This window comes from Cupriavidus sp. UGS-1 (genome assembly GCF_021213615.1).
In the GTDB taxonomy this organism is placed as follows: Bacteria; Pseudomonadota; Gammaproteobacteria; order Burkholderiales; family Burkholderiaceae; genus Cupriavidus.
This window is the reverse complement of record NZ_JAJQJF010000017.1, coordinates 1-114,620: the sequence shown is the minus strand read 5'-3', so window position 1 is coordinate 114,620 and position 114,620 is coordinate 1. Positions and strand designations below refer to the sequence as shown.

The 114,620-nt window shown below is 67.5% G+C and carries 98 protein-coding genes (1 of these 98 running past the window's edge); 47 read left to right on the top strand and 51 right to left on the bottom strand.

The features are described from left to right. Positions 1 to 1,652: the 5' portion of a carbon starvation CstA family protein gene (locus tag LRR16_RS19750; protein WP_006579437.1), read on the bottom strand. Its footprint begins 421 nt before the window's first position; 1,652 of the gene's 2,073 nt are visible here — the first part of the coding sequence; the start codon lies at positions 1,650 to 1,652; its stop codon lies beyond the left edge, outside the window. A 409-nt stretch (positions 1,653 to 2,061) separates the two neighbouring features. On the opposite strand from LRR16_RS19750, the gene LRR16_RS19745 reads away from it, so the two are divergent. The 3 genes from LRR16_RS19745 (at position 2,062) to LRR16_RS19735 (ending at position 4,923) form a co-directional block, all read left to right on the top strand. Further along, positions 2,062 to 3,510: a cache domain-containing protein gene (locus tag LRR16_RS19745; RefSeq protein WP_232206883.1), complete on the top strand. Its 1,449-nt coding sequence runs from the start codon at positions 2,062 to 2,064 to the stop codon at positions 3,508 to 3,510. Then, positions 3,507 to 4,181, top strand: a complete 675-nt coding sequence (locus LRR16_RS19740) for a response regulator transcription factor (RefSeq protein WP_232206882.1) — start codon at positions 3,507 to 3,509, stop codon at positions 4,179 to 4,181. Before LRR16_RS19745 ends, LRR16_RS19740 begins: the two co-directional genes overlap by 4 nt. Before the next feature lie 391 nt (positions 4,182 to 4,572). Continuing rightward, a complete protein-coding gene (locus tag LRR16_RS19735; protein WP_006578346.1) occupies positions 4,573 to 4,923 on the top strand; it encodes a BrnA antitoxin family protein in 351 nt (116 codons plus the stop codon). A gap of 120 nt (positions 4,924 to 5,043) precedes the next feature. Here the strand turns inward: LRR16_RS19735 and LRR16_RS19730 are convergent, their stop codons facing one another. After that, positions 5,044 to 6,900, bottom strand: coding sequence for a phosphoenolpyruvate carboxykinase (GTP) (locus LRR16_RS19730; RefSeq protein WP_232206881.1), 1,857 nt, complete (start codon positions 6,898 to 6,900; stop codon positions 5,044 to 5,046). A 696-nt stretch (positions 6,901 to 7,596) separates the two neighbouring features. Here LRR16_RS19730 and LRR16_RS19725 point away from each other — a divergent pair. The 5 genes from LRR16_RS19725 to LRR16_RS19705 all read left to right on the top strand — a co-directional run bounded on the left by LRR16_RS19725 (position 7,597) and on the right by LRR16_RS19705 (position 15,438). Then, positions 7,597 to 8,619: a D-2-hydroxyacid dehydrogenase family protein gene (locus LRR16_RS19725; protein WP_232206880.1), complete on the top strand. Its 1,023-nt coding sequence runs from the start codon at positions 7,597 to 7,599 to the stop codon at positions 8,617 to 8,619. Between the two features lie 133 nt (positions 8,620 to 8,752). After that, positions 8,753 to 9,925 carry an MFS transporter gene (locus LRR16_RS19720; RefSeq protein ID WP_232206879.1) on the top strand — a complete coding sequence of 391 codons (1,173 nt, stop codon included), beginning with the start codon at positions 8,753 to 8,755 and terminating at the stop codon, positions 9,923 to 9,925. 255 nt (positions 9,926 to 10,180) lie between these two features. After that, positions 10,181 to 11,398, top strand: a complete 1,218-nt coding sequence (locus tag LRR16_RS19715) for an efflux RND transporter periplasmic adaptor subunit (protein ID WP_006579530.1) — start codon at positions 10,181 to 10,183, stop codon at positions 11,396 to 11,398. A gap of 4 nt (positions 11,399 to 11,402) precedes the next feature. Next, positions 11,403 to 14,591 carry an efflux RND transporter permease subunit gene (locus tag LRR16_RS19710; protein ID WP_023263317.1) on the top strand — a complete coding sequence of 1,063 codons (3,189 nt, stop codon included), beginning with the start codon at positions 11,403 to 11,405 and terminating at the stop codon, positions 14,589 to 14,591. Beyond that, complete coding sequence (locus tag LRR16_RS19705) at positions 14,578 to 15,438, top strand: ChaN family lipoprotein (protein ID WP_232206878.1); 861 nt, start codon at positions 14,578 to 14,580, stop codon at positions 15,436 to 15,438. Before LRR16_RS19710 ends, LRR16_RS19705 begins: the two co-directional genes overlap by 14 nt. Here LRR16_RS19705 and soxR read toward each other — a convergent pair. Next, on the bottom strand, positions 15,435 to 16,058 hold the full coding sequence (soxR, locus tag LRR16_RS19700) for a redox-sensitive transcriptional activator SoxR (RefSeq protein ID WP_370646858.1): 624 nt from the start codon (positions 16,056 to 16,058) through the stop codon (positions 15,435 to 15,437). The genes LRR16_RS19705 and soxR overlap by 4 nt on opposite strands. 119 nt (positions 16,059 to 16,177) lie before the next feature. Here soxR and LRR16_RS19695 point away from each other — a divergent pair, with 119 nt between their 5' ends. Next, positions 16,178 to 16,606, top strand: coding sequence for a RidA family protein (locus tag LRR16_RS19695; protein ID WP_232206877.1), 429 nt, complete (start codon positions 16,178 to 16,180; stop codon positions 16,604 to 16,606). Positions 16,607 to 16,677: 71 nt separating this feature from the next. On the opposite strand, the gene LRR16_RS19690 is transcribed toward LRR16_RS19695, so the two are convergent. From LRR16_RS19690 to LRR16_RS19650, 9 genes are all read right to left on the bottom strand, one after another. Then, positions 16,678 to 18,195 (bottom strand): NAD(P)/FAD-dependent oxidoreductase, encoded by a 1,518-nt coding sequence (locus LRR16_RS19690; RefSeq protein ID WP_232206876.1) that lies wholly within the window; start codon positions 18,193 to 18,195, stop codon positions 16,678 to 16,680. Between the two features lie 78 nt (positions 18,196 to 18,273). Continuing rightward, positions 18,274 to 19,245 carry a patatin-like phospholipase family protein gene (locus tag LRR16_RS19685; RefSeq protein ID WP_232206875.1) on the bottom strand — a complete coding sequence of 324 codons (972 nt, stop codon included), beginning with the start codon at positions 19,243 to 19,245 and terminating at the stop codon, positions 18,274 to 18,276. A 2-nt stretch (positions 19,246 to 19,247) separates the two neighbouring features. After that, a complete protein-coding gene (locus LRR16_RS19680) occupies positions 19,248 to 19,664 on the bottom strand; it encodes a PaaI family thioesterase (RefSeq protein ID WP_006579522.1) in 417 nt (138 codons plus the stop codon). A 40-nt stretch (positions 19,665 to 19,704) separates the two neighbouring features. Continuing rightward, the gene (locus LRR16_RS19675) at positions 19,705 to 20,763 is read right to left on the bottom strand and encodes an AbrB family transcriptional regulator (RefSeq protein WP_064574793.1); all 1,059 of its coding nucleotides are present in this window, start codon (positions 20,761 to 20,763) and stop codon (positions 19,705 to 19,707) included. Between the two features lie 158 nt (positions 20,764 to 20,921). Continuing rightward, complete coding sequence (locus LRR16_RS19670; RefSeq protein ID WP_064574795.1) at positions 20,922 to 22,433, bottom strand: tripartite tricarboxylate transporter permease; 1,512 nt, start codon at positions 22,431 to 22,433, stop codon at positions 20,922 to 20,924. Positions 22,434 to 22,463: 30 nt separating this feature from the next. Continuing rightward, positions 22,464 to 22,937 carry a tripartite tricarboxylate transporter TctB family protein gene (locus tag LRR16_RS19665; RefSeq protein WP_043436646.1) on the bottom strand — a complete coding sequence of 158 codons (474 nt, stop codon included), beginning with the start codon at positions 22,935 to 22,937 and terminating at the stop codon, positions 22,464 to 22,466. A 161-nt stretch (positions 22,938 to 23,098) separates the two neighbouring features. Next, on the bottom strand, positions 23,099 to 24,064 hold the full coding sequence (locus tag LRR16_RS19660; RefSeq protein ID WP_006579518.1) for a tripartite tricarboxylate transporter substrate binding protein: 966 nt from the start codon (positions 24,062 to 24,064) through the stop codon (positions 23,099 to 23,101). 226 nt (positions 24,065 to 24,290) lie between these two features. Next, positions 24,291 to 25,769, bottom strand: a complete 1,479-nt coding sequence (locus tag LRR16_RS19655; protein ID WP_232206874.1) for a sensor histidine kinase — start codon at positions 25,767 to 25,769, stop codon at positions 24,291 to 24,293. Next, complete coding sequence (locus LRR16_RS19650; RefSeq protein ID WP_006579516.1) at positions 25,766 to 26,440, bottom strand: response regulator; 675 nt, start codon at positions 26,438 to 26,440, stop codon at positions 25,766 to 25,768. The genes LRR16_RS19655 and LRR16_RS19650 overlap by 4 nt, the downstream gene beginning before the upstream one ends. 278 nt (positions 26,441 to 26,718) lie before the next feature. Between LRR16_RS19650 and LRR16_RS19645 the strand changes: the two genes are divergently transcribed. After that, positions 26,719 to 27,888 carry an ABC transporter substrate-binding protein gene (locus LRR16_RS19645; RefSeq protein ID WP_082928402.1) on the top strand — a complete coding sequence of 390 codons (1,170 nt, stop codon included), beginning with the start codon at positions 26,719 to 26,721 and terminating at the stop codon, positions 27,886 to 27,888. Positions 27,889 to 27,952: 64 nt separating this feature from the next. On the opposite strand, the gene LRR16_RS19640 is transcribed toward LRR16_RS19645, so the two are convergent. After that, entirely contained in the window at positions 27,953 to 28,672 is a 720-nt protein-coding gene (locus LRR16_RS19640; protein ID WP_023264464.1) for a TetR family transcriptional regulator, read from the bottom strand. A 550-nt stretch (positions 28,673 to 29,222) separates the two neighbouring features. Between LRR16_RS19640 and LRR16_RS19635 the strand changes: the two genes are divergently transcribed. The 7 genes from LRR16_RS19635 (at position 29,223) to LRR16_RS19610 (ending at position 37,604) form a co-directional block, all read left to right on the top strand. Then, on the top strand, positions 29,223 to 30,458 hold the full coding sequence (locus LRR16_RS19635; RefSeq protein ID WP_053822893.1) for an efflux RND transporter periplasmic adaptor subunit: 1,236 nt from the start codon (positions 29,223 to 29,225) through the stop codon (positions 30,456 to 30,458). A gap of 57 nt (positions 30,459 to 30,515) precedes the next feature. Beyond that, positions 30,516 to 33,668 carry an efflux RND transporter permease subunit gene (locus LRR16_RS19630; RefSeq protein WP_023263838.1) on the top strand — a complete coding sequence of 1,051 codons (3,153 nt, stop codon included), beginning with the start codon at positions 30,516 to 30,518 and terminating at the stop codon, positions 33,666 to 33,668. Between the two features lies 1 nt (position 33,669). Further along, entirely contained in the window at positions 33,670 to 35,145 is a 1,476-nt protein-coding gene (locus tag LRR16_RS19625; RefSeq protein ID WP_232206873.1) for an efflux transporter outer membrane subunit, read from the top strand. Then, a complete protein-coding gene (locus LRR16_RS24430) occupies positions 35,051 to 35,437 on the top strand; it encodes an NYN domain-containing protein (RefSeq protein WP_255674177.1) in 387 nt (128 codons plus the stop codon). Before LRR16_RS19625 ends, LRR16_RS24430 begins: the two co-directional genes overlap by 95 nt. A gap of 464 nt (positions 35,438 to 35,901) precedes the next feature. Beyond that, entirely contained in the window at positions 35,902 to 36,327 is a 426-nt protein-coding gene (locus tag LRR16_RS19620) for a hypothetical protein (RefSeq protein WP_006579575.1), read from the top strand. A gap of 36 nt (positions 36,328 to 36,363) precedes the next feature. After that, positions 36,364 to 36,705 (top strand): nucleotide pyrophosphohydrolase, encoded by a 342-nt coding sequence (locus tag LRR16_RS19615; RefSeq protein ID WP_006579574.1) that lies wholly within the window; start codon positions 36,364 to 36,366, stop codon positions 36,703 to 36,705. A gap of 17 nt (positions 36,706 to 36,722) precedes the next feature. Then, on the top strand, positions 36,723 to 37,604 hold the full coding sequence (locus LRR16_RS19610; protein ID WP_232206872.1) for a DUF72 domain-containing protein: 882 nt from the start codon (positions 36,723 to 36,725) through the stop codon (positions 37,602 to 37,604). Here LRR16_RS19610 and LRR16_RS19605 read toward each other — a convergent pair. Next, on the bottom strand, positions 37,541 to 38,818 hold the full coding sequence (locus LRR16_RS19605) for an MFS transporter (protein WP_232206871.1): 1,278 nt from the start codon (positions 38,816 to 38,818) through the stop codon (positions 37,541 to 37,543). The genes LRR16_RS19610 and LRR16_RS19605 overlap by 64 nt on opposite strands. 237 nt (positions 38,819 to 39,055) lie before the next feature. Here LRR16_RS19605 and LRR16_RS19600 point away from each other — a divergent pair, with 237 nt between their 5' ends. Continuing rightward, a complete protein-coding gene (locus LRR16_RS19600; RefSeq protein WP_232206870.1) occupies positions 39,056 to 39,853 on the top strand; it encodes a helix-turn-helix domain-containing protein in 798 nt (265 codons plus the stop codon). A gap of 36 nt (positions 39,854 to 39,889) precedes the next feature. Here the strand turns inward: LRR16_RS19600 and LRR16_RS19595 are convergent, their stop codons facing one another. From LRR16_RS19595 to LRR16_RS19570, 6 genes are all read right to left on the bottom strand, one after another. Then, positions 39,890 to 41,119, bottom strand: a complete 1,230-nt coding sequence (locus tag LRR16_RS19595) for a M20 aminoacylase family protein (protein WP_043439884.1) — start codon at positions 41,117 to 41,119, stop codon at positions 39,890 to 39,892. Positions 41,120 to 41,331: 212 nt separating this feature from the next. Beyond that, positions 41,332 to 42,183: a fumarylacetoacetate hydrolase family protein gene (locus LRR16_RS19590; protein ID WP_232206869.1), complete on the bottom strand. Its 852-nt coding sequence runs from the start codon at positions 42,181 to 42,183 to the stop codon at positions 41,332 to 41,334. Between the two features lie 59 nt (positions 42,184 to 42,242). After that, positions 42,243 to 42,938, bottom strand: coding sequence for a glutathione peroxidase (locus LRR16_RS19585; protein WP_232206868.1), 696 nt, complete (start codon positions 42,936 to 42,938; stop codon positions 42,243 to 42,245). Positions 42,939 to 42,994: 56 nt separating this feature from the next. Beyond that, positions 42,995 to 44,494: an MDR family MFS transporter gene (locus tag LRR16_RS19580; protein WP_232206867.1), complete on the bottom strand. Its 1,500-nt coding sequence runs from the start codon at positions 44,492 to 44,494 to the stop codon at positions 42,995 to 42,997. A gap of 281 nt (positions 44,495 to 44,775) precedes the next feature. Then, entirely contained in the window at positions 44,776 to 45,213 is a 438-nt protein-coding gene (locus LRR16_RS19575) for a CBS domain-containing protein (RefSeq protein ID WP_006576941.1), read from the bottom strand. A 141-nt stretch (positions 45,214 to 45,354) separates the two neighbouring features. Continuing rightward, the gene (locus tag LRR16_RS19570; protein WP_232206866.1) at positions 45,355 to 46,566 is read right to left on the bottom strand and encodes a hypothetical protein; all 1,212 of its coding nucleotides are present in this window, start codon (positions 46,564 to 46,566) and stop codon (positions 45,355 to 45,357) included. A 240-nt stretch (positions 46,567 to 46,806) separates the two neighbouring features. On the opposite strand from LRR16_RS19570, the gene LRR16_RS19565 reads away from it, so the two are divergent. Both LRR16_RS19565 and LRR16_RS19560 read left to right on the top strand, forming a co-directional pair. Then, positions 46,807 to 47,100, top strand: a complete 294-nt coding sequence (locus LRR16_RS19565; RefSeq protein ID WP_023263622.1) for a hypothetical protein — start codon at positions 46,807 to 46,809, stop codon at positions 47,098 to 47,100. Positions 47,101 to 47,224: 124 nt separating this feature from the next. Then, on the top strand, positions 47,225 to 48,217 hold the full coding sequence (locus LRR16_RS19560; RefSeq protein WP_006576938.1) for a tripartite tricarboxylate transporter substrate binding protein: 993 nt from the start codon (positions 47,225 to 47,227) through the stop codon (positions 48,215 to 48,217). Between the two features lie 54 nt (positions 48,218 to 48,271). Here the strand turns inward: LRR16_RS19560 and LRR16_RS19555 are convergent, their stop codons facing one another. Together LRR16_RS19555 and LRR16_RS19550 are read right to left on the bottom strand one after the other, a co-directional pair. Next, entirely contained in the window at positions 48,272 to 49,066 is a 795-nt protein-coding gene (locus tag LRR16_RS19555; RefSeq protein ID WP_232206865.1) for an aquaporin, read from the bottom strand. Positions 49,067 to 49,076: 10 nt separating this feature from the next. Then, positions 49,077 to 49,769: a response regulator transcription factor gene (locus LRR16_RS19550; RefSeq protein ID WP_064574815.1), complete on the bottom strand. Its 693-nt coding sequence runs from the start codon at positions 49,767 to 49,769 to the stop codon at positions 49,077 to 49,079. 358 nt (positions 49,770 to 50,127) lie between these two features. On the opposite strand from LRR16_RS19550, the gene LRR16_RS19545 reads away from it, so the two are divergent. Together LRR16_RS19545 and LRR16_RS19540 are read left to right on the top strand one after the other, a co-directional pair. Beyond that, positions 50,128 to 50,823, top strand: coding sequence for a response regulator transcription factor (locus LRR16_RS19545; protein WP_064574817.1), 696 nt, complete (start codon positions 50,128 to 50,130; stop codon positions 50,821 to 50,823). Then, positions 50,820 to 51,560 carry a HAMP domain-containing histidine kinase gene (locus tag LRR16_RS19540; RefSeq protein ID WP_055274522.1) on the top strand — a complete coding sequence of 247 codons (741 nt, stop codon included), beginning with the start codon at positions 50,820 to 50,822 and terminating at the stop codon, positions 51,558 to 51,560. The genes LRR16_RS19545 and LRR16_RS19540 overlap by 4 nt, the downstream gene beginning before the upstream one ends. A gap of 13 nt (positions 51,561 to 51,573) precedes the next feature. Here the strand turns inward: LRR16_RS19540 and LRR16_RS19535 are convergent, their stop codons facing one another. The 4 genes from LRR16_RS19535 to minC form a co-directional block, all read right to left on the bottom strand. Then, positions 51,574 to 52,659, bottom strand: coding sequence for a porin (locus LRR16_RS19535; protein ID WP_006578293.1), 1,086 nt, complete (start codon positions 52,657 to 52,659; stop codon positions 51,574 to 51,576). Positions 52,660 to 52,988: 329 nt separating this feature from the next. After that, positions 52,989 to 53,243, bottom strand: coding sequence for a cell division topological specificity factor MinE (minE, locus tag LRR16_RS19530; RefSeq protein ID WP_006578294.1), 255 nt, complete (start codon positions 53,241 to 53,243; stop codon positions 52,989 to 52,991). Between the two features lie 15 nt (positions 53,244 to 53,258). Next, positions 53,259 to 54,071, bottom strand: coding sequence for a septum site-determining protein MinD (minD, locus tag LRR16_RS19525; RefSeq protein ID WP_006578295.1), 813 nt, complete (start codon positions 54,069 to 54,071; stop codon positions 53,259 to 53,261). Positions 54,072 to 54,132: 61 nt separating this feature from the next. Next, positions 54,133 to 54,909, bottom strand: coding sequence for a septum site-determining protein MinC (minC, locus tag LRR16_RS19520; protein WP_064574821.1), 777 nt, complete (start codon positions 54,907 to 54,909; stop codon positions 54,133 to 54,135). 197 nt (positions 54,910 to 55,106) lie between these two features. Here minC and LRR16_RS19515 point away from each other — a divergent pair, with 197 nt between their 5' ends. Beyond that, the gene (locus LRR16_RS19515; RefSeq protein WP_023264438.1) at positions 55,107 to 56,078 is read left to right on the top strand and encodes a magnesium and cobalt transport protein CorA; all 972 of its coding nucleotides are present in this window, start codon (positions 55,107 to 55,109) and stop codon (positions 56,076 to 56,078) included. 340 nt (positions 56,079 to 56,418) lie between these two features. Beyond that, positions 56,419 to 57,357: an alpha/beta fold hydrolase gene (locus LRR16_RS19510; RefSeq protein WP_023264437.1), complete on the top strand. Its 939-nt coding sequence runs from the start codon at positions 56,419 to 56,421 to the stop codon at positions 57,355 to 57,357. Positions 57,358 to 57,456: 99 nt separating this feature from the next. Here the strand turns inward: LRR16_RS19510 and LRR16_RS19505 are convergent, their stop codons facing one another. From LRR16_RS19505 to LRR16_RS19480, 6 genes are all read right to left on the bottom strand, one after another. After that, a complete protein-coding gene (locus LRR16_RS19505; RefSeq protein WP_023264436.1) occupies positions 57,457 to 58,959 on the bottom strand; it encodes a tripartite tricarboxylate transporter permease in 1,503 nt (500 codons plus the stop codon). A gap of 13 nt (positions 58,960 to 58,972) precedes the next feature. Then, complete coding sequence (locus LRR16_RS19500; protein WP_006578074.1) at positions 58,973 to 59,434, bottom strand: tripartite tricarboxylate transporter TctB family protein; 462 nt, start codon at positions 59,432 to 59,434, stop codon at positions 58,973 to 58,975. 415 nt (positions 59,435 to 59,849) lie between these two features. Further along, complete coding sequence (locus tag LRR16_RS19495; RefSeq protein WP_232206864.1) at positions 59,850 to 60,746, bottom strand: 2-hydroxy-3-oxopropionate reductase; 897 nt, start codon at positions 60,744 to 60,746, stop codon at positions 59,850 to 59,852. Between the two features lie 140 nt (positions 60,747 to 60,886). Further along, complete coding sequence (locus LRR16_RS19490; protein WP_006578076.1) at positions 60,887 to 61,306, bottom strand: GNAT family acetyltransferase; 420 nt, start codon at positions 61,304 to 61,306, stop codon at positions 60,887 to 60,889. A 60-nt stretch (positions 61,307 to 61,366) separates the two neighbouring features. Continuing rightward, positions 61,367 to 62,170: a thioesterase family protein gene (locus LRR16_RS19485; RefSeq protein WP_232206863.1), complete on the bottom strand. Its 804-nt coding sequence runs from the start codon at positions 62,168 to 62,170 to the stop codon at positions 61,367 to 61,369. Further along, positions 62,154 to 63,134 (bottom strand): aromatic ring-hydroxylating dioxygenase subunit alpha, encoded by a 981-nt coding sequence (locus LRR16_RS19480; RefSeq protein ID WP_232206862.1) that lies wholly within the window; start codon positions 63,132 to 63,134, stop codon positions 62,154 to 62,156. Before LRR16_RS19480 ends, LRR16_RS19485 begins: the two co-directional genes overlap by 17 nt. Here LRR16_RS19480 and LRR16_RS19475 point away from each other — a divergent pair. The 4 genes from LRR16_RS19475 to LRR16_RS19460 all read left to right on the top strand — a co-directional run bounded on the left by LRR16_RS19475 (position 63,119) and on the right by LRR16_RS19460 (position 67,727). Then, a complete protein-coding gene (locus LRR16_RS19475) occupies positions 63,119 to 63,865 on the top strand; it encodes a TetR/AcrR family transcriptional regulator (protein WP_232206861.1) in 747 nt (248 codons plus the stop codon). The two genes, LRR16_RS19480 and LRR16_RS19475, sit on opposite strands and share 16 nt — an antisense overlap. Continuing rightward, positions 63,862 to 65,541: an acyl-CoA dehydrogenase family protein gene (locus LRR16_RS19470; protein WP_232206860.1), complete on the top strand. Its 1,680-nt coding sequence runs from the start codon at positions 63,862 to 63,864 to the stop codon at positions 65,539 to 65,541. The genes LRR16_RS19475 and LRR16_RS19470 overlap by 4 nt, the downstream gene beginning before the upstream one ends. 103 nt (positions 65,542 to 65,644) lie before the next feature. Next, entirely contained in the window at positions 65,645 to 67,156 is a 1,512-nt protein-coding gene (locus LRR16_RS19465) for a class I adenylate-forming enzyme family protein (RefSeq protein ID WP_232206859.1), read from the top strand. 151 nt (positions 67,157 to 67,307) lie between these two features. Further along, complete coding sequence (locus tag LRR16_RS19460; protein ID WP_006576053.1) at positions 67,308 to 67,727, top strand: FKBP-type peptidyl-prolyl cis-trans isomerase; 420 nt, start codon at positions 67,308 to 67,310, stop codon at positions 67,725 to 67,727. Between the two features lie 13 nt (positions 67,728 to 67,740). On the opposite strand, the gene aac(3)-IV is transcribed toward LRR16_RS19460, so the two are convergent. From aac(3)-IV to LRR16_RS19445, 3 genes are read right to left on the bottom strand one after another with little or no spacing between them, the layout of a single operon-like run. Then, positions 67,741 to 68,529 carry an AAC(3)-IV family aminoglycoside N-acetyltransferase gene (gene aac(3)-IV, locus LRR16_RS19455; protein WP_232206858.1) on the bottom strand — a complete coding sequence of 263 codons (789 nt, stop codon included), beginning with the start codon at positions 68,527 to 68,529 and terminating at the stop codon, positions 67,741 to 67,743. A gap of 46 nt (positions 68,530 to 68,575) precedes the next feature. Continuing rightward, entirely contained in the window at positions 68,576 to 68,986 is a 411-nt protein-coding gene (locus LRR16_RS19450) for a GNAT family N-acetyltransferase (RefSeq protein WP_232206857.1), read from the bottom strand. 35 nt (positions 68,987 to 69,021) lie between these two features. Continuing rightward, positions 69,022 to 69,366 carry a helix-turn-helix domain-containing protein gene (locus LRR16_RS19445; RefSeq protein ID WP_232206856.1) on the bottom strand — a complete coding sequence of 115 codons (345 nt, stop codon included), beginning with the start codon at positions 69,364 to 69,366 and terminating at the stop codon, positions 69,022 to 69,024. Between the two features lie 133 nt (positions 69,367 to 69,499). Here LRR16_RS19445 and LRR16_RS19440 point away from each other — a divergent pair, with 133 nt between their 5' ends. Beyond that, positions 69,500 to 70,390, top strand: coding sequence for an NAD(P)-dependent oxidoreductase (locus LRR16_RS19440; RefSeq protein ID WP_232206855.1), 891 nt, complete (start codon positions 69,500 to 69,502; stop codon positions 70,388 to 70,390). 33 nt (positions 70,391 to 70,423) lie between these two features. On the opposite strand, the gene LRR16_RS19435 is transcribed toward LRR16_RS19440, so the two are convergent. Beyond that, on the bottom strand, positions 70,424 to 71,788 hold the full coding sequence (locus LRR16_RS19435; protein WP_064574835.1) for a serine hydrolase: 1,365 nt from the start codon (positions 71,786 to 71,788) through the stop codon (positions 70,424 to 70,426). Between the two features lie 294 nt (positions 71,789 to 72,082). Between LRR16_RS19435 and LRR16_RS19430 the strand changes: the two genes are divergently transcribed. Continuing rightward, entirely contained in the window at positions 72,083 to 73,453 is a 1,371-nt protein-coding gene (locus LRR16_RS19430) for a saccharopine dehydrogenase NADP-binding domain-containing protein (protein WP_232206854.1), read from the top strand. A 293-nt stretch (positions 73,454 to 73,746) separates the two neighbouring features. Then, positions 73,747 to 75,699 carry a putative Ig domain-containing protein gene (locus LRR16_RS19425; protein ID WP_232206853.1) on the top strand — a complete coding sequence of 651 codons (1,953 nt, stop codon included), beginning with the start codon at positions 73,747 to 73,749 and terminating at the stop codon, positions 75,697 to 75,699. Positions 75,700 to 75,741: 42 nt separating this feature from the next. On the opposite strand, the gene LRR16_RS19420 is transcribed toward LRR16_RS19425, so the two are convergent. Then, a complete protein-coding gene (locus LRR16_RS19420) occupies positions 75,742 to 76,503 on the bottom strand; it encodes an SDR family oxidoreductase (RefSeq protein WP_232206852.1) in 762 nt (253 codons plus the stop codon). A gap of 243 nt (positions 76,504 to 76,746) precedes the next feature. Between LRR16_RS19420 and LRR16_RS19415 the strand changes: the two genes are divergently transcribed. Both LRR16_RS19415 and LRR16_RS19410 read left to right on the top strand, forming a co-directional pair. Further along, on the top strand, positions 76,747 to 77,742 hold the full coding sequence (locus LRR16_RS19415) for a GlxA family transcriptional regulator (protein ID WP_023264427.1): 996 nt from the start codon (positions 76,747 to 76,749) through the stop codon (positions 77,740 to 77,742). Continuing rightward, a complete protein-coding gene (locus tag LRR16_RS19410) occupies positions 77,739 to 78,275 on the top strand; it encodes a dihydrofolate reductase family protein (protein ID WP_232206851.1) in 537 nt (178 codons plus the stop codon). Before LRR16_RS19415 ends, LRR16_RS19410 begins: the two co-directional genes overlap by 4 nt. A gap of 92 nt (positions 78,276 to 78,367) precedes the next feature. On the opposite strand, the gene gyrB is transcribed toward LRR16_RS19410, so the two are convergent. The 3 genes from gyrB to dnaA all read right to left on the bottom strand — a co-directional run bounded on the left by gyrB (position 78,368) and on the right by dnaA (position 84,265). Beyond that, entirely contained in the window at positions 78,368 to 80,893 is a 2,526-nt protein-coding gene (gene gyrB / locus LRR16_RS19405) for a DNA topoisomerase (ATP-hydrolyzing) subunit B (protein WP_006579264.1), read from the bottom strand. 224 nt (positions 80,894 to 81,117) lie between these two features. Continuing rightward, positions 81,118 to 82,233, bottom strand: coding sequence for a DNA polymerase III subunit beta (dnaN, locus tag LRR16_RS19400; RefSeq protein ID WP_023264426.1), 1,116 nt, complete (start codon positions 82,231 to 82,233; stop codon positions 81,118 to 81,120). Positions 82,234 to 82,555: 322 nt separating this feature from the next. Next, positions 82,556 to 84,265: a chromosomal replication initiator protein DnaA gene (gene dnaA, locus LRR16_RS19395; RefSeq protein WP_232206850.1), complete on the bottom strand. Its 1,710-nt coding sequence runs from the start codon at positions 84,263 to 84,265 to the stop codon at positions 82,556 to 82,558. A gap of 807 nt (positions 84,266 to 85,072) precedes the next feature. Here dnaA and rpmH point away from each other — a divergent pair. From rpmH to LRR16_RS19355, 8 genes are all read left to right on the top strand, one after another. After that, positions 85,073 to 85,207, top strand: a complete 135-nt coding sequence (gene rpmH / locus LRR16_RS19390) for a 50S ribosomal protein L34 (RefSeq protein ID WP_006578231.1) — start codon at positions 85,073 to 85,075, stop codon at positions 85,205 to 85,207. A gap of 165 nt (positions 85,208 to 85,372) precedes the next feature. Beyond that, positions 85,373 to 85,786 (top strand): ribonuclease P protein component, encoded by a 414-nt coding sequence (rnpA, locus tag LRR16_RS19385; protein ID WP_156526473.1) that lies wholly within the window; start codon positions 85,373 to 85,375, stop codon positions 85,784 to 85,786. 14 nt (positions 85,787 to 85,800) lie between these two features. After that, positions 85,801 to 86,061 carry a membrane protein insertion efficiency factor YidD gene (gene yidD, locus LRR16_RS19380; protein WP_232206849.1) on the top strand — a complete coding sequence of 87 codons (261 nt, stop codon included), beginning with the start codon at positions 85,801 to 85,803 and terminating at the stop codon, positions 86,059 to 86,061. A 20-nt stretch (positions 86,062 to 86,081) separates the two neighbouring features. After that, positions 86,082 to 87,743: a membrane protein insertase YidC gene (gene yidC, locus LRR16_RS19375; protein ID WP_064574841.1), complete on the top strand. Its 1,662-nt coding sequence runs from the start codon at positions 86,082 to 86,084 to the stop codon at positions 87,741 to 87,743. 175 nt (positions 87,744 to 87,918) lie between these two features. Beyond that, positions 87,919 to 88,851 carry a CHAD domain-containing protein gene (locus LRR16_RS19370; RefSeq protein WP_232206848.1) on the top strand — a complete coding sequence of 311 codons (933 nt, stop codon included), beginning with the start codon at positions 87,919 to 87,921 and terminating at the stop codon, positions 88,849 to 88,851. Between the two features lie 18 nt (positions 88,852 to 88,869). Further along, a complete protein-coding gene (mnmE, locus tag LRR16_RS19365) occupies positions 88,870 to 90,303 on the top strand; it encodes a tRNA uridine-5-carboxymethylaminomethyl(34) synthesis GTPase MnmE (protein WP_006579325.1) in 1,434 nt (477 codons plus the stop codon). 168 nt (positions 90,304 to 90,471) lie between these two features. Further along, positions 90,472 to 91,677 carry an AAA family ATPase gene (locus tag LRR16_RS19360; RefSeq protein WP_232206847.1) on the top strand — a complete coding sequence of 402 codons (1,206 nt, stop codon included), beginning with the start codon at positions 90,472 to 90,474 and terminating at the stop codon, positions 91,675 to 91,677. Beyond that, on the top strand, positions 91,674 to 92,279 hold the full coding sequence (locus tag LRR16_RS19355) for a DUF4276 family protein (protein WP_232206846.1): 606 nt from the start codon (positions 91,674 to 91,676) through the stop codon (positions 92,277 to 92,279). Before LRR16_RS19360 ends, LRR16_RS19355 begins: the two co-directional genes overlap by 4 nt. Positions 92,280 to 92,405: 126 nt before the next feature. On the opposite strand, the gene LRR16_RS19350 is transcribed toward LRR16_RS19355, so the two are convergent. Together LRR16_RS19350 and LRR16_RS19345 are read right to left on the bottom strand one after the other, a co-directional pair. Further along, a complete protein-coding gene (locus LRR16_RS19350) occupies positions 92,406 to 93,650 on the bottom strand; it encodes an MFS transporter (protein WP_232206845.1) in 1,245 nt (414 codons plus the stop codon). Between the two features lies 1 nt (position 93,651). Further along, the gene (locus LRR16_RS19345; protein ID WP_232206844.1) at positions 93,652 to 95,061 is read right to left on the bottom strand and encodes an amidase; all 1,410 of its coding nucleotides are present in this window, start codon (positions 95,059 to 95,061) and stop codon (positions 93,652 to 93,654) included. Positions 95,062 to 95,222: 161 nt separating this feature from the next. Between LRR16_RS19345 and gcvA the strand changes: the two genes are divergently transcribed. From gcvA to LRR16_RS19330, 3 genes are all read left to right on the top strand, one after another. After that, positions 95,223 to 96,122: a transcriptional regulator GcvA gene (gcvA, locus tag LRR16_RS19340; protein ID WP_006579328.1), complete on the top strand. Its 900-nt coding sequence runs from the start codon at positions 95,223 to 95,225 to the stop codon at positions 96,120 to 96,122. Positions 96,123 to 96,231: 109 nt separating this feature from the next. After that, positions 96,232 to 96,948: an MgtC/SapB family protein gene (locus tag LRR16_RS19335; protein ID WP_006579329.1), complete on the top strand. Its 717-nt coding sequence runs from the start codon at positions 96,232 to 96,234 to the stop codon at positions 96,946 to 96,948. 171 nt (positions 96,949 to 97,119) lie between these two features. Then, entirely contained in the window at positions 97,120 to 97,350 is a 231-nt protein-coding gene (locus LRR16_RS19330; RefSeq protein ID WP_232206843.1) for a hypothetical protein, read from the top strand. 179 nt (positions 97,351 to 97,529) lie between these two features. Here LRR16_RS19330 and LRR16_RS19325 read toward each other — a convergent pair whose 3' ends face one another. From LRR16_RS19325 to LRR16_RS19310, 4 genes are all read right to left on the bottom strand, one after another. After that, complete coding sequence (locus LRR16_RS19325; RefSeq protein WP_232206842.1) at positions 97,530 to 98,363, bottom strand: IclR family transcriptional regulator; 834 nt, start codon at positions 98,361 to 98,363, stop codon at positions 97,530 to 97,532. 23 nt (positions 98,364 to 98,386) lie between these two features. Further along, positions 98,387 to 99,376 carry a tripartite tricarboxylate transporter substrate binding protein gene (locus LRR16_RS19320; protein ID WP_232206841.1) on the bottom strand — a complete coding sequence of 330 codons (990 nt, stop codon included), beginning with the start codon at positions 99,374 to 99,376 and terminating at the stop codon, positions 98,387 to 98,389. A 156-nt stretch (positions 99,377 to 99,532) separates the two neighbouring features. Then, positions 99,533 to 101,308 carry an AMP-binding protein gene (locus tag LRR16_RS19315; protein ID WP_232206840.1) on the bottom strand — a complete coding sequence of 592 codons (1,776 nt, stop codon included), beginning with the start codon at positions 101,306 to 101,308 and terminating at the stop codon, positions 99,533 to 99,535. A 79-nt stretch (positions 101,309 to 101,387) separates the two neighbouring features. Beyond that, a complete protein-coding gene (locus LRR16_RS19310; RefSeq protein ID WP_232206839.1) occupies positions 101,388 to 104,735 on the bottom strand; it encodes a carboxyl transferase domain-containing protein in 3,348 nt (1,115 codons plus the stop codon). 370 nt (positions 104,736 to 105,105) lie between these two features. On the opposite strand from LRR16_RS19310, the gene LRR16_RS19305 reads away from it, so the two are divergent. Next, the gene (locus tag LRR16_RS19305; protein WP_232206838.1) at positions 105,106 to 105,759 is read left to right on the top strand and encodes an Sbal_3080 family lipoprotein; all 654 of its coding nucleotides are present in this window, start codon (positions 105,106 to 105,108) and stop codon (positions 105,757 to 105,759) included. Here the strand turns inward: LRR16_RS19305 and LRR16_RS19300 are convergent. Beyond that, positions 105,746 to 107,806, bottom strand: coding sequence for a methyl-accepting chemotaxis protein (locus LRR16_RS19300; RefSeq protein WP_232206837.1), 2,061 nt, complete (start codon positions 107,804 to 107,806; stop codon positions 105,746 to 105,748). The genes LRR16_RS19305 and LRR16_RS19300 overlap by 14 nt on opposite strands. A gap of 270 nt (positions 107,807 to 108,076) precedes the next feature. Between LRR16_RS19300 and LRR16_RS19295 the strand changes: the two genes are divergently transcribed. Continuing rightward, positions 108,077 to 109,054 (top strand): Rpn family recombination-promoting nuclease/putative transposase, encoded by a 978-nt coding sequence (locus tag LRR16_RS19295; RefSeq protein ID WP_043438345.1) that lies wholly within the window; start codon positions 108,077 to 108,079, stop codon positions 109,052 to 109,054. Positions 109,055 to 109,097: 43 nt separating this feature from the next. On the opposite strand, the gene LRR16_RS19290 is transcribed toward LRR16_RS19295, so the two are convergent. The 3 genes from LRR16_RS19290 to LRR16_RS19280 form a co-directional block, all read right to left on the bottom strand. Further along, positions 109,098 to 110,069 (bottom strand): M14 family metallopeptidase, encoded by a 972-nt coding sequence (locus LRR16_RS19290; protein ID WP_232206836.1) that lies wholly within the window; start codon positions 110,067 to 110,069, stop codon positions 109,098 to 109,100. Positions 110,070 to 110,079: 10 nt separating this feature from the next. After that, positions 110,080 to 111,072 carry a tripartite tricarboxylate transporter substrate binding protein gene (locus tag LRR16_RS19285; protein ID WP_232206835.1) on the bottom strand — a complete coding sequence of 331 codons (993 nt, stop codon included), beginning with the start codon at positions 111,070 to 111,072 and terminating at the stop codon, positions 110,080 to 110,082. Positions 111,073 to 111,225: 153 nt separating this feature from the next. Further along, positions 111,226 to 112,209: a LysR family transcriptional regulator gene (locus LRR16_RS19280; RefSeq protein WP_232206834.1), complete on the bottom strand. Its 984-nt coding sequence runs from the start codon at positions 112,207 to 112,209 to the stop codon at positions 111,226 to 111,228. A 272-nt stretch (positions 112,210 to 112,481) separates the two neighbouring features. Between LRR16_RS19280 and LRR16_RS19275 the strand changes: the two genes are divergently transcribed. Beyond that, positions 112,482 to 113,183 carry a tetratricopeptide repeat protein gene (locus LRR16_RS19275; protein WP_006579492.1) on the top strand — a complete coding sequence of 234 codons (702 nt, stop codon included), beginning with the start codon at positions 112,482 to 112,484 and terminating at the stop codon, positions 113,181 to 113,183. A gap of 217 nt (positions 113,184 to 113,400) precedes the next feature. Here LRR16_RS19275 and rodA read toward each other — a convergent pair whose 3' ends face one another. Next, positions 113,401 to 114,543 (bottom strand): rod shape-determining protein RodA, encoded by a 1,143-nt coding sequence (gene rodA, locus LRR16_RS19270; RefSeq protein ID WP_023263931.1) that lies wholly within the window; start codon positions 114,541 to 114,543, stop codon positions 113,401 to 113,403. Between the last annotated feature and the right edge of the window lie 77 nt (positions 114,544 to 114,620).

Below are 114,620 nucleotides of genomic sequence, written 5' to 3'. Positions count from 1 at the left end.
TGGTTCGAGATGCCGAACAGCGGCCACAGCGTGTTGATGCCGCCCAGCGGATCGACCACGCCCTGGTACAGGAAGTAGCCCCAGGCGCCGACGCACAGCGCCGTCGCGATCAGGTTGGCCGGCAGCGAGTCGGTACGGCGCATCGACGGCACGAAGCTGCCCAGCAGGTCCTGCAGCATGAAGCGGCCGGCGCGGGTGCCCGCGTCGACGGCGGTCAGGATGAACAGCGCCTCGAACAGGATCGCGAAGTGGTACCAGAACGCCATCATCGCCTGGCCGCCGACCACCTGGTGCAGGATGTGGGCGATGCCGACGGCCAGCGTCGGCGCGCCGCCGGCGCGCGAGATGATGGTGTTTTCGCCGACATCCCTGGCGGTCTGCACCAGCACGTCGGGCGTGATCACGAAGCCCCAGTTCGACACCGCGGCCGCGACCGCTTCCGGCGTGGTGCCGATCGCCGCGGCCGGGCTGTTCATCGCGAAGTAGACGCCGGGCTCGATCACCGAGGCGGCCACCAGCGCCATGATGGCGACGAAGGACTCGGCCAGCATCGCGCCATAGCCGATGAAGCGCGCGTGGGTTTCGTTCTCCAGCAGCTTGGGCGTGGTGCCCGACGAGATCAGCGCGTGGAAGCCCGACACCGCGCCGCAGGCGATGGTGATGAACAGGAACGGGAACAGGTTGCCCGACCACACCGGACCGCCGCCTTCGGCGAACTGCGTGAACGCCGGCATCTTCAGTTCCGGCGCGACGATCAGGATGCCGATCGCCAGCGCGATGATGGTGCCGATCTTCAGGAAGGTCGACAGGTAGTCGCGCGGGGCCAGCAGCAGCCACACCGGCAGCACGGCGGCGACGAAGCCGTAGCCGATCAGCATCCAGGTCAGCGCCTTGCCGTCGAAGGTGAACAGCGGCGCCAGCGTGGCGCTCTCGTGCACGTACTGGCCGCCGACGATCGCGAGCATCAGCAGCACGAAGCCGATCACCGACACCTCGCCGATGCGGCCCGGGCGGATGTAGCGGGTATAGACGCCCATGAACAGCGCGATCGGAATCGTCACCGCCACGGTGAAGGTGCCCCACGGCGAATCGGCCAGCGCCTTGACCACGATCAGCGCCAGCACCGCCAGGATGATGATCATGATCATGAAGCAGCCGAACAGCGCGATCATGCCCGGCACCGTGCCCATCTCGGCCTTGACCAGGTCGCCGAGCGAGCGGCCGTCGCGGCGGGTCGAGATGAACAGCACCATGAAGTCCTGCACCGCGCCGGCGAACACCACGCCGGCCAGGATCCACAGCATGCCGGGCATATAGCCCATCTGCGCGGCCAGCACCGGGCCGACCAGCGGTCCGGCGCCGGCGATCGCGGCGAAGTGGTGGCCGAACAGCACCGCCTTGTTGGTCGGCACGTAGTCGAGGCCGTCGTTATGGCGCCAGGCCGGCGTCATCCGTTTGGGGTCCAGCTGCATCACCTTGTCGGCGATGAAGCGGCTGTAGTAGCGGTAAGCGATCAGATAGATGCAGATCGCGGCGACCACGATCCACAAGGCACTGACGGCTTCGCCGCGCGACAGTGCAACGGTGGCGAAGGCAAACGCGCCGAGCACGGCGACGGCCAGCCACATCAGGTGTTGCCCGATGCGATTCATAGTGAAGGTCTCCTCAGACCACATGGAACAAAGCCCGCGAAGGAACAAGGGCCGGTGGACGGTGGGCACGCACGTTGAGCGCGCGCGGTGGTACGCGCGCCGGCGGGCGACGCATGGCGGGTGATCGGGGGCAAGCTGTCTCCAGAGCGCAGATAGCAGCGGCGCCCGGTCCCTCGACTTCCGGTCCGGATCTTGTCTGGCAGGCGGGGTGATACGCCGGTGGTGGCACTGGCGCATCCCGTTGCGAATGACGCCGCGGCTGGCCCAGGGCCCGGTCGCGCGTCGGCGTGTAGTATTGACACCCGCCAATCGAGGCACAAGCGCGTAACTACGCAGCGATCCTGCGTAGTACTACGCAACGGGACGGTAAAAGGCCGCTTCCCAGGCATCCGTGTTTACCCTGGTCACGATGAAACTCCGCCAGAAGATCCTGCTGCTCGCGGTCGCACCGCTGGCGATCGCCATGCTCGGCATCGCGCTGGCCGTGCACTATCAGGCCACCGCGCTGGTCCGCCACGAGCGCGCGCTGGTCGAGGCCGCCTACCTGCAAAGCAAGGAAACCGAGCTGCGCCACTACGTACAGCTGGCGCAGAGCGCGATCGCGCCGCTGGTCAAGTCGGGCCGCAACGACGAGGCGACGCGCCAGGCCGCGATGCAGGCGCTGGCGGGGCTCGACTACGGCCCGGACGGCTACTTCTTCCTGTACGACCTGCGCGGGCGCAACCTGATGCATCCGCGCCAGCCCGATCTGATCGGACGCGACCTGTGGGACCTGCGCGATCCCGAGGGCGCGCTGACGATCCAGCAGCTGATCGCGGCGGCGCGCTCGGGCGGTGGCGCGGTGCGCTATCGCTGGGAAAAGCCGTCGACGCGCCAGATGGCGCCCAAGCTCGGCTACGTGGTGGCGGTGCCGGAATGGGGCTGGATGCTCGGTACCGGCATCTATCTGGACGATGTCGAGGCGACGCTGCGCGAGCTCGACAAGCGTGCGGAGACCGATATCCGCGCCACGCTGGCGTGGATCGGCGCGATCGCCGCGATCAGCATCCTGCTGGTCGGCGCTGGCGGGCTGGCGCTGAACATCAGCGAGCATCGCGAGGCCGACGCCAAGCTGCGCCAGCTGGCGCAGCGCGTGGTGCGCTCGCAGGAGGATGAGCGCGCGCGGCTGTCGCGCGAGCTGCATGACGGCGTCAGCCAGCTGCTGGTGTCGGTCAAGCTGGTGCTCGAGACCGCGCTGAACCGGCTCGCGCAGGCGCCGGCCGACGGCGGTGCGGTGGCGCCGGTGCTCGGCATGGCCTTGAACCGGCTGGAGACGGTGTTCAACGAGGTGCGGCGCGTGGCCCGCAACCTGCGCCCGGCGCTGCTCGACGATCTGGGCCTGCAGGCCGCGCTGCAGCATCTGGCGCGCGAGATGCAGGACGCCAGCGGGCTGCGCATCGATATCGACTGCCGTGGTGTGCCGCGGCCGCTGTCGGACGAGGCGGCCACCGCGCTGTACCGCATCGCGCAGGAGGCGCTGACCAATGTCGAGCGCCACGCCAATGCGCGGCGGGTGGAGCTGACGCTGTCGTATGCCGAGTCCGGCGTCGCGCTGGTGGTGCAGGACGACGGCAGCGGCTTCGATCTGGAGCGCGTGCAGCGCGACCCGCGCGGCGGCATCGGGCTGCGCAACCTGCGCGAGCGCATCGCCAGCCTCGGCGGCGAATTCGATATCGACTCCGCGCCCGGCGGCACGCGCATCCGTGCCTACCTGCCGGCATCGGCGTTCATGCCGGAGACGCCAGAGACGCTGGCGCTCGCCGGCACGATGGACGCGCCGCCCGCGGCCCCGTCCCACTCTTCCCCGCTGTCCCGATGAGCTCCTATTCCGAACCGTACCGTCCGGCGCGCGTGCTGCTGGTCGACGACCACACGCTGGTGCGCGACGGCATGCGCATGCATCTGGCCTTGCAGCCGAGCCTGACCGTGGTTGGCGAGGCGGACGACGGCGAAGCGGCGCTGGCCTGGCTGGCGCGCCGCCAGCCCGATGCGCTGCCGGACCTGCTGATCACCGATATCGGCATGCGCGGCATGGGCGGCATCGCGCTGGCCGACGCGCTGCACCAGCGTCATCCCGAGATCGCGGTGCTGATGCTGTCGATGCATGACAACCTCGAATACGTCCGCCAGGCGATGCGCGCCGGCGCGCGCGGCTACGTGCTGAAGGACGCCCCGGCCGACGAACTGCTGGCCGCGATCGACGCGGTGCTGGCCGGCCGGGTCTTCTACAGCGCCCGCATCGCCCGCCGCATGATCGAGGAAGGCCCCGCCTCGCATCCGCTCGATGCGCTGACCCCGCGCGAACGCGACATCCTGAACGGCATCGGCCGGGGCCTGGCCAACAAGGAAATCGCCGCGTCCCTGGGCGTGTCGGTGCGCACGGTGGAGACGCATCGGCTGAACCTCAAGCGCAAGCTGGGCATCGAGGGGCGAGCGGGGTTGGTCAAGTATGCGGTGGAGCAGTTGGGGGGCGACGCGGCAGGAGGTTGAATAGCGGGCCGCGTGACAGACGGCAGAGCGCAACGTGATAGTCGGGCGACATTGCCGATAGCTCTCCGGAAGGTCGGGCCGTACGCTCCGATCCGTCGCGGAGGCCGACCAGGAGGCGGCGTCGCGAGGACTCGGCGCGCAGATATTTGTGTAGGCAAAAAATCGTTGCGCCGGTTATTTTTTGCCCATACAATAAATTCGCCCCGATGGAGTTCGAATTCGACCCCGCAAAGGACGTTCTCAACCGGGCCAAACATGGCATATCGCTGCGCTTCGCCGAATGGTTCGATATGGAGTCCGCCATTCTGAAGGAGGACACCCGGCGTCAATACAACGAACGACGTGTGATCGCACGGGGAATGCAAAGCCAACCGTCGAGAGGTACTCGAATATGTCGACGAAACGCAAAATCCACATACCGACTGACGCCGAGGATGAAGCGCTCACGCGTGCCGCGCTTTCCGATCCGGACAATCCCCCGCTGACCGACGACGAAATGGCCAGCATGCGACCGGCCAAGGAAGTGCTTCCGAGCCTGGTTGGCGAAAAGGCCGCGCAGGCCTTGCTGAAACCGCGCGGAAGGCCGCCTCTGCCGGCGGACGAGCGCAAGGTCACACTAAATATGCGGGCCGACCGAGATGTCATCGAGGCCTTTAGAGCGACTGGTGAAGGCTGGCAGAGCCGGATCAATGATGTCCTACGCGCTTATGCCCGGTCGCACCGCATGTTGCCGCGCGGATGACGGCAGCTACGGAACACGGCAGCTTTCGATAAAAAAAAGCCCTCGCGAACCAAATCGCGAGGGCTTCTTTTTTGCCGAGGCGCTCGCCTGGGGCAAGCGCAAAGTCAGGCGACTACCGCATCAAGCCGCCAGCCGCTTGGCCAGCGCATCCTTGGTTTCGGACAGCGCCTGCGGCAGATGGTGCTTGAGCTGGGTGAACAACTCTTCGTGCAGCGCCAGTTCCTGTTCCCAGGCGGCGCGGTCGATCGAGGTCACCTTCTGGAATTGCTCGGGCGAGAAGTCCAGGCCTTCCCAGCGCAGGTCCTCGTAGCGCGGCGAGGTGCCGAACACGTGCTCGGTGCCCTGGCCGCGGCCTTCGACGCGGTCGATCATCCACGACAGCACGCGCATGTTCTCGCCGAAGCCCGGCCACACGAAGTTGCCGGCCTCGTCCTTGCGGAACCAGTTGACGCAGTAGATCTTCGGCAGCTTGGCGCCCGACGCTTCCAGCTTGTTGCCCAGCTCCAGCCAGTGGCCGAAGTAGTCGCTCATGTTGTAGCCGCAGAACGGCAGCATCGCGAACGGGTCGCGGCGCACCACGCCCTGCTGGCCGGCGGCCGCGGCGGTGGTTTCCGAACCCATGGTGGCGGCCATGTAGACGCCTTCGGTCCAGTTGCGGGCCTCGGTCACCAGCGGCACCGTGGTCGAGCGGCGGCCGCCGAAGATGAACGCGTCGATCGGCACGCCGGCCGGGTTGTCCCAGTTCGCGTCGATCGACGGGCATTGCGACGCCGGCGCGGTGAAGCGCGCGTTCGGGTGGGCGGCCTTGGCGCCGGTCTGCTTCGCGATCTCCTGCGTCCAGTCCTTGCCCTGCCAGTCGATCAGATGGGCCGGCGCTTCCTTCGTCATGCCTTCCCACCAGACGTCGCCGTCATCGGTCAGCGCGACGTTGGTGAAGATCACGTTCTCCTTCAGCGTCGCCATCGCGTTGAAGTTGGTCTTCTCGCTGGTGCCCGGGGCCACGCCGAAGTAGCCGGCTTCCGGGTTGATCGCGTACAGGCGGCCGTCCTTGCCCGGCTTGATCCAGGCGATGTCGTCGCCGATGGTGGTGACCTTCCAGCCTTCGAAGCCCTTGGGCGGAATCAGCATCGCGAAGTTGGTCTTGCCGCAGGCCGACGGGAAGGCCGCCGCGACGTGGTACTTCTTGCCCTCGGGCGAGGTCACGCCGAGGATCAGCATGTGTTCGGCCAGCCAGCCCTCGTCGCGGCCCATGGTCGAGGCGATCCGCAGCGCGAAGCACTTCTTGCCCAGCAGCGCGTTGCCGCCGTAGCCGGAGCCGAACGACCAGATCTCGCGTGTCTCGGGGAAATGGACGATGTACTTGGTCGGGTTGCACGGCCACGGCACGTCCTTCTCGCCGGCGGCCAGCGGCTTGCCCACGGTATGCACGCACGGCACGAACTCGCCGTCGGCGCCCAGCACGTCATACACGGCGCGGCCCATGCGGGTCATGATCCGCATGTTGACGGCGACGTACGGGCTGTCGGACAGCTCCACGCCGATGTGGGCGATCGGCGAACCGAGCGGCCCCATCGAGAACGGCACCACGTACAGCGTGCGGCCGCGCATGCAGCCATCGAACAGCCCGCTCAGGGTCTGGCGCATCTCGGCCGGCGGCATCCAGTTGTTGGTGGGGCCGGCGTCTTCCTGCTGCTGCGAGCAGATGAAGGTACGGTCCTCGACGCGCGCGACGTCGGAGGGGTCGGAGATGGCGAGGAAGGAGTTCTTGCGCTTGGCGGGGTTCAGCCGCTTCATCGTGCCCGCGGCGACCATCTGCTCGCACAGGCGGTCGTATTCCTCCTGCGAGCCGTCGCACCAGTAGATGCTGTCGGGCTTGGTCAGCGCCGCGATCTCGGCGACCCAGGCGACCAGCTTCTGGTGCTTGACCCAGGCCGGAACGTTCAGCGCCGGTGTGCCTTGCATGGTGGGGTGGTTCATGGTGGTACTCCAAAGCAAAAAAGAAATCTTTGGCAAAGCCTTGGCCCGGGGCCGCGCTCTGAAAATCGTCAAACAGCCGGGTCAAACACGGGGTCAAACGCGGAGTCGACGAGAGCGCCTGCCATGGCCGCATGCATGAGGGACCACTTCTTGTGGAAGCGGTTCCGCGTGCGGGGCGGGCGTTCTGCCCGCATGGCGGCCGCATGGTGGTCGGTCTTCGACCACGCTCGCCCGGGACCGTCACATCCCGTTACAAGTCCGGCGCGATCCTGTCGGCAATGGATCGCGGGGGACCTTGCGGCTGCGCTACAGTGGCGGTTTTCCCGCGGACGTGTCGCAGCGGGTGCCAGTCAAGCTTTGTCCGGCGACAACCCGGCTGCGGGAGCGAAGCTCGACCGACAATCCGGGACGTCACCGAAGGCGGCAAGGATACCACCGCTGTCGTCCTCCGTTTTTTGCTCTGCAGCAAGCGGACGGCGCGAAAATCGGTCGGAACGCCGTGTCGCCATGGCTTTTCGCAGCACTTTGGTGGCCCACCTTACTGGCCGCCGGCATGCCGGTCTGTGGGCACGCGTACCAACCGGGTTGCGGCGTCAATGGGCTCAACGGGCTGCAATGGGCGCCAATGGCACCGCCGTAGTCGAACGCACCGCCTCAACGAACTCGCCTCAACGAACCGCCTCACCGAATCCGACGATGAAAATTGCCGTTCTCGACGACTACCAGGATGCCGTGCGCAAGCTGGCCAGCTTCCAGCTGTTGCAGGGGCATGACGTCAAGGTGTTCAACAACACCGTCAAGGGCGTCGGCCAGCTGGCGGCGCGCCTGGCCGACGTCGAAGCCGTGGTGCTGATCCGGGAACGCACCCGCATCACGCGCCAGCTGCTGGAGAAGCTGCCGAAGCTGAAGATCATCAGCCAGACCGGCCGGGTCGGCGGCGTCGGCGGCCATATCGACGTCGATGCCTGCACCGACCGCGGCGTGGTGGTGCTCGAAGGGGTCGGTTCGCCGGTGGCCCCGGCCGAACTGACGTGGGCGCTGATCATGGCGGCGCAGCGGCGGATCCCGCAGTACGTCGCCAGCCTGAAGCACGGCGCCTGGCAGCAGTCGGGTTTGAAGTCGACCACGATGCCGCCGAACTTCGGCCTGGGCCAAGTGCTGAAGGGCCAGACGCTCGGCATCTGGGGCTACGGCAAGATCGGCCGCCTGGTGGCCGGCTATGGCCGCGCCTTCGGCATGAGCGTGCTGGTCTGGGGCCGCGAGGGCTCGCAGACGGCCGCGCGCGAGGACGGTTTCGCGGTGGCCGAGTCCAGGGAGCAGCTGTTCGCCGACAGCGACGTGCTGTCGCTGCATCTGCGGCTGAACGACGAGACGCGCCACATCGTCAAGCTGGCCGACCTGACCTCGATGAAGCCGACCGCGCTGTTCGTCAACACCAGCCGCGCCGAGCTGGTCGAGGAAAACGCGCTGGTGGCCGCGCTGAACCGCGGCCGGCCGGGCATGGCGGCGGTCGACGTGTTCGAGTCCGAGCCGATCCTGCAGGGCCATGCGCTGCTGCGGATGGAAAACTGCATCTGCACGCCGCACCTGGGCTATGTCGAGCGCGACAGCTACGAGCTCTATTTCCGCACGGCGTTCCAGAACATCCTCGACGTGCTGGCCGGCGAGCACGGCAGCGTCGTCAATCCGAAGGCGCTGACGCCCGCGCTGGCGCGCTGACGGACCGCCCCGCCGCGGCGGACCGGATGGTCCCCGCGGCCGCGGCGGCGCCGGACCCGATCGGCGCAAAACCGCTACACTGCCGGGATTCGCGGGCGGCCCCTCTGCGCCATCTCCCCCTCGCATCCCCATCATGGATCCCAGGCTTCTGACGCTTTGCGTCGGCAATTTCGTCATCGGCACCGGCGCGATGATCGTCACCGGCATGCTGAACGACATCGCCGGCGATTTCCATTTGAGCGCCGCCACCGCCGGCCAGCTGGTCTCGGCCTTCGCGCTGGCCTGCTGCGTCGGCGCGCCGCTGTTCGCCACGCTCGGTTCGCGGATCGACCGCCGGCTGCTGCTGGTCGGCGCCCTCGCGCTCTACGGCGTCCTGCATCTGGCCTCGGCGCTGGCGCCGAACTTCGGCGCGCTGGTGGTGCTGCGCTTCGTCACGGCGATCGGCGCCGCGATCTATACCCCGCAGGCCGCGGCGACGCTGCCGCTGCTGGTCGACGCGAAGCTGCGCGGCCGGGCGATCAGCTTCGTCTTCCTCGGCTGGAGCGTGGCCAGCGTGGTCGGCGTGCCGATGGGCACCTGGATCAGCACCACGTTGGGCTGGCGCGTCAGCATGGGTGTGGTCGGCGTGATGGCGCTGGCCGTCGCGATCGCGCTGTGGCGGGTGCTGCCGCGCGGGCTGATGGTGGCGCCGGTGGGCCGCGCGGCCTGGGGCGCGGTGCTGCGCCATACGCCGCTGCTGATGGTGGTCGGCGTGACGATGGTGTCGTCGGCCGGCATGTTCACGATGTTTACCTATATCGCGCCGATGCTGCGCGACGTCCATGGCGTCAGCGGCGGCGCGCTGAGCCTGATGTTCCTGGCCTATGGCGCCTGCGGCGTGCTCGGCAACGTGGTCGCGGCCGCGCGCATGGATCGCGCCACGCCGGCCCGCGTGGTCCACGTGGCGCTGGGCACCTCGCTGGCGGCGATGCTGCTGTGGCCGCTGACCGGCGTCGGGCCGATCGCGCTGGTGCTGATCTTCATGCTGTGGGGCGTGGGCGGCTTCGCCACCAACAGCGCCCAGCAGGCGCGGCTCGTGGCCTTGGCGCCGGAGCGGGCGGCGGTGTCGATCTCGCTCAATTCCTCGTCGATCTATCTGGGCCAGGCGATCGGCGCGATGGCCGGCGCGGCGATCTACGCCACCGCCGGCGCGCAGGCGCTGCACTGGGGTGCGGCCGCGCTGATGCTCGGCGCCCTGCTGCTGTCCGCCCGTGCCCGCGCGCTCGGCTGCCGCTGGTTGCGGCGCCAGGCGCCGCAACAGGCCTGAGCGCGCCGGCCGGCCCCCCAGGTCCGTTTTCTGCTAATGTTTGATCCCTGATACAAAGACGGCCCCTCTCCTGTAATCGTTTGTAATACAGACGCGTCTGCCAACGCTTGCCAGAGATGGCGCCATGGCGGTACCACTGGGGGCGGCCGGCCGCCCACCGGTTCACAGAAGCCGGCGGTGGCCGTCCGGGCGGGCACGGCGACAAAAGGGAGCGAACACGCGCAATCACAGCGCGGCGCAGCAGAGGGTCCTCGCATGAAATCGAAGGGTATCGACCAGGCCAAAGGCTTTGTCGAAAGCAATTGGAGCCAGGCCATGGGTACCGGCAGAAGTCGTGTGTCGCCCTGGCTGGCGCTGGCATTGGTCGTGCTGCTGGCGGGGGCCGGCTGGTACGTCTGGAAGACATGGTTCGCGGCCAGGCCGCAGGCGCAGGGACCGGCCCCGGTGGCGGTGACGACCGCGCTGGCGCGCCAGGGCGACGTGCCGCTGCAGGTCAGCGTCAACGGCAACGTGACGGCGCTGTCCACCGTCGAGGTCCGCCCGCAGGTCTCCAGCACCGTCCGCACCGTCCATATCCGCGAAGGCCAGACCGTCAAGCCTGGCGATCTGCTGTTCTCGCTCGATACCCGGATGGACGAGGCCAATCTGGCCCGGGCCCGCGCGCAATTGCTGCGCGACCAGGCCGACCTGGCCGACGCCCGCCGCTCGCTGGCGCGCAGCGAGGAACTGGTCGCACGCAACTTCATCTCGCGCAGCGCGGTCGACACCGCGCGCGCCAAGGTCGATGCGCTGGAGGCCACGGTACGGGCGGACCAGGCCGCGATCGAGGCCAGCCGCGTCGCGGTCAGCTACGGCGCAATCCGCGCCACGATCGGCGGCCGCACCGGCGTGATCAACGTCTTCCCCGGCTCGCTGGTGCTGCCGACCGCGGCCCAGCCGATGGTGACGATCGCGCAGATCCAGCCGATCGCCGTCACCTTCACGCTGCCCGAACGCCAGCTCGCCGCGCTGCGCGACGCGCTGCGCGGCGGCCCGGTGCCGGTGACCGCGCAGCCGAACGACGGCAATCCCGAGCCGGTGCAAGGCCGCATCACCTTCGTCGACAACACCGTCGATCCGCAATACGGCACGATCCGCGTCAAGGCGCAGTTCGACAACGAGGCCCAGCGCCTGTGGCCGGGGACCTATGCGCGCGTCGAAGCGGTGGTGCAGACGCTGACCGGCGTGGTCTCGGTGCCGCCGCAGTCGGTGGTGACCGGACCGGAAGGCCGCTTCGTCTATGCGGTGCAGGCCGACGGCAAGGTCAGGTCGATGCCGGTCAAGATGCTGGCTGCGACCGCTGCCGCGGCAGTCGTCGAAGGCGTGCCGGCCGGCACGCGCGTGGTGGTCGAGGGCGTGCAGAACCTGCGCCCGGGCAGTGCGGTGCGCGAGGCCAGCGCACCGGCTGCGGCGCCCGCCCCCGGGAAGCACTGACGCCATGACGCTGTCCGAACTCTGCATCCGCCGTCCCGTGATGACGGTGCTGCTGGCGATCGCGATCGTCGTCACCGGCATCGTGCTGTACCCGACCATCCCGATCGCCGCGCTGCCCAGCTTCAACTCGCCGGTGATCCAGGTCACCGCGCGGCTGCCCGGGGCGAGCCCCGAGACGATGGCCGCGTCGGTCGCCACGCCGCTGGAAAAGCAGTTCGCCACGATCCCCGGCGTGTCGGTGATCAGCTCGGCCAACACGCTGGGCAATTCCAGCATCACGATCGAGTTCAACAACGACCGCGACATCGATGCCGCGGCGGTCGACGTGCAATCGGCGCTGTTCCGCGCCCAGCGCTCGCTGCCGACCGAGATGAACGAGCCGCCGTCGTACCGCAAGGTCAATCCGGCGGACGCGGCGGTGATCCTGCTGGCGATCAATTCGCCGGCGATGAGCCTGGCCGAGCTGAACGCCTTCGGCGACAACCTGATCGCGCCGACGCTGTCGACGCTGCCCGGCGTCGCGCAGGTGCTGGTCTACGGCCAGAAGCGCTTCGCGGTGCGGGTACGCGCGCGTCCCGATGCGCTGGCTGCGCGAGGCATGACGCTCGACGAGCTGGCCGGCGCGATCTCGCGCGCCAACGCCAACACACCGGTCGGCACGCTCGACGGCGCGCGCCAGATGCTGACGATCCAGGCCAACCGCCAGCTGGCCGACGCCGACGCCTTCCGCAACATCATCGTCGCCAGCCAGCCCAATGGCGCGCTGGTGCGGCTCTCCGACGTGGCCGAGGTCGAGGACAGCGTCGAGACGCTGAAGACCGGCAGCTGGCTGAACAACGAACGCTCCATCGTGCTGGCGGTGCAACGCCAGCCGGACGCCAACACGGTGGCCGTGGTCGACGCGATCCGCGCCGCGCTGCCGCGGCTGGTGCAGCAGATGCCGGCCTCGGTCAACGTCAATGTGGTCAACGACCGTTCGCGTTCGGTGCGCGAGTCGATCCACGACGTGCAGTTCACGCTGGCGCTGACCGCGGCGCTGGTGGTGATGGTGATCTTCCTGTTCCTGCGCCGCGCCGCCGCCACGCTGATCCCGACGGTGTCGCTGCCGATCTCGCTGATCGGCACCGTCGCGCTGATGAAGGCGTTCGGCTACAGCCTCGACAACGTGTCGCTGCTGGCGATCACGCTGGCGGTCGGCCTGGTGGTGGACGATGCCATCGTGATGCTGGAGAACATCGTCCGCCATATCGAGGAAGGCATGGCGCCGTTGAAGGCGGCGCTGGTCGGCTCGCGCGAGATGGGCTTCACCATCGTGTCGATCTCGGTGTCGCTGGTGGCGGTGTTCATCCCGATCTTCTTCATGCCGGGTGTGATCGGCCTGCTGTTCCACGAGTTCGCCGCGGTGGTGTCGCTGTCGATCCTGGTATCGGCGCTGGTGTCGCTGACGCTGATCCCGATGCTGTGCGCGCGCTTCCTGTCGGCCGAGAACGTGCCGGTCGACGAATCGCAGCATGCCTATGGCGATGCGCCGGCGCACGCTGCGCGTCCGCAGAAGCAGAGCTTCGGCCTGCGCGCGACGCAGTGGTTCGAGAACCTGTTCGAATTCACGCTGCACCGCTATGCGCGCGGGCTCGACTGGTGCCTGGCCCATCGCAAGACCGTGCTGGCCGCGGCCGGCATGACGTTCGTGCTGACCGCGGTGCTGTTCGTGCTGATCCCCAAGGGCTTCTTCCCCGAAGAGGACATCGGCCAGATCCAGGTCAACGCCGACGGCCCGCAGGACATCTCCTTCGATGCGATGTCGACGCTGATGCGCGACGCGGCCGAGCGGATGCGCGCCAATCCCGCGGTCAAGAGCATCGTGGTGGCGATCGGCGGCGGTCCCTCGCCCGCGATCAACACCGGCCGCATGTTCATCGAGCTGAAGCCCGGCGGCGAGCGGCCGAAGATGCCGCAGGTGGTCGAGTCGCTGCGCCGCGACGTCGCCGGCATTCCGGGCCTGAACGTCTATTTCCGGCCGGTGCAGAACCTGCAGCTGGGCGGCCGCGTCAGCAAGGCGCGCTACCAATACACGCTGCAGAGCGTGCAGTCGGGCAATCTGCAGACCGCGGCCGACAAGCTGATGGCCCGCATGCGCGCCGATCCGCTGTTCCGCGACGTCACCAGCGATTCGCAGCAGGCCGGCCTCGAGGCGCAGCTGGCGATCGACCGCGACAAGGCGAACTCGCTGGGCGTGCAGATGCAGGATGTGCGCACCGCGCTCTATACCGCGTTCGGCGAGCGCCAGGTGTCGACGATCTATACGTCGATCGACAGCTATTACGTGATCCTGCAGGCCGCGGATGTCGACCGCATCGACGAGACCGCGTTCTCGAAGATCTATGTGCGCAGCACCAGCGGCACGCTGGTGCCGCTGTCGGCGTTCGCGACCACCGAGCGCCGCGTCGGTCCGATCGCGGTCAATCACCAGGGCCAGCTGCCGTCGGTCACGGTGTCGTTCAACCTGGCCCCGGGCGCAGCGCTCGGCGACGCGTCGGCGCGCATCGACCGCTTCAAGCAGGAAACCGCGATGCCGCAGGAGATCTTCACCAGCTGGGGCGGCGATGCGGCGGTGTTCCAGTCCTCGCAGTCGACCCAGGTGATCCTGCTGATCGCGGCGATCGCGGTGATCTACGTGCTGCTCGGCGTGCTGTACGAAAGCTATATCCACCCGCTGACGATCCTGGCGGGCCTGCCGTCCGCGGCGGTCGGCGCGCTGCTGACGCTGTTCCTGTTCCGCGTGGAGCTGTCGCTGATCGCGATCATCGGCGTGCTGATGCTGATCGGCATCGTCAAGAAGAACGCGATCATGATGATCGACTTCGCGCTGGCGGCGCAGCGCGAGCAGGGCATGCCGCCGGCGCGGGCGATCCGCCAGGCCTGCCTGCTGCGTTTCCGTCCGATCATGATGACCACGCTGGCGGCGATCATGGGCGCGCTGCCGATCGCGCTCGGCCTGGGCGCCGGCGCCGAGCTGCGCCAGCCGCTGGGCCTTGCCGTGGTCGGCGGGCTGCTGTTCTCGCAGGTCATCACGCTGTTCATCACGCCGGTGATCTACCTGGCGCTGGATCGCTTCTCCGGCAGCGGCCCGCTGGAGATCGACGCGGATGGCAACCGCGTGGCCGCGACGGTGGGAGCGGATGCGGGCCGCTGACCGTGGAACGCATCGCGGCGCGAAGGTTGCGGCAACCGCCGCGCTCTCCGCGGCGCTGGCGCTGCTTGCCGGCTGCGCGGCGCCTGCCCATCCGGATGGCGACGCGCATCGGCTGGCCGCCTACCGCTATGTGCTGCTCGGCGAGGTCCACGACAACGCCGAAGGGCATCGGCGCCGGCTCGCGTCATTGACCGAGGCGATCGATGCGGGTTGGCGGCCGGCGATCGCGATGGAGCAATTCGATCGCGAGCGGCAGGCGGATCTCGACCGCGCGCGTCGGGAGCGCCCCGGCGATGTCGATCATCTGATCGCGCAGGCCGGCGCGGCCGGATGGGAGTGGCCGCTGTACCGGCCGGTCATCGCGCTGGCGTTGCGGCACGACCTGCCGCTGATTGCGGCCAATCTGTCGCGCGACGATGCGCGCGGCGTGATGCGCGGCGGTGCGGTGTTCAGCGCGGCCGAGCGTGAACGGCTGGGCCTGGAGCGGCCGCTGCCGCCCGATCTCGCGGCTGCGCAGACGGCCGTGCTCGACGACAGCCATTGCGGCCATTTCCCCCGCGCGATGTTGCCCGGCATGCTGAACGCCCAGGCGGCACGCGATGCGGTGATGGCGGCCGCGCTAAGGGAGCACGCCGCGCGCGGTGTGGTGCTGCTGGCCGGCAACGGGCATGTGCGAAGGGACATCGGCGTGCCGCGCTGGCTCGGTGGGAAGCCCGCCGACGTGCTGGCCATCGCGTATCTGGAAGCGGCGGCGCCGGACGAGGCCGGCGCCTACGACCGCGTCGTGCTGGTGCCGCCGGTGCGGCGCCCCGATCCATGCGGCGCGATGCGCCAGACGCCGCGCTAGGCGCGCGTGCCGCCGCCCCGCTCTCCGCCCCGCTCTGCGCCCCGCTCTGCGCCCCGCTCTCCGCCCCGCTCTCCGCCCCGCTCTCCGCCCCGCTCTGCGCCCTGATCGTGACGGCCGCGCGCGCCGCCGCCCATCAGGTATGGCCATGGCCCCTGTCCCGCCAGCGTATCGCCTGGATTCCGCAGCGGACAGGCTTTCAGCGACAGGCAGCCGCAGCCGATGCAGCCGTCGAGCTGGTCGCGCAGCTGGGTCAGCGTGCGGATGCGCTCGTCCAGGTCTTCGCGCCATGCCGCCGACAGCCGGCGCCAGTCGGCCACCGTCGGCGCGCGTCCTTCGGGCAGCCGCGCCATCGCCTCGGCGATCGATGCGAGCGGCAGGCCCATGCGCTGCGCCACGCGAATCACCGCGAGCTGGCGCAGCACCGCGCGCGCATAGCGGCGCTGGTTGCCGGCGCTGCGCGTACTGCGGATCAAGCCCTTGGACTCGTAGAAATGCAGCGCGGACACGGCCAGTCCGGTGCGAGCGGCAACTTCGCCGACTGACAGCATGTCGGCGGGCTTCGGGCCGCCTCGGCGCGGCGGCCGTTCGGTCGATTCGTCGTGGGAGGGCTGGCTTGGCATGGCGGCATTCCGAGGCTGTTCGCGCGAAAGTCCCAATGCTAGCAGGGTCACCGTTGACCTTAACCCAACTTGAGGTTTGATACTGGCGCCACTCCGTTTCCCTCTTCGAGACTCCCGCCATGATCGAATCGCGCCGTCCCACCTGCAGCTTGCACTTCGTCAATCCGCACGGCCTCTACGACCCCAGTCCGAATGCCTACTCGCATGTCGCGGTCGCAACCGCGCCGGGCCGCATCGTGTTTGCCAGCGGCCAGGGCGGCGAGGACCAGCACGGCACGCTGGCACCGGATTTCGCCGGACAGGTGCGGCGTGCGCTGGAGAACCTGGAGATCGCGCTGCATGCCGGCGGCGCGGACCTGCGCGACGTGGCCAAGCTGACCGTGCTGATCGTCGACCATTCGCTCGAACGGCTGCAGGAGTTCGGCGCCGAATTGCGGCGCATGTGGGGCACGCGCCCGCCGCCCGCCTGCACGCTGATTCCGGTATCGCGGCTGGCGCTCGACGGCATGCTGTTCGAGATCGAGGCGACCGCGGTGGTGTCGCGCTAGGCGCGGCCGCGCCGCAGTTCAGCCGAACAGTTCAGCCGGACCGCTCAGGCGAACCGCTCCAGGCGAACCGCTTAGCCGAACAGTTCCTCCGCGACGGTCGGGTGCAGCGGCATCGTGGTTTGCAGATGCGACAGCCGCACGCCCAGGCGCAGCGCCACCGCGATCGACTGCGCGATCTCTGGCGCGGCGTTGTCCAGCAGATGCACGCCGAGCACGCGCCCGCTGCGGGCGTTGTAAACCACCTTGATCATCGACGGCATCGGGTTGCCCGCGAAGCGGTTCTCCAGCGAGACGAAGCGCTTGATGCGTGTGCCGATGCGCTCGGGCTTGCCAGCCGCTTCGATCGCCGCCGCCTCGGTCAGCCCGACGCTGCCGATTGCGGGCTCGCAGAACACCGCGGTCGGAATCACGTCGAAGTCGGCGCGCTCGCCGCGCCGGCCAAACAGGCGGTCCGCCAGCCAGCGGCCCTGGGCGATGGCGACCGGCGTCAGCTGCGGTCCCTCGGTGACGTCGCCGATCGCATGGATGCCGCGCACGCTGGTGCGGAACTGCCGGTCCACGCGCAGGCCGCGCTGGCCGCGCGCCACGCCCAGTGCCTCGAGGCCGAGGCCTTCGACATTGGGTTCGCGTCCGATCGCTGCCAGCGCCGCCTGGGCGCGCACGCTGTGGATCCGTTCCTTGCCGCTGCTCTTTCCACCGCCCTTCCCGTCACCCTTCTCGCCACCCTTCCCGCTGCCGTTCCCGCTCGCTTCGGCCTGCCTGTAGCAGACCTCGATCGCACCGTTGGCCTGGTCGAGCAGCGTCACCTCCGTATTCAGATGCAGCCGCACACCCTTGGCGGTCAGCGCCTCGGCCAACGCCAGCGCAATGTCTTCGTCGAAGTTTTCCAGCAGCCGCGACTCGCGCACCAGCATGTCGACCTTGACGCCGTAGCGCGACAGGATCGATGCCATCTCGACCGCGATGTAGCCGCCGCCGATCACCACCAGCGAGGCCGGCACGCCGTCCCACTGGAACACGTCGTCCGAGCTGCTGGCCAGCTCGCCGCCGGGCACCGGCAGCGGCGTCGGCCGTGAACCGGTGGCGATCAGGATGCGGCGTGCCTGCAGCGTTTCGCCGCCGACGCGCACCTCGCCCGGCGCGCTGACGGTCGCCTCGCCGCGCAGCAGCTGCACGCCCGCTTCCTGCAGCCGCTGCGTATAGCTGGCATGCAGCCGCGCCATCTCGGCCTTGACGCGCACGATGGCGTCGTTCCAGTCCTCGCGTCCGCCGGTATGCGACAGGCAGCCCGACAGGATCGCGGCCCAGGTCGCGCCGTAGCTCAGCATCTTCTTGGGGACGCAGCCGCGGTTGACGCAGGTGCCGCCGATCTGCTCGCGCTCGACCAGCACCACGCTGGCGCCGTGCGAGGCGGCCCGCATCGCCGCGGCGACGCCGGCCGAGCCGCCGCCGATCACGACGAAGTCGGCCTGGCGCGCGCGCCCGGCGCCGGCGCCCTTGCCGCGCGGCACGCGCTCCATCCGGGGTTCGGCCGATACCTTGCTTGCGCGCTTGCGTTCGTTGTCGTTGCCAGCCTGCCGCTTCGTCATCTATGCCTCCTGCCGCGGCGCGCCGGCCGCGAGAATTGCAAGAACCCCGAAGGGAGCAGCCGCTGCGCCGCTCCCGCGCTACGACGCCGGCGCCAGGTCGGCTGGCGCCTCGGCCGTCCATTCGCGCAGGAAGGTTTCGCCATCGCGCCGGCCCAGGTCGTAGGCCAGCGTCATGCCTTCCGGGCGCGTGTAGTCCCAACTGGAGATCGGTACCCGCCGCGACGGCTGCAGATACAGGCGCCGCTGGCCGTTCCACTCGACCACGAAACGGCGCGGGCGCGGATACAGCCGGGTCATCAGCACCAGCACGTCGCCCGGCGTCGGGTCGAGCGCGTCGACCGGTACGTTGTCGACCAGCCCGCCGTCGAGCACCGCGCGGCCATCGCGCCGCAGCACGGGCGTGAACGGCGGCGTGCAGGAGGACTGCAGCAAAAGGTCTGCCAGCTGCTCGGGCGTCGCGCAGTCCTGGGCCCGCACGAATTCGGGATGAAAGCCCAGCCTGCGGCCCAGCCGCGGATGCAGCGTCTTGAGCAGATGCTTGTCGATGTTGTAGGCCAGCAGCCCCGCCATTACCGCCAGCCGCGGTCCGCACCAGCGCGGGATATGGGCCACGCCGACGCGGATCTCCGGCGCGGCCTGCAGCCGCGCCAGGCGGCCGTCGCCGAGGATCGACAGCAGCGCCGCCCGGTAGATGCCGTAATGCGGAAACACGCGCTGGTTGCCCAGCAGATTGCGCCAGTAGGCGTTGCGCTTGTTGCCGGCCAGCACGCCGCGGTAGTAGTCCATCACCTGCCGCGACTCGTGCGTGTAAATCATGCAGGCGGTGGCAGCGCCGGCGGAGATGCCGGCGATCACGCGGGGACGCAGTCCAAGCTCGGGGGCGACGGTGTCCCACCAGCCCGCCTGCCACCAGCAGCGATTGCCGCCGCCGGCGAATACCACCTGCTCGAACGGTCCGCCGTACTGGGGTGTGCGCGGCGCCGTGCGCGGCGCCGTGCGCGACGGCGCGGTGCGCGCGTCGGCCGCCATCTCCGGGCGGGTGGCAGACATCGTCACAGCAGCGCGTAGGTGGTGGTGGCCTGCACCGCCAGCTTGCCGTCGGGGCCGCGCAGCGCGATCTCGCCGAACACGACGGTCTTGCCCAGCCGCAGCACGGTCGCCTGCACCAGCATGTCGCCCTCGATCACGGGGCGCATGAAGTTGGTGGTCAGGCTGACGGTGGTCATCGGGCGGAAGCCGCCCAGCGCGCTGGAGATCGCGACGATCATCGCGGTATCGGCCGCGGACATCAGCACCTGGCCGCAGACCACGCCGCCGGCGTGGCGAAGGGAGGGATCGAAGGGCAGGCGCAGCGTGACGCTGTCCGCGTCGACGCGCTCGGCGCGCAGGTTCAGCTGGCGGACCCAGGGCGCCAGCACGCGCTCCAGGATGGCGTCGATGTCGGCGATGGCAAGCGTCGTCTCTGGCATGGCGGCCCGTCGGTGGTCCTCGGTTGTCCTGGCCGCCCGGCTACTCGGTCTCCTCCGGGGCGGCGCGATGTTTCAGCCAATGATACAGGGGGCCGGTACACAGCACCACGAAGGCCATCCGGATCACGTGGAAGGCCGTGACCAGCGGCACGCCGAGCTCGAGCACCTTGGCGGTGATGCACATCTCGGCGATGCCGCCCGGCGTGGTGCCCAGGATCACGGTGGCCGGATGCGCGCCCGACAGCGCGGCCAGCGCCCAGCCGAACAGCGCCGATATCACCAGCGCCACCAGCGTGTACAGCGCCACGCCGGCCAGGAAGCGCGGCGCGGTATGCAGGAACTCGCGCGAGAAACGCACGCCCAGCGAGACGCCGATCAGCAGCTGGCCGGCATGGCTCATCGAGGTCGGGATCGCCGACAGCTCGATGCCGGAGGCGGTCAGCACGGCGGCGGCGATCAGCGTGCCGATGACGAAGGGGTTGGGCAGGTTCAGCCGTTGCATCAGCAGCGCGGCGGCCACCGTGATCGCGATCAGCGCGGCCAGCCCGAGCCCGTCGACGGTGCGCGGCCCCGGGATATAGGTATCGAGGCCATGAATACCGCCATATTGAAAAAGCGCCGGCACGATTACTACCACCAATAACACGCGCAGCGAATGCGCGGCCGCGACCTGGTCGATCCGTGCGCCGTTGCGCTCGGCCAGGTTGGCCATCTCGGAGGCGCCGCCGATCGCTGTGGAAAAGAAGGCGGTCTTGAACGCGACCCCGGTGGTCCGGCGCAGCAGCAGCGCGCCGGCGGTGCCGAGCACCAGCGCGAACAGCGAGCCGGCGATCACGTAAGGCGAAAACTCGATCAGCTTGGCGACCACGTCGGGCGTGAAGTAGAGCCCCAGCGAGGTGCCGATCGCCCATTGGCCGGCGTTGCGGGCCTGCGATGGCGCGCGCAGGTCGGCGCCCATCATGCGGGCCGCGGCCACGGCCAGCAGCGGGCCGATCATCCAGGGCAGCGGCGTGCGCAGCCATTCGCACAGCAGGGCGGCGCCCAGTCCAAGCAGCAGCGTCAACAGCGTCGGACGCCAACGGGAGAGTACGGATCGCATGACGGTGGCAGGCTGGCGCAGGGCGCCGCCGCTTCTTTCTTGTGGTCGGAGGAGAGCAGGCAAACGACAAGGCCCGGGAGCCCCGGGCCTTGTGGCGTCACGCGCATTGTCGCGCATTGTGGCGCACGACGTTGCGCCGGATGTCGTTCTTCAATTCTTCAGTTCGCCGCGTCGGCCACGCCCCGCATCGACGAGCGCCGCGACAGCCAGCGCAGCAGGCGCGGAACCACGACGACGGCCACGGTCAGCGCCAGGATCGACGCCGAGATCGGATGGCGCAGGAACATGGTCCAGTCGCCCTGGCTGATCGACAGCGCGTTGCGCAGCTGCTTCTCCGCCATCGGCCCGAGGATCATGCCGACGATCACCGGCGCGGTCGGGAAGTCGAAGCGGCGCATCGCCATGCCGAGCAGGCCGATCAGGAACAGCAGCAGCAGGTCGAAGGCCGACTGGCGAATGCCGTAGGCGCCCAGCCCCGCGAAGATCAGGATGCCGCCATAGAGCAGCGGCGTCGGGATGCGCAGCATGCGGACCCACAGCCCGATCGCGGGCAGGTTCAGCACCAGCAGCATCACGTTGCCGATATAGAGCGAGGCGAGCAGGCCCCACACCAGATCGCCCGAGGTCTGGAACAGCATCGGCCCGGGCTGCAGGTTGTAGTTCTGGAACGCCGCCAGCATGATCGCCGTGGTGTTCGAGGTCGGGATGCCCAGCGTCAGCAGCGGCGCCAGCGTGGCGGTCACCGCGGCGTTGTTGGCCGCTTCCGGTCCGGCCACGCCCTCGATCGCGCCCTTGCCGAATTCCTCGGGATGCTTGCTCAGCTTTTTCTCGCTGGCATACGACAGGAAGGTCGGAATCTCGGCGCCGCCCGCCGGGATCAGGCCGAACGGAAAGCCGATGAAGGTGCCGCGCAGCCACGCGGGGATCGAGCGCTTCCAGTCCGAGCGCGACATCATCACGCGACCGACCTTGTTGAAAGTGCCCTCGCGCTGCGGGAAGAAGGCGTTGAACAGCGCCTCGCCCACCGCGAACAGGCCGACCGCGACCACGACGATGTCGATGCCGTCGTACAGCTCCTGGATGCCGAGCGTGTAGCGGGTCTGGCCCGACAGCGAATCCATGCCGACCAGGCCGATGCCCAGGCCCAGGAACAGGCTGGTCATGCCGCGCAGCAGCGAGGAACCCAGCACGGCCGACACCGTGGTGAAGGCCAGCAGCATGATCATGAAGTACTCGCCGGGGCCGAACTGCAGCGCGACGTCGGCCGCGACCGGCGCGAACAGCGACAGCAGCACGGTGGCGATGGTGCCGGCGACGAACGAGCCGATCGCGGCGGTGGCCAGCGCGGGGCCGGCCAGGCCGCGCTTGGCCATCAGGTTGCCCTCCATCGCGGTGATCATCGTTGACGATTCGCCCGGCGTGTTCATCAGGATCGAGGTGGTCGAGCCGCCGTACATCGCGCCGTAGTAGATGCCGGCGAACATGATCAGCGCCGCGGTGGGCTCGACCTTGGCGGTCAGCGGCAGCAGCATCGCTACCGTCAGCGCCGGGCCGATGCCGGGCAGCACGCCGATCGCGGTGCCCAGGAAGCAGCCGACCAGCGCCCACATCAGGTTCAGCGGCGTGATCGCGACGGCAAAGCCGTTGATCAGTTGATTGAGCGTATCCATGTTGTTTGTCTCCTGGCCTTGACCTGCGGATTACAGGCCAGCGATCGGCAGCAGCGGCAGATTGATGCCGAGCAGGAAATCGAACAGCAACCACATCGGCACCGTGATCGCCAGCCCGATCAGCGCGTCGCGGACCAGACGGCGGCTGCCGTAGCCGCGCGCGACGCAGACCATCAGCAGCGTGGACGCCAGCACGAAGCCCAGCGTGCCGATCAGCGCCATGTTCAGCAGCAGGCCGGCGGCGACCCACAGCAGGCCGCGCGGGCTGTGCGGCTGCGAGGGCAGCTCGGCGTCCTCCTCGGGCATCGCGCGAAAGCCTCCGCGCACGCCCTGCCAGGTCAGCAGCGCGCCGCAGATGGCGAGGCCGACGCCGACCAGCGTCGGGACGAAACGCGGCGACAGGCCGGCATAGCCGGATTCGCCGGAGATGTCGCCGATGCCGGCAAGGAAGCAGGCCGACAGCAACAGCACGACGATGCCGATGGCGGTGTGGGAAGGTTTCACGATGGGCTCCGGATCGAGGCCGAATGCGGGCATCGCATCGGCGGGGGCGGAAACTGAACGGGCCGCGGTCCGGGAGGCCGCGGCGCCGGTGCCGCCGTCAGGTCGCGATCGACCCTGACGGCAAGGGGCCTGGAGCGTGTCCAGGCCGGGGTTCGGCGGACTTACTTGGCCACGCCGAGTTCGCGCAGCATCGCGCCCAGCCGGGCCGATTCGGCGTCGACGAACTTGCCGAACTCGTCGCCGGTCAGCAGGAACGGCGTCCAGTCGTTCTTGGCCAGCGCCTGCTTCCACGACGGCGACTCGGTCGCCTTGACCACCGCGTCGGTCAGCGCCTTGCGCTGCTCGGGCGTGATGCCCGGCGCGCCATAGACGCCGCGCCAGTTGTAGATCTCGACGTTGATGCCCTGCTCCTTCAGCGTCGGGATATCGGCGACGCGATCCTTCGAGGTCACCGCCAGCGCGCGCATCTTGCCGCTCTTGATGAAGGGCAGGAACTCGGACACGCCGGCGACGCCGGCCGTCACGTGGCCGCCCAGCACCGAGGCCGAGGCCTCGCCGCCGCCCTGGAACGGCACGTAGTTGATGCGCTTCGGATCGACGCCGATGTCCTTGGCGATCAGCCCGGCCAGGATATGGTCGATCGAACCCTTGGAGCCGCCGCCCCAGCTGACGCTGCCCGGGTTGGCCTTGAGCTGCGCGGTCAGGTCCTTGATCGACTTGATCGGCGAGCTGGCCGGCACCGTGATCACCATCGTGTCGGTGAACAGCCGCGCGATCGGCGTGGCGTTCTTCAGCGTGACCGGGGGCTTGTTGGTCTCGATCGCGCCAACCATCACCGCGCCGGTGACCAGCAGCGCGTTGGGATTGCCCTTGTCGGTGTTGACGAACTGGGTCAGGCCGATGGTGCCGCCCGCGCCGCCGCGGTTGTCGTAGGAGGCGGACTTGGCCACGCCCGCCGACACCATCGCGGCGCCCAGCGTGCGGCCGGCCTGGTCCCAGCCGCCGCCGGGGTTGGCGCCGATCATGAACTTGGCGGTGTCGACGGCGAACGCCGGACCGGCCGCCACGGCGGCGCCGATCAAGGCAAATTGGAACAGGCGGGGAAGTCGAACGAGGTTGCGGCGCATGGCGTCTCCTGCTTGCGATATCGTGGTTTTATGGTTCCAGTGGCCGCTCGGACGGCCATGGCGGCGATTCTAGGAGCCGGAAACTGTCAATAAGCTGTCAAAACTTCAGCTTGTTGACTGGGGTTTACGCTGATCGGGTGGACTTGGGAGGAGATGCCGGCGGTGGTCGGCTGCAATCGGCGGCGATCGGCGGCGATCGAAAGGGGCGGCCCGCGGTATGGCCGGATCACGCGCCGGCGGCCAGCGGCAGTCGCAACTCGGCCCGCAGCCCCTGCCCTTGGCGGGCCTCGTGCAGCGTCACGCTGCCGCCGAAGCGCGCCGCCATTTCGCGCGAGATCGCCAGTCCCAGGCCCGAGCCGGGCTCGTCGTGACCGACGCGGCGATAGAACCGCGCGAATACCTGCTCGCGCTCCTCGGCCGGGATGCCGGGCCCGTCGTCCTCGACCGCCAGGCAGGCGCTGCCCTGCTCGCGCGCGGCCGACAGCGTGATACGGCTGCCGCGCGGCGAGTACTGGATCGCGTTGTGGACCAGGTTGGCCAGCGCCTCGCGCAGCAGCGCGGCGTCGGCGCGCACCGGCAACGGCCGCCCGCCGCCGTCCTCCCAGCCGAAGTCCTGCTGCTTGGCGCGTGCCAGCGGCAGGTAGTCGAGCGCGACCTGGCCCGCCACCGCGGCGGCGTCGATCACCGTATCGGGCACCGCCGCTTCGCCGCCCGCCTCCGCGGTCTGCGCCTCGTGCTGGCGTACCCGCGCCAGCGCCAGCAGCTGGTTGGCCAGGCGCGAGGCCTGCTCCAGCTGCGAAACGATGCCATCGACCGCCTCGCGCGCGGGAGCCGGGTCGCCGCTGCCGTCGAGCTGGCGGCGCGCGAACTCCGCCTGGGTCTTCAGGATCGCCAGCGGCGTGCGCAGCTGGTGCGCGGCGTCGGCGATGAACTGCGCCTGGGCCTGCGCCATCGCGGCCGAGCGCGACACGTGCCGGTTGACCGCATCGACCAGCGGCCGAACCTCGGCCGGCACCGGGCCGACCGCGAGCGGCGTCAGGTCGTCGGGCGGGCGCGCCTCGACGTCGTCGCGCACGCGCTTGAGCGGGCGCAGCACGAAGGTCACGCCGCCGACCAGGATCAGCGCGCTGGCCACGATCAGCAGCGCGTCGCGCGCCAGCGTGTTGCGCCACACGGCGCCGACCAGCGCCGCGCGCGGCTCGGCCGATTCGGCGACCTGGATGATCACGCGCATGTGGGCGTCCGGCCGGTAGACCGGGCGCGCCATCGCGGCGATGCGCACCGGCGCGTCCCGATAGACCGCGTCGTAATAGCGCGGCACGTTGTTGGCCAGCATGCCGCGCGGCAGCGGCAGGTCGTCGTAGCCGGTCACGGTCTCGACATCGCCCTCGCGTTCGAGCGCAATGCGATAGAACACGCGCGTCTGCGCGGCGGTCTCGAACATCTCCATGGCGGCGTCGGGCAGCGTCAGCTGCACGGTCTCGCCGGCCATGCCGATCGCGTTGTCGATCGCGCGCACCGAGCCGTACAGCGAGCGGTCGTAGGCGGTATTGGCGGCGTCGCGCAGCGTGCCGTAGGTCAGCCAGCTGTCGAGCGCCATCATCGCCGCCAGCGCGGGCAGCAGCAGCACCAGCAGCTGGCGGCGCAGGCTGCCGCGCAGCCAGCGCCGCAGTGGCCCGCCCGCGGGACGACCGGGCGGGCTCAAGCGGTGGCCTCCGCCTCGAGCAGATAGCCGAAGCCGCGCAGCGTGACGATGGTCACGCCGTGCCCGGACAGCTTCTTGCGCAGCCGGTAGATCAGCACCTCGATGGCGTCGGGATTGACGTCGGCGTCCAGCGAAAACACCTTGTCGAGCAGTTGCGCCTTGGTCAGCGGCTGGCCGCTGCGCGCCAGCAGCGCGCCCAGCAGCGTCGATTCGCGCGGGGTCAGCGCCAGCGGCGCGCCGCCGAGCGTGAAGCTGCGTGTCTCGCCATCGAACACCAGCGCGCCGCATTGCAGCCGTGGATGGGCGCGGCCGCGGCTGCGGCGGATCAGCGCCAGGATGCGCGCTTCCAGTTCGGCCAGCGCGAAGGGCTTGGGCAGGTAGTCGTCGGCACCGAGGTTCAGGCCGCGCACGCGCTCGTCCAGCGTGTCCTGCGCGGTCAGGATCAGCACCGGCGTGCGGTCGTCGCGCCCGCGCATCGCCTTGAGCACCGACAGGCCGTCCTTGCCGGGCAGGCGCAGGTCCAGCACCACGGCGTCGTATTCCTCGGCCTGCAGCCGCGTGTCGGCCAGCAGGCCGTCGGCCACGTGTTCGACCACGAAGCCGCCCTGCTCCAGCGCACGCGCCACCCAGTGCGCGAGTTCGGTTTCATCTTCGACCAGCAGAATGCGCATGCCGGCCTCCTGCCGGAGTTGGTACGCGGAATAAGGAACGCGGACAAGGAAATCGCAGCGGATCGGGATCAAGGCCAGCGCGTTCGGACGCGATGTCGCCGTGCGGGCGTGCCATGAGGGTGTGCCATGTGGGCGTGCCATGCGATCGTGACTGCGGCCCGATCCGGGCGCCTATAATACCGCTCCACCGTCGCGCCGGTTCGCCGCTTCCGCGAGCGTTGACGCGAACCTTCCCGCCTTCCTCCGCGCCCTGCCGCTTGCCTGTCCTGCCGCCTGCCATGCCTGCCGAACCGACCGCGCCAGCCGATCGCGGCGACCCGCCCTCCGCGTTGCGCCGGCGGCTGCTGGCGGGCGCCGGGGCGCTGGCGTGGCAAGGCGCATTCGCGGCGCCGGGCGCCGCGCCGAGCCCGGTGAACCCGCCGCCCGGCTATCCGGCCGACTACCCGCAGATCATCGCGCGCGCCCAGCGCGAAGGCATGGTCACGGTCTATGCGTCGACCGACGAGGACGTCGCGCGGCCGCTGCTCAATGCCTTCGAGGCGCGCTTTCCCGGCGTCAAGGTCGCCTATCGCGACCTGAACACGATCGAGCTGAACCAGCGTTTCCTCGCCGAGTCCGCGCAGCCGGTCCGCGCCGATCACGCCGACGTGCTGTGGAGCACCGCGATGGACCTGCAGATCAAGCTGGTCAACGACGGCCACGCACTGCACTACGCCTCGCCCGAGCGCGCGGGGCTGCCCGGCTGGGCGAGCTGGCGCGAGGAGGCCTGGGGCACCACCTTCGAGCCGGCGGTGATCGTCTACAACCGCCGCCATTTCGACGGCATGCCGGTGCCGCGCAGCCGCAGCGCGCTGGCGCGGCTGCTGCAGGACAACGCAGCGCGCTGGCGCGGGCGCGTGGTCACCTACGACATCGAGCGCTCGGGCGTCGGCTATCTGCTGGCCCAGCAGGATGCGCGCATGGGCGGCGAGTTCTGGTATCTGGCGCAGGCGCTGGGACGCGCCGGCGTGCGGCTGTCGGCGTCGACCGCGGACATGGTCGAATCGGTCGCCAGCGGCGAACTGGTGCTGGCCTACAATCTGCTGGGCTCGTACGCGCTGTCGCTGATGGAGCGCGGCGCGGCGATCGGCGTGGTGGCGCCGAGCGACTACACGCTGGTGATGTCGCGCGTCGCCTTTATCGCGCGCCGGGCGCCGCATCCGTGGGCCGCGCGGCTATGGCTGGATTTCCTGCTGTCGCGCGAGGGGCAGGCGTTGCTGGCGCGTTCGGCGTCGCGGCTCTATACGATCCGCACCGATACGAAGAGCGGCCATACCGCGACGGCGCTGGCCGAGCGGCTGGGCTACGCGTTCAAGCCGATCAGCGTCGGGCCGGGGCTGCTGGCGGCGCAGGACACGCTGCGCAAGCAGGCCTTCCTCGCACGCTGGCGGGAGGCGATGAAGGGATGAAGTCGGAGCAAGGAGGGCGAGGCGACACGGACGAGGGTTGTTCAGCCGGTAGCCGCGCAGCGCATCAGCCGCCCGCGCATTGCTGCTGCTGGACCTTGAGCCGCAAGGCCGCCATCTCTTCGTCCAGCTTGGCCATCGGCCGCGGCACATAGCCCTTGCGCAGCGACGGGGCGAAGCGCAACGTGTCGACGAAGACGTCGGCAAGCCGTTCGGCGTCGGCATTCAGGTCGAAGTCGCCCGGCGCGAACAGCCAATGGGCCAGCACGCCGCCGATCGCGGCATGGAAGGCGTTGACCGCCAGGTCCAGATCGAGATCCGCCGACAACTGGCCCCGTTCGATCGCCAGGCGCAGGTGCTCGCGCATCTTCAGCAAGCCCTGCTCGTGCGATTGCCGCTGGCGCTCGAGGATGGCGCCGTTGTCGTCCACCATCTCGCACTTGTGGAATACGATCTCGAACACGCGCCGCCATTGCGGATTGACCACCGTCTCGCGGAACACCAGCGCAACGATGTCGCGGATGCCGCCGAGCGGGTCCTCCTGGCTCGCGATCCGCTCCGGTTCGCACAGCGCCTCGACCGGTAGATGCACGCGATCGCACATGGCGGCAAACAGATCGCTCTTGTTCTTGAAATGCCAGTAGATCGCGCCCCGGGTCACGCCGGCGGCCTCCGCGATATCGGCCAGCGAGGGCCGCGCCACGCCACGCGCATGGAAAACGGCCTCGGCCGCGTCGAGGATGCGATGTCGCGTCTCGAGGGCTTCTTCCTTGGTACGTCTGGCCATAAGCGGTGTCTTCAGTGGGCGGTGGGGACGAATGGGACGGCTTCGCCGAGGATCGTGGCGACCGCACCCGGTCGCCGGCCAGCCACGAAAGAAACGAATCCGTCACGAAATTGCGGTACCACTGGACTCCCTGCTCTGTTTTGCTGCGGTGCGACGGGCGGCATGCTAACCGATCCCGGTTGCCCCCGCATATGCGGCCGCAGCCCGGCGGGGCAAAGAGACTGGGCATCCTTGCGGTGCAATATTTCTCTTACATACATGCTTGAATGTATATATACTACGCGCTAGCCACAATTTGGACCAGCCCTGCGCATCTTTCTACCAAGAGATCCTGACCATTCGGGTCCTGCGGGCTGCAGTTAGTGACGCATACGCGACCATCTGTCGCAATCCATACGGCACCATTGCGGTTTGTGGCTAGTATTGTTCTTTTTCTCCACGACGGTCCGTCGTGGGGTTCTGCCGCACAGGACGTCCACGCCGGCCCCTTAGCTCTGGGCCGGCGTTTGGCGTATCCGGCCGATCTCAAATTGCCATCACGGGGTTATCGATGAGGAAGTCCCAACGTTCGAGTTTGCTTGCCGTTACCGCTGCGCTGACGGTACTCACGCTGTCCGCCTGCGGCAACGACGCCCCGCAGGGCGGCGCGATGCCGCCGCCCGAGGTGGGCGTGGTGACGGTGACGCCGACGGCGGTGCCGGTCGTCAACGAGCTGCCGGGCCGTCTCGAGGGCGTGCGCACCGCCGAAGTGCGGGCGCGCGTCGAAGGTATCGTGCTGTCGCGCAACTACCGTGAGGGCGGCGAGGTCAAGGCCGGCCAGGTGATGTTCAAGATCGACCCGGCGCCGTACCAGGCCCAATTGGCGTCGGCCAAGGCCAGTCTGGCCCGGGCCGAGGCCAATGCGGTCGCCGCGCGGCAGAAGGCCGAGCGCTACAAGCCGCTGGTGGCCGTCAACGCGGTCAGCAAGCAGGAATATGACGAGGCTGTCGCGGCTGCCGGCCAGGCCGCCGCCGAGATCGCCTCGGCCAAGGCCGCCGTCACCACGGCCCAGATCAACCTGGGCTATACCACGGTCACCGCGCCGATTTCCGGCCGTGCCGGCCGTGCGCTGGTGACCGAGGGCGCGCTGGTCGGCAACGGCCAGGCGACCCAGCTGGCGCTGGTCGAGCAGGTCGATCCGATCTGGGTGACCTTCACCCAGCCCGCCACCGAGGTGATGCGGCTGCGCCGTGCCATCGAGTCGGGCGCGATCAAGGGCGTCGACGGCGGTGCCAAGGTGCGCCTGTTCCTCGAGGACGGCACCGAGTACAGCGAGACCGGCAAGCTGCTGTTCTCGGACATGACGGTCGATCCGAGCACCGGCGCGATCACGCTGCGCGCGCAGTTCCCGAATCCGCGCCGTGATCTGCTCTCGGGCACCTATGTGCGCGTGCGGGTCGAGCAGGGTGTCGACGAGAACGCGCTGACCGTGCCGCAACGCGGCCTGATCCGCAGCGGCCAGGGCGCCTCGGTGCTGGTGGTCGGCGCGGACGGCAACGTCGCCGCGGTGCCGGTCAAGGTGGGACCGGCGATCGGCGATCGCTGGGTGGTCACCGAAGGCCTGAAGGGCGGCGAGAAGGTGATCGTCGAGGGCCTGCAGAAGGTCAAGCCTGGTGCGCCGGCCAAGGCAGTGCCGTTCCAGGCGCAGGCCCCGGCCGGTGGCGCGAGCGGCGCGGCCGCGGCTGGTGGCCAGGGCGGTGCCTCGGCACCGGCGGCCGCTTCGGCGGCTGCGGCCAAGCAGGGCTGAGCACCGCGCCTAGCGGTAAGCGCAAGCAGATAGCGGAATACACAGGGAGCCAGCCTCATGGCCAAGTTTTTCATCGACCGGCCGGTGTTCGCGTGGGTGATCGCGCTGATCATCGTGCTGGGCGGGATATTGTCGATCACGCAGCTGCCGATCGCCCAATATCCCAATATCGCGCCGCCGACCATTTCCGTCACGGCGACCTACCCCGGCGCCTCCGCCAAGACGCTCGAAGACTCGGTCACTTCGGTGATCGAGCAGGAGCTCAATGGCGCGCCCGGGCTGATGTACTACCAGTCGACCAGCGAGTCGACCGGTCTGGCGACGATCACCATCGCCTTCCAGCCGGGTACCAACGTCGACCTGAACTCGGTCGAGGTGCAGAACCGCCTGAAGCGCGTCGAGGCGCGCCTGCCGGCGGAAGTGCGCCAGCAGGGCGTGCGCGTCGAGAAGGCCGGGAACAACTACATGATGTTCCTGACCGTGACGTCCAAGTCCGGTAGCGCCAGCGCGATCGAGCTGGGCAACTACGTGTCGGCCAGCGTGCTGGACTCGATCCGCCGTGTGCCCGGCGTCGGCCAGGCCGACCTGTTCGGCACCGAGTACGCGATGCGCGTGTGGCTCGATCCGGCCAAGCTGACCGGCTACAACCTGACCCCGCTGGACGTCACCGCGGCGATCTCCGAGCAGAACATCCAGGTCGCCGTCGGTGAACTGGGCGGTACGCCGTCGCCGCGCGGTACCGAGCTGAACGCCACGGTGACCACGCAGAGCCGGCTGTCGACGCCCGAGGAATTCGCCAACATCCTGTTGCGCGTGAATCCGGACGGCTCGCAGGTGCGCATCCGCGACGTCGGCCGCGTGGAACTCGGCGGCGCCGACTATTCGACCGTCGCCCGTACCAACGGCAAGCAGTCGGCCGCAATCGCCATCAAGCTCGCGCCGACCGCCAACGCGCTGGCCACCGCCACCGCGGTGCGCGCGAAGATGGAGGAGCTGTCGAAGTTCTTCCCGGCGGACTACGAGTACACCGTGCCGTACGACACCTCGGCCTTCGTCAAGATCTCGATCGAGGAAGTGGTCAAGACCCTGCTCGAAGCGATCGTGCTGGTGTTCCTGGTGATGTACCTGTTCCTGCAGAACTTCCGCGCCACGATCATCCCGACGCTGGTGGTGCCGGTCGCGCTGCTCGGTACGTTTGGCATGCTGCTGGCGTTCGGCTTCTCGATCAACGTGCTGACGATGTTCGGCATGGTGCTGGCCATCGGTATCCTGGTGGACGATGCGATCGTGGTGGTCGAGAACGTCGAGCGGATCATGAGCGAGGAAGGGCTGTCCCCGCGCGAGGCGACCCGCAAGGCGATGGGCCAGATCACCGGCGCGATCGTCGGCATCACGCTGGTGCTGACCGCGGTGTTCATCCCGATGGCGTTCTTCGCCGGTTCGGTCGGCAACATCTATCGCCAGTTCTCGCTGTCGCTGATCGCCTCGATGGCATTCTCGGCGCTGATGGCGCTGACGCTGACCCCGGCACTGTGCGCCACGCTGCTCAAGCCGGTCGAGGCGGGCCATCACCACGAGAAGAAGGGCTTCTTCGGCTGGTTCAACCGCACGTTCGCGCGGGCGGCCACCGGCTACCAGAGCATGGTGGCGAAGATCCTGGGCCGCACCGGCCGCTACCTGATCCTGTACGGGCTGATCGTCGCCGCGGTCGTGCTGCTATTCCAGCGCCTGCCGTCTTCGTTCCTGCCCGACGAGGACCAGGGCTACACCATCACCGTGGTGCAGCTGCCCAACGGCGCGACGCAGGAGCGTACCCTCGGCGTGCTCAAGCAGATCGAGGACTACTACCTGCAGAAGGAAAGCAAGATCGTCGACCAGATGATCACGGTGGCGGGCTTCTCGTTCTTCGGTCGCGGCCAGAACGGCGGTATCGCGTTCGTGCGCCTGAAGGACTGGAAGGAGCGCACCGGCTCGGACGAGACCGCGCAGGCCCTGGTGGGCCGGGCCTTCGGCGCGCTGTCGTTCATCAAGGACGCGATCATCTTCCCGCTGAACCCGCCGGCGATTCCGGAACTGGGCAACTCGTCGGGCTTCGACTTCCGCCTGCAGGACCGCTCGGGCCAGGGTCACGCCAAGCTGATGGAAGCGCGCAACATGATGCTCGGCATGGCCGCGCAGAATCCGGTGCTCGCCGGCGTGCGTCCGGAAGGCCAGGAAGACGCGCCGCAGCTGCAGATCGACATCGATCGGGAGAAGGCGCGCGCGCTGGGCGTGTCGATCGCCGACATCAACTCGACGCTGTCGATCGCGTTCGGCTCCTCGTACGTCAATGACTTCATCTACGAGGGCCGCGTGCGCCGCGTGATCGCCCAGGCCGAAGGCGCGGACCGCCGCCTGCCGGACGACCTGACCAAGCTGCGCGTGCGCAACAGCAACGGCGACATGGTGGCCTTCGCGGCGTTCGCGACGTCGAAGTGGATCATGGGCTCGCCGCGCCTGGAACGCTACAACGGCCTGCCGGCGGTCAAGCTGGCCGGCCAGGCCGCGCCGGGCCGCAGTACCGGCGAGGCGATGGCCGCGATGGAAGAGATGTTCGCCAAGCTGCCGCCGGGCTTCGGCTTCGAGTGGTCGGGTCAGTCGTTCGAAGAGCGGCTGGCCGGCGCGCAGGAACCGATGCTGTACACGCTGTCGCTGATCATCGTGTTCCTGTGCCTGGCCGCGCTGTACGAAAGCTGGTCGATTCCGGCCGCCGTGCTGCTGGTGGTGCCGCTGGGCGTGCTCGGCGCGCTGCTCGGCGTGACACTGCGCGGCATGCCCAACGACGTCTACTTCAAGGTGGGCCTGATCGCCACCATCGGCCTGTCGGCGAAGAACGCGATCCTGATCGTGGAATTCGCCAAGGACCTGCAGGCGCAGGGACGCAGCCTGATCGACGCGACGCTGGAGGCGGTGCACTTGCGCTTCCGGCCGATCCTGATGACGTCGTTCGCGTTCATCCTCGGCGTGCTGCCGCTGGCGATCTCGACCGGCGCCGGCTCGGGCAGCCAGCGCGCGATCGGTACCGGCGTGATGGGGGGCATGATCACCGCCACCGTGCTGGCGATCTTCCTGGTGCCCGTGTTCTTCGTGGTGATCCGCAAACGCTTCAAGGGCAGCGAGCGTCAGCGCATGCTGGACCAGAAGTGGCTGGACCCGAAGGAGGAAATCTGACATGACCAAGACACTGACCGCGCTGCTGCTGGTGGCCGGCGTGCTGTCCGGCTGCACGCTGGCGCCGCGCTATGAGCGGCCGGCCGCGCCGGTGGCGGCCGAATTCCCGACCGCTACCGAAGGCTACGGCCAGTCCGAGGTGAAGACCGGCGAAAGCCGCCGCGCCGCCGACATCGGCTGGCGCGAGTTCTTCCGCGATGCGCGCCTGCAGGCGATGATCCAGACCGCGCTGGACAACAACCGCGATCTGCGCACCGCCGCGCTGCGCATCGAGGAAGCGCGCGCGCTGTACCAGGTGCAGCGCGCCGACCTGCTGCCGACCGTCAACGCGACAGGCGGCTATACGCGCCAGCAGGTCTCGGGCGCGGCCTCACCCTCGGGCCAGGGCTATACCGCCGGGTACTGGCAGGCCGGCGGCGCGATCACCTCGTACGAGCTCGATTTCTTCGGCCGCGTGCGCAGCCTGTCCAACGCCGCGCTGGCGCAGTACTTCGCCACCGAGGAAGCGCGCCGCGCCGCGCAGATCTCGCTGGTGTCGGAAGTCGCCAAGGCCTATCTGGCCGAGCGCGCCTACGACGAGCAGTACCAGATCGCGCAGAACACGCTGAAGACCCGCGAGGAAACCTTCCGCCTGGCGCAGCAGCGCTTCGAGGCGGGCGCCACCTCGGCGCTGGACCTGCGCGACAACGAGTCGCTGGTGGCCCAGGCCCGCGTGTCGGCCGCCGAGCTGGCGCGCCAGCGCGCGCAGGCGCGCAACGCGCTCGAGGTGCTGGTCGGCACCCCGCTCGGCGCGATTCCGAACCTGCCGCCGCCGCGCACGCTGTCGGACGAACGCTTCGTCACCGACATCCCGCCGGGGCTGCCGTCGGACCTGCTCGAGCAGCGTCCCGATATCCGCCAGGCGGAACAGCAACTGCTGTCGGCCAACGCGAATATCGGTGCCGCCCGCGCCGCGTTCTTCCCGCGCATCTCGCTGACCACCCAGCTGGGCAGCATGAGCCGCGACTTCTCCGGGCTGTTCGAGGCTGGCACCAAGGCGTGGTCGTTCGCGCCGCAGCTTGTGCTGCCGATCTTCGACTTCGGCCGCAACATGTCGAACCTGGACCTGGCCAACGTGCGCAAGAACATCCAGGTGGCGAACTACGAGAAGACCATCCAGGTGGCCTTCCGCGAGGTCGCCGACGCGCTGGTCGCACGCGGCACGCTGGAAGAGCAGGTCACCAGCCAGGAACAGGTGCGCAACGCCGAGGCGGCGCGCTTCGAACTGGCCAACCTGCGCTTCCGCAGCGGCATCACGGGGCAGCTCGAAACACTGGACGCGCAGCGGCAATTGTTCACCGCCGAGCAGGCGCTGATCCAGGCACGGCAGCTGCGGCTGAACAATGCGATCGACCTGTATCGGGCGCTGGGCGGCGGGCTGTCGGAAACCGGCCCGGTGGCATCCGCACCGACGCCGCAGAACGACACGGCCCGCTGATCGCCGCGGTCCGGCACCACAAGGAAAGCGCCTTCGGGCGCTTTCTTTCTTTATCGGCGTCGATGTGTCCTCGCTGGCGTTCAAAAAGCAGGTTGACCAGATCGTGCTGATAGCGGGCGACGCTGACTTCGTACCGGCGGCAAAGCAGGCCCGGCGTGAGGGAATCGACTTCATCCTTGACCCGATGTGGCAGCGCATCCCACCAAATCTCAACGAGCACATAGACGGCCTGCGGTCGACTTGTCCACGGTACGCGGGCCTGGAGCCTTACGAAGACGCTTCGCGACCGTAGGCTGGTTTTGCAATCGGTGTACCAGCCGCCTCGGCGGCGATACGTCGATGAAGGATTGGATTTGACCTCCGTGGCTTGCCAGCCGTTACAGCGTTCCAAGTTTTTCAAAAGAACCGGCCAACCGACCCACCTACGATCGCGTTTGTCGGTTCGCCCGTCAGTGATTTGCGGGAGCCAGCTACCAACCCCAGCTCCTCGTTGGGTCGCACGTCATCCTTCCTTTGGTAGTTGGCTTTTTTTCCTCCCCCCGCTTTTCTCCTCCCGCGCCCTCCCCTCGCTCGTTCGCTCCCGCGCCGTTGCGACTCCGGTTTGCTTGCGCGTTTCCGCCATTGCCGGCATTAGCATTAGTTTTCGCGCCAAATTCACTAAAAAGCGTCGCCCGATCGGCGCCGGCTGTACATGCGCGGCTGCGGAAGGCGATACCTTGCGTCTTCACCTCGTTCTTCAACGCTGGAGACCATGGGATGTCGACCCTGACAGAGAATGCCAATGCCGACAGCGCCGACCGGCGCTATTACCAGACCGATGACTCGCTGACGCGCATCACCTGCCGCGTGCTCGACGGCAAGCTGTGGATGACGCTGGACAATATCGCGAGGCTGTACCGGACCTCGGAGCAGGATGTCGCCAGGCAGCTGAAGGCGGCCTTCTGCGGCCGCAGGCTCGGTTCGGCGTCGATCCGCAAGGAGGCCCAGCGCGACGATGGCGTCGTACCGGGCCCGACCTGCTACGCGCTCGACGCGGTGCTGCTGGTTGGCGTACGGCTGGGCTCGACGCGCGGCGAAGCGTTTGCGCATTGGGCGGCCGAGGTGCTCGCCAACGAGCCGGCGGGGCCGACGGACGAGCCGGCGGCGCGGCGAACCGGGCCGGCGCCAGGCACGGTAAAGTAGCCCACCGAACAACCGACCACAGGCAAGGACGTGCAGATGAAGCTGGTTGAAACCGAGCGTTTGCAACAGGTGCTGAACGACTTCATTCGCGCCCGCGACTGGGCGCGGTACCACTCGCCGAAGAACCTGTCGATGGCGCTCAGCGTCGAGGTGGCCGAGCTGGTGGAAATCTTTCAGTGGAAGACGGAGCAGCAGTCTCTCACCGTGATGGCGACGGACGAGCGCGAGCATGTGCGGCAGGAGCTGGCCGACATCCTGATCTATCTGGTCGAGCTGGCCAGTGTGCTGGAAGTCGATCTCGACGCCGCGGTGCGCGACAAGATCGCGCTCAATGCCGCCAAGTACCCCGCGATCACGCCATCGCAAGTCAATCGCTAAATCGAAGGAGGATCGTCATGGCAGCGAATGCATCGACTCAGGCCGGTGTGATCCGCGTCGGCATTGGCGGCTGGACCTATGCCCCCTGGCGGGGCACGTTCTATCCGGAGAAACTGACGCAGGCGCGCGAGCTCGAGTTCGCCAGCAGCCGGCTGACGGCGATCGAGATCAACAGCACCTACCACGGCACGCAGAAACGCGCGTCGTTCATCAAGTGGAAGGAGCAGACGCCCGACGATTTCGTTTTCTCGGTCAAGGCGTCGCGTTTTGCGACCAACCGCCGGGTACTGGCCGAAGGCGGGGAGTCGGTCGAGCGCTTTCTCGACAGCGGCATTACCGAACTGGGTGCCAAGCTCGGGCCGATCGTCTGGCAGTTCGCGCCGAGCAAGGCGTTCGAGCCCGAGGACTTCGAGGCGTTTCTTGCGCTGCTTCCACGGGAAGTCGATGGCATCCGGCTGCGCCATGTACTGGAAGTACGCCACGCCAGCTTTGCCTGCGCGGAATTCCTGGCGTTGGCTCGCCAATACAAGGCGGCGACGGTGTTCACCGACGCCGAGAAATTCCCCTCGTTCGCCGATGTGACCGGAGATTTCGTCTACGCACGGCTGATGCGCAGCAACGCCAAGCTGAAGTATGGCTACGCGCCAAAGGCGCTCGACGCGTGGGCCGAGCATGCGCGGGCGTGGGCGCGGGGCGAGGCGCCGGAAGCTCTTCCGCGCGTCGAAAACAACGACGTCCCGGCGGGCCGCCGGGACGTCTTCGTGTTCTTCATCAACGGCGACAAGGAGCGCGCGCCGGCCGCCGCGACCGCCCTGCTCTCGCGCCTGGATCCGGACTACGAGGCGCGCGTGCGGGTTTCCGGCAGGAACACGGCCAGCACGCCAAGCAGCGGCAAGTAGGCGCACCAGCGGTAGACCGTCTCGATGCCGTGCGCGTCGGCGATGCCGCCGAGCACCGCGGCACCGATGCCACCCATGCCGAAGGCCAGGCCGAAGAACAGGCCCGACACCATGCCGACCTTGCCCGGAATCAGTTCCTGCGCGAACACCAGGATCGCGGAGAACGCCGAGGCCAGGATGAAGCCGATCACCAGCGACAGCGCGGCGGTCCAGAACAGGTCGGCATGGGGCAGCATCAGCGTGAACGGCGCAACGCCGAGGATCGAGAACCAGATCACCCGCTTGCGGCCGATGCGGTCGCCGATCGGGCCGCCGAGGATGGTGCCGACCGCCACCGCGAACAGGAAGGCGAACAGATACAGCTGGGCCGAGCGCTGCGGCACGCCAAAGCGCTCCATCAAATAGAACGTGTAATAGGTGCCCAGCGACGCCATATAGAAGTACTTCGAGAACAGCAGCACCATCAGCACCGCCATGGCGCGCGCCACGGTACGGGCCGGCAGGCGCGGCGCGCTTGCCATCGCCTTGCGCGCCGCGCGGGCATGCTCGGCCAGCCGCTGGCCATACCAGCCGCCGACGCGCCACAGCACCGCGATCGCCAGCAGGGCCGCCAGCGACAGCCAGGCGATGCTGCCCTGCGTGTGCACCACCACGGCCGCCAGCAGCGGGCCCGCCGCGCTTCCCACATTGCCGCCCACCTGGAAGATCGACTGCGCCAGCCCGTGGCGCCCGCCCGAAGCCATCCGAGCCACGCGCGACGATTCCGGATGGAAGATCGAGGAGCCGGTGCCGACCAGCGCCGCGGCGACCAGCAGTACGCCATAGCTGGGCGCGATCGACAACAGCAGCAGTCCCGCCAGCGTGAAACCCATGCCGACCGCCAGCGAATGCGGCTTCGGATGCTTGTCGGTGTACAGGCCGACCAGCGGCTGCAGCAGCGAGGCGGTGATCTGATAGGTCAGCGTCAGCAGCCCGATCTGCACGAAGCTCAGATTGAAGCCGCCCTTGAGCATTGGGTAGATCGCCAGGATCAACGACTGGATCATGTCGTTGAGCATGTGGGCGAAGCTGATCGCGGACAGCACGCGGAAGCCGGTGCGCTCGCCGGCGGCGGCGGCGCCGTGCGCGGCCGGTGCGGCAGGCCCGGCCGGTGTCACGGCGGCATCGGGCACATTGCCCAGTTCGGCAGACAGGGAATCGATTCGCGAAGCCATGGCAAGGTCTCTGTTTGGACTTTTTCTGGGAGCGTTCGGGCGCAGTCGGGAAGACGCGGGAGCAACACGGCAGCATGGCCGCACACGCGCGAACACGGTGATGCTATTCCTTGTGTTGGCGCCTGTCCTGCGAGATTGAGACTACAACCATCTCGAAACGGACAGATAATGGCCCTATCCGGCGCATGAAACGCGCCCCAAACGCCACATCTTCGACCCATTTGCGATATCGACCCAATGGCCGACGCTGCTTCCCCACCCGGCGCCCTGCTCTCCCGCCCGCGCTACATGGCGTACGACCGTGGTCCGATGCCGGTGGCCGCGATGGCCGCCGACTATCAGCCCGGCCACCTGACGACGCGCCACCGGCATCCGCACGCGCAATTGCTGCATGCCGTGCACGGCGTGATGGTCGTGGGCACCGACGAGGGCCAATGGATCGTGCCGCCGACGCGGGCGATCTGGGTGCCCGGCGGCACCGATCACTGGATCCGCATGGTGGGCCACGTGCGCATGCGGACCGCCTATATTCGCCCGGACGCGGCCGACGGCTTGCCGACGCGTTGCACCGTGCTCGGGGTCTCGCCGCTGCTGCGCGAATTGATCCTGGCGGCGATCGATATCGTGCCGCCCTATGTTGCCGATTCCCGCGACGGCCGCGTGATGCGGCTGCTGCTCGACGAGGCGGTGCTGCTGCCGGCGTTGCCGCTCCATCTTCCGCATCCCGCGGACCCGGCGCTGCGGCGTATCTGTGCCGCGATTCTGGAAACGCCCGATACGCCGATGACGCTGGCCGACTGGGCGCGGCGATTGGGCATCGATGGCAGGACCGTGCAGCGGCGCTTTGCGCGCGAGACCGGCATGACCTTCGGACAGTGGCGTCAGCAGGCGCGGCTGCTCGCCGCGCTGGAGCGGCTGGCGGCCGGCGTCAAGGTCGTCGAGGTCGCGCTCGAACTGGGCTACCAGAGCCCGAGCGCGTTCGCGGCGATGTTCCGGCGGCAGTTCGGCGTGCCGCCCAGCGCGTTCTTTCGCTGAGCGGGTTCGCCGTCGGCGTCCGCAGGCAAACGCCGGTCAGGCAGCGAGGTAGCGTTCGACCAGCCGGGTCCAGTACGCCGCGCCCACCGTCAGGTTGTCGTCGTTGAAGTCGTAGGCGGGGTTGTGCAGCAGCGGACGGCCCGCGCCGTTGCCCAGGCGCACGAAGCAACCGGGACGCTGTTGCAGGAAATAGGCGAAGTCCTCGCTGCCGGCGATCAGCGGGATCTGGCCCACGACCTTGTCCGGGCCGACCAGCTCCTCGGCGACCTGGCGCGCGAATTCGGTTTCCGCTTCGCTGTTGACCACCACCGGATAGCCGGGGCGGTAGTCGATGTCGACCGCGGCGCCATAGCCCTCGACGTGCGAGCTCACCAGCTGGCGGATGCGCGTTTCCAGCGTGGTACGCACCTCGGGACTGAACGAGCGGACGCTCAGTTCAAGCTTGGCGCTTTCCGGAATCACGTTGGGCGCATGGCCCGCATGCAGCGAGCCGATCGTCACCACCGCGGTCTCGTTCGGATCCACATTGCGCGACACGATGGTCTGCAGCGCCATCACCAGGCTGCCGGCGACCAGGATCGGATCGATCGACTGATGCGGCCGCGCGGCATGGCCGCCCTTGCCGCGAATCGTAATCGTTACCGTATCGCAGGCCGCCATCATCGGGCCGGCGCGGAACATGAAGGTGCCCACCGGCACGCCCGGATGGTTGTGCAGGCCGAAGATCGCATCGCAGGGAAAGCGTTCGAACAGCCCGTCGGCGAGCATCCGCTGCGCGCCGCTGGCGCCGGCGCCGATTTCCTCGGCGGGCTGGAAGATCAGATTGACGGTGCCGTCGAAATTGCGGGTCCGCGCCAGCTGGCGCGCGGCGCCAAGCAGGATCGCGGTATGGCCGTCGTGGCCGCACGCGTGCATCTTGCCGCAATGGACGCTGGCGTACGGCAGGCCGGTCGATTCCAGGATCGGCAGCGCGTCCATGTCGGCGCGGATGCCGACGCTGCGCCCGCTGTCGCCGTTGCGCAGCGTGCCGACCACGCCCGTGCCGCCGACCCCGCGCGTCACCGCATAGCCCCAACGCTCGAGCCGCTGCGCCACCAGTTCGGCGGTGCGGTGCTCTTCGAATCCGAGTTCGGGGTATTGGTGGATGGTGCGGCGAATCGCCTCGAGTTCGGTGCGGCTATCCAGGGTATCGGACAACTCGCAATAGGCCGGAGTGAGATCGGCTCCGAGGCGGGACACGAGAATGGGGGGATCAACTTCAGACATGAGGCACTCGTATTGGCTAGTCCATGAAGGACAGTATTCCACTTAGGATCACGAGTGCCTATGCGATTTGACCTTTGCGACGCATTTGTTTTCAGAACTGTTGCTAACGGGGTACGGTCCACCCTGACGCGCGCAGGGTCGGGGGAACTCGATCGCCTTCAAGGGATCAGAGCCCCCTCATGTTTCATTGTGTTACGACGCGGACGAAGCCATCACGCCGAGCGCGTGTAGGGCAGGACCTGCTGCATCTGCTCGCCCAGTCCCTCGATGCCGAGCCGCATCGTGTCGCCGGCCCGCAAAAAGCGCGGCGGCTTCAAGCCCATGCCGACGCCCGGCGGCGTGCCCGTGCAGATCAGATCGCCGGGATGCAGCGTCATGAAGCGGCTGACGTAGCTGACCAGCGTCGCGACGTCGAACACCATCGTCGCGGTGGTGCCGCTTTGCATCCGTTCGCCATTGACGTCCAGCCATAGCGACAACGCCTGCGGATCGGGCACCTCGTCGCGCGTGACCAGCCACGGACCGACCGGGCAAAAGGTGTCGCAACCCTTGCCCTTGTCCCAGGTGCCGCCGCGCTCGATCTGGAATTCGCGCTCGGAGACATCGTTGACCACGCAGTAGCCCGCCACGTGATCGAGCGCGGCGGCCGGCGACACGTCCTGCGCGCGCGTGCCGATCACCACGCCGAGTTCGACCTCCCAGTCGCTCTTGACCGAATCGCGCGGCAACATCACGGGATCGTTCGGGCCGTTCAGCGAGCTGGTCGCTTTCAGGAACACGATCGGCTCCGACGGGATCGGCATGTTTGCCTCGGCCGCGTGGTCCGCGTAGTTCAGCCCGATGGCGACGATCTTGCCGATTCCAGTCCATGGCATGCCGAAACGCTCCGCTTCGGCGAGCGGCAGGGTGGCGGGATCCAGCGCCGCCAGCTCGGCCAGGACGCTCGGCGACAGCGCGCGCGCGTCGATATCGCCGATCACGGCGGACAAGTCGCGCACGCGGCCCTGTGCATCGATCAGTCCCGGCCGCTCGGCGCCGGCGCTGCCAATTCGTACCAGCTTCATCGTTCTCCTCGTCTTGCTTGTTGGTGTGATTGGTTGGTGTGATGCGGTGATTTACCGAATCAATTTGCCGCCGCCGGTTTCGCCTGCGGCGGTGCGGCCAGCAGTTGCTCGATGCGCGAGACCAGTTGCCGGTCCGACGGCTTCACCGAGCTCTGGTAGCTGGCGACGACGCGCCCGTCGCGGTCGATCAGGTACTTGTGGAAGTTCCATTTGGGCGCGGTGCCGCTTTCCCTGGCCAGCCGCGCATACATCGGATTGGCCTGGTCGCCGCGTACATGGGTCTTGGCCAGCATCGGGAACTTGACGCCGTAGGTGTTGAAGCAGAAGTCGGCGATCTCCTTTTCCGAGCCCGGTTCCTGCGAAAAGTCGTTCGAAGGGAAGCCCAGCACCACCAGGCCGCGCTCGCGGTATTTGGTGTAGAGCGCCTCCAGGCCCTCGTACTGCGGCGTGAAGCCGCAATAGCTGGCGGTATTGACGACCAGCACGACCTTGCCCGCGTACTGGCAAAGGTTCTGTTCGGCCTCGTCCTGCAGCCGCGGGAAGCGGAAGTTCAGCGTGGCGGGACAGTTCGCGGCGGCGGGGCGCGCGGCGGACGATGCCTGAGAGATTGTCGCGGCCGCGCCGGCAGGGCGGTTCGCGCCTTGTTCACCGGCGGCATGCACGGCGGGCGCGCACAGCGCCAGCGCGACGGCCAAGGGCAGGGCGGCGCGGCGGCGCCGCGGCGGCTGGCTCGAAGGGGAGGGGAAGCGGGTCATGGCGTCGATCTCCTGCAAACGGTGACCCGTAGTCTACGCCGGCGCCCGCGGCCCCGTTATTCCATCGCCAGCGGCTTGACGTGATCCGAGACGGCGCCGCGCAGCTCGACGTCGGGCGTACGCCGGACCAGGCCCAGCGCGAGCAGCGCGGCCGCGGCGCCGGCCGCGAAGATCCAGTGGAAGCCGGCCTCGACGCCGCCCGCCAGCAGGTGCTGCACCTGCGGCGTCAGTTGCGCGAACGCTTCGCTGCCGTGGCGCAGGGCACCGAGGTCCAGCGGCGCGCTCGCGCTGTCGTGCCCGGCCGCGTGCAGCGCGCCGCGGAAGGCCAGGGTCAGCAGCGTGCCGGCCATCGCGCCACCGAGCGCGCTGCCCAGCGAGCGCAGCACCAGCAGCGCGCCGGTGCCGGCGCCGGTGTCGCGGCGTTCGAGCGCGTTCTGCACGTTCATCAACGTGCCGACCATGCAAATGCCCAGTCCCACGCCAGTCACGATCATCGCGGCCAGCAGCCACACCAGCGAGGTGGCCGGCGTCGCGGTCGACAGCGCCGCCAGGCCGAGAGCGGCGGCGGCAAAGCCGATCGTCAGCAGCCCGCGCAGCCGGCCGAGCCGCGGCGCCAGCATCGCGACCACGAAGTTGCCGGCGACGGTGGACAGCAGGAAGGGCACCACCAGCATGCCTGACATCGCGGCGTCGGCGCCGCGCACCAGCTGGAAATGCAGCGGCAGCGCGAACACGCACAGAAACAGCGCGGAAGCCGCCAACGCGGAGGCACCGACGCCCAGCACATAACTGCGGTTGGCGAACAGGCGCGGCGGCAGCATCGGATCGCTGGCGCGCCGTTCCTGCCAGACCAGCGCCAGCACGCTGAGGCCGGTGAGCGCCGCCAGTCCGGCCATCGGCGCGGACAGCCAGTCGTATCGCTCGCCGCCCCAGCTCATCGCCAGCAGGAAGGACACGATCGCCACTGTCAGCAGCAGCGCACCGCCCCAGTCGACGCGCGCCTTGCCGCTTGGGGCGGGCAGGGCGCGCAAGCCGCGATGGCACAACCACATCGCCAGCAGGCCAAGCGGCAGATTGATCCAGAACAGCCAGCGCCACGACAGATGGTCGGACACCCAGCCGCCGACCAGCGGTCCGGCCACCGACGCTACCGCCCATACCGCCGCCAGGTAGCCCTGATAGCGGCCGCGCTGGCGCGGTGACACCACGTCGGCGATGGCCGCCTGCGCCAGCGACATCAGGCCACCGCCGCCGATGCCTTGCAGCGCGCGAAACAGGATCAGCTGCTGCAGCGAACCGGCTATGGCGCAGGCCAGCGAGGCCAGCACGAACAGCGCGATCGCGACCATCAGCAGCCGCCGCCGGCCGAACGAGTCCGACAGCTTGCCGTAGAGCGGCGTGGTCACGGTCGAGGTAATCAGATAGGCCGTGACGATCCAGGACAGATGGCCGAAGCCGTCGAGATCCTGCGCGATCGCCGGCACGGCCGGTATCACCACGGTCTGATCGAGCGCGGCAAGCAGAATGCACAGCACGATGCCGCCGATCACGCGCATGATCGCGCGGTGTTCCGTGGCGGCGGCAATGGGCTGCGCCGGCGCGGGGACCGCGGTGTCCGACGGGGCAATCGAAGAAGAGGCGGAAGCGGAAGCGGGGGTAGGGCGGTCGGATACGGCGGGGCGGGACATCGGAGCGGCGGCGGCGGGTGGCCGGAGAGAGCGGCCGGGAGGGCGGCCGAAGCCAGCCCTGCTGGACCGGCTTCATCTGTTATTCAGTAAACGCAAAATTATATGCGTTTACCGAATATGCCGCCGCCGGGGGCGCTGCCCTCCGGACGTCAGCGGCTGCCTGCGATGTACTGCTCCAGCTGCTCGATGATGAAGCGTTGTTCGGAGATGATGTCCTTGACCAGGTCGCCGATCGACAGCATGCCGATCAGCTCGTCCCCTTCCATCACCGGCAGGTGGCGCAAGCGGTGTTGCGTCATCAGCGCCATGCATTCGTCGGTGGTCTGGTCGGCCCGGACATAGACCACCGCGGTGGTCATGATGTCCCGCACGAAGGTTTCGCGGGACGTTCGCTGCATCAGGATGACCTTGCGTGCGTAGTCGCGTTCGCTCAGGATGCCGACGATCTTGCCGTGCTCCATCACCAGCAGCGCGCCGATGCTCTTTTCCGCCATCAACTGGAGCGCGGCATACACCGTCGCGCCCGGCTGGATGCTGTAGATGGCTTGCGTCGGCTTGGACGCAAGGACCTGTCGTGCAGTTTTCATCATCCACTCCTGGTCGAGTCGGGAAGGACTGCGGCTCCCGCCGGCATCCGCGGTGGCGGGCGGTCCGCCGGTCAGGTCGGCGGTACGCCATTCCAGATTAGCAAAGGATCGCGACGCGTCACAGGGTGACGGGGAAGAATCTTACTGATATGCCGTTATCGCCATATCGGCTCGCTTGCCCCAGACGCGCGCCGGCTTGCGCGGCGCGTTCGCCACTTCGGCTCCGGCCTGATGGCGTTCCGCGGTCAACGCATGCGCGCGCGCGACGATGGTTCGCAGCTCGATCCGACTCGCGCGGTCGCCGTTGGGAAGGGCGGCAATGTCGGCCATCGATTGCAGCATCGCGGCCGCCGCCGGTGGTGACAGGACCGGCAGGACGGCGGCGAGATCCTTCAGGTGCCGGCTGATCAGCTGGAAGCCATTGACGGTGTTTGCATCCGCTCCTGGAAGTGGCTCGGTCTTTCGGGCCATCGCACAGGGGTTGACCGCGGCGGCAAGGCCATCTGCCAGCCGCGTAGCGCCGTTTTCCAGCCACTGCCGGAATGCCGGACCGACGGGCAGCCGGCCGGTCAGTTGCACGATTCGCCTGCCCGTCGCCATGTCGAAGTCGTGTGTCTTGGCAAACAGGTCGCAAAGCAATGCCACCATGTCGTCGCGCCGGACTCGCGCCGGCGTGTCGGGGGGCACGGCGAGCGAGCAAAGCGGCTCGAGGATCAGTTCGAGCCGATCGCGTGGCAGCGTCTCGGGCAGGGCGCGCAGTTGCTCCTCCACCAGCTTCAGGTCGTCGTCGGACACGACCGCATCGCGGAAATCGAGGCTGGCGGGCAGATCGATGTTGGCGTCCACAGAGGCGTGAAATCGCCGACAGAGTTGATACAACCAGCCGAGCCGCTGGTCGCGGGGCAGAAAGCCCTGCTCGGGAATGAGTTGAACTCGCCCTTCCGCCTGCGTGAAATGCCCGACGGTATGCCGGATGCGGGCGTTCCTGACGGACCCGCACGGCAGCAGCCGGCACAAAGTGCGCACGATGGCGAGCCATTGCTGCCGCCATGTCATGTGGCGGAACGGCACTTCCACCAGTGTGCCTTCCCATCGTCCAGATGGGCATTTGCTCAGCTGGAAGCGATAGCGGTTCACGCCTAGCTGAACGATGTGATGGGTGCCGTCGCCATGCAGTTGCTGCAAAAGGTCGCCCGGACGGCGCTGTACGGCCAGCCGGATGTCCTGAATGCTGGCGAACTGGTGGATGGTCAGGGGAGCGCGCATGATCGATGGCAGGCGGACGACGGGCAGGAAGGCACGGCCGGGCACCGCCGTACAGGCCGTCGTGCCGTTGCCATGCAACGAACGCATGGCGCGAGTGTGACGAACTCGTCAAAAAAGAACTTTCGGCAATCTGCAGATTCCGCTTGAAGCGGCACGCCGCCACTTGTCGAATTGCCGTGCGGGACTTGCATCGGCACTCACCACGCACTATCGCGCACCATCGCGCACCGCCGGGCACCATGGCGCCCATCAGCAGAGGTGGGATTTGCGGCATCATGGCGGCGTTGCCGTTTCCATCGCGGGGCGTTTGCCGCCCCGCCTGCCGCCGTGTCCGCCCACGAAGCCCCGTCCCGCTCCCGCGATGCATCGCCCGCGCCCGGCGTACCCGATGCCTGCGCCCACTGTCTCGCGCTGGCCGCCGACATGCGCCGGCGCGAACCGCACGAACGGCTGGCGTTGAAACACACGGCGCCGCTGGTCAGCCAGAGCGCGGCCGGTGTGCCGTTCAGCATGTTGACCTTCGAGTGCCGTGAGTGCGGCACCGTCTGGCGCCTGTACGATCGGGCCAACGAGTTGTTCGTCTCCTGGGTGCCCCATTGGCGGCCCGGAGCGTTGGGCTAAGATAGCGCCCGTCGCCGGCCTGGCAGCGAACTGCCCGCCTTCTGCCTGCCTTGCGCATGCGTCATGCCGGCTTCTACCGTCAACTCACGGCCATCACTTCCTACCCATCTCTGCTGCCTGCGCCATGTCTCTTGCCTTCCGCCTGCCCGGACTCTCCGCCCTTGCCGCCGCCACGTCGTTTGCCGTCGTCGCCAGCGCGCCGGCGTTCGCCGCCGACAACTATCCGTCGCGCCCGATCCGACTGATCGTTGCCTATCCGACCGGCGGCATCAGCGATACGGTCGCGCGCGCGCTCGCCGAGCGCCTTTCCGATCAGATGGGGACCTCGGTGGTGGTCGAGAACAAGGCGGGCGCCGGCGGCAGCATCGGCATGGACGCGGTGGCCAAGGCCGCGCCCGACGGATACACGATCGGCTTTTCGTCGACGAGCCCGCTGACCTTGAACCCCCACGTCGGCAAGGTCCACTACGACCCGCAGCGCGATATCGCCCCGGTGATGAGCGTGATGTATTCGCCGGTGATCGTGGTCGCCACCTCGAGCTTTGCCGGCAAGACCTTCCAGGATCTGGTCGCGCAGGCCAAAGCCAAGCCGGGTTCGGTCCGGTGGGCGACCTCGGGCCTCGGCACGGTCGGCCATGTCGTGCTCGAGCAGGTCAAGGCCAAATCGCGAGCGGACCTGACGCTGATTCCGTACAAGGGCGCCGGCCAGCAGATGAACGACGCGCTAGGCGGCCAGTTCGAAGTGATGAGCACCAATGCCAGCCCGGCGCTGACGCAGCAGATGCAGGCCGGACGCCTGCGTGCGCTGGCGGTCGGCGCGCCGAAGCGCATCGACGCGCTGGCCGAGGTGCCAACCTTTGCCGAACTCGGTTATCCGAAGGCCAATCTGACGTCGACCTTCGGCGTGTTCGCGCCGGGCAAGACGCCGGCCGCGATCGTCACGCGTCTGAATGCCGAACTGAACAAGGCGCTGGCCGCGCCGGAAGTCCGCGAACGCCTGCTCAAGGGCGGTGAGGTGCCGACCGGCGGCAGCGCGGCGCAGTTTGCCGCCGCTATCCGTGCCGAGTACGACGACAACGGTCGCATCGTCAAGGAAGCCGGCATCAAGGCGGACTGAGCCGGCGCAAGACCGGGCCTCCGCAGTCATCCGCACCGCCACCGCGCACGCCGCTCACGCGGGCGGCGGGGGATCGCAGCCGGGGTCGGCCGCGTCGGCAGCGGCCCAGTGGGCCAGCGCCGTCAGCTCGTCAGGCTCGGTCAGCAAGCCATCCTCGTCGAGCAGGCAGAACGCGACCAGCCCGCCCATCAGTCCGCCCGCCACGGGCGCCAGCCAGAACAGCCAAAGCTGCGCGATCGCCCAGCCCTGAACGAACAGCGCCTGGCCGGTGGCGCGCGCAGGGTTGAGCGCGGCGTGGGTCACCGGCAAGGCAAGCAGGTGGGCCATCGTCAGCGCGAGCCCAAGTACCACGGGACCCGCCGCGATCAGGCGGCAACGGCGCGTGACGCTGGCGGTCACCAGCGCCAGCATCGCGGTCGCCGCGAATTCGATCGCCAATGCGCTCGGCATGTCGTAGCCCGACGGCGAATGCAGACCGTAGCCGTTCGCGGCGAAGCGCTCGGACGACAGGGCGAAATCCGGGCGGCCCTGCGCCGCCAGCATCAGCAAGGTCGCCGCGGCCACCGCACCAACCAGCTGCGCGATGCCGTAGGGAATCACCTCTCGCCAGGGAAAGCGCCGTGCCGCGGCCAGGGCCAGGCTGATGGCGGGATTCAGATGCGCACCGGAGATCGGTCCGACCGCCCGCCCCATTGCATAGGCCGCGAGCCCGAAGGCCAGCGCGATGCACAGCAGGTCCGCGGCGGTATCCGGCTTGCAGCCGGCCAGCACTACCACGCCGCAACCGGCAAAGATCAATCCGAAGGTGCCGACCGCTTCCGCGAGCAGTCTTCTGGCGAGGGAGGCCATGGTTCGCTCCTTAGATGGGGTCGACCACATCGAGGCGGCAGCCGGCCGAATACACCGTCGTCAGCCGCACGCCGTTGTGCGGCCACAGGGCCAGCTTGGTCCGCACGCGTGACAGATGGCTGTCAAGCGTGCGCGAACCGGCCGGCAGCGCGCGATGCCAGACCTCGTCGATCATGGTCTGGCGCAACACCAGCTGGCCGAGATGACGGAACAGCAGAATGGCGAGATCGAACTCCTTCGGCGACAGCATGACCGGCGTGCCGGTCAGATACGCGCGCCGGTCAGTGGTCGAAAAACGATAGGCACCGACCGACAGATCGAAGCAGCCCTCGCCCGTATCGAGCATGCGCCGCGCCAGTGCGTGAATGCGGGCGGCCAGTTCGGCTCGCCGCACCGGTTTGGTGATGAACGCATCCGCGCCCTGCGCGAGGCCGTGGCACAGCTGGCACTCCTCGGCGGCATCGCCGAGCAGCATCACGGGCAAGCGGCTGCCTATAGTACGGCGCACCCACAGCAGCACGTCCTGGGCAGCGATGCCCGGCACTTCCCAATCCAACAGCAGCATGTCGAATGCTTCCTGGCGCAACGCCATCATCAGGGTCCGTCCTTCCCGGAAGCGAATGCATCGATGGCCTTGCAGGCTGAGCGTTTGCTCAAGCACCACGGCTTGCGTGGGATCGTCTTGCAGCGCAGCGATTCTCATGGCGTCTGCTCTCCTCGCGTGTCGATTTTCGATTGCGCGGGGGGCGGGTGTCCCGACGCGCGACAAGGGAGTGCGCCGGCGGGGCTGTCACCGGCCGCGGATCGTGAGAGCGTTGGCATGGGCCTTCGCGTCGATCGCCGCTGGCATTGGCGCGGCAATGTCGATCCGCGCAGGCATCGTACGTTCAGACATCGGCATGCCGAAAGTGAGAATTTGTTGAAACCTCAAATTGAGGCAATTCCTATTTGTAAACGGTCACGCGCAGGCTTAAATGCGGGATGGTTCGATGCTCGATGGCAAGGGGCCGGTCGCAGGCAGACCGGAGTTCGATCGCTCACTACCGTGAACGGAGTTGCGCATGAAGATCGCATCGCTCGAAGACGAACCCGCGCAAGCTGCGTGGATCCAGCAAATCGTGACCGAGGCCGGCCACTGCTGCGTCAGCTTCGGACAGAGCCGGCAGTTGCTGCTGCGCTTGCGCAATGAGAGTTTCGATCTGTTGCTGCTCGACTGGCAGATGCCGGACATGAGCGGCAAGGAAGTTCTGCACTGGACTCGTACCAACCTGGATCGGCGCGTGCCGGTGATGTTCCTGACCTGCCGCGGCGCCGAGGAAGATGTGGTCAGCGGCCTGTGCGCGGGGGCCGACGACTACATGGTCAAGCCGATCCGGCCGGGCGAGCTGACCGCGCGCATCCAGTCCCTGCTGCGCCGTACCGACAGCCGCCGCGGCGGTACCGACGCGCGCGTCAGCCTGGGCGGCTACGTGTTCGACAGCGCCGCCCGTACCGTCACGCTGAACGGCTGCCCGGTCGAGCTGACGCCGAAGGAATTTGACCTGGCCCTGCTGCTGTTTCGCAACGAGGGCCGCATCGTCGCGCGCAACTATATCGTCGCCGCGGTCTGGGGCAGGGAGATCTCGCCGCTGTCGCGCACCATCGATACGCATATGTCCCGCGTACGCAGCAAGCTGGGCCTGCGCGCGGATCGAGGTTTCCGGCTGATTCCCGTCTATACCCACGGTTATCGGCTCGAGGTGGTGAGCCTGCCATGAGTTTTCTCGTCAGCATGAGGGATCGATTTGCCCGTCTGGCGGCATGGCGCCGCCGCTGGGCCCGCAGCGCGGCGCGGCGCGGCGATCCGGTATGGCGCGCGGTGGTCCATGGCTTGGCGCATGACCTGCGCGTTCCGCCCACCGACATGCTGGCGCTGGCCGGCCTGTATCGCGCCGGTGCACTGGCCGGGCCTGCGTTTACGGCGCGGGTCGTCGCGCACGCGCGCGAGGCGCTGAACCGGGTCGACGAACTGGGCAGCCTGATCGAAGAAGCCGCTCATTCGTATCGCCGCGAGCCGGTCGATCTGGCTGCATTGGTCGCCGGATGCGTCGATGCGGCATGGAGCGCGGCCGACGAGACGGGCGTGATCCTGCACTGCCAGGCCCTGCCGGCCGTCGCATGGGTGGAGGGCGATGTCCGCATGCTCGAGATGGCGGTCACCCGCCTGCTGGCCCGTGCGATTCTGGATGCCTCGCCCGGTGCGGCCGTGCACCTGCGGATGGGCATTTCGCGCCGGGTTTGCTGCGTGGAGATAGCCACCGCGGCCGCGTCGCCACATGCGGTCGCCGCGGCGCTGTCACGCAGTGCGCCGGCCGGTATGTTCCTGCGCCGCGTGATGCGATGCCACCGCGGCAAGCTGACATTGGGCAACGAGCATGGCGTGGCGATCTGGCGCCTGGTACTGCCCCAAAGCAAAAAAGCACCCGAAGGTGCTTTCTTGCCTGCAGATCGGTAAGAAACGATGCCGATCAGAAGATGTGGCGGATACCCACGGCCACGCCGGTCTGGTTGCTCTTGCCCGGCAGTTCGGTGCGAGCACCGTCCTTGACCTTGTTGTAGTCGACCGTACCGTAGACCTGGGTACGCTTGGACAGCGCGTACTCGGCCAGCAGCACGCCGGTGTAGCGCTTGCCATCGTTGCCGGCAACACCGTCCTTGTTGTCGATGTCGTCGTAGTAGAACGCGCCGGTCAGGGCCAGGGCCGGGGTCAGCTGGTAGCTGGCGCCCACATAGCCGATCTTGTCCTTGCGCGGATTGGCAGCGTGGTTGCCGCCCGCAGGGATCGGGTTGCCAGTGGTGGCTTGATCCGGATTCAGGAAGCCGTTGTCGATGACGCCGGTGTGATCCTTGCCGCCGATGTAACCGACGAACAGCTTGGCCGCGCCGATGGTGTACTTACCGGCCACGCCCCACATCTGCTGCTTGTTCTCGTTGATGTCGCGGATTTCCTGGTACACGCCGCCGATGCCGAACGGGCCGAAGGCGTACGACGCACGGGCACCCCAGTACTGGTTGGTACGCACGCTGCCGGCTTGCTCGCCGAAGCCATAGCTGGCGCCGACGTTCAGGCCGCCGAACTTGCCGTCATAGCTGATGACGTTGTCGCGGCGCAGTTGGGTCAGGAAGAACGGCCAGGCGTTGTTGTTGTAGTTGCCGATCGTCAGCGGATCGTAGTCACCGAACAGGTTGAAGCCCTCGGTGTACTGACGGCCCAGCTTGATCGTGCCGAAGTCGCCCGACAGACCCACGTAAGCCTGACGGCCGAACAGCGTGCCGGTGGCCTGGTTGCCGCGGCCGGTGTCCGGATCGAAGCCGTTTTCCAGCTGGAAGATGGCCTTCAGGTTGTTGCCCAGGGCTTCGCTGCCCTTGATGCCCCAGCGGCTGTTGGTGATGGCGCCGTTGGTCAGTTCGACCAGGCCGTCATCGTTGGCGTTGGCGTTGGTGGTGTAGCGAATGCTCTGGTCGACGATGCCGTACAGCGTGACGGAGGATTGCGCGTAGGCGCTGCCGGCGAACAGGGCGCCGAGTGCGAGAGTCAAGGCCGATTTCTTCATGGTGCTCCTTTTCTGTCTTGTGGTTCTGTCGCCGGATCGCGGCGGCATTTATTGGCTCTACGTTGTCGGTAGACGCCGCGAAAATTTATCAAAACGTAACCCGTTCCGACACCAATCCTTGCCGGAGCGGCGCGGAATGGACGCCGCTGGTGCAAATTCGTTGTCCGGCCGCGACAGTTAGCCGCAATGGTGCATTGCGGCGTGCAAAGTCGGGCCCGCGACGGCGTGCGGAAACAGAAAAGGGGAAGGGCGGGGCGGGCGAGGGCGTCCGCGTCGGGACACCCCGCCAAAGGGGGGAGCGGCCGGACCGGGCGGCCGGCCGGTGACGATCAGCTCTGCGGGATCTCGATCTTGACCTCGAGCACCTCGAGGTTGTCCTGGCGCTCAAGACTGACCCGCAGGTCCTGATCGCCGATCTTCACGTATTTCGAGATCACGGCAACCAGCTCGCGCTGTAGTGCCGGCAGATAATCGGCCGGCGCGGAATGGCCGGTGCGTTCATGGGCGAGGATGATCTGCAGCCGCTCCTTGGCGACCGACGCGGATTTCTTTTTCTCCCCGAGCAGGAAGGACAGGATCGACATGGGGATGAGCCCTCCTTACTTGTTGCCGAACAGGCGCGACAGCAGGCCCGGCTTCTGATAATCGACGAAGCGCATCGGCTTTTCCTTGCCGAGGAAGCGGTCCACCACGTCGCCGTAGGCGTCGGCCACGTCCGTGCCCTCCAGATGGATGGCCGGCGTGCCCTGGTTCGAGGCGTGCAGCACGGCCTCGGATTCGGGAATCACGCCGATCAGCTTGATACGCAGGATTTCCTGGATGTCGGTCAGCGACAGCATCTCGCCGCCGTGCACGCGCTTCGGGTTGTAGCGCGTGATCAGCAGATGTTCCTTGATCGGCTCGCCTTCGCTGGCGCGCTTGGTCTTGGACGACAGGATGCCGAGGATGCGGTCCGAGTCGCGCACCGACGAGACTTCCGGATTGGTGACGATCAACGCCTCGTCGGCAAAATACATCGCCATCAGCGCGCCGGTTTCGATGCCGGCCGGCGAATCGCAGACGATGTATTCGAAGTCCATGGCGATCAGGTCCTTGATCACCTTCTCGACGCCTTCATGCGTCAGCGCTTCCTTGTCGCGGGTCTGCGAGGCCGGCAGGATGAACAGGTTCTCGCACTTCTTGTCCTTGATCAGCGCCTGGTGCAGATTGGCCTCGCCCTGCACCACATTGATCAGGTCGTAGACCACCCGGCGCTCGCAACCCATGATCAGGTCGAGATTGCGCAGGCCGACGTCGAAGTCGATCACGGCGGTCTTGTGGCCGCGCAGGGCCAGCCCGGCGGCGAAGCTCGCGCTGGTGGTGGTCTTGCCGACGCCTCCCTTGCCGGAGGTCACAACGATGATTTTTGCCATGGCTCTTGGTCCAGTAATAGGGTTGAAGCTTGCGCTGCGATGTTGCGGGACTCGGCCGGACTCACTTCATGCGAAGCGGCTCGAGAATCAGGGTTTCGTCGGCGAGCCGGACCTGCGCGGGTTTGCCCAGCACGTCGGGCGGCAGGGTCTGTTCGGCGGTCCGGTAGATGCCGGCGATCGAAATCAGTTCGGGTTCCAGGCAGGTGCAGAAGATGCGCGCGTCCGGATTGCCCTTGACGCCCGCCAGCGCACGGCCGCGCAGCGGGGCGTAAATATGGATATTGCCTTCGGCGATGACTTCCGCACCGAAGCTGACCACGTCCATGATCACCACGTCGCCGTGCGCGTAGATCTGCTGTCCCGAGCGTAGCGGCCTGTCGATCAGCATCGTCGTGGCGGCGCGCGGCGGTTCGGGTGCCGGAGCCGCGGCGGGGGCAGGAGCAGCAGCGGGCGCAGGGGCTTCGCTGGCCGCAGCGGCCGCCTCGGCGTCGCGCGCGGCGCCGGCACGCCCGTTGCCGCGGCGGCTCTGGCTGTCCAGCATCGGCAGCCCGCAGGCCTGGGCCCAGTCGTGCTGCTCCTGGCGCGCCACCACGCCGATCGCGCGGGCCTTCAGCGTGGACAGCGTGTCGATCACGGCGCCCAGTTCCGGCCGCTGGCCGTCTTCCAGCGAGCGCAGGTCCAGCGCGATGACGTCGTTCGAGAAGAAATCGGGGGTTGCTTCGAAGCGCGACAGCAGATCGTCTCGCAGCGCCGAGGTATCCGCGGTATGGAGCGCAAGAAGGAGGGCGTCGACGTTGCCACTACGCAGCTCGAAGTGTGGCGATTTCTTCTGGGACATAGCCGGGTAAGCGTGGAAATATCGCATTCTAACTGCCTCTTCCCGGCGAACTGTAACAATTGTCGTTCAGGTGACCTGCACGGCGCGACGGTTGGCAGCGAGGGTGCGGGCCTCGGCGGGGCTGGCCGCGATATCGACCTTCGCTCTCCACCGCACCGCCGCTTGTTACGATTGCGCATCCTGACCGAGGAGCATTCATGGGTGCGATCGTCAATTGCGTGGCCTACCGCGGCGGCAAGCGGCTTGGCGAGGTCCCATTGGAGGACATCAGCGAGATACTGAAGACGCCGGGCACATTCGTCTGGCTGGGCCTGTACGAACCGGACCTGGCGCTGCTGCGGCAGGCGCAGCTCGAATTCGGCCTGCACGATCTGGCAGTCGAGGACGCGCTGAACGCCCATCAGCGTCCCAAGCTGGAGGCCTATGGCGACAGCGTCTTCATCGTGCTCAATACCGCGCAGCTGGTGGGCGACAGCGTCGAGATCGGCGAGACCCATCTGTTCGTCGGCCCCAATTACGTGGTGTCGGTCCGCCATGGGGCCAGCAGCACGTACGCCCCCGTGCGCGAGCGCTGCGAGCACGAGCCGCACGCGCTGGCCAATGGGCCTGGTTACGTGCTGTACGCGCTGATGGATTTCGTGGTCGATCACTACATGCCGATCGTCAACCGGCTCGAGGACGCCTTCGAGGAACTGGAGCAGGGACTGTTCCGCGACCAGTTCGACCGCACCGCGATCGAACGGCTGTACCACATCAAGCGTCAGGTGCTGCGCCTGCGCAATGCGGTCTATCCCATCGAGGAGATGTGCGGGCAATTGATTCGCTTGCACGAGGAACTGGTGCCCAGGGACCTGCGGGCCTATTTCCGCGACGTCGAGGACCACGCCAGCCGGCTGCTGCGAACGCTCGACGTCGTGCGCGAAATGCTGACGACCGCGGTGCAGGTCAATCTGGCGCTGGTGACGGTGGGCCAGAACGAGGTGGTCAAGCGGCTGGCAGGCTGGGGCGCCATTCTCGCGATCCCGACCGTGGTGTTCAGCCTGTACGGCATGAACTTCGAATATATGCCGGAGCTGAAGCTGCCCTTCGCCTATCCGGCCGTGATCGCCGGCACCGCGCTGGCCTGCACGGCGCTCTGGCGCAAGCTGCATCGGGCGGGGTGGGTTTGAGGGCCCCAAAAAAACCGGCCACCACCTCCGGTGCCGGGGCGCGACATTGCGATGGTGGTGGCCGGGTCCGCGCAAGCTGCCCGTGTGGTGTACAACGCAGGGCATGTTAGGAGCGCGGCGCTCCAACGTTTCCGGGAACGGGCCGGGGCTTTTGCATTTGACTCGTGGCGGCTCAGGGGCGGGCTCAGGGGCCGCAGGGGCCACGCAAAAACTGCGCGCTTTGCACAATCGCGATGGCAGGGTGCGGGGGCGGAGCAGCGAACGGCAGGGGAGCGCGCGGCGTCCGGCGTCGGAATGCAACTTGCATCGTCGTCCGAATCTTTTTTTCGGAGGAGCGACGATGAACGATCCGCACGATATGCCCGCGGTTTCGACCGCTTCGGCGACGGAAATCGCCGAGCGGCAGGATGCCGTGACGCACCGGACGCTGGACCTTGACGGCATGCGCATCTTCTACCGCGAGGCCGGTCGGCGGGACGCGCCCGCAGTGCTGCTGCCGCACGGCTACCCCTGCTCGTCCTACCAGTACCGCCGTTTGCTGCCCGCGCTGGCCGATCGCTGGCACGCCGTGGCGCCGGATTTTCCGGGATTCGGCTACAGCGATACGCCGGACTTCGGCGCATTCGGCTACGACTTCGATGCCTATGCGGCCTTTCTCGAGCGATTCGCCGACGCCCTCGGGCTGCGGCGGTATGCGCTGTATCTGCATGACTACGGATCGCAGATCGGGCTACGCCTCGCCATCCGGGCGCCCGAGCGGATCGCCGCGCTGATCGTCCAGAACGGCGACATCTACGAGGACCAGTTGGGCCCCAAGTACGAGACCATCCAGCGCTATTGGGCCGACCCGTCGCCGGCCAACCGCGCGCCGCTGGAGGCGGCTGCCAGCGAACACGGCTTTCGCGACGAGTTCATCGGCGAAATTCGCCTGGAACACGTGCCGCGCCTGTCGCCCGATCTATGGACACTGCACTGGCGCCTGATGGACACGCCGGTTCGGCGCGAGCTCGCCGTGCGGCTGATGGAAGGGCTGAAGGCGAATCTCGACTGGTTCCCGCGCTATCAGGCCTATCTGCGCGAACACCAGCCGCCCACGCTGATCCTGTGGGGCCCCCATGACGGCTATATGCCGGCGGCCGCCGGCCGTGCCTATCTGCGCGATCTGCCGCGGGCGGAACTGCATATGACCGACGGCGGCCACTGGCTGCTGGAGACGCATTTCGCGCAGGTATGCCCGCTGATCCGGGACTTTCTCGGCCGCGTGTGGACGGGCGCGTAGTCGCCTGCGTAGTCGTCTGCGTAGTCGCCCCCATTGCGACAGGCGGCTCCCTCTCCCGCCCGTGGGAGAGGGATGGGGAGAGGGGACACTGCGGCCTCGCTATTCCTCCTGGAACGCCTCCTCGCGCTTGGCCTTGACCGCCGGCAGCGCGACCACCGCCACCAGCGCGGCGGCCGCGACCAGCAGCCCCAACGACAGCGGCCGCTCGATGAACACATGGAAGTCGCCGCGCGACAGCAGCAGCGTGCGGCGGAAGTTCTCCTCCATCATCGGCCCCAGCACGAAGCCGAGCAGCAGCGGCGCGGGCTCGCAGCGCAGCTTCATGAAGATATAGCCGATCATCCCGCAGGCCGCCGCGACGAACACGTCGAACACGGTGTTGTTGACCGAATAGACGCCGATGCAGCAGAACGTCAGGATCGCCGGGTACAGGAAGCGGTACGGCACCTTCAGCAGCTTGACCCAGATCCCGATCAGCGGCAGGTTCAGGATCACCAGCGTCAGATTGCCGATCCACATCGAAGCGATCAGCCCCCAGAACAGCGAGGGGTTGCTGGTCATCACCTGCGGACCGGGCTGGATATTGTGGATCGTCATCGCGCCGACCATCAGCGCCATTACCGCGTTGGACGGGATGCCAAGCGTCAGCAGCGGAATGAACGAGGTCTGCGCCGCGGCGTTGTTGGCCGACTCGGGTCCGGCCACGCCTTCGATCGCGCCCTTGCCGAATTCGTGCGGATGCTTCGACGTCTTCTTTTCCAGCGAGTAGGCCGCGAACGACGACAGCGACGCGCCGCCGCCCGGCAGCACGCCGAGCGCCGAGCCGAGCGCGGTACCGCGCAGCACGGCCGGGATCATGCGCTTGAAGTCCTCCTTCGTCGGGAACAGGTTGGTCACGCGATCGGTGAAGGTCTCGCGCGATTCCCTCTGCTCCAGATTGACGATGATCTCGGCAAAGCCGAACAGGCCCATCGCCAGCCCGGTGATATTGATACCGTCGGTCAGCTCCGGCACGTCGAACGAGAAGCGCGCCACGCCCGAATTGACGTCGGTGCCGATCAGGCCGATCAGCAGGCCCAGCACGATCATCGCGACGGCCTTGACCAGCGAGCCGGATGCCAGCACCACGGCGCCGATCAGGCCCAGCACCATCAACGAGAAATACTCGGCCGGCCCGAACTTGAATGCCAGTTCCGACAGCGGCGTCGCGAACGCGGCCAGGATCAGCGTGGCGACGCTGCCGGCAAAGAACGAGCCCAGGCCGGCCGTCGCCAGCGCGACCCCGGCGCGGCCCTTGCGGGCCATCTGGTAGCCGTCCAGCGTGGTCACCACCGACGACGATTCTCCGGGCAGATTGACGAGAATTGCGGTGGTCGAGCCGCCGTACTGCGCGCCGTAATAGATGCCTGCCAGCATGATCAGCGCCGCGACCGGAGGCAGCGTGTAGGTGATCGGCAGCAGCATCGCGATGGTCGCCAGCGGTCCCAGGCCGGGCAGCACGCCGATCAGCGTCCCCAGCACGCAGCCGAGCAGCGCATAGGCCAGGTTCTGCAGCGACAGCGCGGTCGAGAATCCCAGCGCCAGATGGTTGAGCAATTCCATTGCGTGGCCCTCCTCAAGCCGACAGGAAAGCCGGCCACACCGGCATTTGCAGATTGATGCCGTAGACGAAGGCAACCAGGCTGATGACCACCAGCACCGCGGCATTGAGCAGCGCGCCGCGCCAGGTGAATTCGTGGCTCGCCATCGACGCGATCAGCACCAGCAGGATCACCGACAGCACCATGCCGAGCGGCTTCAGCACCAGGCCAAACAGCACCACCGATCCGAGCACCCACAGCACGGTGCGCAGGTCCCAGCGTGCGAGCCGGTCGGATTCGCCCGTCGGCGACATCGCGCCGATCGCCACCACCGCGCCAAGCAGCGCCAGCACGATGCCGAGCCAGAACGGAAAGTAGCCGGGTCCCATGCGTGCCGCGGTGCCCATGGTGTAGCCGCGCGCAACCAGCGAAAAGCCGAGGCCGACGGCGATGAACATCAGTCCGGAAAAGAAATCGGTTTGTTTGCGTATTCGCATGATGGCGCCCGCAGGATTCGAAACGGTGAACGGAACAGCCATCCCCGCCTGTCTGGGCGCAGGCTTGTCGGGATGGCACTCGGGAATGTCGCGGCGCACGGGCATGCAATGCCGGCACGGCGACGGCAGGCGACCCTCGTCCTGGCAAGGGCGGCTGCTGGTCGGGGCTGGCGGACGTCCGGATGACAGACCGGGACCAGCGCCCTCGCGACGGTGCGGAACCGTCGATGGCTACGAACAATACATCATGGCATGATGTATTGGAACGCAAACAAGGGTAATTCCCGAGAAATTCACCGTGCTGGTGCGGTGCCGTGCATGCGGGTTTGGCCGGGGTCTGGCCAGGTTGGGTAGACTGGGGTTTGGCCCGATTGCATCGGGCCCTGGCGGCGGCGCGCCTTTTGCGATCGCTGCTTCAGGAGGCTGGCGTATCGCCGATCGCGAAGTCGGCCATGTGCTCCAGCGCACGGACCAGCCCGGAGTGGTCCCAGCCCTCGCCGCCCAGCGCTTCGCAGACATTGAACAACTGCTGGCACGACGCGGTGCCGGGCAGGCTCAGGCCAAGCGTGCGAGCCGCCGACAGCGCCAGGTTCAGGTCCTTCTGATGCAGCGCGATCCGAAAGCCTGGGTCGAAGGTGCGGCGGATCATCCGTTCGCCGTGCACTTCGAGAATGCGCGAGCTGGCAAAGCCGCCCATCAGCGCCTGCCGCACGCGGGCCGGGTCGGCGCCCGCCTTCGCGGCCAGTACCAGCGCTTCGCCCACCGCCTCGATCGTCAGCGCGACGATGACCTGGTTCGCGACCTTGGCGATCTGCCCGTCACCGACGCCGCCGACCAGCGTGATGTTCTTGCCCATCAGCTGCAGCAGCGGCAGTACGCGATCGAACGCGGCCTGCTTGCCGCCCGCCATGATCGACAGCGTGCCGGCCTTGGCGCCAACCTCGCCGCCCGATACCGGCGCATCGACATAGTCGCAGCCGAGCGCTTCGATGCGGCCGGCAAACTGGCGCGTCTCGATCGGCGAGATCGAGCTCATGTCGACCACGACCTTGCCGCTGGTCAGCCCCGCCGCGACGCCGTTGTCGCCGAACAGCACGCGCTCGACGTCGGGCGTGTCGGGCAGCATCAGGATGATGACGTCCGCCTGCCGCGCCACCTCGGCCGCGTTCGCGCACGATTGCGCACCGGCATCGCGCAGTCCCTGCGGCGCGCCGCTGCGGCTATGGACGTACAGCGTGTGTCCGCCTTCGAGTAGATGCCGTGCCATCGGGGCGCCCATCACGCCCAGGCCGATGAATCCGATATTGCTCATCTGTCTGCCTCTTCGATCGAGTCGGGAACCGCCGGGCACGTCGCCCATTGCGCGCTCGTGCGGGCACCAGCGTCAACCGAACAAGCCGGGCGCGGCGTGTCGGGCCGGATGGCCAAGGACGGGCGTTGAGCGATCCGGGCTCAGTTGTCCGGGATCAGCCGCTTGCCGAGGCTGACGGTGGCATCGATGGTATAGCCCAGTTCGCGATAGAAGGCGAGCACGCCTTCGTTGTCCGTGCGGACCAGCAAGTTCAATTTCGGACAGCCGCGTTCGCGCAGCAGTCTTTCGGCCTCGGCCATCAACTGACGGCCATGGCCGCGCCCCTGGAAATCGCCATGGACGGCGAGGTAATAGATCCAGCCGCGATGGCCGTCATAGCCGACCATGGCGGTGGCCATCAGTCTGCGGTCGACCTCGCCGACGAGGAACAGCTCCGGCTGTTCGGCGAGCTTGCGCGCGATGTCGCGGTGCGGATCGTTCCAGGGACGCGTCAGCCCACAGTGCTTCCACAGGGATACCACGTCGGTTTCATCGGACTCGCGGAAGGTGCGTATCTGCATGGGCGCGCATCGGTCGTGGAGAAGCGCTCAGTGTAGCGCTGGCGCTTCACCGACGACCTTCTATCGCGCCTTGATCACCAGGCTCTGTTGCGCCACGCCGATCGCACCGGCCTCGTCGTACAGCGTCGAGGCAGTCAGCCCGATGCCGCTGGGCTGGGCCACCGTGACGGCGTCCACGCCGACCCATTCGCCGCGCGGCTGGCGGTGCAGCGAGACCGTCAGGTCCGCGTTCGCGAACACGAAGCGATCGAGCGGCAGCGCCCAGCTGATGCCGTTGCCGAAGTCGGCGGCCGCGACCGCGCCGGCGCTCGCCGGCGTGGGCCAGCCGTCGATCAGCGGCACCGCCAGGCGGAACCACGCGGCCGCGGGGCCGGGCTCGGCGACGCTGCCGGCCGCGACGCGGCTCTCCATCGCCGTGTAGTGAAACGAGGTCTGCTCGGCCATGCCCGGAATGCGGATCGGTTCGCTGCATTGGTCCGGCAGCGGCAGCGGGCACGCGCCAGCGGGGGGAAGCAGGTCCACCGCCCGCTCGCGCATGAACACCGCGACGCCGCGCACGACCGGCTTGTCCTGATGCATCAGGCTCAAGGCCACGCGCCGCACCGAGCCGCCCGGCTGGATCTCGTGCGTGACCTGCAGCGGTGCGATCGGTACCGGCCGCAGCAATTCCAGCGTCAGCCGCACCATCGACCATCCCGGCTCGCCGGCCATCGCCCGTTCGGCGATCGCGGCCAGCAGCCCGGCCGGTGCGCCGCCGTGCTGTGCATCGGGGCTCCACGGCCCGCGGGCCAGCGTCGATGGCAGGATGCTGTTGCCGACGTAGGCGAATACGCAGTGCGGGTCCTGATTATTCTGCGACGCCACAGGCCACCTCCCGGATCGGCATGGTTTCGACGGCAAACTGGCGCGCCCACTCGCGGAATTTCATTACCGGCCCATCGCCGCGCGCGAGGCTGGGACGAGGGCGGTGCGCCTTGTGGTTCCAGATCGGCACGTCCTGGCTGACCTGCCGGATCGCCTCGTTGACCAGCTCCAGGCTCATGTCCGGCGCCTCGATCCCCGCCAGCCGGGCCATCAGGCTGAAGCGCAATTCCACCTCGTTGGCCTCGCGCGGCGTGATCGCGTCGACGAACAGGATCTCGGCCAGATCGCCGATCCGAAAGCGCACCGTGGCCAGATAAGGCCCATACAGCGTGGTCTGGATGTAGCCTCGCTGCACGCCGCGCGGCGTCTTGAACTGGTGGACGATATTGACGTCCAGCACCGGTCCGCGCGGCTCGAAGCGGTCGACCACCGCCAGGCTCTCCACCCCGTGCAGATAGTGGAAATGCGTGCTGTCGACGATGTTCTCCTGGATCTCCTGCCAGACCGTTTGCACCTGCCAGGCATGGCGGTGATAGCGCGACCATTCGCCGTCGCCGTATTCCGGCAGCCGCGGGAATTCGTAGCTCGGCGGCCGGTCCAGCGGATGCCACCAGGCCAGGATCAGGCCATTGCATTCGACGGTCGGCCAGCGGCGCATGCCGCGCGATTGCAGCGAGGCGTCCGGGCTGTACGGAATGCGCGTGCATTCGCCCTGTCCGTCGTAGCGCCAGCCGTGGAACGGGCACTGGATCTCGTTGCCGACGACGCGGCCCCCATGGCCGAGATGCGCGCCGAGGTGGCGGCAGTAGGCGTCCATCAGGTGTGCCGTGCCATCGTGATCCCGCCACAGCACGAATTCCTGCCCGAAGGCCCGCACCGGACGCACATCGCCGCGCTTGAGCGCATCGCCGTCCTCGACCTGGAACCAACCGAACGCATAGGGGCGAAGTGGCAGCCGATCCATTGCGCGTCTCCTTTCCGTCGAATTTTTTCCGAGTCTACAACCAGAAACTCAACCTTGCACGAAGAAATGAAAGCATAGATACTTCTTTCATGCCCTACCGTCGAACCCCCAAAGTCGAAGCTCGCCTGGCGGAAACCCGCGAGCGGATCATCAAGGCCGCGCTCAAGCTCGTGGCACGTGGCGGCTACGCCGCCGCCAACATTCCCGCGATCGCCGCCGAGGTCGAGATCTCGGCCGGCCTGATCTACCGCTACTTCGCAACCAAGGCCGATCTGTTCAACGAGGTGTTCAAGCGCGCGGCGCAGACCGAGATCGACGCCTGCGCCGCCGCGTTCGACACCGACGGCACCGTGCGCGAGCGGCTGGCCCGGGTGGTCGAGACGTTCGCGCGGCGCGCCCTGCGCGGGCGCCAGCTGGCCTGGGCGCTGCTGGCCGAGCCGGTCGATCCGCCGATCGATGTGGCGCGGATGCAGTTTCGAGAGCCCTATCGGGCAATCTTCGCCAGGCTGGTCCAGCAGGGCATCGAGGCGGGCGAGATTGCGCCGCAGCACCCCCATCTGGTCGGCACCGCGATCGTCGGCGCCATCGCCGAAACGCTGGTTGGACCGCTCAGCGCGCCGCATCCGGACGAAGAGGACGCCGATCTGGTGGCCAGCCTGGTCGCGTTCTGCGTGCAATCCCTTGGACCGCAGCCGAGCGCTGCCAACCCGTCAAGGAGAAGACGGCAATGAGTGACTTCCATCAGGCCGCGCCGAAACCCGGCAATCGCTTTCGTACCGATCCGACGCTGCGGCTGACGCTCGAGCGGCTGCTCCCGGCGGAGGTGTTCGCCGAGGCCAGCCCCTCGCTCGACCGCCTTGGCGAGCGCGCGGTCGCCGAACTGCTGCCGCTTGCCGATCAGGCCGAACGCAATCCGCCGCAGCATGTGCCCTACGACCCCTGGGGCCGGCGTGTCGACGAACTGCGTGTCGATCCGGCCTGGCTGCGGCTGGTGCAGATCGGCCAGGAGGAAGGCCTGGTGGCGCTGCCGTACGAAACGCCCTACGGCGAGCATTCGCGCGTGGTGCAGGCCGGGCTGGTCAATCTGTACGACCCCGCCTGCGCGGTGGCCGACTGCCCGCTGGTGATGACCGACGGCGCCGCGCGGTTGCTGCTGCAGCACGATCCGAAGCTGGGGCAGCGCTATGTGCCGAAGCTGACCGCCCGGCACAACGGGTGGACGTCGGGACAATGGATGACGGAGAAGGAGGGCGGCTCGGACGTGGGTCGCAGTTCGACCACGGCGCGCCGATCGAGCGACGGCACGTGGTTGCTGAACGGCACCAAGTGGTTCACGTCCGCCACCACCGGGCAGATGGCGCTGGCGCTGGCGCGGCCCGAGGGCGCGCAGCCCGGCAGCCGTGGCCTGTCGCTGTTCCTGATCGAGTTGCGCCGTCCGGACGGCAGCTGGAACGGTATCGAGGTCCGGCGGCTGAAGGACAAACTGGGCACGCGCGCGCTGCCGACCGCCGAGCTGGACCTGAAGGACGCCATCGCGGTACCGGTCGGCGAGATCGGGCAGGGCGTGGGCAAGATGGCGGGCCTGCTCAATATCGCGCGGCTGTGGGCCTCGTGGGGCGGCCCGGCCGGTGTCGGCCACCTGCTGGACCTCGCGCGGGACTACGCGAGCAAGCGCGAAGTCTTCGGCAAGCCGCTGGCGCAGCAGCCGATGCATCGCGCGTGGCTGGCGCGCATCGCCGCCGAATACGAGGCGATGCTTGCGCTCAATTTCCAGACCGCGGCGCTGATCGGTGCGGCCGAACACGGCGCCGACGGCACGCTGTCGCGCCTGATGGCGCCGCTGACCAAGCTGGCCTGCGCGCGCCAGGCGGTCTGGGCCGGCAGCGAGCTGCTCGAGAGCTTCGGCGGCGCCGGCTACATCGAGGACACCGGTCTGCCGCGGCTCTTCCGCAACCTGCATGTGCATTGCATCTGGGAAGGCACGACTTCTGTACTGGCGCACGACGTGTTGCGCGCGCTGCGCGCTTCCGAACATGGCGAGGCCTGGATCGAGGACGTGGTGCGGCGGCTGCGCGGGCTGTCGCTCGACGCGACGCGCGGTCTGCGCCAGCGGATCGAGAACGCGCTCGACACGCTGATTCCGATGATCAACGCCCCGGACGAACAGCAAGGCAGGCGCCTGGCATGGGGCATGGCGCGCACCTACCAGGCCGTGCTGCTGGCCGAGGCGGCGCAATGGCGTCTGCGCGTCAAGCGCGATGCGTCTGGGCTCGCCGCAGCCGAGCTGTTCTGCGCCGATGGACTGGTGCCGGCGATGGTACCGATGATGGCCTCGACGGCCGCCGGCATCGACATCGCCGCCGCAGCCGATGCGCTGGCGATGGGAAGCGCGCGTCCGAACGCATGATCGCGTCGGGCCGAATGGATTCACCGGGGAGGAAGTGGCAAGGCATGCAGTAGACGACGACAGGCAAACGGCCAACCAGAAAACCGGCCAAGGAGGAGACACCATGTGGACGATCAATGAGGCGCTCGACAGCGTCGCCCGGCAGCGCAGCTCGGATATCGCCATCGTCGATGGCGCGCAGCGTATCCGTTACGAGGAGCTGCGACGTCGCGTCAAACACACCGCCGCGTGGCTGCAGGCGCAAGGCATCGGCAAGGGCGACAAGGTCGCGCTGCAGGGACGCAATTCGGCCGCATGGGTGATCGCCTACTATGCGATCCTCGATATCGGTGGCGTCGCCGTACCGGTCAATCACAAGCTCGCCGCGCCCGAGACCGCCTATATCCTCGCGCACAGCGAAAGCCGGCTGTGGCTGGTCGACGCGGACCTGCATCGCCAGCTCGATGGTGCGCCGCCGGCGTTTGCGTTGTCCGCCGTCGGCAACGAGCAGGCGGGACTCCCGCCGATCGCCCCGGAGGGAGAGCAGCATGACTATCGGCCGGTCGATGTCGACGACGACGATCTGGCCGAGCTGCTGTACACCTCCGGCACGACCGGCAAGCCCAAGGGCTGCATGCACTCGCATGCGAACGTGATTCTCGCCGGCACCGGCTCGAGCCTGGTCTACGGCCTTGGGCCGTCCGATCGCGTGCTGCTGGCAATGCCGATCTGGCACAGCTTCCCGCTGAACAATCTGCTGGTCGGCAGCCTGTTTGTCGGCGCCACCGCGGTGCTGCTGCCGGAATATCACCCTGTGAGGTTTCTCGAGACCGTGCAGCAGGAACGCTGCACGCTGTTCTTCGGCGCGCCGATCGCCTACCTGATGGCGATGAAGATGGCGCCGGATTTTGCCAGTTACGATCTGTCGAGCGTGCGCGCGTGGCTGTACGGTGGCGGTCCGATCGATTCGGGCACCGCGCGCATGCTGGCCGAACGCTACCGCTCCGAGCGCTTCTATCAGGTGTTCGGCATGACCGAGACCGGTCCCACCGGAACCGCACTGCTGCCCGAGGAGCAGGTGGTCAAGGCCGGTTCGATCGGTCGCCATGCGGTCAGCGGCTGCACCATCAAGGTCATGCGCGACGATCGGCACCAAGCCGGTCCCGGCGAGGTTGGCGAAATCTGGATGCGTTGCCAGTCGATGATGCTGGGCTACTACCGCGATCCCGCCGCGACTGCCGCGGCGTTTCACGAGGGCTGGTATCGCACCGGCGACCTGGTGCGGATCGACGAGGACGGCTATCTGTTCATCGTCGACCGCGTCAAGGACATGATCGTCACCGGCGGCGAGAACGTCTATTCCAAGGAGGTGGAAGACGTGCTGGCCGGCCATCCGGCGATCTCGGAAGTGGCGGTGGTCGGCATGCCGCATCCCGAGTGGGGCGAGAGCGTGGCGGCCGTGGTGGTGGCCAGGGCCGATGCCAGCGTCGACGTCGAGGACATCCAGGCCTTCTGTGCCGAGCGGCTGGCGAAGTACAAGGTGCCGCGACAGGTCCGCGTCGTCGAAGCGATGCCGCGCACGCCGACGGGCAAGGTGATGAAGTACCAGTTGCGCGAGCGGCTGCGGGCGCTTTGATCAGCGGTTTCAGGGGGAGCGGGTGAAGGCGGGCGGTCTGTCGGTGGTCGCTGGCGTTGCTTGCGGTGAGGCGCGGCACGGGCGCTGCGGACCGTCCCGGTCTTCAATCGGTTTATCCTTGTGCCTTTCCTTGACTCGACGGATGACCGCAATGACCCGACTCCCGCTGCTCGCTTCCCTTGCTTCGCTGGTTTCCATCGGCGCGCTGGCCCTTTCCGCCCATGCCGCCGAACCGGCCCAGACCCTGCCCTCGGGCGTCTCGATCCAGCACCTGACCAAGGGCAACGGCGCATCGCCCAAGGCTACCGATACCGTCAAGGTGCACTACCGCGGCACGCTGACCGACGGCACCGAGTTCGACAGCTCGTACAAGCGCGGACAGCCGATCTCGTTCCCGCTCAATCGCGTGATCCCGTGCTGGACCGAGGGCGTGCAAAAGATGCAGGTCGGCGGCAAGGCCAAGCTGGTTTGCCCGGGCAGCACCGCGTATGGATCGCGCGGCGTGCCGGGGACGATTCCGCCGAATGCGACGCTGAACTTCGAGGTGGAACTGCTCGGCATTGGAGGCTGAACGCACAGGCGCGCTACGCTGTCCTGATCGATCGCCGTGCGGCGTCGCATTCCTCGCAGCCGGTCTCGGGCGGATGCAGGAAGATCAGCGGATCGCGAGCCAATTGCTGTAGCACGATATCGACGACGTCCCGCGCCCGCATCAGGCGGGCGCTGGCATTGCCGACGGGGCCTTCACGCTGAAGGCCTTTTTCCTTGAGCCATCCATCCGCCAGATCGAAGCGCTCGCAGCAGTGATCGTTCTCGAGATAGTCGATCCGGACCGGCTGGCCGTCCCGCAGCACCGTGCAGTGATGCGGCACGCCGTAAGGCACGCCGCCCATCAGTTCGGCCAGATGAATCGTGGTGTTGGCGTCGTGGCCCACGCCGAGCAGCAGCACCTGTCCATCGAGCTCGTGCACACGGCCGGCCGGACTGGCTGCGATGTGGGGCGGCAACGGCAAGGCATCCGCGGTGATTCGGCGCGCCTGTGGTCCCGCCGCTGCGAAGGCGAACGGATGCTCGCTGCGGATGACACCCGGCTGGCGCCAGAAGGTGTCGGCGACGATGCCGAGGTCCCGCGAGGCCGGTGTCGTCGCCGGATCGAACGGGACATCGTCATCCTCGGTCCAGGAAGGCATCACCAGCGTGCCAGTGGAGCCGATCGCGGCGCGCAGTGCTTCGATCAGGCCTGGCGGTCCGCCTTCGACCGGCCGGACATGACGAAACGAACAATGGACCAGCAGCGCCGCGCCCGGCGCGATACCAAGCGTGCGCAATTGCTGGACCATCTCGGCCCCGGTCCATTCGCGTTGTCCGGCCATCGCATCCTCTTTCGGTCAGAGCGTTTCCGCTTCGGCGAGCGGGTCGCTACCGTTGCGCTGGCGTTGCCAGCCGCATATGGAGTAGCGGGAACGGCCGGCCCTGTCCATCGAGCGGCGACCGGTCGAAGACGCTGAAACCCATTCGCCGATAGAAACCGGTCGCGGCTGGATTCTGCTCGTTGACGTCCACCAGCGTGGCTCCCATTCTCGTCACGGCGTATTGCAGCAGCGCCTTGCCGATGCCGTGCCCTTGCCACTGGGGCGCGACGAACAGCATCTCGATCTTTCCGTGTGCAACGCCGACAAAGCCCTGTATTTCGCCGTTGTCGCAGCTGCATACCCTTGAATCGACCAATGCAAGATATTCGTTGAGAACGAGCGGCCGCAATTCATCGATATCGGCGTCGGTGAGGAAATGATGGGTCGCCCGCACTGAAGCTTCCCACACATCGGTCATGGCCCCGAATTCCGAGTTGGATGGCGTCCTGATGGTCACGATGATTTTCCGCTATTTCCTGATCTGGCCGCCGCGTATTTCTGCCCCCACTCGGCCACCGGCCCCAGGGCGCGATTCAATTCCCGACCGGCCGGCGTCAGCGAGTATTCCACACGCGGCGGCACCTCGTGAAACACCTCGCGGCGCACGATGCCATCTGCCTCCATCTCGCGTAATTGCTGGATCAGCATCTTCTCGGTGATGCCATCGAGCAGCCGGCGAAGTTCGCCGGTCCGCAACGGTTTGGCATGCAGCTCATACAGGATCAGCGCCTTCCACTTGCCGCCGATCACTTCGAACGCGGGCCCGATGCCGCAGTTATAGGGTTGGCTGCGTTTCATGGATTCGATGTTCCTTGCCGCGGCGAATCGCTGTTACTTACCAGAAGGTAGTACCTGTCATTTTGGTGCGTACTTGACCATATAAACCGTACATTCCCATACTGGCTGCACCTTGTCATCTGCGGGAGCAAACATGAAAACGGTAGCAGTAATCGGTCTCGGACAAATGGGGGCGAGGCTGGCCCGGCTGTTCATCGAGGCAGGCATGCAGGTGCGCGTGTGGAACCGCACGCGATCGAAAGCCGAACCACTGGCGAGCCGTGGCGCCATCGTCGCCGCCACCGCCGCGGCGGCGATGGCCGACGCCGAGGCCGTCGTCATCTGCGTGCACGACTATCGCGCGACCCGTGACATCCTGTCGGACGTCGCGGTGAAGTCTGCACTCAATGGCAAGCTGCTGCTGCAATTGACCACCGGCAGCCCGCAGGACGCACGCGACATGGCCGCGTTGGCCGCCCGGATCGGCGCCGGCTATCTCGACGGCGCGCTTCAGGTCGCCCCCGAGCAAATGGGACAGCCGGACACCACCGTGCTGGTGTCGGGCAGCGGCGAGGACCATGCGCTGGCGCGCGAACTGCTCGCCGTGCTGGGCGGCAATGTGGTCTATCGCGGCGAGGACGTGGCCGCCGCGGCCACCATGGACCTGGCGACGCTGTCGTACGTCTATGGCGCGTCGATGGGCTTCTTTCAGGGCGCCGCGCTGGCGCAGGCCGAAGGCCTGGATGTCGGCGTGTACGGCGGCATTGTCGAAGCGATGTCGCCCTCGTTCGGCGCATTCCTGCGTCATGAGGGCAATGTCATCGACAACGGCGATTACGCCGTGTCGCAAAGCCCGCTGTCGATCTCGATCGATGCCACCGGCCGCATCGAGCAGGCGATGCGGCAGAAGGGGCTGCGGAACGAATTGCCCTCACTGATCGCCCGGCTGCTGCGCGACGCGGAAGAGGCGGGATACGGCAACGAGGAGTTCGCGGCCGTCGCGAAAATACTGAGGGGGGCCGCGGAACCGGCGCCGGTTCGCTAAGCCGCCGGCGTTGCGAGGGTGGCCGCCACCGATCTACCGACCGACCGCGCGATGGATCGCCAGTGCCGCCGCGACCATGGCTTCGGATGACTCGAGCACGCGTGCCGGATCGTCGCGCTTGCGCAGGCCCGCGGCGCTGGTCGCGCGCGCCGCGCCATCCGGGCTGGCGGAAAACTTCACCACCGTCAGCCCCTTGGCCGGATTGATATAGATCTTCTGCCCAAAGCGACCGCTGGCCTCGACGCTGCCGTCGCCGTCGTTGCGCTGGAACCAGTAGTGGCGATAGCCATACCCGTCGCGGCCGGGCGTAATGTTGCCGCGTGCGAAGCGCGCCTGATTGGTGGCCGGCTTCAGCGCGATCCGGACTGCCGCCGGTGAAATGCCAGCCGATCCATCGCCCGCCGCCGCGCGGCGTACCGCCTCGGCAAAGCGGGCGGCGTCGCGCAGCGTCGAGTTCATGCCGCCGCTGGCCATTTCCGTAGTCAGGCGGTCGACCTGCACATAGGCATCGTCGTCGGCAAAGCGCGACCAGATCATCTCGCTGACCAGCTGCGACCAGCTCTTGCCGGTAATCCGGCGCAGCGCCCATGCCACCGCTTCCGGCGAACCGTTCTGGTAGTACCAGACGCCGCCATCCGCACTGCTGTCGGGACGGCCAGTCGCATGCACGACCTTGAGGAAGTCGTAGATGGTATCGGGCGCATCGGGCTTGCGCGGCACGATGCCGACCGCGCCGAACAGCCCCAGGTCCGGCGGCAGCCCTTCGGGGTAGCCGACCGGCACTTCCATGTCGAGGTTCTGCTGCACCGTCGCCTCGCCGAACGGATTGCCGGCGAGCTCCGGTACGTACTGCGCGAGCCGGGCCTGCGGATCGAGCTTGCCCTGTTCGATCAGCATGGCCGCCAGCAGCCCCGTCACCGATTTCGTCATCGACGCCCAGATGTGCGGCTGGTACGGACCGAAGCCGGCAAGGTAGCGCTCGTAGACGATCCTGCCCTGGTGCAGAACGATAAAGCCGTCGGTATGCGTGTCGCGCAGGTAGTCGGCAAGCGAGATGGTCTTGTCTCCCACCGTGAACGTGGCGCCGTCCAGCTCGGCGCCCGGCTGGCCATCCAGCGCCAGCGGTCGATCGGCATGGCGAATGCCGGCGGTCGCCGACATTTCTCGCGCATGCCGAAACGCCCAGCGCATATACGGCGGGCGCAGACCGCTGCCGCGGCTGAGCTGCCGCTCCGCAGAAGGCGGGAAGCCCTGCATGACTTCATGCTCGGCAACCGGGGAAGTCGGGCGATCGTCCCGCACCTGGGATACGGCTGGCGACGCCACGATCAGCGCGACGGCAAAGCAAGGCCAATGGCGTCGAATGGCGGTCGCGAGCGTTGGCGATCGGGTTGGCATGCTGTCTCCGTTCTTCTGATGCGGCGCGGTGAGGTGGCAGCGCCGCCGTGTGTGCATGGTGCGAGCGGCGCGATACCGCTCGGCGGCTTATCTTGCGTGGGCTGCGGCAGGACAACAATGATGTGCCGGGAATATGGGCATAACCCGTCGGAATGGCGCTCGATGCAGCGCCGGCGAAGACCCGTTGGCAGCGGGCGGCACGTGGGGATACCATGGCCTGCGGCACTCCGCTGTGGCGCGCCGTTCAACACGCGAACCGGGCCGCATCGCCGTTGCCGGACAGAAGGGGTCAACGTGATCGACCACATCGTCATCGTCGGCTTTGGCTGTATCGGCCAGGCCGTGCTGCCGCTGCTGCAGCGAACCTGGCCACGGGCCGCCATCACCGTAGTGGATCGCTCGTTCGACGATTGCCGTCGTCATCTCGTGGCGGCGCACGGCCTGCAGGCGGTGGAGGCTGGCATCACCGCGGACACGTTCGCGTCGGTCCTTGCTCCGCTGTTGCGTGACGGGACCTTTCTGCTTGGCGTGGCGCCGTCCGTCTGCAGCCGCGATCTGATCGCCCTGGCCCAGTCCCACGGTGCCTTCTATATCGATGCCGGCATCGAGCCCTGGGACTATGCCGGCGATGCGAACGCCGCGCAACTGAGCAACTACGCGCTTCGCGAACAAATGCTGGCGTTCGCTCGCGGCCGCGAGACGATGCCCACGGCGCTGGTCGCGCATGGCGCCAATCCGGGCATGGTCTCGGTGCTGGCCAAGGCCGCGTTGATCGAGCTGGCCCGCCATGCCGGCCTCGAGCAGGCCGGGCCGCAGCATCGCGGGGACTGGGCGGCGCTGGCACGCCGCCTCGATCTACGCGTGATCCAGATCAGCGAATACGACAGCCAGCAAGCGCCCGGCTTCCCGCGCGAAGGCGAGTTCGCCAACACCTGGTCCGCCGAGGGCTTCATCACCGAATGCCTGCAGGATGCCGAACTCGGCTGGGGCACGCACGAACCGGCGCTGCCTCCCGGCGGCTACCGCCATAGCGATGGTTGCGGTGCCGCGATCGCGATCCATCGGCCCGGACATCGGACACGGGTGCGCTCATGGTCGCCGTCGCACGGACCGTTCGACGCCTACCTGATCACGCACAACGAAGCGATCTCGATCGCCGCCTATCTCACCGACGATGCCGACGAACCTGCCGGCCTGCCGCCGTATCGTCCCACCGTCTACTACGCCTATCGCCCGACAGACGCCACGCTGGCCTCGATGCAATGGCTCGACGAGCGCGCCGCGCCGCGCGTACGCGGCGAACGCATCCTGCGCGACGAGATCGTCGGCGGGGAGGACGAGCTCGGCGTGCTGCTGCTCAGCGGCCGGCACGGTGGCATCTGGTACGGGTCGCACTTGAGCATCGAGCGGGCGCGCTCGCTGGCGCCGTACAACTCGGCGACCAGCCTGCAGGTCGCATCCAGCCTGGTGGCCGGGATGCGATGGGTACTGTCGAATCCGCGGCGCGGCGTGGTGGAATCGGATGCGGTGGACTACGGCCCGGTGCTGGCCGATGCCGCGCCGTGGTGGGCGCCGCTGGGCGGCCATTTCACCGATTGGCGGCCGAAGCGCGGAGCGACGTCCTTGGCGATTGGCGAATTCCTGCTCGACGCGCCAGCCGCCTGATAGCGCCGGCGGACTGGATTTTCCATCTCTTCCACCACAATCCATTTGGCGCCGCTGGAAAAAGATCCTTCGCCAAACCATGGGAAATTCAGCGGCATTTGGCGTTAATCACCCCGTGCATTACCTGGTGTATATTTCGCCGATTCCCGAACCATCGCCAATTTGCCGGGTTGTTTTTGCATTTTCGACCCGTATCGAATGCGATTGCCGCGACGGCTGCGTATCGGCATGCAAGGTAATACCGTTGCCATTCGGGAGCGCGCCGTAAATCAACGGAACTGGAACCGGGAAAAATGACAACACTCTTTCGCCATGCCGCAATTCGCCCGCGGCGCCAACTGCAGCGGCCGGGCCAATGGTTGTTGCTGCTGATGTGCCTGTGCTTGCTGTCACTGCTATCCGCGTGCGGCGGCGACGATGACGGCGACAAGCAGGCGCCCTCGCCAACCCCGACGCTGCAGGCGCCGGCAGGCCTCAGTTACGGCATGTCGTCGGTGGTCTACGAACTCGGCAAGCCTATCGTGCCAAATCGTCCCAGCGCGAGCGGGGGTGCGGTGGAGCGCTACAGCATCGCACCGGCATTGCCCGCGGGCCTGTTGCTCGATGCGGTCACCGGCGTCATTTCGGGGACGCCCACGACGGTAGTCCCGTCGACGGTCCATGTCGTCACGGCGGAAAACGGCGCCGGCAGCGCGACCACCCGCGTGCAGATTGAAGTGCGCAACGCGGCAGTGGCCCCAAGCCAATTGGCTTACCGCGAGTCCGCGGTCGTCTATACCGTGGGCGAGCCGATTGTCGCGAACGGCCCCGGCAACGGTGGCGGACCGATCGATGCGTACACCATTACGCCGGCGCTGCCGGCCGGCCTCGCATTCGATACGCAGACGGGCGTGATCAGCGGCACGCCAACTGTTGCCGCGGCCGAAGCCACCTATACCGTGACGGGCCGCAATGCGGCGGGGCAGACAACAACCACGCTGCGCATCGCGGTGGAAGCCGCGGTGGTGGCGCCCACTGGGCTGGCCTACGTCCAGCCTTCCGTGCTGTACGTCGCGGGCGAAGCGATCGTTCCGAACACACCGGTCGTGACCGGCGGCGCCGCGGCCAGCTTTTCGGTGAGCCCCGCGCTGCCCGCAGGCCTGAGCCTGAACATCCAGACCGGCGTGATCGCGGGAACGCCCACGGCGATTCAACTGCAGAAGGTCTACACGGTTACCGCTACGAACAAGGCAGGCAGTACGTCGGCCCAGGTCCGCATTGCGGTGACCGGACGCGGCAGCTGGGCGCAGGTCGCCTCGCTGCCCGGCCCGATGCATTACATGACGGGAACCACGTTGAACAGCGGCAAGGTTCTGGTGGCAGGCGGTTATCTGGCATCGGCACCGAGCGCGTCTGCTTTTCTCTACGATCCGGCCACGAACGCCTGGGCGGCCACGGCAAGCATGGCGACTTCCCGGGTCGAAGCCACGGCGACTCGTCTCAATGACGGCAAGGTCTTGGTTGCCGGAGGCGGCAGCGCTACCGCGGAGGTCTACGATCCTGCCACCGGTACCTGGCAGGCAACCGGCAGCATGTCGGAGGCCCGCTCCAGGCACACGGCAACGCTGCTGCCTGACGGCAAGGTTCTGGTCATCGGCGGCAACCTCGCTAGCGGCCGGAGTTCGACGGCCGAGCGGTACGATCCGGCTACCAACGCCTGGACGCCGATGACGACGGCCCTGGGCTCTCCCCGCGGTCAGCATGCCGCGACGCTGCTCCCCGGGGGCGCCGCAATCCTGCTGGTCGGTGGCATTGGCACGATGGGTTTCAACGTGACCGCCGAGCTCTTTCCGGTAGACGATAGTGGGACGATCACGCCGGTGCCGTACCCGGGCGGGGGCAGTAACGTCGCGCAATCCGAGTTACTGGGCAATGGCAAGGTGCTCGTGACCGGCATGGGTAACACGGGCTGGCTTTACGACCCTGTTGCCTCGACCTGGACATCGAGCGTCATGAATGCGGCGCGGACACTGCCCGCGATGGCGCTCCTGCCCGATGGCCGTGTCCTGGTGGCCGGTGGATCGAACACGGGGACGCTGGCGAGCGCGGAGATCTATAACCCGGACACCAACGTCTGGACCGTGGCGGCGTCGATGTCGGTGGCGCGCCGCGCCCCGGTGGCGACGGTGCTTTCCGATGGGACCGTGTTGGCCATTGGCGGGGCGAATTCGTCCAACGTCGACGCGGTGGAGCGGTTTTCGCCATAGTCGAACGGCCGGGGAGCCCGGCCGTCGAACTGGCACGCGACCTCAACCCACGGGAATCGGCGTGGCCGCGATGCTCTCGTTGAAGCCATTGACGAAGGCATGCTCGCCCGCGCCGGGGTTGTCGCGCAACGGGCGTGCCGCTTCGACCAGCACTTCCTCGGCATCGGTGGCCAGCGCTGCCATGGTCTGTTCGATGAAGGCGTCCAGCGGCATCGCGCGCGGGTCGTCGCTCTTGTGGATCAGGTCGGTGTTGACCCAGGGCGGGGCGATTTCCTGCACGCGCACCGAGGTGTGGCGCAACATGAAACGCTGCGACAGCGCGTACGAATGCAGCGCCGCCTTGGTGGCCGAGTAGACCGCGGTGTTGGCGAGCGGCACATAGGCCAGCACCGACGTGTTGTGGATCACCACCGAGCGCGGCTGGCGCTTCAGGTGTTCGATCAGCGCCGAGGTCATGCGGATCGGGCCGAGCAGGTTGGTGGTCACGGTGGCCTGCATCGTCGCTTCGTCGATTGCCGCGTCGGCCTGGTCGAAGGGCATGATGCCGGCATTGTTGATCAGCACATTCAGCTTCGGAAACCGCGTGGTCAGTTCGGTTGCCGCCTTGGCGACACTGCCGGCGTCGGCGATATCGAGCTCGATCGCGGCCATGCCCGGGTTTGCCTGGGTCACCTCGTCGAGAAGAGGCTTGCGGCGGCCGCCGATGATGACCTGGTTGCCGAGCCTGTGAAACGCCTCGGCGAGGCCGCGGCCGATGCCCGAGGTACCGCCGGTGATAAAGATCGTGTTGTCGGTGAGTTGCATACGAGGTCCTGTTTCGTCATGGATGAGCGGCAGGCTCGCGCTGGATTCCCGAGAGCTTGCGGTGCCGTCGGCGTGTCGAGTGCGATGCCGTCAGGAGCCATTCTGGGCGAAGCCCGTGGTGGCTCAAATGACCAAAAACCCACGATAAGGGACATCGGGAGCATGGGCGGAGGGCCGACGAAAGACGGGCCGGCCGCTACAATGGCCGGCATCGAATCGGCAGAACCCTCCAAAGAGGACATCATGAGCGCACGCATTGCCCTGGTCGTCTATCCCGGCTTCCAGATCCTCGACATGGCGGCGCTGACGGTCTTCGAGCTGGCGAACGAGCTGTCGCCGCAACCGCGCTACGAGATTGCGGTGGTATCCGCAGACGGCGGCATGGTGGCCGGATCGTCGCGCGTCAAGATCGAGACGCAAGCGATTGGCAGGCGGCGCTACGACACCTTGCTGGTTGCCGGCACCACGACGCAGGCGCCCACCGAGCCCGCACTGATCGCGCAGTTGCGGCGAGCGGCGCCGCGCGCCAGGCGCATCGCCAGCATCTGCACCGGCGCCTTCATCGTGGCCGAAGCGGGCCTGCTCGACGGACGCCGGGCGACGACGCACTGGGCCCTCGCGCGCGAGCTGCAGCAGCGCTTTCCCGCGGTACAGGTGGATGAGGACAAGATCTTCGTCAACGACGGACCGGTCTGGACCTCGGCGGGCATGACGGCCTGCATCGATCTGGCGTTGGCCCTGGTGATGGCCGACCTCGGCGATGCGCTGGCCAAATCGATCTCGCGGATGATGGTGGTCCACTATCGCCGCACGGGCGGGCAGTCGCAGTTCTCCACGCTGTCCGCGCTCGAACCGAAGTCGGACCGCGTCCGGCTCGCCCTCGACTTCGCGCGCGAGCATCTGCACGAGCCGCTATCTGTCGAACAGCTGGCCGAGCACGTGCACTGGAGCAAGCGGCATTTCAGCCGGGCATTCCAGGCGCAGACGGGCATGTCGCCCGCCAAGGCGATCGAGAAGCTCCGGCTCGAGGCGGCACATGCGCTGATCGAGGCAGGCGAAACGTCGATCGGGAGAGTCGCATCGCAAACGGGATTCGGCGATGAGGAGCGGATGCGGCGCGCCTTCCTGCGCTCGCTCGGCAGGCCGCCGCAGGCGCTGGTACGGGAAGCGCGGGCGCGGCACCTTGGCGAACGGACTTCGCGGACAATACAGTCCCGACACATGGAGGCAATTCAATGACCACCGCACACGTCTTCATCGCCACCAGCCTCGATGGCTTTATCGCGCGCCGCGATGGGGACATCGACTGGCTTCTGCAGCGCGACGATCCGAGCGAGGACCATGGCTACACGGATTTCATCGCGGACAAGGATTGGATCGTGATGGGCCGTGGCAGCTATGAAAAGGTGCAGACCTTCGACCCGTGGCCCTACGACCGGCCGGTGCTGGTGCTGTCGAAACAGCTGGCCGGTACGCCGGTGCCCGAGGCGCTGAAGGGCAAGGTCCGCTTCGCCGATCAAACGCCGAAGGACGCGATGGCGGCACTGGCACGCGAGAACGTGCGCCGCGTCTATGTCGACGGCGGTCAACTGGTGCAGTCGTTCCTGCGCGAAGGCCTGATCGCGGACATGGTGATCACCACGGTGCCGGTGCTGATCGGCGCGGGAAGGCCGTTGTTTGGCGAACTGCCGCACGACATCGATCTTGCGCTGGTATCGAGCCGCAGCTTTCCTTCGGGGCTGGTGCAGTCGACGTATCGGGTGGTGTCTTGAATTGATCGAACGAGCATAAAAAACGCCCGGCCGCAGAGCGGTCGGGCGTCTCGCCTCGTTGGAGCAGGCTGCCGTGCTACGGCGCCGCGCGATCAAACATCGATATTGCGCGCCACCAGTGCATTCGACTCGATGAAGTTGCGGCGCGGCTCGACCTCGTCGCCCATCAGCGTCGTGAAGATCTGGTCGGCGGCGATCGCGTCCTCGATCTGCACCTTCAGCAGGCGGCGCTGCGTGACATCCAGCGTCGTTTCGAACAGCTGCTCAGGGTTCATCTCGCCCAGACCCTTGTAGCGCTGACGGGACACGCCGCGTTCGGCTTCCGACAGCAGCCACTGCATCGCGCCGTGGAAGTCGTTGACGGTCTGCTCGCGCAGCTTTTCGCCCTCGCCGCGGCGGACCTTGGTGCCGACCGGGATCAGGCCCTGGAAGGTCTTGGCGGCGAGTGCCAGCGCGGCGTAGTCGGCGCCGTGGACGAAGTCGGAATCGATGTGCGACAGCCGCACGTTGCCGTGATGGCGGCGGGCCACCATCAGGCGGTGCTTCTCGTTCTTCTCGTCGAACTGCGCGTAGACGTCGGCGGTGCCATCGTCATTGACCGCGGCGCCGTTCAGGCGCTTGGCGTGCATTTCCGACAGCTTGGCCTTCAGCGCGCGGGCCGAGGCTTCGGCGGCTTCGGCCGAGTCGAGGTTCAGTTCGACGCCGTCGGCGATCGCGCGCAGCGCGTCGCTGTCGACCACGCGCGACAGGCGGCCGATCACCGCCTCGGCGAGCTGGTACTGGCGCGCCAGTTCGGTCAGCGCGTCGCCGGCGATCTCGCTGCCATCGGGGCGCAGCAGGCTGGCCTTCTCCATCGCCAGGCGCAGCATGTACGCGTTCAGCTCGTTGTCGTCCTTGATATAGCGCTCGTCCTTGCCGTGCTTGACCTTGTACAGCGGGGGCTGCGCGATATAGACATAGCCGCGCTCGATGATGTCGGGCATCTGCCGGTAGAAGAACGTCAGCAGCAGCGTGCGGATGTGCGAGCCGTCGACGTCCGCATCGGTCATGATGATGATGCGGTGGTAACGCAGCTTCTCGAGGTTGTAGTCGTCCTTGCCGATGCCGGTGCCCAGCGCGGTGATCAGCGTCAGCACTTCCTGGCTCGACAGCATCTTGTCGAAGCGCGCGCGCTCGACGTTCAGGATCTTGCCTTTCAGCGGCAGGATCGCCTGGAACTTGCGGTCGCGGCCCTGCTTGGCGGAGCCGCCTGCGGAGTCGCCCTCGACCAGGAACAGTTCGGACAGCGCCGGATCCCGTTCCTGGCAGTCGGCGAGCTTGCCGGGCAGGCCCATGCCGTCGAACGCGCCCTTGCGGCGGGTCATTTCACGGGCCTTGCGCGCGGCTTCACGCGCGCGGGCGGCGTCGACGATCTTGCCGCAGATGATCTTGGCGTCGTTCGGCGTTTCCAGCAGGAAGTCGCCCAGCGCCTTCGATACCAGTTCCTCGACCGGCAGCCGCACTTCCGACGACACCAGCTTGTCCTTGGTCTGCGAGCTGAACTTGGGCTCGGGCACCTTGACCGACAGCACGCAGGACAGGCCTTCGCGCATGTCGTCGCCGGTGGTCTCGACCTTGGCCTTCTTGGCGATCTCGTTTTCTTCGATGTACTTGTTGATGACGCGCGTCATCGCCGCGCGCAGGCCGGTCAGGTGGGTACCGCCATCGCGCTGCGGGATATTGTTGGTGAAGCAGAGCACCTGCTCGTTGAAGCCGTCATTCCACTGCATCGCCACTTCGACGGTAATGCCTTCCTTCTCCGCATTGGCGTAGAAGATATTCGGATGCAGCACCGACTTGGCGCGATTGATGTATTCGACGAAACCCTTGACGCCGCCGGAGAAGGCGAAATCCTCTTCCTTGCCGGTGCGCTGATCGGTCAGGCGAATATGCACGCCGTTATTGAGGAACGACAGTTCGCGGATGCGCTTGGACAGGATCTCGTAATGGAATTCGACGTTCGTGAAGATTTCCTCGTCGGCGAGGAAGTGGACTTCGGTACCGCGCTTGTCGGTCGGACCGAGCACCTTCATCGGCGAGACTTCGACCGGCTGTCCGTCCGGGCCGTTGACCGTCTCCAGGATGCGGTTCTGCACCGCGCCCTGGGCGAACTCGATGAAATGCGCCTGGCCGTCGCGGCGCACCGTCAGGCGCAGCCATTTGGACAGCGCGTTGACGCATGACACACCGACGCCGTGCAGGCCGCCCGAGACCTTGTAGCTGTTCTGGTTGAACTTGCCGCCGGCGTGCAGCTCGGTCATCGCGATTTCCGCGGCGCTGCGCCGGGGCTCGTGCTTGTCGTCGAACTTGATGCCGTGCGGAATGCCACGGCCGTTGTCGATGATCGAGATCGAGTTGTCGGTATGGATCGTGACCTGGATTTCCGTGCAGTAGCCGGCCAGCGCCTCGTCGATGGAGTTGTCCAGCACCTCGAACACGAGGTGATGCAGGCCGGTGCCATCCGAGGTGTCGCCGATATACATGCCCGGCCGCTTGCGTACCGCCTCCAGGCCTTCCAGGATCTGGATCGAGGAGGCGCCGTAGCTGTTTTCCTGTTGCGGGTTCTGCTGTTGGGTCATGTTTTCCTACTCACGGCAAATGCGGGGAGCGCGGCGCGCCGGGTCACGACGCGGCCATCGGCCCTCCGCATGGCGGTTACATAAAAACGGCAAAGGGGCGGATCGCCATGATCCTGCCCCTGCTACTGCGGGTCGGTCGCGCCGGTTGTTTGCCCGTTGCGAGCGCCGTAGCCTGCCGTTCGATGCTCCGGATTCTGCGTATCTTGCGATCCTTTACCGGAACATCAGATGCGCATCGGCATGACGACGTACTTGAAGTTGTCGTCTTCCGGCACGGTGATCAGCGCGCTCGAATTCGAGTCGCCGAGGCTGACCTGGACCTGCTCGCTCTTGAGGTTGCCCAGCACGTCGAGCAGATAGGTCACGTTGAAGCCGATATCGAGCGCATCGCCCGAATAGTCGAGTTCGAGCTCTTCCTGCGCCTCTTCCTGGTCGGCGTTGGTCGAGCTGATTTTCAGGGTGTGCGTATCGAGAATGCAGCGCACGCCCTTGAACTTGTCGGTGGTCAGGATCGCGGTGCGTTGCAGCGCCTGCTGCAGCTTGATGCGATCGATCGCGAAGGCGTTCTTGTAGCCCTTCGGAATCACGCGCTGGAAATCGGGGAACTTGCCTTCGACCAGCTTCGAGATCAGCTCGACGTTGGCGAAGGTGAACTTGATCTGGTTCGCGGCCAGTTGCACCTGCACCGGATCGTCGTTGTCCTCGAGCAGGCGTTGCAGTTCCAGGATGGTCTTGCGCGGGATGATGACTTCCTGGCGGGCGCCGGCGCCCGCGGCTTCCTGTTCGAGCTCGACCGCGCAGTAGGCGAGGCGGTGGCCGTCGGTGGCGACCGCCATCAGCTTCTTGCCGTCGACTACCAGCAGCATGCCGTTCAGGTAGTAGCGGATGTCCTGCTGGGCCATCGCGAAATGCACCATCGCCAGCAGATGCTTGAAGGTCTTCTGCGGCAGCGTGACGCTGGCGTTGAATTCGGTGGCCTCGGCGACCGTCGGGAATTCCTCGGCGGCCAGCGTCTGCAGCGCGAAACGGCTCTTGCCCGATTGCACCGTCATCCGCTTGTCCGACAGCGACAGCGCGACATCGCCGTCCGGCATCGCCCGCAGGATGTCGAGCAGCTTGCGCGCGGCCACGGTGGTGGCCACGTCGTCGCTGCCGACGCCGCATTCGGCGTGCGTGGTGATCTGGATTTCGATATCGGTGGACAGGAAGGAGACGTTGGCGCCGGACTTGCGGATCAGCAGGTTGGCCAGGATCGGGAGGGTGTGGCGGCGCTCCACGATGCCGCTCACGATTTGCAGCGGACGCAGCAGATTGTCTCGCGAGGTTTTGACCAATTGCATTGAATATGTCCTTCGTCGTTTATAGTCAGCGTCCGCCGGGTGTTCTGGACAACTCCAAAATCACTTAGGAATCAAGGAGTTAATGTCGCATTTTACCTCGAAACGGGCGGCTCGGCAAAGCCGGACGATGTGTGGCTCGTCTGCATATTGTGCATGAAAAGCCACGATCCCCCAATATGTGACGGTGGCCCGGAAACCCTTGTCCCGCGCGGGTTTGCGGGTCCCCGCCGGCCTTTCGTTGGCCCCCCGGCAACGCGCGGCGCGCAGACCACAGTATGCCAGCCCGCCGGGCCCGTCCCGCAAAATCCCCGGCGCCGGGTTTTCAACCCTTCAGGGTCTGTTCCAGAACGTGCAGTTCGTGATTGAGCTGGGCGTCCTTGCTGCGCTCGTCGGCGATCTTGCGTACGGCGTGCAGCACGGTGGTGTGGTCGCGTCCGCCGAACAACTCGCCGATCTCGGGCAGGCTCTTCTGCGTCAATTCCTTGGCCAGATACATCGCGATCTGCCGCGGCCGCGCGATATTGGCAGGCCGCTTCTTGGAATACATATCGGCGACCTTGATGTTGTAGAAGTCGGCGCAGGTTTTCTGAATGTTTTCTACCGAAATCTGCCGGTTCTGTACGGTCAGCAGGTCCTTCAGCGCTTCGCGCGTGACCTCGATCGTAATGTCCTTGCCGTGGAAGTTCGAGAACGCCAGGATCTTGCGCAGCGCGCCTTCCAGCTCGCGGACGTTCGAGCGCAGGTGCTTGGCGACGAAGAAGGCCACTTCCTCGGGCACCGAAACGTTCTCCGCGGCGGCCTTCTTCATCAGGATCGCGACGCGCATCTCCAGCTCGGGCGGCTCGATGGCAACGGTCAGGCCGGAGTCGAAGCGCGAGATCAGCCGGTCGTCGATGCCGGTGATTTCCTTCGGATAGGTATCGCTGGTGATGATGACCTGGGCGCGATTGGCGATCAGCGCCTCGAACGCATAGAAGAATTCTTCCTGCGTGCGGTTCTTGCCCGAGAAGAACTGAATGTCGTCGATCAGCAACAGATCCAGCGAGTGGTAGTAGCGCTTGAACTCGTCGAACGCCTTGCGCTGATACGCCTTGACCACATCGGACACGTACTGCTCGGCGTGGATATAGCGGATCCGCGCGCGCGGGTTCTCCATCAGCATGAAGTTGCCGATCGCGTGGATCAGGTGGGTCTTGCCGAGGCCGACGCCGCCATACAGGTACAGCGGGTTGTACGACTTGCCCGGATTGTTGGCGACCTGGATCGCCGCCGCGCGCGCGAGCTGGTTCGCCTTGCCGGTGACGAAATTGTCGAAGGTCAGGATCGGGTTGAGCCGCGAGCGCTCATGGACGGTGTCCGCCGGCTGCTGGCCCGGCATCGGTTGCTGCGCGACGCGATACGAGCGGGCCGCGGCCTCGGCCGGGTCCAGTTGCGGCACGTCGACATCGACCACGTCGGCGCCGATCGCGTGGCCGCCGCCGGGGTAGGGGGCCGCTTGCGGGTTGCCCGTGCCGGCGCCAATGCCGCCGTGGATGGCGCCATACCCCGCCGGCGCGGCAACGCCGGCACCGGGTTGCTCCGGCGCGCCATACATCAGTGCGCCCGGACCGGGTGCCTGCCCGCCGTGCGCTGGCGGCTGGCCCATTGGCTGGCCGGCGCCATAGGCCGGCGCCAGATGGGCGGCCGGACCCACAGCGCCCGGGGCGGCCGGATCCTGGGCGGCACCGTACGCGCCGCCCGGATTGCCGGCGGCCGGATAGCCGTTCGCTGCCGCACGCCCCGACGCGGTAGGGTCGAGGACGAAGTGGACACTCACCTGCGCTTCCCAGTACTCGCAGGCGAGCGCGGTGATGCGCCCCGAGAACTGGCTCTTGACCCAGTCGAGCTTGAAGCGGTTGGGCGCGGCGATGCGCAGCGACAGGGCGTTCTCGTCGAACGCCACCGGCGCCAGCGGCTTGATCCAGGTTTTGAACTGTTGAGGCGTCAGTTCGCGCTCGAGTTGCGCGGCTGCCGCCTGCCAGAAATCTTGCATCGGTTGTTGTTGGGTAGTGCCACGGCCGCGTGTCGTCACGTCAGCAGTCTTCCGAGTCCCAATAAAAAAGGGCGCCGCTGTCTCCCGAGTGCCGGCATGACCGCTACCGCAGCTGGCTTGCCGGGTCCCCCGCCCGCCAAGCCGCCTAACCGTCATGTCCTGCACACCTCGGGTTGTGCGTGCGCCACGCAGGCCGTGTTGTGTTTGGACCGGGATTGTACCCTCCGGCCCAAGTTATCCACAAAGGATAAGTCTGTGGACAACTTGTGAAAATTCGGTGGATGACTGTGCACAACCTGCAACCTTGCAGCGCCGCATCGGGCACTTATAGAGGGCAATCGCTTGATTTGAAAGGGGATTTCCCTTCGCATCACGCGTAAAAAGCGTTGTTTAGGCCACTCAAAAATGTGCTTCGCACCACTGTGGACAAGAAATGGGCCGCGATTGCCTGTGCGTGCACCCGCACCGCGGCATCCTCCCACAGCCGCCTTGACAGGCGCGCGGAAAATCCGTTAAATGGCGGGTTCTGCGATGCGGCAGGGGATCTCGTATGCGCATCGCCGGGTCTGACCCGCTTCATAAGCGGCGGCGGACCTGAGCACGGGTCGCCCGCGCCAGCCGCGCGGTCATCCCGCCCAGCCTGCGTCGCGAAACCTGTATCGCGACACCCTAGGCCGGCGTCAGGTCAGCTTCAGGACAATCACAAGCGTCGGCAGTACCGCATCCGCGGCGGCCCCATGCGAACCATACGCGGCAGCCACGGCCCTTTCGCGGCCGGGCGTGCCCAGATCAACCAGAGAGTGCAACATGAAACGTACCTACCAACCTTCCGTTACCCGCCGCAAGCGTACCCATGGCTTCCGCGTGCGCATGAAGACCCGTGGCGGCCGCGCCGTGATCAACGCGCGCCGCGCCAAGGGCCGCAAGCGCCTGGCAGTCTAAGGGCCGGGTGACGGGACGGCGGCCCGCCTCGATGCAGCCGGCAAATGCCGGCGTATGATGGCGGTGCCCGGCGCGGTCGAGTCCCGGCCGACGCCCTTCGCCGTTGTCCCCTGTGCCTTGCCCCCAGGACGGCCCGGCAACGCGTGCCAGCCCAGTCTGACCAGCGTGCCGACCCATGCCTTCCCCAAAGCCGCGAGGCTCACAAAGACGGATGAGTTTTCATCCGTTTTTGCTTTGCGCCCGCGGCGCCGCAGCGCCCATTTCGTGCTTTATGTCCGCGCCAACGGCCAGCCGCAGGGGCGGCTGGGCATCGTGGTCGGCAAGAAGTTTGCGCCGCGCGCCGCGGAGCGTAATCTGGTGAAGCGCATGGTGCGGGAACTGTTCCGCCAGCGGCAGGACCAATTGGTCGGCCGCGACGTGTTGCTGCGATTGCAGGCCAAGTTCCCGCGCACCGAATTTCCCAGCCGCCGTGCAGTCCGGCTGGCCTGCCAGGCCGAACTGGCCGAGCTGATGGAAGTCGCCGCCCGGCCCCTGCCGTCCGCTCCGCCCGCTGCGCTCACCTCGCCTTCCGGCGCCTGATCGAGGGCACCGACATGAAGCCTATCCTGCTTGCCCTGCTGCGCTTCTACAAGATCGCGCTGAGTCCGTACCTGGGCTCGCAGTGCCGCTTCCTGCCGACCTGTTCCGACTACGCCCGCCAAGCCATCCTCGGTCATGGCGCCGCGCGCGGCAGCTGGCTGGCCGCCCGCCGGCTGTGCCGTTGCCATCCCTTCGCGCAAGGCGGGTATGATCCGGTGCCGCCTTCGCGCGACGCCGCCCGCCCGCCGGTCAGCGTCCGGCTGCCCAGACCCTGAATTCCCAGATACAGCGAGACATGGATATCAAACGCACCATCCTCTGGGTCATCTTCTCGATGTCCCTCGTGCTGCTCTACGACAATTGGCAGCGCGCCAACGGCCACGCCTCGATGTTCTTCCCGAGCGCCTCGCAACCCGCGGCCACCGGCACGCCGGCGAGCGCGCCGCAGGCCCGCAGCGACGTGCCGAAGGCGGTTGGCGGCGCGTCGCCGACCGGCGCCCCGGCGGCTGCGCCGCAGGCGCCGGCACCGGCCGGCGAGAAGATTGTCATCACGACCGACGTGGTCCGTGCGGAGATCGATACCGCGGGCGGCATCCTGTCTCGTCTCGAACTGCTGCGCCACAAGGACGAGGCCGGCAATCCGGTCGTGCTGTTCCAGCGCAGCGCCGCGCATACCTATATGGCGCGCTCGGGCCTGATCAACGGCGACCTGCCGAACCACACGACGGTGTTCACCGCCGCGCCGGGTGCGCGCGACCTGGGCAATGCCGGTTCGCTCGACGTCGTGCTGACCGCCGAGAAGGACGGCGTGCGCTTCGCCAAGACGTACCGCTTCCAGAAGGGCAGCTATGTCGTCGCGACGCGCTTCGACGTGACCAACAACCGCGCGCAGCCGGTGTCGCCGACGCTGTACATGGAACTGGCGCGCGACGGCAGCCATGTCGAGCAGTCGCAGTTCTACAGCACCTTCACCGGCCCGGCCGTCTACACCGACGCGGACAAGTACCACAAGATCAGCTTCGAGGACATCGCCAAGGGCAAGGTCACGATGCCCGGCCCGTCGGACAACGGCTGGGTTGCGATGGTGCAGCACTACTTCGCCTCGGCCTGGCTGCCGCAGACCGGCAAGCAGCACAGCTTCTACGTCGAGCAGATCGACCCGAACCTGTATCGCGTCGGCGTGCAGCAGCCGCTGGGCGAGATCGCGCCGGGTGCGACGGTGTCGACCGACGCGCGCCTGTTCGCCGGTCCGCAGGAAGAGCACATGCTCGAGCAGATCGCCCCGGGCCTGGAGCTGGTCAAGGACTATGGCTGGCTGACGATCCTGGCCAAGCCGCTGTTCTGGCTGCTGGAAAAGCTGCACGGCATCCTGGGCAACTGGGGCTGGTCGATCATCGCGCTGACCGTGCTGATCAAGCTGGTGTTCTTCCCGCTGTCCGCGGCGAGCTACAAGTCGATGGGCAAGATGAAGGACCTGCAGCCGCGCATGACGTCGATCCGCGAGCGTTACAAGAACGACCCGCAGAAGATGAACCAGGAGATGATGGCGCTGTACCGCACCGAGAAGGTCAATCCGCTCGGCGGCTGCCTGCCGATCCTGATCCAGATTCCGGTGTTCATCGCGCTGTACTGGGTGCTGCTGTCGTCGGTCGAGATGCGCGGCGCGCCGTGGCTGGGCTGGATCAAGGACCTGTCGGTACCCGACCCGTTCTACATCCTGCCGATCGTGATGGCCGTATCGATGTTCGTGCAGACCAAGCTGAACCCGACGCCGCCGGACCCGATCCAGGCCAAGGTCATGATGATCATGCCGCTGGTGTTCTCGGTGATGTTCTTCTTCTTCCCGGCCGGCCTGGTGCTGTACTGGGTGGTCAACAACATCCTGTCGATCGCGCAGCAATGGCAGATCAACCGGATGCTGGGCAAGGGCAAGACTGCGGCGCCGGCCAAGGGCTGAGCCCGACCGGCACCGCGCCACGACAAGGCCCGACGCGAAAGCGTCGGGCTTTTTCTTTGGGCGGCTCCCGGACCCAAAGACGACCATGCGCCGCTTCAAGCGAGGCCGTTTCCTACACTGTAGCCAGGCGAATTGACAGCGGGCCGGCGCGAGTCACCGGCTCCAAACTGCCGACATGGGCACTCTGACACTGAAACGCCGGATGCGCGCGCTCGACGCCTTTGCCGCGCTGGCCGCCGCCGACCTGCAGCGGATCGCCAGCGCGCTGCGCGCGCTGGACCGGCGCGACCGCCCCGACGACCTGCATGCCCTGCGCGTGGCGGTCCGCCACCTGCGCGCGGTGCGCTGGGTCTTCGCGCCCGCGCTGCCGGGAACGGTGGCGGCGCGCTGGCGCATCGTGCTGCGCGACCTGATGCGCGCCACCGGCCCGGTGCGCGATTGGGATGTCTTTATCGCCGACACGCTGCAGCCCGCGCTGTCGCGCCAGCCGGGCGATCCGGTGCTGCTGGCGCTGCTCGACAGCGCACAGTCCAGGCGGGAGGCCGCGCGCGCGACGCTGATGGCGGTTCTGCACGCCCAGCGCAGCCAGACCTTGCCGGTGCTCGACGACGACCTGGCCGCACTGCGCCATCGCGCCGTCGACGGCATCCCGGGCAAGGCGAACGCGCCGCTGGGCCGGCTGGCGCGCCGACGCGTGCGCAAGGCGCGGCGCAGCGTCCGGGCGCTGAAGGCGCGCTGGCGCGAGCTCGGCACCGAGGCTGACATCACGCTTGCGCCTGCCGCCGACGTTCTGCATGCGCTGCGCGTCGCCGGCAAGCGGCTGCGCTACGCGATCGAGGCCGTCGGCCCGTTGCTGCCGGCGCGCTACACCGGCCGCGTCCATCGCAAGCTGGTCGCGCGCCAGGCCAGGCTCGGCGCGCAGACCGATGCCGCCAGCGCCCGTAGCCTGCTGTCCGCGCTGCTGTCCGGCCCCGGCGAGGAGCATCCGTTCCAATCTGCGGGGACGGCGGGGACGCCAATCGCCGCGGCAACGACTGCCACGACCGCGATGTCGCCGCCCCTGTCCTCATCGAAGACTGCCCAACTGGTGACGCCGGCGCCGCGTTGATCTGCGACAATACCGCCCATGACCGTCCAGCCCAGCATCGACACGATCGCCGCCATCGCCACCGCGCCCGGACGGGGCGGCATCGGCGTGGTCCGCGTGTCCGGACCCGAAGCCGGCACGATCGCGCGCGCGGTCTGCGGCCAGCCGCTGACGCCGCGCCGCGCCACCTATCTGCCCTTCCTCGACGGCAAGGGCGAGGTGATCGACCACGGCATCGCGCTGTTCTTCCCCGGCCCGCATTCGTATACCGGCGAGGACGTGCTGGAGCTGCAGGGCCACGGCGGCCCGGTCGTGATGCAGATGCTGCTGACGCGCTGCCTGCAGGCGGGCCGCGAAGTCGGGCTGCGCCTGGCCGAACCCGGCGAATTCACGCGCCGCGCCTTTCTCAACGACAAGCTCGATCTGGCGCAGGCCGAGGCCGTGGCCGACCTGATCGAGGCCAGCACCGAGGCCGCCGCGCGCTCGGCGGCGCGCTCGATGGAAGGCGCGTTCTCGCAGGCGATCCGCGCGCTGGTCGAGCAGGTGATTCATCTGCGCATGCTGGTCGAGGCCACGCTGGACTTCCCGGAGGAGGAGATCGACTTCCTCGAGGCCTCCGATGCGCGCGGCCAGCTCGATACGATCCGTACCGCGCTGGGCGGCGTGCTGGCGCAGGCGCGGCAGGGTTCGCTGTTGCGCGAAGGCCTGTCGGTGGTGCTGGCGGGCCAGCCGAACGTCGGCAAGTCGTCGCTGCTGAACGCGCTGGCCGGCGCCGAGCTGGCCATCGTCACGCCGATCGCCGGCACCACGCGCGACCGCGTGCGCGAGACGATCCAGATCGAAGGCATCCCGCTGCATATCATCGACACCGCGGGCCTGCGCGAGGACGCGGTCGACGAGGTCGAGCGCATCGGCATCGAACGCACCTGGGAAGCGATCGGCCGCGCGGACGTGGTGCTGCATCTGATCGACGCGACCGACTATCTGCAGCATGGCCTGTCCGAGATCGACGATGCGATCGACGATCGCCTGTCCGGCCATTTGCCGCCGGGGGCGCCGATCCTGCGCGTGGTCAACAAGATCGACCTGGCGCCCGCGGTCGGCGCCATCACGTTCGGCGGCAACCGTCCGCACGTGGTGGTGGCCAACGGCCCGAACCCGACCGAGATCTGGATCTCGGCGCGCACCGGCGCCGGCATCGACCTGCTGCGCCGGGAACTGCTGCGCGTGATCGGCTGGCAGGCCGGCAACGAGGGCGCCTTCCTCGCGCGCGAGCGCCACCTGAACGCGCTGCGCAGCGCCCAATCGCATCTGGACCTCGCCGCCGAACGCGCCGATCAGCAGGACAAGGCGCTGGACCTGTTCGCCGAGGAACTTCGGCTGGCGCAGGAGCACCTGAACAGCATCACCGGCGAGTTCACCAGCGACGATCTGCTGGGGACGATCTTTACGCGGTTCTGTATCGGGAAGTGATAAAGGTCGCCGCGACCTTATCCGCTATCTTCGCCCGATATGGACGATTTTTAAGCGGGCCCAAAGACGGCGCTCCCTTGTCTGAGGCGTGCTGAAACTTATCAATGCTAGATTCATCGTTCACACCGATGAGCCCTGTCCAGTCGAATCTTTATGTGGCCAATTGAGATGACCAGCCCAGTATTTTTGACTCGTGTGGTACTCCGCAACTACAAGAGCATCGGTAACTGCGATGTTAAGTTGCAGCCATTGACATACCTCATCGGCGCCAATGGATCGGGCAAAAGTAATTTCCTGGACGCTATGCACTTGGTGCGCGATGCGCTAGTTGGATCACTAGACAATGCTCTTAGCGAGCGCGGTGGGCTGCCAGAAGTACGTAGACGCTCCAGTGGCCATCCAACGCACTTCGGAATCCGGCTTGAGTTCATACTGCCGAGTGGTATGAGAGGTCATTTTGCCTTCAACGTTGGTGCGCTAAAGAATGGCGGCTATGAAGTTCAGACGGAGGAGTGTGCCATCGGTGGTCGTGGAAAAGGCCCGTTCTATAGTATCGAAAGAGGTAAGCTAAAGCAGAGCAGTGAATCGACTTTTCCGGCGGTAACGTCAGACCGGCTTGCTCTGGTAGCAGTGTCGGGGTTGACAGCATTCCGGCCGGTATTTGATGCACTGGTTTCTATGGGTTTTTACAATCTGAACCCAAAATTGATGCGCGAGCTTCAGAAGCCGCAAGACGGGCGCTTGCTAAAGCCAGTAGGCGAAAACATCGCAAGTGTGATCGGCCACCTTGAGAAGCATGCGCAAGAGCAAATCAAAACTATTGAAGAGTATTTGCAAACGGTCGTTCCAATGGTTCATGGGTTCGAACGTAAAGCCGTGGGCCCAATGGAAACGCTGGAGTTCCGTCAGGACATGGCTGGGTCCGCGCATCCATGGCGGTTCCTTGCACAGAGTATGTCGGACGGTACGCTAAGAGCCTTGGGCGTGTTGACTGCACTGTTCCAAGGAAATAGAGACTATTCCCCAACGCTTGTTGGAATCGAAGAACCGGAAACCGCGCTACATCCAGCAGCAAGCGCTGCTCTACGGGAGGCGCTGACAAAGGCCTCGCGGCATACGCAGATCATAGTGACCAGTCATAGCCCTGATCTCCTGGATGACCCTAATCTGGACCCTGATTCGATGCTCGCTGTGCTGTCGGAGGGCGGTGAAACACACATTGCTCCACTGGATGAGGCTTCACGCAGAGCCATGCGAGAACACCTGTTCTCTGCCGGCGAGTTGCTCCGGATGAATCAGTTGACCCCGGACCGAGAGGTATTGGCTACGCAAGCCAAGAACCAAGCCGATCTTTTCGGAGATATCTCGGTATGAGCTTAACCGTCGCGTCCATCGTGGAGGGGCACGGCGAGGTGGCCGCATTGCCCGTACTGCTACGGCGGCTAGGGGAGTGGAAGACGCCGTTCGCCTATGTAGATGTCCCGACCCCAATCCGCGTACAGAAGGACCGTTTCCTGAATCGCGATGAGGAGTTTCGCCGTCATCTACTTCTAGCGTCTCAAAAGTGCGGGCCCAATGGGTGGGTACTAGTCTTGCTTGATGCTGATGACGATTGTCCAGCGGAGCGCGGTACCACTATCGCCCAGCGCGCGAGGGCTTGCCTTCCGCACGACCGGGTGTCAGTTGTTATGGCAAATCGGGAGTACGAAGCCTGGTTCATCGCTGCGGCGCCTTCGCTGAACGGGCACCGTGGATTCGATTGTAAAGAGCCACATATTGAGGCGGAGACTCCGCGAAACGCCAAGGGCTGGATCAGCCAGCATATGCGCGGCGGATATGGGGAAGTATTAGATCAGCCGGCCTTTTCAGCATTGATTGATCTGCAACAAGCTTTTGACGGTAGTCGCTCTTTTCGGAAGCTTTGTAGTGACTGGGAAAAATATGTCATTGCGCTCTCTAACGATGGTCCCGTATAGCGTGGGTCATAAGAGGTGTACGCGGAGCACCTGAACAGCATCACGGGCGAATTCACCAGCGACGACCTGCTGGGGGCGATCTTTATGCGGTTCTGTATCGGGACGTAAGGCCAGCCCCGGCGGGCCTCAGCGCTGCGCTGAGCCGTGCTTTGCCCCCCGCGCCGCCGCCGTCAAGATCCCCGCCGCCAGCAGATTCGCCGCCACCGCCGCCAGGATCGGCAGCGTATAACTGCGGCTCGCATCGAACGCATAGCCGGCCGCGCTCGGTCCGATCAGCGTGCCGAAGGCCACGCTGGTGTACAGCACGCCGATGATGCCGCCGACGTTGCGGCCGCCGAACAGGTCCATCACGACCGCCGGCAGCACCGCGACCCAGCCGCCGTAGCAGGCGCCGAACAGGAAGGCGAACAGGGCCAGCATCCAGAAGCCGGTGGCGACGGCCCAGATCACCAGCGTGAACGCCAGCGCGATCACCGTGCACAGCAGGAAGCGCTGGCGGCCCATGCGGTCGGCCAGGCTGCCCAGGAAGAAGCGTCCCACCGTGCTGCCGACACCGATCACGCCCAGCAGCAGCACGGCCGTGCCCTGCGCAATGCCGAGGTCCTGTGCGTGTGGCACCAGGTGGACGAAGGGCACGAACACGCCGAACGAGGCGATCAGGCACGCGGCATAGAGGCTGATGAACTGGCGCGTCCGTACGGCGTCGCCGACCGACAGGTCGGCCGACGGCGCGGCGGTGTGGGAATGGACAGGCAACGGCTCGCCGTCCGCTGCCAGGCCGCGCTCGCGCGGATCGTTCTCCAGCAGCAGCGACGCGCCCACGCCAAGCACCGCGGCCAGCACGCCCAGCGTCAGATAGGCGTCTCGCCAGCCCGCGCCGTCGATCAGCAGCGCCGCCAGCGGCGGCATCGCCAGCGTGCCGACGCCGATGCCGCTGACCGCAAGCCCCGAGGCGAGACCGCGCCGCTTGACGAACCAGCGCTGCACCGCGCCCACCGCCGGCACATAGGCCAGGCCGACGCCCAGGCCCACGCCGAGCCCGTAGGCCGCGTAGACCTCGACGATATTGCGCGCGACGCTCGCCAGCGCGAGCCCCGCGCCGACCAGCAGCATGCCGGCGATGCACAGGCGGCGCGCGCCCCAGCGATCGGCCAGCGGCCCGCTGACGATGCCGAGCGCGAAATACAGGAAGCCGGCCAGCGAGAACACCAGCGAGACCGCCCCGCGCGACGCGCCGAACTCGCGCTGCAACGGCTCGATGAACGCGCTGAAGGTATAGGCGCTGCCAAAGCCGACGAAGGTCACGGCGAACGCCGCGGCGACGACCCACCAGCCGTAGAAGATGCGCTGCTTGACCACCAGTGTCGTCATGTCAGTTCACCGGATGTTGTCGATGCCAATCGGTGGCGCCCTGGAAGGCGGCGCCCGCGCGCACCAGCATCGCTTCGCCCAGATGCGGGGCGACGAGTTGAAAGCCGATCGGCAGCCCTAGCCGCGACAAACCGCCTGGCAGCGTGATGGTCGGATGGCCGGTCAGGTTGAAGGGACAAGTGTACCGTTGCAGGCCGGCGATCAGCGCGGGCTGTTCGCCGAGCGTGCGAACAGCGGCCAGCGACAGCGGCGCATACGGATGCACCGGCGTCAGCAGCAGGTCGATGGTTTGCAGCAGGCCGACCATGCGGCCACGCAAGTCGGCACGGCGCAGCAATATCCGCTGATAGTCGATGCCGGACAGCGCGCGTCCCGCTTCGATGACCGAGGCCAGCACCGGCCCATATTCGTCGCGGCGGGCGGGATAGCTGGCGGCATGGGCGACGGCCGCCTCGACCGCGCAGTTGGCGGCCCAGTCGTCGGTCAGCGCGCTGCCCGCACGCATTGCCTCCGGAACGCGGACGTCGACCACGGTCGCGCCGAGCGCCCGCAAGACCTCCGCGCCCGCGCAGACAACGGCCTGGACTTCGGCATCGATGCCGTCGCCATTCCAGTCCGCGTCGATGCCGACGCGGACGCCGCGCAGGTCCGCCGCCATCGCGCCAAGGTAGTCGGGCACCGGCTCGTGCAGGGCGGTCGGGTCCTGCGTGTCGGCGCCCCCGATGACCTGCAGCAGCAGGCCGGCATCCGCCGCGCTGCGCGCCATGGTGCCGACATGGTCCAGCGACGGCGCCAGCGGGAACACCCCATGCCGGCTGACGCGGCCCCACGTCGGCTTCAGCCCGGTCACGCCATTGGCGGCCGCCGGCCACCGGATCGAGCCGCCGGTATCCGACGCGATGGCGCCATGGCAAAGCCCGGCCGCCGTCGCCACGCCGGCGCCGCTCGACGAGATGCCCGGCCAGTAGTCCGCATGCCACGGGTTCCGCGGCGCAGTGACCGAGGGGTGATGGTCGGAATAGGCACCTTCGGTCAGTTGCAGCTTGCCCAGCAGCACCGCGCCCGCCTGCTTGAGCCGCTGGACGACGGTGGCGTCCCGGTCCGGCCGGAAATCCCGATGGATCGCCATGCCGGCACCGGTCGGCACTCCCTCGGTCCAGCACAGGTCCTTGACGCCGATCGGCACGCCATGCAGCGGGCCGCGATATCGGCCAGCGGCAGTCTCGGCCTCCGCGGCTTCCGCCTGGGCCATCGCCATATCCGCCATCACCAGCGCGTAGCTGTGCAGCACGCCGTCCAGCGCGGCGATGCGATCCAGCTGGGCGCGCACCACGGTCGTCGGCGAAATCTCCCGGCGCCGGATTCTTGCGGCCAGTTCGATGATGGAGAGGAAATGCCAATCGGGCGCCATTGTTTACTCGTAAGGAAAGAAGGTTAAGTAGAATTGAAGCGGCCTTGCGCTGGAGCGTACCCAACGCTGCGCTGACATGGCCAGACGACGTCCCAAAACTACCTTTTGTCCCGTCGCCCGCGCAAACCAGATTTCATGGGCCCTTCGCCTTAGAAAAACTAATGTCAAACCACAAGCTGCCACCGCTCAATGCCTTGCGGGCCTTCGAGGCCGCGGCCCGGCATCTGTCGGTCAAGCACGCCGCCGAGGAGCTGTGCGTGACGGCCGGCGCGGTCAGCCAGATGGTCAAGGCATTGGAGTCGCATCTGGGCGTCAAGCTGTTCCAGCGGGTGAACCGCGGCATCTACCTGACCGAAGCCGGGCGCGCCTATCTGCCGCCGGTGCGCAACGCGTTCCGGCAGATCAAGGACGCGACCGGCCGCATCGCGGCGCCGGCAGACACCGGCCTGTTGAACGTCAGCGTCACGCCGTTCTTCGCGGCCGCGTGGCTAGTGCCGCGCCTGCAGTCGTTCCAGCAAACCCATCCCGATATCGATCTGCACGTGATCACGACCACCGCGCTGGCCGACTTCACGCGCGACGGCGTGCATGTCGCGGTCCGGCACGGCCTGGGCCAATATCCGGGCCTGCACAGCGAGCGCATCATCGCGGTGGAGATCGTGCCGGTGGCTGCGCCGTCGCTGGTAGCCAGGCTCGGCATGCCGGCCACGTCCGCCGATCTGCTGCGCTGGCCGCAGGTGCACGACACCGAGCGCAAGGGCTGGCATCTGTGGTTCGCGTCACAGGGCATCGACGAGATCGAGCGCCCGCGTGGACCGTCGTTCGACGATTCGAGCCTGTTGTGGAAGGCCGTGATGACGGGCCAGGGCGCAGGGCTGCTGCCGGCGGCGATGGTGGCCCGCGAACTGGCCGACGGCTCGCTGGTCCGTCTTGCCGACGTCACGCTGCTGGATGCGTTCGCGTACTACCTGGTCTACCCCGAGGAAAGCCACGCGCGCGCGAAGATCGCCTCGTTTCGGGAGTGGATCCTGGAAGAGGCAGCCCGTGCCGGCAGCGCGTAGCCGGCGCATCGAGTCTTGCAATCGGTCCTGAATCGGGACCTCGGAACCGGTGCGCATCGCGATCGCGCGATCGCCCTGCGCAGAGCGTCGCATCGCGACAGGAGCCCGTATGGAAGCCTTCCACAACGTCAATCTCGCCTCGCTGCTGGACACGCTCGTCAGCCTCAGCGCCGCCTTCATGTTCGGTGGCGCGATCGGATTCGAGCGGCAGTACCGGCAGCGCACCGCGGGGCTGCGCACCAATGTGCTGGTCGCGGTCGGCGCCGCGGTATTTGTCGACGTCGCCAACCGGCTGCATGGGCACGATGGCGCGGTGCATGTGATGGCCTACGTCGTGTCGGGCGTCGGCTTTCTCGGCGCGGGCGTGATCATGCGGGAGGAGGGCAACGTGCGCGGGCTCAATACCGCGGCGACGCTGTGGGGCTCCGCCGGCGTTGGCGCGGCGGCCGGTGCCGACCTGATTCTCGAGGCGATGATGGCGACGGTGTTCGTGCTCGCGGCCAACACGCTGCTGCGGCCGATCGTCGATGCGATCAATCGCAAGCCGCTCGATGTCGAATCGGTCGAGGTTACCGGCACGGTCCACGTGATCGCGGAGCGGGGTCAGCAGAAGGCGGTCATGGCGCAGCTCGAAGAGGCGCTGGAGCGTGGCGGTTATCCGGTGCACGATCTCGACATCCAGCCGTTCGGACAGGACGAGGTCGAGATCGAGGCGACGCTGGTGGCAAGTTCCTTCGATGGCGATGCGCTGGACCGCCTGGTGCAGCGGCTGGCCGCACTGCCCGCGGTGCGCCAGGCGTTCTGGAGCCCCAGCACGACGACCTGACCGCGGCCGGCGTTGTGCGCGCCTGCGCGTTGGTTTCGGGTTTGTAGGACTACACCCACATGGCTTTCGGCGCTCACTTGATAAGGACGCGCCGCCCCTCTGTGTATCGTTCAGTCAAACGGTTGGCATTGACTTGTCACTCCGTACGAACAACTGCAGAGGTAAGCAAACATGGCTTCGGCCCTCGTCAGTATGCCTGTGGAGCATGCCCGGGCGCTTGCCCGGATTCTGTCCGTGACCCGCGCCGCCTGGCGCTTGAATGAAAACGTCGAAACCGGCAACACCGCGCCATCGCGCAGTGCTTCGCGGCGCCGCCGTACCGCCCGTCTTGCCGACCTCGCGGCCCGCGCGTTCGAAGCGCAGGTGATGGCGCTGCGCTGCCGCCAGGCCTTCGTTGGCTGACGCCGATCCGGTTTGCGAACACGCAGGTGCGATTGACGCCAATCAGCAGAGAATTCCGCAGTACCTTGTAGTGCTTGTTCCGTTTTGCGCGCGACGTTTCTGCGCGTTTGTGTGTCTCCTTGGTTCTTGGCCAGCCTACGGGCTGGCTTTTTTCGCCGGCTTTGGCCTGCCCGCGCGCCTTACCTGGGGAACGTCGATTCCAGCTGCCGCACCACCTCCAGCAGGCGCGGCCGCACTTCGTTGAGCAGGAATTCGGGCGACAGGCTGTACGACGGTCCGCCGACATTGAGCGCCATCCTCGCCATGCCGTTGCCCGGATCGAAGCCGCGGCCGATGCCGTTGACGTCCTTTTGCCAGTCGCCGAACGAGCATGCGACGCCCAGCGCGCCATGGTCCTGCAGTCCTTGTTCGATGCCCTTGCGGATGCGCGGCCAGGCGACGTCGTCGAGCTCGCGTATCTGCTCGAGCAGCGCCTCCCGTTCTCCATCGGGCGCGACCGCGAGCCACGCCCGCCCGATCGCCGACGTCGACACCGGAATGCGAGAGCCGATGTCGAGCGTCAGCGAGATCGCGGCCGAGCTACGGCAGTGCTCGACGTAGATCATCGACAGCCGGTCGCGCGCGCCGAGCGATACGGTGCCACCGGAGAAGTCGGCCAGTTCCTGCATCAGCGGCCGCGCGACCTTGCGGATGTCCAGCCGCGACAGCATCGCGCTGCCCAGTCCCAGGCAGGCCGTGCCGAGCGCGTACTTGGTGGTGCCTTCGTATTGCGTCAGGTAGCCGAGCCGGGTCAGCGTCGCGGTCAGGCGCGACACCGTGGATTTCGGCAGACGGCAGCGCTGCGCGATCTCCTGATTGCCGAGCGCACGGTCGCTCGAGCGGAAGCACGCCAGCACTTCGAGTCCGCGCGCGAGCGCCGTGACGAAATGCCGGTCTTCCTTCGATGCGGCCTTCGATGTGGCCGTCGATGTGGCCGTCGATGCGGCCCCGTTCGTGGGCGAGCTGTCGCGCATGGGAATGGACTTCTGCTGGCCGCTCATCCGACCCGGATACCGGTCTGCTGCACCAGCGACTGCCACACCTTCTGGTCGCGCTTGAGCAGCGCCGCGAACTCGTCGGCGCTGGTGCCGCGCGGCAGCATGCCGGCCTCGGTCAGCATCCGCGATCCATCGGCCGAGCGGACGATGCGTGCAATTTCGGTCGATAGCCGGTCGATTACCGGACGAGCGCAGCCATGCGGGGCCAGCATGCCGATCCAGCCGATCGCCTCGAAGCCCTGGTACCCGGATTCCGCGAAGGTCGGCACGTCGGGCATCGACGGTACGCGGCTGGTCCCCAGCGTCGCCAGCACCTTGATGCGGCCCGCCTCGCCATAGGTGCGCGCCACCACCGTGGAGACGAAGCCGGCCGGCAGCTGCTTGGCCAGCAGGTCGGCGATCGCCGGGGCATCGCCCTTGTAGGCCACGTGCACCGTCTCGATGCCTGCGCGCCGCTTGAACAGCTCGCCGTACAGATGCCCGGTCGAGCCGACGCCGAGACTGCCGTACCCCGATCCCGGATGCGCCTTGGCATAGGCCGCGTAGTCGCGCAGCGACTTGATCGGCAGATCGGCGTTGGCGACGAACACCTGCGCGGCGTCGGCGACCAGCGACAGCGGATCGAAGTCCGTCATCGGGTCGTACAGCGGCTTGGGCTGGATCAGCGGGCTCTGGATCAGCGCGGTATTGGTAAACAGCAGCGTGCGGCCGTCGGCGGGCGACTTGGCCACCTGCGCGGCGCCGATCATGCCGGCGGCGCCGGGGCGGTTCTCGACGATCACGGTCTGCTTGACCGCCGCGCCCAGCCGGTCGGCGATGAAGCGCGTGATCGCATCGGTCGAACCGCCGGGCGGGTAGGGCAGCACGATGCGGATCGGGCCGTCGATGGTGGCGGCGCCGGACGACTGCGCGCCGGCAAGGCGAGGCAATGCGAGGCTGCCGGCGAGCGCGGCGGAGGTCTGCAGCAGCTTGCGACGGGACGGGTTCATGGTTTGTCTCCTGATGTCATCGGGCACTCTTGCGGCGCCCTTCCGATCGATGTGCGACCGCGGCTTTGCACGGCATCGGTCGCGCTTGCTCAATGCGTTCTCAATGCGTCCTCAATGCGTCCTCAATGCGTCCTCATTGCGCGCGCATTGCGATGCTCACTGCGACTGCTCCGCCTCCAGCTGCGCCTGCAGCTCGACCTTGCGCACCTTGCCGGTCGCGGTCAGCGGCAGTTCTTCGACGATGCGGATCTCCGGCACCTTGTAGACCGCCATCTGTTCGCGGCACCAGGCGTGCAGCGATTCGGCGTTGACCGTGGCGGCGTGTTCGGGCCGCAGCCGGATGAAGGCCACCGGCATCTGTCCCTTGTCGCGATCGGGCCGGCCGACCACGGCCGAACCCAGTACCGCGGGATGGCGCGACAGCAGCACCTCGAGCTCCGACGGAAACACGCTCATGCCGCGCACCTTCAGCATTTCCTTGCGGCGGCCCAGGAAATGCAGATAGCCGTCCTCGTCGTAGGCGCCGATATCGCCGGTGCGGAACCAGCCGCCGCGGAATACTTCGGCGTCGACGTCCGGCCGTCCCCAGTAGCCCTTGAACAGCGACGGCGTGCTGACGACGATCTCGCCTTCGGCGCCGATCGGCAGCAACGCACCGGTGTCGAAGTCGCAGATCTTGATGCGCGTGCCGGGCACCGGCAGGCCGACGAACACGGGCCGCCCGCGCAGGTCCATGTCGTCGTGCTGCATGCCGGTGGTGAAGGTGTCGCTCGTATGCGTCTCGGTCATGCCCCAGGCGCCTTCGGCCAGCACGCTACCGGTCAGCTCGAACCAGCGCCGGCGGATGTCGGGCGTGATCTTGCGGATGAACGAGGCCGCGCGCGTATGCCGCAACGAGCGCAGGTCGTAGCGTGGCAGGTCGGGGTGGTTCATCAGCTCGACCGCGTTGTCGACCACGACGAAGGTGCGGTTGACACGGTAGCGGTCGATGGCCGCCATCACGGCCACCGGATCCCAGCGCGCGAGCACCACCACGGTGGCGCCGCTGAAGATCGGATAGATCAGTCCCAGGTTCTCGCCGGCGATCCAGAACATCGGCAGGAAGTTCAGCATCACGTCGTCGGAACCCTCGGCCATGCGCGCCGCGTCGACACCGCCGGTCAGCGCGTACGAGGCGGCGGCCGTGTAGACCATGTCGCGCTGCGTGTGCATGCAGCCCTTGGGCATGCCGGTGGTGCCGCCGGTGTAGTTCAGCGCGGCGAGCGCGTCGAGATCGACGGGCGGCAGCGCGATCGGCGACGTCGCGCGGATCGCCGGCATCAGGTCGGTCGCACCGTCGATTCGCAGCGGCGCCGCGTCGAGTCCGGCGGGCAGCGGCACGGTCGGCCGCGCCGGCAGCATCTCGCCCTGGCTGGTGGTGAAGACCGTGCGGATGCGGGTCTGGCTCTTGACCGCCATCAGCATGCCTGCCAGCTGGTCCAGCACGATGATCGCGGTCGCGCCCGAGTCGTTCAGCTCGTAGCGCAGCTCCTCTTCCTTGAACAGCGGATTGACCGGTACGTAGACCGCGCCGAGCTTCAGGATGCCGTAGAACACCACATGGAACTGCGGGCAGTTGCCGATCATCACCGCGACGCGGTCGCCCGCGCCGATGCCGTGCGAGGCCAGCAGCGCGGCGCAGCGCTCGCTGAGGTCGTCGAGCTCGGCATAGCCGACTTCGGTGCCGTAGTAGATCAGCGCCGGATGCGTCGGGCGACGGCGCGCCCACGCGCGCAGGTAGTCGCCGAGCGCGACCTCGCCGTGCGGGTACACCGGCGCGGTCGGCAGGCCGGCGGGCCAGATGCGGCGGTGGCGCGCTTCCAGATCGTCGAAGAACTGCGCTTCGGACGTGGCGTCATGCGATGCCGGTGGGTTCGACTGCTCGCGGTCCATCTGCTGTCTCCTGTTGCATTCTTGTTGGGGTCGATGGCAAGGCGGGGGACGTCTGCGGCGGTGCCGGCGCGGGTTCTCCTTACCAGGCGTCGACGTAGGGCCGCAGCGGCCGGTCCCGATGCGATGTGCCCGCGTCGAGTCCGGTCACCAGCCACTGCCGCGTCGCCGCCGGGTCGATCACCGCATCGAGCTCGAGTGCGGCGGCGGCGTTGATCGCGTGGCCACGCTCGTACATCTGCGCGACCAGCTTCTGGAACAGCGCATCGCGTTCGGGCCCCTCGGGCAGCGCCTCGAGCTCCTTGCGAAAGCCGAGCCGCACCGCTCCCTCGAGGCCCATGCCGCCGAACTCGCCGGTCGGCCACGACAGCGTGAAGGTCGGCGCGCGAAAGCCGCCCGCCGCCATCGCCATCGCGCCGAGGCCGTAGCCCTTGCGCAGCACCACCGCGAGAAAGGGCACGCGCAGCTTGGCGCCGATCACGAACATCCGCGAGACGTGGCGCACCTGCGCGCGCGCCTCGACCTCCGGGCCGACCATGAAGCCCGGCGTGTCGATCAGCGAGACGATCGGCAGGCCGTGCGCATTGCAGATCTGCATGAAGCGTGCGGCCTTGTCGGCGGCGTCCGCGTCGATGGCGCCGCCGAGGTGGCGCGGGTTGTTGGCCAGGATGCCGACCGGGCGGCCCTCGATGCGGGCCAGCGCGGTATGGATGCCGGTGCCGAAGCCGCTGCGCAGCTCCAGCACGCTGCCGGCGTCGGCGATGCCGGCGATCGCCGCGCGCGTGTCGTAGACGCGCAGCCGGTTGTCCGGCACCACGCGCCGCAGTGCCAGCGGATCGGGCGCCTGCCAGTGGGCGACGGAACCCTGGAACATCGACAGATAGTGCTTGGCCGCGGCCACCGCGGCGGCCTCGTCGTCGACCAGCAGATCGACCACGCCGTTGTGATGCTGCACCGCGGCTGGGCCGATGTCCTCGGGCCGGAACACGCCGAGCCCGCCGCCCTCGATCATCGCCGGTCCGGCCATGCCGATATTGGCGTTGCGCGTGGCGACGATCAGGTCGCAGCAGCCCAGCAGCGCCGCATTGCCGGCAAAGCAGCGCCCGGAGGCGATGCCGATCACCGGCACCTCGCCGCTGAGCGCGGCAAAGGCCGCGAAGGACGGCTGGTAAAGCCCGGCCACGGTCGGAAAGTCGACGTCACCGGGCCGGCCGCCGCCGCCTTCGGCAAAGATCACGGTCGGCAGCCGGTTCTGCAGCGCGACCTGCAGGATACGGTCGGTCTTGATGTGGTTGCGCTTGCCCTGCGTGCCGGCCAGCACGGTGGCGTCGTAGGCCAGCACCGCGCAGCGCGAGCGCTCGGCCGGGAACAGCGCACCGTTGACGCCGCCGATGCCGGTGATCAGGCCGTCGGCCGGCGTATTGGCGATCAGGTCCGCCTCGCTGCGCCGGCTGGCCTGCGCGGCCACCGCGAGCGCACCGTATTCGACGAAGGTGCCCGCATCGCACAGGTCGGCGACGTTCTCGCGCGCGGTGCGCTGCCCGCGGGCATGGCGCTTGGCGACGGCGTCGGGCCGCGCCTCGTCGTACAGGAAGGCATGGCGATCGAGTACGCGCTGCAGGTCCGCGCGGATCGCGTTCGGATCGGCCTGCTCGGCATCGCCGCCGGTGTGCGCGCCGGCGTCGGCGGGTTCCAGCACCAGCAGCACCTGCCCTTCGGCGGCCTGCTCGCCGGCCTCCGCGCGCAGGTCGATCACGCGGCCCGGCTGTTCGGCGACGATCGCGTGTTCCATCTTCATCGCGTCGAGCACGGCGACAGTCTGGCCGGCCTGCACCAGCTGGTCCACCGCGACGCTGACCTCGACCAGCCGCCCGGCCATCGGCGCGCGCACTGCGCGCAGGCCCTCGCCGAGCTGCTCGTCGAAACTGCTGGCGCCGACCGGTGTGGTCGCGACGCTCGCCATGGCGCCGCCGGTGCCGTCCTGCACCGCCTGCTGCGCGCGGCGCTGCGCATCGAGCTGCGCGGCGCGGGTCAGCAGTTCGGGCAGCACCGCCTCGACGTGCCGGGTATGGATCTGCTGGCTGGCGAAGTCTTCGCGCTCGGCCAGCGCGCGCAGCAACTCGAGATTGGTCGCGATGCCGCGGATGGTGAATTCGCCCAGCGCGCGCTGCAGCCGTCGTACCGCGTCGGCGAAGCGTCCGCTGCCGGACGTCACGATCAGCTTGGCCAGCAGCGTGTCGTACTGCGGCGAGGGCGCGTAGCCGGTATAGCCGTGCGTGTCGACGCGAACGTCGGGGCCGGTGGGTGGATCGAAGCGTTCCAGCCGTCCCTGCGCCGGGCGGCCGAGCCCTTGCGCATCGATCGATTCGGCGTTGATCCGGGCCTGAATCGCATAGCCGCGTGGCGCGGGCGGCCGCTGCGGATCGAGGCCCAGCTCGCGCAAGGTCCGGCCCTGCGCGAGCCCCAGTTGCAGCGCCACCAGATCGACGCCGGTGACCTGCTCGGTGATCGTGTGCTCGACCTGCAGGCGTGGGTTGGCCTCGATGAAGACGAAGGACGGGTTTGCGCCATCGCGGACGGTCCCGTTGGCTGGTTGGGCTTCCTCCACCAGGAATTCGAACGTGCCCAGGCTCCGGTAGCCGGTTCGGCGCGCGAGCGTACGGGCCGCCTCGACGATGCGTTCGCGCAGCGCGGGGTCCAGCGCCGGGCTGGGCGCGATCTCGACCAGCTTCTGGAAGCGCCGCTGCAGCGTGCAGTCGCGCTCGCCCAGCGAGATCACGTCGGTCCCATCGCCGGCGATCTGCACTTCGATATGGCGCGCCCGCACAACCAGTCGTTCGGCATAGACCGCGTCGATGCCGAAGGCCGAGCGCGCCTCGGAACGGCAGCGCGCATAGGCCTCGGCCAGCGCGTCGCGCTCGCGCACCACGCGCATGCCACGCCCGCCGCCGCCGCCGACCGCCTTCAGCACGATGCCGGCGCCTTGCTGCTCGTCGAAGAACGCCGTCACTGCCTCCAGCGTCGCGCCGCCTTCGGTGGCTGGCATCACCGGCACGCCGCATTCGCGCGCCAGCGCCAATGCGCGGCCCTTGTCGCCGAACAGCGCGAGCTGGTCGACCGCCGGGCCGACGAAGATCAGGTCGGCCTGGGCGCAGGCCCGCGCAAAGTCCGCGCGTTCGCTCAGAAAACCGTAGCCGGGATGGACCGCGTCGCAACCGGTGCGGCGCGCAGCGGCAAGGATGGCGGGGATGTCGAGGTAGGCGGCGGGGCCTTCGCCGTCGAGCGCGACCGCTTCGTCGGCCAGCAGGCGGTGGCGGCTATTGGCATCGTCGCGTGCGTAGACGGCGACGGTCGCGATGCCCAGATCGCGGGCCGCGCGTTGCACGCGCAGCGCGATCTCGCCGCGATTGGCGATCAACAGCTTCTTCACAAGTGTCCCCTGTCGATGTCGCCGCCGCCGGCAGCGGGGCGCATTGTTTTTTGTGGCATGTGATTCTGCAAAGCAGAATCTACATGTCGGGGGATGCGGGGGACAAGGGCGTTTGCCGCGGTGGGACAAAGACGTTGGCGATAATCGGCCAATCAGAAATTCCGCTGTGCAGAATCACGGTTCAAAATCGGGCGCCACTGCCGTCGATACCGCATCGGATCTCGCATCGGTTGCCGAGCGAATCGCCCCTACAGATCGCGCGGCTAGTCGCCGTTAACCGGCAGAGACCCCGCCATGCGTGCGCTGCGATGCTGGCGGGAGAAGCCTGCCACCGCGCCATCGAACCAACCGGACCCCGAGGGGAACCGCCATGACTTCCGCCCTGCCACGCCGCGGCCGCGCCGCGTTTGCCGTTTCGTCCGCCCGTGCGGGCCTGCCGAGGATGTCCGCGCTGACGGCGCTGACCGTGCTGACCGCGCTGACGGTGCTGACCGCGGGCTGCGCCACCTATCAGTCGGTCAGCCCCGCCGAAGCGGCGCCGCCGGCCGATCCGATCGCGGCAATGGTCCGCATCGATCCGGACCTCGGGGCCTCGTTCTGCGTGATCGATAGCCCCGCCGGACGCGCACCGTTCGCGGCGACGCTGCTGCAATCGCTGCAGCGCCGCGGCTTCGAAGCGAGGCTGCTGCCGCCCGGATCGTCGGTGGCGGCCTGTACGTTGACGGCGACCTATGCGGCCACCTCGCAGTCGTACTGGCGCACCTTCCTCGCGACGGCCGACATCACCGTCTATCGCCGCGGCGAACGCGTCGGCAAGGCGGTCTACGACGCGCGGCGCAGCCAGGGCGGCGTCAACCTGAGCCACCTGATCGAGCCGCAGCAGAAGATCGACGAACTGGTCGACCAGCTGTTCCCGGGCCGCCTGCCGCATCCGGAGGCGCGGGACCGCAACGCCCCGCCGTCCGATCCGAACGGCGGGGCGGGTCCGAACGCCAACTCCGGCGCTACCGCTACGCCAGCCTGAACGCCTGCACCGCCTCGCGCAGCTGCTGGGCGCGCTGATCGAGGCTTTCGGCGGCGGCCGCCGCCTCTTCGACCAGCGCGGCGTTCTGCTGCGTGACGCCGTCCATCTCGGCCAGCGCGTCGCTGACCTCGGCGATGCCCTGCGACTGCTCGCGCGACGCCGCGCTGATTTCCGCCATGCGCGTGGCGATGCCTTCCACCTGGCGCACGATGTCTTCCATTGCGCTGCCGGCCTGCTGCACCGCTGCGTGGCCGTCGCGCAGGTCGGACACGGTGCGTTCGATCAGCGCCTTGATTTCGCCCGCCGCGGTGGCGCTGCGCTGCGCGAGGCTGCGCACCTCGCCGGCCACGACCGCGAAGCCGCGGCCGTGTTCGCCCGCGCGCGCCGCTTCGACGGCCGCGTTCAGCGCCAGGATGTTGGTCTGGAACGCGATGCCATCGATCATGCCGATGATGTCGACGACTTGCTGCGCGTTGCGATGCACGCCGTCCATCGTCTGCACCACGCGTTCGACCGTGCCGCCGCCGTGCCGGGCCGCATCGGCGGCGCTGCGCACGGTGGCGTCGGCATCTACCGCGGCATCGGCGTTCTGCCGCACCGTCGCGCTCAGCTGCTCGATGCTGGCGGCGGTGCGCTCCAGGCTGCTGGCCTGGCTCGCGGTGCGCGCCGACAGATCGGCGTTGCCGGTCGCGATCTCGCCGGTGCTCGCGACGATCGCATCGGCGCTGGCCCGCACGGTGCCGACGATGCCGGACAGGCCCTGGCCGACGCCGTCGATTGCGCGCATCAGCTCGCCGATCTCGTCGCGGCGCGGGCTGTCCAGGCGCGCGGTCAGGTCGCCGGCGGCGAGACTGCGCGCGGCCGTCGCCGCATCGGCCAGCGGCACGCTGACCATCCGGCGCAGCATCCACCAGAATCCCGCCGACACCAGCAGCGCAAGCGCAAGGCCCGCGCCCAGGAAGCGATTGCGGTTGGCGATCAGTTCGGCGCGCAGGCTGTCGACCGGCACCGAGCCGACGATCAGCCATTGCCATTCGGGATAGGTCTCGAACGCGGTCAGGCGCAACGCCGGGGCGCCGCCGTCGAAGGCGATCCGATGCGTCAGGCTCCCCTGGCGCGCGCCCATCATCTCGCGCAGCCAGGTCTTGCCGTCTTCGTCGCGCGCTTCGAGCTGGACCGTGCCCTCCTGGCGGCGGCCGACCAGCAGCTTGCCCTGGTCAGGACCGGGCTTGGCGTCGACCACCACGAAATGGCCGTCCGTGCCGATCGACTTGCGGCGGATGCGGTTTTTCAGCATCGCGAGCTCGGCACTGACGTCGACGCCGACATAGAGGGCGCCGGCGACCTTGCCGGCGGCGTCCCGCACGGGCTCGTACTTGCTCATGTACGGCTTGCCGAACAGCCAGGTCAACGCGCGATACGAGCGGCCGGCCTGCACCGCGGCATAGGCAGGCCCGGCGCGGTCGAGCAGCGTACCGACCGCCCGCTCGCCGTTCTGCTTCTTCAGCGAAGTCGTCACGCGCACGAAGTCGTCGCCGCGGCGCGCGAACACCGTGGCGATCGTGCCGCCGGTGGTCGCGAAGAAGCGGTCCGGCAGCTCGAAGTTGTTGTTCAGCACGATCTCGCCGCTGCTGAACTGCGGTGTCGGCTGGCCGGCGACCTCGATGGTCTGCGCGGGATCGACCGCATACGGGCCGGGCACCACCGCGGCGAAGCTCAGCAGGAAGCGGTCCGCCTCCTGCAGCATGGTGTCGTCGAACTGGCCGAGCAGGTCGCGCAGCGTTTCGTTCTGCGCGCTCATCGCCGCGCGCTGCTGCGCCTCGAGCTGGCGCATGCTGCTGTCCGACAGCACCCAGGCGAACAGGCCGAACACCAGCACCTGTACGGCCAGCACGATCAGCGCGAGCCGCGTGCCGATCCGCGCGGGGCCAGGGCGCCAGCGGCGTGATGGCCGGCTGGTGGACGAAGTGTCGGCGGGGGAAGGGGAGTAGGCGCCGGCAAGGCCGGCAGCCGAGGAAGCAAGGGGGGCGGGGGCAAGGGGGCGCACGTCCGTTTCCTGCGAAAAGGAAGTTGCCGGCACCACATGGCGCACGGCGGACGCATGATCTCCGTCACGTCGTCATGGATCGGTTTACGGCTGAGGACGTGCTGCGCTTGATGAGGGTGTTCACCGATTTCCATAGCCATTGACTCGGTTCGGTCCCCATGACGCAACAAATCAGTAACTCATAGCGCGGCAACTATTACGAAAGCTTCATAGCGTCGAATCGGCATGCTGGCGGTATCGGCGCGATGCGCCTCCCGCATGATCGGTACGATGGCCAAGCACGACGACGTCTCCTACAAGTTTCTGTATACCTGTCCCGAATTCGTCAGGGATCTTCTGAAGAGCTTTGTGCCGAGGCAATGGTGGCGCAAGGTGGATTTCACCACCCTGGAGCGCATGCCGTGCAGCTACGTCACCGATGACTTCCGCCAGCGCGCCGACGATGTGGTTTGGCGCGTGCGAACGGGACAGCAGTGGATGTACCTGTACATCCTGATCGAGTTCCAGAGTACCGTGGACACGTTCATGGCCGTGCGAGTGCTCAGCTACTTGATGCTTCTGTACCAGGACCTGATCCGGCGCAAGGAATGTTTACCGGGCCGTCTGCTGCCACCCGTGTTGCCGATCGTGCTGTACAACGGCGAAACGAAATGGACGGCGCCGGTGGATGTCCAAAGCCTGATCGCTCACGATGCGGACCTGCCGATTCCGCGTTTTCGCTATCACCTGATCGACGAGAGCCGGTACTCCGAAGCACAACTCGCTCGGCGGCGCAATCTCGTGGCGGCGGTGATGCGTTTCAACCGATTGAAGAACGAGCGGAGTCTGATCCGCGTAATTCGTGAGGTCCGTTGCTGGATCGACGGACGCAAGGAGCTCAAGCGGACTTTGGCGATGTGGATGCGTGGCGTATTGTTGAGGCAGCGCAAGGGCAAGCTCGCGCTGCCGCGGGTTCGAGATCTGGAGGATTTGGAAATGTCACTGGCACAACGGATGGACGAGTGGGCCGCCCGACACGAAGAGAAGGGCGAGAAGCGGGGCGAGAAGCGGGGCGAGAAGAAGGGAATCACGAAGGGCCGGCAGGAAGGTGCGGCCCGGGTGCTGCAGCAACTGCTGGCGCGCCGGTTTGGGCCGTTGCCACCGGGGGTCGTTGCCAAGCTGAACGCGGCGCAGGCGGCCGACATCAGGCGATGGAGCGGGCGGCTCCTGGACGCCAAATCCCTCGACGCCGTCTTCAAGACACGCTAAGGGCCGCGGCGATGCTCTTGGTGGGCATCTTTGCCGCGGAGAATCAAGGCTGCAGCTGTCCCAGCCGCACTACCGTCACGCCCGGGCGCAGCTGGCGCAGCGACGGCATTACCAGCACGCAGTCCGGATACGGCGTCATCACCGGCACGTCGTCGTTCCAGCCGATCACGGTGCCGGCCTCGGCGAAGGTCTCCAGGCCGATATAAGGACCGGCGAAGCGGAAGTTCATGCTGGTGGCGACCACGGGCTCGGTCACGCGCACCACGCGCTGCGGTGCGGCCTGTGCCGACACCCAGCCGGCGGGCAGGTCGCCGCTGTTGACGATGCCGGCGGCGAGCAGGAAGCGCGCCGTGCTGTCGCGCGCCACCGCCACCGACGATGCCTCCCAGTGCTGGCCGCACTCGATCAGCAGCGCATTCTTCGGACTGGCCGGATCGCCGAAGCCGGCATAGTCGCGCATGCGCCGGCCTTCCGGATGGCCTTCGTCGACGATCACATGCGCCGGTGCGCCGAGCGCGCGCGCCAGCGCCACGCCCTTGTCCAGCGGGCCCGACACGATCAGCGGCAGGCTCTTCTCGTGCATCGAGTGCAGGTCCAGCAGCAGATCGACGCGATCGATCAGCGGGCGCATCTCGCGCGCGCGCCGCAGCTCCGACGAGTCGCGCGACGCATCGTCGAGCACCGCGGCGGTCCAGACGCGGTTGAAGTCCTGGTCGACGAAGCGCGAGGCGTCCGGCTTGGCCGGATCGAAGCGGTGATACGCGTCGACGTTGGCGAACGCCAGCGTCAGCTGCCCGCGGCGGGGCTTGAGCCCGAGATCCAGCAGCTCCTTGACGACGATCGCGCCGCAGACCTCGTTGCCGTGGGTCAGCGCGTTGATCATCACGTGCGGACCCGGGACGCCGCTGTCGAAGTGGTGGACGTAGGCGACGCCGGTATTGCCGTCGGCGTACGGCCGGATATCGGGAAATGCGACTTCGACCGGGTAAGCGTCGAGCGTGGTCATCGTGTTCATGGGGTTCCCGTTATTGCTGGATGCCGGCCGCCTGCACGATGGTGCGGTACTTGGCGGTCTCGCGCTTGACGAAGGCGGCGAACTGGGCCGGATTGGCGGGCGCGACCTCGACGCCGGCCTCGGCCAGCTTCTTGCGGACCTCCGGCATCGCCAGCACGGCCTGCATCTCGTTGTTGAGACGATCCACCACCGCGCGCGGGGTGGCCTTCGGCGCCATCAGGCCGAACCAGACGCCCATGTCGACGCCCTTCAGCGCAGGCGTCTCCGCCAGCGCCGGCACGTCGGGCGCCACCGCGGCGCGCCTGGCCTCGGTCACGCCGTAGGCCTTGACCCGTCCGGCCTGGATATGCGGCAGCGCGGACGACAGCACCATCACCGCCAGATCGATCTGGCCGCCGAGCAGGTCGGTTGCCATGGCCGACGCGCCCTTGTACGGCACGTGCGTGATGCCGACCTTGCCCTGCTGCTTGATCAGCTCGCCGGCGAGGTTCAGCGGCGTGCCGACGCCCGACGACGCGTAGGCGAGCTTGTCCGGCTGCGCCCTGGCCAGCGCGATCAGTTCGCCGGCATTGCGCGCCGGCAGCGTGGGCTTGCCGACCAGCACCATCGGCTGCGTGCCGACGAAGGTGATCGGGGCCAGATCTTTCTCGCCGTCGTAGCGGACCGCCGGATTGGTCAGGCGGGCGATCGACACCTCGCTGCCCGAACCCATCAGCAGCGTGTAGCCATCGGCCTCGGCCTTGACCACGCGCGACGCGCCGATGGTGCCGCCGGCACCGCCGAGGTTTTCGATCACCACGCTCTGGCCGAGCCGCTTGCCCAGCTCGGGCGCGACGGTGCGGGCCACCAGGTCGACGCTGCCGCCGGCCGTGTAGCCGACCACCAGCGTGATCGGCTTGGCGGGCCATTCGCTGGCGCGCGCGTCGGCCGGAGCCAGCGACATGGCCGAGATGGCGGAGAACAGCAAGGTGGCGGCGGTGGCAGTCCGCAGCGAGATCTTCATGGCAACGCTCCCGTGTCTATCTGTTATCGATGTGGTATGGCGCGATGTTAGGGAGCGGCGCCGTGTCGTCGCATGCGGGTTTGGCAATGGCGATTGCCGGATCGGCAAGCGGGAAGGCGGAGCACCGCCTGCGCGCCCGGCCGCCCGGCGGTATTACGCCGTCGCGGCGCGCCAGAACGCCTCGGCGAGCGGGCGCATCGCCGCGCGCGAGCGATAGAGCCGGATCTGCAGCACCAGATCCCGATTGCCGCCCTGCTGCCCGCCAAACTGGCCGCCCTCGGTCCCGGCGTCCGCGACGTTGCCGATATCGGCGCGCACCAGCCGGCCGGCATGCAGATCGTCGGCGATCAGCCGTGCCGGCAGCCAGGCCAGGCCCATCCGCTGGCGCACCATCTCGTGCACCGATTCCGCGAAATCGCAGACCGCCACCACGTCGAGGCGGCCGGCCAGTTTGCGCCGGGCGATTTCCTGATTGACCATGCGGCCCATCGTCAGCGTTTCGGCATAGGCAATGATCGGGACCTGCGCGCCGCTCTTGCCGCCGGTGCCGCGCGCCGGCAGGCGAAAGCACGGGCCACCCGCGGCGTCGGCGGCGGCGACGCAGACCAGCCGTTCGATCCCGACCGGGTGGAACTGGTAGCGGGCCTCGTCCAGCCGCACCGGCAGGTCGGGCGGGCTGTAGCACAGCAGAAAATCGGCATCGCCCTCGGTAAACATCGCCATCGCATCGTGCATGGCGAAGGTCGACAGCCGCGTACGAAAGCCCGCGGCCACCGGATCGTGCCGCAGCGCCTGGCGCAGCCCGGCCAGCCACGCCGGCACCAGCGAGCGCGACAGCGTCTTGCCGGTGGCGATCACCACGGTGCTGGCATCGACACGGTGGGCCGCCCGCAGCGCCAGCCGCGTTTCCTCCAGCGTATGCAGCGCCGACTGCGCCGCCTCCAGGAACTGCCGGCCCTCGGCGGTCAGCCGGACTGGGAACACGCTGCGATCGATCAGCGGCGCGCCGGCCCACACTTCGACCGCCTGCATGCGGCGGCCGAACGCCGGTGGGGTGACGTTGCGCAGTTCGGCGGCGCGGGCGAGGCTGCCGGCCTCGGCCAGACAGACAAAGTCTTCGAGCCAACGGATATGCATGGGCAGGGGGGCGGTCGGTTGGTGTCGGGGGAGGGCGGCAGCGCGTCTTCCTTGCGCGGCCGCGTCATTCTAGAGCGTACGCAGCGGCCTGCACGCGCGCGGCGTCGTCGCGGCCAAGCGCCAAGGCGAAACGGGAATCATGTGATTGATGAATGAAGCGGGCGAAAAAATTCCGCTTGTTATTTGTCCTCGTAATGAACCGGTGCAAGCTATCACCGCCTTCCATCGGCTCCTACACTGGCTGGAAAGCCCGATCCCACTGGGAGTCCGCCATGCCGTCCCTTCGCCGCCTCGCCTGCCATGCCGCCTGCACGCTGATCCTGCTGGGCGGGTGGCAGACCGCGATGGCGGCACCCCGGCCGCCGCAGCCCGCGGAGACGCTGACGCGCCAGGCGGTGGCTGCCTACGAGGCGGGCGCTTTTGAGTCCGCGCTGCGCGACTTCGCCGACGCGGCGCGCCAGGGCAACCGGCTGGCGCAGTTCAACTACGCGATGATGCTGCTGCGCGGCGATGGCACCGCGTCGAAGCCGCAGGAGGCGCTGGTCTGGCTGAAGAAGGCGGCCGACAACGAGATGACGCATGCGCAGTTCACCTGGGGCGAACTGCACGAGCGCGGCGAACTGGTGCCGAAGTCGCTGGAGGAGGCCAACCGCTGGTATCAGCGCGCCAGCCAGGGCGGGCATATTCAGGCGCAGGTCGCGCTGGCGACCAATTACTTCATCGGCCGCGGCGTGCCGCGCGATTACGCCAAGGCCTTCGAGTGGTACACGCGGGCGGCGACCGCCGGGGACGGCGGGGCGCAGTACATCGTCGCCAGCTTCTACGAGCGCGGCGAGCCGGGCGTGGTGGAGCGCGATATCGAGCAGGCCAAGATCTGGTACGCCCGCGCCGCGGCGCGCGGCGACCCCGGCGCGCTGGCCAAGCTGCGGTCGCTGCTGGAGCAGACCGTCAGATCGCGCGCGCCGACGATGTAGCGGACGCCTTTCCCTCTGCCCTGCCCCTCTCCCGCAAGCGGGAGAGGGGATGAGGTGTGCAAGAGATCGCGCGGTGTTCCGGCGGTTCTCATCTCTGCTGGGGGCGCGAAAGGGAATCGCTGAGCCAGGACTCGCGCGGATTCTCCCCTCTCCCTTCTCCCGCTCGCGGGAGAGGGCAGGGGAGAGAGCAAGCGCGCGCCAGCGCGCCAGTGCGCCCTCAAGTCTGGATCAGCCGCTTCTGCCGCGAGATGTTCATCAGGATGCCGATCCCCATGCCGAGCGTGACCAGCGCGGTGCCGCCGTAGCTGATCAGCGGCAGCGGCACGCCCACGATCGGCAGGATGCCGCTGACCATGCCCATGTTGACGAAGGCATAGGTAAAGAAGATCAGCGTGACGGCGCCCGCCAGCAGCCGCGAGAAGTGTGTCGGCGCGTTCGCGGCGATATAGAGCCCGCGGAAGATCAGCAGCAGGTACAGCACCAGCAGCACGGCATTGCCGATCAGGCCGAATTCCTCCGAGTAGACCGCGAAGATGAAGTCGGTGTGCTTCTCGGGAATGAACTCGAGGTGGGTCTGCGTCCCCTTGAGCCAGCCCTTGCCCATCAGGCCTCCGGAGCCGATCGCGATGATCGACTGGATCGTGTGGAAGCCCTTGCCGAGCGGATCGGTGGTCGGATCGAGCAGCGTGCAGACCCGGTGCTGCTGGTAGTCGTGCAGCACCGGCCAGTTGACGCCGGGCGCGCACATGTCGTGCTCGAAGAACAGCAGCCCGGAGATCAGCGTCACCAGGATCGCCAGCGCCGGCAGGATCAGCTTCCACGACAGGCCGGCGAAGTAGATCACGTACATGCCGGCCGCCAGTACCAGCAGCGCGGTGCCCAGGTCCGGCTGCTTGGCGATCAGACCCACCGGTACCGCCAGCAGCACGCCGGCGACGATGAAGTCGAACCAGCGCAGCCCGCTCTCGCGCTTCTGGAAGTACCAGGCCAGCATCAGCGGCATCGCGATCTTCATCAGCTCCGAGGGCTGGATCACGATGCCGACATTGAGCCAGCGGCGCGCGCCCTTGCGGATCAGCCCGAACATCGCCACTGCGATCAGCAGCGCGACGCCGACCGTATAGAGCGGCACCGCGACCCGCATCAGCGTCTGCGTGGGCAGATAGGCGATCACCCACATCACCGCGTAGGACAGCAGGATATTGCGCAGCTGGTCTTCGACGCGGCCGGGCATGTCGACCGAGGCCGAGTACAGCGCGACGATGCCGGTGGCGAACAGCAGGAAGACGATCAGCGCGAGCGGCTTGTCGAAGCCGGTCAGCGCGGTCTTGATCAGGGACAGGGCGCGTCTGCGATCCATCTGCGCCTCCTTCAATGCGTGGCGTTGGCGCCCGGCGCCGCGGCGGCCTGCCGGGCGCGGGATGCGGGAGACGGAGC

Coding starts and splice junctions, on each gene's coding strand:
- LRR16_RS19745 (WP_232206883.1), top strand. CDS start 2,062: ATGAAACTCCGCCAGAAGATCCTGCTGCTCGCGGTCGCACCGCTGGCG.
- LRR16_RS19740 (WP_232206882.1), top strand. CDS start 3,507: ATGAGCTCCTATTCCGAACCGTACCGTCCGGCGCGCGTGCTGCTGGTC.
- LRR16_RS19735 (WP_006578346.1), top strand. CDS start 4,573: ATGTCGACGAAACGCAAAATCCACATACCGACTGACGCCGAGGATGAA.
- LRR16_RS19730 (WP_232206881.1), bottom strand. CDS start 6,900: ATGAACCACCCCACCATGCAAGGCACACCGGCGCTGAACGTTCCGGCC.
- LRR16_RS19725 (WP_232206880.1), top strand. CDS start 7,597: ATGAAAATTGCCGTTCTCGACGACTACCAGGATGCCGTGCGCAAGCTG.
- LRR16_RS19720 (WP_232206879.1), top strand. CDS start 8,753: ATGGATCCCAGGCTTCTGACGCTTTGCGTCGGCAATTTCGTCATCGGC.
- LRR16_RS19715 (WP_006579530.1), top strand. CDS start 10,181: ATGAAATCGAAGGGTATCGACCAGGCCAAAGGCTTTGTCGAAAGCAAT.
- LRR16_RS19710 (WP_023263317.1), top strand. CDS start 11,403: ATGACGCTGTCCGAACTCTGCATCCGCCGTCCCGTGATGACGGTGCTG.
- LRR16_RS19705 (WP_232206878.1), top strand. CDS start 14,578: ATGCGGGCCGCTGACCGTGGAACGCATCGCGGCGCGAAGGTTGCGGCA.
- soxR (WP_370646858.1), bottom strand. CDS start 16,058: ATGCCAAGCCAGCCCTCCCACGACGAATCGACCGAACGGCCGCCGCGC.
- LRR16_RS19695 (WP_232206877.1), top strand. CDS start 16,178: ATGATCGAATCGCGCCGTCCCACCTGCAGCTTGCACTTCGTCAATCCG.
- LRR16_RS19690 (WP_232206876.1), bottom strand. CDS start 18,195: ATGACGAAGCGGCAGGCTGGCAACGACAACGAACGCAAGCGCGCAAGC.
- LRR16_RS19685 (WP_232206875.1), bottom strand. CDS start 19,245: ATGTCTGCCACCCGCCCGGAGATGGCGGCCGACGCGCGCACCGCGCCG.
- LRR16_RS19680 (WP_006579522.1), bottom strand. CDS start 19,664: ATGCCAGAGACGACGCTTGCCATCGCCGACATCGACGCCATCCTGGAG.
- LRR16_RS19675 (WP_064574793.1), bottom strand. CDS start 20,763: ATGCGATCCGTACTCTCCCGTTGGCGTCCGACGCTGTTGACGCTGCTG.
- LRR16_RS19670 (WP_064574795.1), bottom strand. CDS start 22,433: ATGGATACGCTCAATCAACTGATCAACGGCTTTGCCGTCGCGATCACG.
- LRR16_RS19660 (WP_006579518.1), bottom strand. CDS start 24,064: ATGCGCCGCAACCTCGTTCGACTTCCCCGCCTGTTCCAATTTGCCTTG.
- LRR16_RS19650 (WP_006579516.1), bottom strand. CDS start 26,440: ATGCGCATTCTGCTGGTCGAAGATGAAACCGAACTCGCGCACTGGGTG.
- LRR16_RS19645 (WP_082928402.1), top strand. CDS start 26,719: ATGCCTGCCGAACCGACCGCGCCAGCCGATCGCGGCGACCCGCCCTCC.
- LRR16_RS19640 (WP_023264464.1), bottom strand. CDS start 28,672: ATGGCCAGACGTACCAAGGAAGAAGCCCTCGAGACGCGACATCGCATC.
- LRR16_RS19635 (WP_053822893.1), top strand. CDS start 29,223: ATGAGGAAGTCCCAACGTTCGAGTTTGCTTGCCGTTACCGCTGCGCTG.
- LRR16_RS19630 (WP_023263838.1), top strand. CDS start 30,516: ATGGCCAAGTTTTTCATCGACCGGCCGGTGTTCGCGTGGGTGATCGCG.
- LRR16_RS19625 (WP_232206873.1), top strand. CDS start 33,670: ATGACCAAGACACTGACCGCGCTGCTGCTGGTGGCCGGCGTGCTGTCC.
- LRR16_RS24430 (WP_255674177.1), top strand. CDS start 35,051: ATGCGATCGACCTGTATCGGGCGCTGGGCGGCGGGCTGTCGGAAACCG.
- LRR16_RS19620 (WP_006579575.1), top strand. CDS start 35,902: ATGTCGACCCTGACAGAGAATGCCAATGCCGACAGCGCCGACCGGCGC.
- LRR16_RS19615 (WP_006579574.1), top strand. CDS start 36,364: ATGAAGCTGGTTGAAACCGAGCGTTTGCAACAGGTGCTGAACGACTTC.
- LRR16_RS19610 (WP_232206872.1), top strand. CDS start 36,723: ATGGCAGCGAATGCATCGACTCAGGCCGGTGTGATCCGCGTCGGCATT.
- LRR16_RS19605 (WP_232206871.1), bottom strand. CDS start 38,818: ATGGCTTCGCGAATCGATTCCCTGTCTGCCGAACTGGGCAATGTGCCC.
- LRR16_RS19600 (WP_232206870.1), top strand. CDS start 39,056: ATGGCCGACGCTGCTTCCCCACCCGGCGCCCTGCTCTCCCGCCCGCGC.
- LRR16_RS19595 (WP_043439884.1), bottom strand. CDS start 41,119: ATGTCTGAAGTTGATCCCCCCATTCTCGTGTCCCGCCTCGGAGCCGAT.
- LRR16_RS19590 (WP_232206869.1), bottom strand. CDS start 42,183: ATGAAGCTGGTACGAATTGGCAGCGCCGGCGCCGAGCGGCCGGGACTG.
- LRR16_RS19585 (WP_232206868.1), bottom strand. CDS start 42,938: ATGACCCGCTTCCCCTCCCCTTCGAGCCAGCCGCCGCGGCGCCGCCGC.
- LRR16_RS19580 (WP_232206867.1), bottom strand. CDS start 44,494: ATGCGCGTGATCGGCGGCATCGTGCTGTGCATTCTGCTTGCCGCGCTC.
- LRR16_RS19575 (WP_006576941.1), bottom strand. CDS start 45,213: ATGAAAACTGCACGACAGGTCCTTGCGTCCAAGCCGACGCAAGCCATC.
- LRR16_RS19570 (WP_232206866.1), bottom strand. CDS start 46,566: ATGCGTTCGTTGCATGGCAACGGCACGACGGCCTGTACGGCGGTGCCC.
- LRR16_RS19560 (WP_006576938.1), top strand. CDS start 47,225: ATGTCTCTTGCCTTCCGCCTGCCCGGACTCTCCGCCCTTGCCGCCGCC.
- LRR16_RS19555 (WP_232206865.1), bottom strand. CDS start 49,066: ATGGCCTCCCTCGCCAGAAGACTGCTCGCGGAAGCGGTCGGCACCTTC.
- LRR16_RS19550 (WP_064574815.1), bottom strand. CDS start 49,769: ATGAGAATCGCTGCGCTGCAAGACGATCCCACGCAAGCCGTGGTGCTT.
- LRR16_RS19545 (WP_064574817.1), top strand. CDS start 50,128: ATGAAGATCGCATCGCTCGAAGACGAACCCGCGCAAGCTGCGTGGATC.
- LRR16_RS19540 (WP_055274522.1), top strand. CDS start 50,820: ATGAGTTTTCTCGTCAGCATGAGGGATCGATTTGCCCGTCTGGCGGCA.
- LRR16_RS19535 (WP_006578293.1), bottom strand. CDS start 52,659: ATGAAGAAATCGGCCTTGACTCTCGCACTCGGCGCCCTGTTCGCCGGC.
- minE (WP_006578294.1), bottom strand. CDS start 53,243: ATGTCGATCCTGTCCTTCCTGCTCGGGGAGAAAAAGAAATCCGCGTCG.
- minD (WP_006578295.1), bottom strand. CDS start 54,071: ATGGCAAAAATCATCGTTGTGACCTCCGGCAAGGGAGGCGTCGGCAAG.
- minC (WP_064574821.1), bottom strand. CDS start 54,909: ATGTCCCAGAAGAAATCGCCACACTTCGAGCTGCGTAGTGGCAACGTC.
- LRR16_RS19515 (WP_023264438.1), top strand. CDS start 55,107: ATGGGTGCGATCGTCAATTGCGTGGCCTACCGCGGCGGCAAGCGGCTT.
- LRR16_RS19510 (WP_023264437.1), top strand. CDS start 56,419: ATGAACGATCCGCACGATATGCCCGCGGTTTCGACCGCTTCGGCGACG.
- LRR16_RS19505 (WP_023264436.1), bottom strand. CDS start 58,959: ATGGAATTGCTCAACCATCTGGCGCTGGGATTCTCGACCGCGCTGTCG.
- LRR16_RS19500 (WP_006578074.1), bottom strand. CDS start 59,434: ATGCGAATACGCAAACAAACCGATTTCTTTTCCGGACTGATGTTCATC.
- LRR16_RS19495 (WP_232206864.1), bottom strand. CDS start 60,746: ATGAGCAATATCGGATTCATCGGCCTGGGCGTGATGGGCGCCCCGATG.
- LRR16_RS19490 (WP_006578076.1), bottom strand. CDS start 61,306: ATGCAGATACGCACCTTCCGCGAGTCCGATGAAACCGACGTGGTATCC.
- LRR16_RS19480 (WP_232206862.1), bottom strand. CDS start 63,134: ATGGATCGGCTGCCACTTCGCCCCTATGCGTTCGGTTGGTTCCAGGTC.
- LRR16_RS19470 (WP_232206860.1), top strand. CDS start 63,862: ATGAGTGACTTCCATCAGGCCGCGCCGAAACCCGGCAATCGCTTTCGT.
- LRR16_RS19465 (WP_232206859.1), top strand. CDS start 65,645: ATGTGGACGATCAATGAGGCGCTCGACAGCGTCGCCCGGCAGCGCAGC.
- LRR16_RS19460 (WP_006576053.1), top strand. CDS start 67,308: ATGACCCGACTCCCGCTGCTCGCTTCCCTTGCTTCGCTGGTTTCCATC.
- LRR16_RS19450 (WP_232206857.1), bottom strand. CDS start 68,986: ATGACCGATGTGTGGGAAGCTTCAGTGCGGGCGACCCATCATTTCCTC.
- LRR16_RS19445 (WP_232206856.1), bottom strand. CDS start 69,366: ATGAAACGCAGCCAACCCTATAACTGCGGCATCGGGCCCGCGTTCGAA.
- LRR16_RS19440 (WP_232206855.1), top strand. CDS start 69,500: ATGAAAACGGTAGCAGTAATCGGTCTCGGACAAATGGGGGCGAGGCTG.
- LRR16_RS19435 (WP_064574835.1), bottom strand. CDS start 71,788: ATGCCAACCCGATCGCCAACGCTCGCGACCGCCATTCGACGCCATTGG.
- LRR16_RS19425 (WP_232206853.1), top strand. CDS start 73,747: ATGACAACACTCTTTCGCCATGCCGCAATTCGCCCGCGGCGCCAACTG.
- LRR16_RS19420 (WP_232206852.1), bottom strand. CDS start 76,503: ATGCAACTCACCGACAACACGATCTTTATCACCGGCGGTACCTCGGGC.
- LRR16_RS19415 (WP_023264427.1), top strand. CDS start 76,747: ATGAGCGCACGCATTGCCCTGGTCGTCTATCCCGGCTTCCAGATCCTC.
- LRR16_RS19410 (WP_232206851.1), top strand. CDS start 77,739: ATGACCACCGCACACGTCTTCATCGCCACCAGCCTCGATGGCTTTATC.
- gyrB (WP_006579264.1), bottom strand. CDS start 80,893: ATGACCCAACAGCAGAACCCGCAACAGGAAAACAGCTACGGCGCCTCC.
- dnaN (WP_023264426.1), bottom strand. CDS start 82,233: ATGCAATTGGTCAAAACCTCGCGAGACAATCTGCTGCGTCCGCTGCAA.
- dnaA (WP_232206850.1), bottom strand. CDS start 84,265: ATGCAAGATTTCTGGCAGGCGGCAGCCGCGCAACTCGAGCGCGAACTG.
- rpmH (WP_006578231.1), top strand. CDS start 85,073: ATGAAACGTACCTACCAACCTTCCGTTACCCGCCGCAAGCGTACCCAT.
- yidD (WP_232206849.1), top strand. CDS start 85,801: ATGAAGCCTATCCTGCTTGCCCTGCTGCGCTTCTACAAGATCGCGCTG.
- yidC (WP_064574841.1), top strand. CDS start 86,082: ATGGATATCAAACGCACCATCCTCTGGGTCATCTTCTCGATGTCCCTC.
- LRR16_RS19370 (WP_232206848.1), top strand. CDS start 87,919: ATGGGCACTCTGACACTGAAACGCCGGATGCGCGCGCTCGACGCCTTT.
- mnmE (WP_006579325.1), top strand. CDS start 88,870: ATGACCGTCCAGCCCAGCATCGACACGATCGCCGCCATCGCCACCGCG.
- LRR16_RS19360 (WP_232206847.1), top strand. CDS start 90,472: ATGACCAGCCCAGTATTTTTGACTCGTGTGGTACTCCGCAACTACAAG.
- LRR16_RS19355 (WP_232206846.1), top strand. CDS start 91,674: ATGAGCTTAACCGTCGCGTCCATCGTGGAGGGGCACGGCGAGGTGGCC.
- LRR16_RS19350 (WP_232206845.1), bottom strand. CDS start 93,650: ATGACGACACTGGTGGTCAAGCAGCGCATCTTCTACGGCTGGTGGGTC.
- LRR16_RS19345 (WP_232206844.1), bottom strand. CDS start 95,061: ATGGCGCCCGATTGGCATTTCCTCTCCATCATCGAACTGGCCGCAAGA.
- gcvA (WP_006579328.1), top strand. CDS start 95,223: ATGTCAAACCACAAGCTGCCACCGCTCAATGCCTTGCGGGCCTTCGAG.
- LRR16_RS19335 (WP_006579329.1), top strand. CDS start 96,232: ATGGAAGCCTTCCACAACGTCAATCTCGCCTCGCTGCTGGACACGCTC.
- LRR16_RS19330 (WP_232206843.1), top strand. CDS start 97,120: ATGGCTTCGGCCCTCGTCAGTATGCCTGTGGAGCATGCCCGGGCGCTT.
- LRR16_RS19325 (WP_232206842.1), bottom strand. CDS start 98,363: ATGCGCGACAGCTCGCCCACGAACGGGGCCGCATCGACGGCCACATCG.
- LRR16_RS19320 (WP_232206841.1), bottom strand. CDS start 99,376: ATGAACCCGTCCCGTCGCAAGCTGCTGCAGACCTCCGCCGCGCTCGCC.
- LRR16_RS19315 (WP_232206840.1), bottom strand. CDS start 101,308: ATGGACCGCGAGCAGTCGAACCCACCGGCATCGCATGACGCCACGTCC.
- LRR16_RS19305 (WP_232206838.1), top strand. CDS start 105,106: ATGACTTCCGCCCTGCCACGCCGCGGCCGCGCCGCGTTTGCCGTTTCG.
- LRR16_RS19295 (WP_043438345.1), top strand. CDS start 108,077: ATGGCCAAGCACGACGACGTCTCCTACAAGTTTCTGTATACCTGTCCC.
- LRR16_RS19290 (WP_232206836.1), bottom strand. CDS start 110,069: ATGAACACGATGACCACGCTCGACGCTTACCCGGTCGAAGTCGCATTT.
- LRR16_RS19285 (WP_232206835.1), bottom strand. CDS start 111,072: ATGAAGATCTCGCTGCGGACTGCCACCGCCGCCACCTTGCTGTTCTCC.
- LRR16_RS19280 (WP_232206834.1), bottom strand. CDS start 112,209: ATGCATATCCGTTGGCTCGAAGACTTTGTCTGTCTGGCCGAGGCCGGC.
- LRR16_RS19275 (WP_006579492.1), top strand. CDS start 112,482: ATGCCGTCCCTTCGCCGCCTCGCCTGCCATGCCGCCTGCACGCTGATC.
- rodA (WP_023263931.1), bottom strand. CDS start 114,543: ATGGATCGCAGACGCGCCCTGTCCCTGATCAAGACCGCGCTGACCGGC.